Genomic DNA, 114940 nt, shown 5'->3' on the forward strand with positions numbered 1-114940 from the left:
GCCGGCCGTGACCCAATTGTTACCCACCACACCCCCGGCCGCCCCCTCTACCCCCACGACCCCGCCCGCCCCCCCTTCACGGTGCCCCCGGCCGCTTCGGCCGGGGGCACCTTCACGTCCGTGTCACGTACGCCCGATCAGGCGGCCGCGGCACCATCGCCCTTGCGACGGCGCATCACGACGAGCAGACCGGCGCCGCCGACCAGCGCGACACCGCCGACGATCGCGATGGTGGTCGCCGACGAGTCGTCACCACCGGTCTCCGCGAGCTCCGCACCCGGCTTGGTGGGCTTCGGCTTCGGCTTCGGCTTGGTGCCGTTGTCGGCGGGCTTGGGAGCGTCGTCCGTCTTCACGATGTGGAAGACGTAGAAGTCGCTCTGCGATTCGACGGAAGCGAACTCCTCGTCGTTGACCCAGGCGACGCTGCCGAGCACGCCCACACCGACGCCGAGCGGAGCGGAAGCGGTGAGCGACACGCGGACCTTGACGTCGAGTGTGGCGTTCTTGCCGACGGTGTACGGCGACTCGTACATGTAGTAGCCATCGTCGTCGACGTTCCAGCCGCCGCCGATGACGCCGAAGACGGCGTTGCCCTCGCTGTCGACGTTCGCCAGCTTGGCGGTCTGCCACTTGCCGTCGCGCAGGTACTCGAGCTTGACGTGCTCGGCGCGCAGCGTGCCGCCGACGGTCTGGAGGTAGATCTCCGGCGAGACGTCGATCGCTTTGCCGGTGTTGTTCTTGACGATCGCGCTGAACTCCTTGGCCGCAGCGCCCGGGACGAGCTTGGCCGGGAAGTTCCCGAAGGTGACGGAGGTGCGCTGGTCGCCCTTCTGATCGTTCGGGATCACCGTTCCAGCGGGCGGGAGTTCCGGAGCGGCGGCCTGCGTGGGCGTCGCACTCGGGGTCTTGGCCGCCGGGGTCTCGGCGCCCGGCGCGGCGGCACTCGGGCTGCCGGTCGCGGTGGCGGTCGCGGTCGCGGTCGGCGTGGTCGTCGCCGTCGCGTCCTTGGTCGCGGTGGCCGTCGCGGTGGGCGTCGGCGTGGTGGTCTCGTCGGCGAAGGCGGCCGGGGCGGCGAACAGGGCCGCCGAGGACGCGAGGGCCGTGACCGCGGTCACGGCAAGGCTGCGGCGCAGCTGCATGGAAAACCTCGGGGATTTCGGGGACAACGAAAAATCCGGGCGAAGGCGGGGCGAAATGCCCCAGGCCCGGTGCGCAGGATCGAGAATTCCGCCGAACGCGCGTGAATGGTTCAGACGCGCGATAAACGACGCGGTGCCGTCACAACAGGAGCACCGGAGCACGTCCGCACCGCGTCCGGTCGCCCGTCGCCGACAGGGCGAGGCGGGCCGTAGGAGCCGGTTGCGGGCATGCTGGAATCCCCCGTGCAAATACCGGCTCCAACGCCCTGTCTGGCGGTGGGCCGGACCATGACCTTATCGAATGGCCGTGAATTGGCAACGGGGTTGAAAAGAAACTCTCGTGAATCAGCCCAGTTCGAGATCGCTGAGTGAGTAGGCCGTCACATAGGGAAGTCCCGCGGCCTCGATTGCGGGGGCGGCGCCGCGTTCCACGATGACCGCGACGGCGACGACCTCGGCGCCCGCCTCGCGGAGCGCCTCGACGGCGGTGAGCACCGAGCCGCCGGTGGTGGAGGTGTCCTCGACGGCGAGCACGCGGCGGCCCGCGACGTCGGGTCCTTCGATGCGGCGCTGCAGGCCGTGCGCCTTGCCGGTCTTGCGGACCACGAAGGCGTCGAGTTTGCGGCCGCGCGCGGCGGCGGCGTGCAGCATCGCGGCGGCGACCGGGTCGGCGCCGAGTGTCAGCCCGCCGACCGCCTCGTAGTCGAGGTCCGCGGTCGCGTCCAGCATGACCCGGCCGACCAGCGGCGCGGCCTCCGCGTCCAGCGTCACCCGGCGCAGGTCGACGTAGTAGTCGGCCTCCTTGCCGGAGGACAGGGTGACGCGGCCGTGCACCACGGCCTTGTCCTTGATCTGGGCGAGAAGGGCATCACGGTCGGCGCTCATGCCGGAAGCCTAGTGCTGTGACCGGAAAGGTTCACCGGTTCCCGGCGCCCGGCACCCCACCTCGCCGCGTTGCAGACCCTCGCGAGTACGACCGAGTACGAGCTTCGGGCCTGCGCCTTGCGATGCACGGCACCGAACACCAGGAACCGGCAAACCTTCCCGGCCACAGCACTAGTGGGCGGTCGGTGCGCCCCCGGTCAGCCGGTCAGTCCTCGTCGCGTCCGGCCGCCTTGCGGCGCCGGCGGGCCCGGACGGCGCGGCGGGCCAGGAACGCGCCGACGAGCAGCGCGGCCGGCGGGACGAGCCTGCGTACCAGCGGCTTGCCGCGTGAGCCTTCGGGGTCGGGAGCCGGTACGACGACCGTGCGCGGGCGGGACTCGACGACGGTCGGCGCGGCGCCGACGACCGCGACAGCGCGCGCCGGGGCGACGTCCGGCAGCTCCTGGTCGCGCGCCGGAGCCAGTTCCTCGGTCAGCGCGGCGGCGAAGCGGTCGGCCAACCGGCGCCAAGCGGCGGTCAGTTGCTCGGGCGGCAGCTCCGCGGTGCGGCCCTGTGCGCTGAGTGTCCCGTCGAACACCAGCCGCGTGGACGGCCCTTCGTCGTCGAGCCGGATCATGAGCACGGCCTTGACCGGCGCCTCGCCGCGGGCCTCCACGCCTTCGGCCGTGGCGACGAGGGCGAGCGGCTGCTCGGCCTCGGCCACCGCGACCACCCCGCGGTACGTCACCGTCGTGCCGCCCGCGCGCAGCCGCAGCCTGCCGGACAGGTAGCAGCCTTCGCCTTCGTGACGCGGCGGGTCGTCGTTCGACAGACCGGGCACGCACTCCGCGAGCCGTGCCGCGTCGTGGAAGACGCCCCAGACGAGCCGGACCGGGATCGGCACCACGACCTCGTACGCCATGGGTTCGTCGTCCTCCTCCGCCTGCGGGTGTCGCGGAGACAGCGGGTGCTGCCGCCACGTGCACAACTGTGCGACACCCCGACACCGAGAGGAAGCCTACGCACCGGTACTACATGTGTACGAGCACTTCGGTCCGTCGCCTTCGCGCGTCGTCGTCGGCGGATCCGGTCCGAACCCCGCGGCGCAGCCGATCGCAGCCAGCGCGGAGAAGACCAGGACGCACATCCGGGTCCGGGCGCGCCGGTCGAGGTCGGCGCGGAACAGCCACAGCACCACGAAGGTCCCGACGAGCGCGTTGACGGCCCCGACCAGGGCGACCGTGCCCACCTGGCCCAGGGCGGGCAGCAGGAGGAAGGGGAACAGCAGGCCGCCGCCGAGGGCGCCGACGTAGTCGGCGGCGAAGAGGTCGGCGACCGCGTGCCCGGCTTCCTGCCGCCGGATGCGCTGCACGAGCGTCATGAGCAGCGGGATCTCGGCGCCGACGAGGATGCCGGTGGCGACGCAGACGGTCAGCATCGTCACGCGGTAGAGCCCGAACACGTGCGCGCCGGTGTAGACGACGGTCACGGACGTGCCGCCGACCGCCGCGAGCGCGCTCTCGACGACCGCGAACGCCTCGGCCGGGCGGTGACCGAAGGGCTTGGCGGCGAGCGCGCCGAGGCCCATCGAGAAGACCATCACCGACAGGACGACGGACGTCTCGGCCACCGGGTCCGGACCGAGTTGGCCGCCGAGCGCGACGAGGGCCAGTTCGTACACCAGCCCGCAGGCCGAGCAGACGAGTACGGCCGCGAGCACCAGCCGGCGGGCCGCCCCCGGGGGCAGCGGCAGGGATTCCCCGGCCCCGCCCGGCTCCGGCCGCCCCTCGCCCTTGCGGTAGCGGCCCCGGGGGCGTCCGGCGACCTGGTACGGACCGGCTCCGTCGCTCTGAAACGGCGTCAGGTCCGACGAACTCACGTCGCCCGGCTGCGCGTGCTGACGATCCGCCGCTCCTGCGGGTACGTGTGCCAGGTCGACCAGCCGAGTGCCGACCCGACGCGCTCGGCGACTATCGCGGTCACCGCATAGGGCGCCCCCGGGTACGCGCCGATGATGCCTGCCGGGTGCGCCTCGACCTCGGCGAGCAGCGTGCGCACGCGAGCCTCGAAGTCGTCGTCGGCGAGCGTCTCGGCGAGCGAGGTGAACTCGTAGTCCCAGCCGTCGACCCGCTGCGCGGCCCGGGCCGGGAGCGGGGTGCGCTGCCCGCCGAGGCAGGCGACGGTCTCGGAGCAGACGCCGTGCGGGGAGTGTACGAGCACCTGATGGGACGCGCCCAGAAGGCGCAGTTCCAGGCGCACCCCGCCGAGGTCGAGCGAGCGCAGCGCGAGCGGCGGCAACGGCCCGAGGCCCAGGTACCAGCCCAGGGCGTCGGCGCGGGTGTCGGAGTAGGTCGTCCTCAGTTCGGCATGCATCGCTTAGTAGACGTCAGGGCGGGGGCCCATTGGGGCGGACGGGGCGGGGTTCGCTTCACGGTAGGGGCTGGCCGCCTCGCCGTCGTCACCCGTGACGGTGAAAGATGGTCACTCATGTGGGTGAAAGCTGGACGGTTGGCATCGAGCTGGTCGAGGATCGCCGGAGATCCCGGCAGGGCCGGAACCGGCCCAGTCAACGCCGACCAGACCCGATCAGAAGAGGAAGTGGTGCCACCGTGGGCCGACCGCTGCTGAACCGCCGTCTGGACGGCCTCGGCACGACGATCTTCGCCGAGATGTCGGCGCTCGCCGCGACGACCGGGGCGATCAACCTCGGGCAGGGCTTCCCGGACACCGACGGCCCGGAGGAGATCCGCGAGGCCGTCGTCGCGGCGCTGCGCGACGGGCACAACCAGTACCCGCCCGGCCCGGGCATCCCCGACCTGCGGCACGCGATCGCGGAGCACCGGCAGCGGTTCTACGGGCACCTGGACGGCCGGGCGTACGACCCGGACACCGAGGTCCTGGTCACCACCGGCGCCACCGAGGCCATCGCGGCGGCGCTGCTCGCGCTGGTCGAGCCCGGTGACGAGGTGGTGGCGCTGGAGCCCTACTACGACTCCTACGCCGCGTGCATCGCGATGGCGGGGGGCGTGCGCGTGGGCGTACCGCTGCGTCCGCCGACGTTCGACCTCGACATCGACGCGCTGCGCGCCGCGATCACGCCGCGCACGCGCCTGCTGATGCTCAACACGCCGCACAACCCGACCGGCAAGGTCCTCACCCGTGAGGAGCTGACCGCGGTCGCGCAACTCGCGGTCGAGCACGACCTGTTGGTGATCACCGACGAGGTGTACGAGCACCTGGTGTTCGACGGCGAGCACATCCCGCTGGCCACCCTGCCGGGGATGCGCGAGCGCACCGTCACGATCAGTTCGGCGGGCAAGACCTTCTCGTTCACCGGCTGGAAGATCGGCTGGGTCTGCGCGACACCCGAACTGGTCGCGGCGGTGCGGACCACGAAGCAGTTCCTGACGTACGTCTCGGGCGGGCCGTTCCAACCCGCGGTCGCCCGGGCGCTGCGCCTCCCGGACTCCTACTACGAGGGGTTCGCCGCCGACATGCGGGCCAAGCGCGACGTGCTGGTCTCCGGCCTGGAGGCCGCGGGCCTGACCGTGTACCGGCCGCAGGGCACGTACTTCGTCACGACCGACATCACGCCGCTGGGCTTCGACGACGGCCTCGACTTCTGCCGCAAACTGCCCGAGCTGTGCGGCGTGGTCGCGGTCCCGGAGAAGGTGTTCTTCGACGACACACCCGAGTCGCAGAAGATCGGGCGCCCGCTGGTGCGGTTCGCCTTCTGCAAGCGCGAGGTGGTCCTGCGCGAAGCCGCCGAGCGGCTGGCGACGCTGCACTGAGCGGCCGGTCTCCCCCGACGGCGTACGGAGCGGTTCGGCCGAGGAACAGCGTGCGGGACGGCGAAGGACTACGCGGGAGAGCGGTGGAAACAGCGGAGAGGGCGGACCCGACCAAGTCGGGTGCCGCCCTCTCGCACACGCCGCGCGGCCGCCGGACCGGCCGGCCGCCGCCGGGACGCGCTCAGCTCTCCGGCGTCTCGGCCGGCGGAAGCTGCTCCGCGAGCCAGTTCGAGAACGAGATGCAGGTGCTGACCCAGGCGCGCGTCGTGAAGACGAACAGCTCGCGGTTGATACCCGGTTCGAGGTCGAGCTGGGTCTCCGCGATGATGCGCAGCCGGCCGTCGTCGTGGACGTGCGTGTACGCCTTCGGCCAGAAGTACTGGCGGTGCCAGTCGTCGAGGACCTCGAGGATGCGCGGCTTGTCCGTGACATCGAACTCGCGGTCGAGGAACATCCGGACCGTGTAGATCTCGGAGCTCTCGCCCTTGAGCATGAAGTAGATGCGGAAGCCCTCCCAGGGAGCGCCGATGTCCCCTTCGTCGTCGACGAAGTGGTTGATCTCGAGCTCGGTGAGGACCTGCTTGATCAGCTCCTGCGTCGGCCGGATGACCGGGGTCGCGGGAACGAAGTTCGGCCTCGGGATCGAGGACGGGTCAATGCTCATTACATTCCTCTCCAGACGTCTCCCCGCCATCCTCTCCCATCTCGGCGCCGCCCGGTGACTCCGGTCACAGGACGTCACCGGGCGTTTCCCGGAGTGAGGCGCGCGTGCCGTCACTCGTACTCGGTTCCGCCCTTCCGGGTCAGGTAGCCCTCGGACACGAGCTTGCCGATCGCGCGGGTGCCGGTGACGTCGCTGCGCCGCTCGCGCGCGGGGCGTACGACCAGGCCCTCGCGCAGGTGCGCGGCCGTCCCGGAGACCGTCTCGCGGCCCTCGGCGAGGGCGACGAGGGCCGCCTCGTCGTACGGCCCGGCGTACAGGCGCGGTACGACGGGCAGCCGCACCGACAGCCCGCCCAGCACGTCGGGCAGGTCCTCCGCGTCGACCCAGCGCAGCGCGCCGGAGGCGTCGGAGAACGACACGTCGAAGACCGCGTATCCGGGCAGTTCGGCGCCGCCCTTGGCGGCGTACGGGAGGTCCTGCACGCCTTGCCCGTACACCTCGCCGAAGATCCCGACGCGCTCCGCGCCGAAGATCGCGGCGAGCTTGGCGGCGGCCTCGGGCACCCGGTGCCCGAGCACGGCCCGCCAGTAGAGGTTCCGCTCGGAGCGGACCAGCGACAGGCTCTTGGCGCCGAACCCCTTGGAGGACACGAAGTCCCCGTCGGGCGTGCGGGTGTAGAGGCAGGCGGTGCCGTGGATCTTCTCGGTCGCGACCACCTGCTCGCCGGGGGCGAACAGGGCGGGGTAGCGCTTGATGTTCTCGATGTCGAGCCACGGCAGGAGGTCGGGCGCGGCCACCACGTCGCCGCTCATGTGCACGGGGATCGGCGGCACCCACTTCACGATCCCGAGGTCGCCGGCGAAGTCGCGGCCCTCGGCGTGTGCCGCGGCGAGGTCCGTCGCGGCCAGCGCCCGGGGGCGGCACACGATGCCCTGGGACAGCTCGCCGCGCAGCCGGATGGCCTTCACGCGGTCCTTGTCGGCTCCCGCGAGCCGTCCGGTCAGGCCGAGTTCCTCGATCAGCCCGGCGGGCAGCACAGCCTGCTCGGGTATGTAGACGGCCCAATCGCCGTCCTGGTAGACGCCCTTGGCCACGACGGCGCGGTACAGCCCGACCTGCGCGAGTTCGAGCGCATCCGCATTGGGGTGGGTGTGTATGGTCAACCGCTCGGCGGTTACCCGCAGTGTGGACATATCCGCAGCGTGACACCCGTCCGGACCCCCCAGCCAACGGTTTTCCGGTCGGCGGGTGATGATGGCCGCATGCCCAACTTCATCGAGAAGCCGACCGTCGTCGAGGCGGCCGGCAACATTCCCAAGATCATCCGCGAGTACGTGGGCCGGGTCAACACCGGCGAGAGCGCGCTGAGCATCGCCCACATGAGCTCGCCGGGCGGCTGGGAGGAGTCCGGCCAGACCCCGGAGTTCGACGAGTACACCGTGGTGCTCCGCGGCGTCCTGACCGTGGAGTACCAGGGCGGTTCGCAGGAGGTCGCGGCGGGCCAGGGCATCCACACCAAGGCGGGCGAGTGGGTCCGCTACAGCACGCGCGGCGCGGACGGCGCCGACTACGTCGCGGTGTGCCTGCCCGGCTTCGCGCCGGAGACCGTGCACCGCGACGGCGAGTAGGCGGAGGGCGGCCCGAGGCCGCGGCGCGACGCGCGTTTCACGTAGGAGCGGTCGGCCCCGGCGGGGGCCGACCGCTCCTACGTGACGCACAGTCGCGCCACCTGCCGCTGAACGACTACACCAGGTCCAGCCAGCGGGCGTCGGTCACGACCGCCTCCAACTGCGGGAGGCTCAGCGCGGGCGCGCTGCGCGTGGGAGACGCCGCCTCGGACACCGAGTCGATCGCGGACACGACGACCCGTCGGCCGTCCGGACGCAGCAGGTCCGCGGTCCACACCTGCGCGGAACCGCCCTTCTCGGACGGACGCTTGATCAGCAGCAGCTCGCTGCCGTCGCCGAGGGTCCGCTGGGTGCAGGAGATGGAGCCCTCGCCGAGGCCGCCGCAGCTGAACAACCCGGCCAGGGCTTGCGTCATGTTCCTCTGCACGTTGATGCCGACGGCCGACTTCCCCTTGCCGTCGTCCACGAGCATGCTCGCGTGGCCGGTCTGGCCGAACTCGTTCGTGACCGCCGCGCCCTGCGGCGCGAAGGTCCTGAGCAGCGCCAGAATGTCGTCCCCGGAGGCGCCCGCGGGGGGCGCCTGCGGAACCGGGGTCTGGCTCGCCACCGAGGCGACCGCCGCGGCCCACGTGCCGCTCTTCGCGGCGGCCTTGATCTGGTCGATGCTGAGGATCGGTGCGACCGGGCTCGTGGTCGCCTTCTCGCCGCCGCCCCCGTAGACCCCGACCGACACCGAGACGCCGTTGGGGTACGTCATGACGGCATACCAGTACTTCTGGCCGGTGTTCTTGCTCGGGTACGTGAAGCTCTTGGAGCCGACCAGCGTCGAACCGTCGGGCAGCGTCTCACTGGCGCACTCGGAGTGCGGTGCCACCTGGATCGGCGGGCACACACCCCCGCCGCCGCCCCGGGCGACGCTCACGCCGACGCCACTGGTGCCGTCGGCGTTCCGGTAGATCAGCCCGGCGCTTCCGCCGCCGTACGGAGCCCCCGGCTCTCGAGCGGTGCCGCGGCTGTTCTCCTCGGAGAACGAACCACCGGGCGGCAGCAGGCTCTTGAGGTTCGCGAGCATCGTCGCCCCGTCCACCGGCGGCACCTCGGCGGAGGCCGGGTCGGAGGCGAGAGCGGGAGCGGACGGCACCGGCGCCGCCAGGGACGTGGGCTCGCCGCCGTCGCCGACGGTCCCGACGACCGCGTACGTCCCACCGAGCACCGCCGCCGTCAGCACGGTCGCGGCGACGCCGATCCGGAGGTTGCGGGTACGCCGCAGGCCCCTCCCGCGGCGGTGGCCACGGCCGACCAGATCGGCGCTCGGTGCGGGAAAGTCGTCGGACGCCGCACGCAGCGCGCCGGGGAGGCCGCGCTCGAACGTGCTGTCCCCCTCGTCGGACCTGGGGTGTTCTGGCATGGTCGGTCACCGTTCTCCGGGTTCGCCGGTCAGCTGAGGTTCCGATGGGGTGGGGTGGAGGGGGTGGCGGGCGCGCGGCGGCAGCCCGGTCAGCACTCGGCGAGTTGCGGCAACTGGTCGCCGAGCAGGCGGCGGAGGCGACGCAGCGCACGCAGCGAGCGCACGCGTACGGTCCCCGGTGACATGCGGAGGACCTCCGCCGCCTCGTCGACCGACCGGTCCTCCCAATAGCGCAGGATCAGCACCGCCCGGTCGCGCTCCGGCAGTCGGGCGAGCCCGTCGAGCAGCGTGAGCCGCAGGCCGGGATCGTCCGCGGCATAACCGCGGTCCGGCAGCGCGCCGGTCGGTGTCTCGCTCGAACTGCGTTTGCGGCGATACGACAGAAACGTCCGAACGAGGATGGCGTCGGCATAGGCGGACGGCGAGTCGGCCGCGCTGACGCGGCGCCACGACACGTACACCTTGCCGAGCGTCTCCTGCACCAGGTCCTCGGCCAGGTGCCAGTCGCCGGTCAGCAGGCATGCGATGCGGAACAAGGCGCTGCTGCGTGCGGCGGCGAACTCGAGATAGTCCGCCTCCGCCGCCGCTTTCCCCGTGCTCGCCACAGACCCTCCCCTTTGGTCGTACGCATGGGAGAGTCCGCGGGCACCCGATCGCGTTACACCTCGTCAAAAACTTTTTCCGAACGGCTTCCGGACGCAGTCCGGAGCGACTTTCTACCGGACATTTCGCCTGACGCCCAGAGGCGGCGGCCGGACGGCGTCAGGTGGGCGGGTCCGGCAAGGCCGGGCAAGGTCAGGTCAGGCAAGGTCAGGTCAAGTCAGAGCCGGGACGCGCTGCGGGGCGGGCGCCCCGACGTACCGCGCGGCCGGACGGATGATCTTGGAGTCGGCCGCCTGCTCGAGCGCGTGCGTGGTCCAGCCCACCACGCGGCTCGCCGCGAACGTCGGGGTGAACATGTCGCGCGGCAGCCCGCACAGCTCCATCACGACCCCCGCCCAGAACTCGACGTTGGTGTGCAGTTCGCGGCCCGGCTTGAGGTCCGCGAGCACGGCGACCACCTCGCGCTCGACCTGCGCAGCGAAGTCCACCAGCGGGCCCCCGAGTTCGTACGCGATGCCGCGCAGCATGCGGGCCCGCGGGTCCTCGGTCCGGTACACCGGGTGGCCGAAGCCCATGATGCGCTCGCCGGCCAAAACCCGGTCGGTGATCCACGCCCGTGCCCGGTCGGGCGTGCCGATGGCGTCCAGCGTGTCGAGCGCGCGGCTGGGGGCGCCGCCGTGCAGCGGCCCGGTCAGCGCGCCGAGCGCTCCCGCGACACACGACGCCAGGTCGGCGCCGGTGGACGCGATGACGCGGCCGGTGAAGGTCGAGGCGTTGAAGCCGTGGTCGATCGTCGACACCAGGTACGCCTCGACCGCCTTGGCCCGGGCCGCGTCCGGCTCGGTGCCGGTCACCAGGTAGAGGTAGTTGGCGGCATAGCCGAGGTCGTCGCGCGGTTCGAGCGGCCGCTCGCCCTGCTGGAGCCGGTGCAGCGCGGCGATCAGCGTCGGCACGAGGGCGGCCAGCGCGAGTGCCTCGTCCTGGCGGCGGCGCGGTGTCGCGTCGTACAGCGGGCGCATGCCGTAGGCGGCGCCGACCAGCGGCAGCAGCGCCTTCACCCCGGCGAGGGGACCCTCGTCGCGCGTCGCGTCGGCGACCGGCGCCAGCAGCGGCAGCACGCCGTCCGGCACGCGGCGCAGCGGCGCGGCCTCCCGGGCGAACCGGGCCCGCTCGACGGCGTCCGGCAGCGTGCCGCGCAGCATCAGATGCCACACGTCCTCGAACGCGCGGTGCTCGGCCAGGTCGACGGCGGAGTACTCGCGGTAGTGGTAGAAGCCCTCGCGGCCGCGTACGTCGCCGATCGAGGTGTCGGTGACGACGACCCCGGCGAGTCCGCGCGGCACCTCGACGATCGTGTCGCGGCGCGGTCCGGAGGGCGATGCGGCGGCCGGTCCTGCGGTGGCAGTCATGGCGACCCCCTTGGGTTCCGGTGGCGGATCCCGCCCTGCGGGCCGGGTCGGCGCGGCGGGCGGGTCCTGGGCGAATCCCGCTGATTCCGCGGGTACTTGCGACTCTCCCGGTCAACCTTGAGAACGTCAACATTGATCGAGTCAATATGAGACCCTGAAGTCATGGTTTCCACCGAAGGACAGCCCGGAGGACGGTCCGGAGCACCTCGCGAAGGACAGCCGGGCGCACTGCCGGGAGCACCGTCGGGAGCACTGCCGGGAGGGCAGCCTGAAGGACCGTCGGCGCACCGGCTCACCGCGGACGCGGTCGCGCGGCGCCTGGGGGTCAAGGTCGAGACGGTCTACGCGTACGTCAGCCGCGGACTGCTGACCAGCGTGCGCGCGGAGGACGGCCGGACCAGCCTGTTCGCGCCCGACGAGGTGGACGCCGTGGCCCGGCGCGCGGGCCGCGGCCGCGGCGGCTCCCCGGCGCTGGAGGAGGTCCGCACCGCCCTCACGCTCATCCGTGACGACGACCTGTTCTACCGGGGCGCACCGGTCTCGCGGCTGGTGCGCACCCACGGTTTCGAGTCGGTCGCGGCCTGGCTGTGGAGCGAAGCCCTGGACGCCGACGAGGTGTTCGAAGCGGACCCCGCCTCCCTGGCGGTCGCCCGAGCGGCCGTCGGCACGCTGCCCGCTGCCGCGCGCACCATCGACCGCATGCGGGTCGCGGTCGCCTCGGCCGCAGCTGTGGACCCGCTGCGGTACGCCACCGACGCGGACTCCGTGACCGCCACCGCCGGTTCACTCCTCGCCACGATGGTCGAGGCCCTCCCCCTCGTGGGGACCGCACCACCCGCGGCCCAGCCCCCGACATCCGTTCTCGCGACGTCTGATCCCCCGACCTCCGCTCCCCCGCCCTCGCTGGCCGAACGGCTGTGGCCCCGGCTGACCGTGCGGCCGTCGTCGCCCGCGACACTCGCCGCCCTGGACGCGGCCCTGGTGCTCACCGCCGACCACGGGCTCGCGGCGTCCACCACCGCCGCCCGGATCGCGGCGTCGGTACGCGCCGACCCGTACTCGGTCGTGCAGGCCGGCCTGGGCGCGGTCGACGGACCGCATCACGGCCTCGCCAGCGCACTGGCCTATCGGCTGCTCGCCGAGGCGCACGCCTCGGGCGACCCGGCGGCCGTCGTCTCGGAGCGCCTGCGTTCACGCATCCCGGTCCCCGGCTTCGGCCACGAGGCCAGCGTCTACCGCCAGGGGGACGTCCGGGCCCGCGAACTGCTGGGGTTCCTCCGGGAGATCCCGGAGGCGGCGGCGGTCGTGCGCACCCTCGACGACCTCGCCGAGGTCATGTCCCGGCGCCCCGCGCTGCGGCCCAACATCGACCTGGCGCTCGCCGCCCTCGCCCTGGCCTGCGCGATGCCGGCCGACGCGGGCGAGGGCGTCTTCGTGGTCGGGCGTACCGCGGGCTGGATCGCGCACGCCCTGGAGGAGTACCAGGCCAAGCCGCACCGCTTCCGCCCGACCGGCACGTACACCGGACCGCGGCCGGAGTGAGGAGCCGCCGCGCCCCACCCGGCCCCGGGTGTCAGCGGACGACGTCGAAGACGTTCTTCTGCAGGCCGTTGGCGTACGCCTCGTGCTCGACCAGCTTCAGCTTCTGCCGGTCCTTGTCGGTGCCGCTGAACAGGCGCTTGCCCGCGCCCAGGAGCACCGGGAAGACCAGCAGGTGGTAGCGGTCGATCAGGCCCGCGTCGGACAGCGCCCGGTTCAGCGTGGCGCTGCCGTGCATGATGATCGGCCCGCCCTCGGTCTCCTTCAGCGCCGCCACCTCGTCGAGCGAGCGCAGGATCGTGGTCTTCCCCCAGTCCGACACCAGGTCGGCGTCGCCGAGCGTGGTCGAGACCACGTACTTGGGCATGTCCTTGTACTCCGCGAAGTCCTCCATGCCGGGCCACACGGGGCTGAACGCCTCGTAGCTGACGCGGCCCAGCAGCATTGCGGTGGCCTCCTGCTGCTCCCGGCCCTTGATCTCGAAGGCCTCCGGCAGGAACTCGACGTCCTTGAAGGTCCATCCCGCGTTCCGGTACCCGGCCTCACCGCCCGGCGCCTCCACGACGCCGTCCAGAGAGACGAAAGCGGTGCTGATGAGGGTGCGCATTGCGGGTCTCCAATGTCTCTGTCATATCGGGTGCTGCGGTCGGCAACCGGTTCGACCGGTCGGCCGACGGAAACTCATCGGTCCCCGTCGGAGAAAATCTCACGACCGGGCCGCAGGAGACGGCAGCGACCCAGAGCGAAACTCAGAGAGTCTTCGCGGTCGCCGCCGCCTTCTCCGCGACGACGGACAACTTGTCGCGGGCCTCGTCCAGGTCCACGACCACGGTGTCGCCGTCCGCGACCTCCCCGGCGAGCAGCTCGCGGGCGAGTTGGTCGCCGATCGAGGTCTGCACGAGGCGGCGGAGCGGGCGGGCGCCGTACGCCGGGTCGTACCCGGTCAGGGCCAGCCACTCGCGGGCCGCCGCGGTGACGGTGAGGGTGATGCGCCGGTCGGCCAGCCGCTGCCCCAGCCGGGCCACCGACAGGTCCACGATGTGCGCGAGTTCGTCGGTGCCGAGGGCGTCGAAGACCACCACGTCGTCGAGCCGGTTCAGGAACTCCGGCTTGAACGAAGCCCGTACGACCTCCAGGACGCGGGCCCGCTGGTCCGCGGGATCCAGGGTCTGGTCGACGAGGAACTGCGAGCCGAGGTTCGAGGTCAGGATCAGCACCGTGTTGCGGAAGTCCACCGTGCGGCCCTGACCGTCCGTCAGACGCCCGTCGTCGAGCACCTGGAGCAGGATGTCGAAGACCTCGGGGTGCGCCTTCTCCACCTCGTCGAGCAGCACGATCGTGTACGGCCTGCGCCGCACCGCCTCGGTGAGCTGCCCGCCCTCCTCGTAGCCGACGTACCCGGGCGGCGCGCCGACGAGGCGGGCCACCGAGTGCTTCTCGGCGTACTCGCTCATGTCGACGCGCACCATCGCGCGCTCGTCGTCGAACAGGAAGTCCGCCAGCGACTTGGCCAGTTCGGTCTTGCCGACGCCGGTCGGGCCGAGGAACAGGAACGAGCCGGTGGGGCGGTCGGGGTCGGCGATGCCGGACCGCGCCCGGCGTACCGCGTCGGAGACGGCCGCGACCGCGGTGGTCTGGCCGATGAGGCGCTTGCCGATCTCCTCCTCCATGCGCAGCAGCTTGCCGCGCTCACCCTCCAGAAGGCGGCCCGCCGGAATGCCGGTCCAGGACGACACGACGTCGGCGACGTCGTCCGGGCCGACCTCCTCCTTGACCATCGACGCGGTGGCGGCGGCGGTCTCGGCGGTGTGCGAGGCCTCGGCGAGTTCGCGCTCAAGGGTGGGGATCTGGGCGTACATGAGCTTGGACGCGGTCTCGAAGTCGCCGTCGCGCTGCGCGCGTTCGGCCTCGCCGCGCAGGTCGTCGAGCTGCTTCTTCAGCTCACCGACCTTGTTGAGCCCGGCCTTCTCCTGCTGCCAGCGAGCGGTCAGGGCGCTCAACTGCTCCTGCCGGTCGGCGAGGTCGCGGCGGATCTTCTCCAGGCGCTCCTTGCCGGCCGGGTCGGACTCCTTGGCGAGCGCCAGCTCCTCCATGTGCAGCCGGTCCACCGAGCGCTGGAGCTCGTCGATCTCGACGGGGGACGAGTCGATCTCCATGCGCAGGCGCGAAGCGGCCTCGTCGACGAGGTCGATCGCCTTGTCGGGCAGGAAGCGCGCGGTGATGTAGCGGTCGGAGAGCGTCGCGGCGGCCACCAGCGCGGAGTCGGCGATCTGCACCTGGTGGTGCGCCTCGTACCGGCTCTTGAGGCCGCGCAGGATCGCGATGGTGTCCTCGACACTCGGCTCGCCCACCAGCACCTGCTGGAAACGGCGTTCGAGGGCGGGGTCCTTCTCGATGTGCTTGCGGTACTCGTCGAGGGTGGTGGCGCCGACCAGGCGCAGTTCGCCGCGCGCGAGCATCGGCTTGAGCATGTTGCCGGCGTCCATCGCGGAGTCGCCGGTGGCACCCGCACCCACCACGGTGTGCAGTTCGTCGATGAACGTGACGACCTCGCCGTCGCTGTCCTTGATCTCGGTCAGGACGGCCTTGAGCCGCTCCTCGAACTCGCCGCGGTACTTCGCGCCCGCGACCATCGCACCGAGGTCGAGGGCGATCAGCCGCTTGCCACGCAGCGATTCGGGGACGTCGCCCGCCACGATGCGCCGGGCCAGACCCTCGACGACGGCGGTCTTGCCGACGCCGGGCTCGCCGATCAGGACCGGGTTGTTCTTGGTCCGCCGGGACAGCACCTGCACGACGCGGCGGATCTCCGCGTCGCGCCCGATGACCGGGTCGAGCTTGCCGTCGCGCGCCTCCTCGGTCAGGTCGCGGCCGTACTTCTCCAGCGCCTGGTACGTGCTCTCCGGGTCCTGGGACGTCACGCGCGCGCTGCCGCGCACCTTGGTGAACGCGTCGAGCAGCGCCTGCGGCGTGGCCCCCTGCGCCCGCAGCGCCTCGCCCACCGCACCGCCCGTCTCGGCGATGCCGACGAGGAGGTGCTCGGTGGAGACGTACGCGTCGCCGAGCGCCTGCGCGCGCTCGCCCGCGTCGTTCAGGGCGGCCAGCGTCTCGCGCGCGAGCTGCGGCGCGGCCACCGTCGAGCCCTGCGCCCGGGGCATCCGGTCGAGCACCTGCTCGGCGGCGACCTTCACGCGCGACGGCTCGACGCCGAGTGCGGCGAGCAGCGGAAGCGCGGTGCCCTCGGGCTGTTCGAGCAGGGCCAGCAGCAGATGCGCGGGCTCCACCTGGGGGTGCCCGGACGCCGCCGCCTTGCGTACGGCAGTGGAAAGACCCTCCGCGGCCTTCGTGGTGAGCTTGTTGGCATCCATGTGCGCGCTGCGACTCCTTCGCTACGACGGTTCTCTGCGACTTCTCTGCGACTTCTCTGTGCGACTGCGACGTTCCTACGGCATTTCCCGGGGCGTTCCGGCGCGGCGGCATGGTGCGCTCGCTTCCCGGGCGACCCACCGGAGTCAACGGTGACAAAGTTGAGTCTATTCCACTCAACTTTCCGCAGGGGCGATTCGACCCCGCAGATCAGGCCCGGTTTCACGGCGGCTACGGTCGGGACATGACCGCTGCCGGCCCCACATCGACACCGCTCACCAGCCCGCGCCCTGTCACCCCGCGCCCCGTCACCCCGCATCCGGTCGCGCCCGCGGCCCCCGTGACGGCGCCCGTGCGGATACCGGCGGCGGGTCCGACGCTGCTGCCGACGCCGCTGCCGGACATGCCGCCGAGCGCGTTCGCCGCGACGCTCGACGAGGCGTACCTCGCTTTCTGGCGCGAATACCACCTGTGCACGCTCACCACACTCCGTCCCAACGGCACCCCGCACGTGGTCCCGGTCGGCGCGACCTTCGACCCGGAGACCGGCATCGCCCGGGTCATCACCGGCCGCGACAGCCGCAAGGCGCGGAACATACGGGCGGCAGGCCCGTCCGGCATGCGCGTCGCGCTGTGCCAGATCGACGGGCGCCGCTGGGCGACCCTGGAGGGTACCGCCGTGCTGCGCGACGACCCCGCGTCGATAGCCGACGCCGAGCGCCGGTACGCCGCCCGCTACCGCCCGCCGTCCGCCAATCCACTGCGCGTCGTGATCGAAATCCGCATCGACCGCACGATGGGACGCGGCTGACCGGCACGAGCCCCGGCGCCTCGGCCTGAGCCTGGAACTGAGCGTTGGCGTGGGCAAGCGCGGCGGCCCGGACCTGGGCATGCGCCTCGGCCTCGGCCTGAGGGAAAATCCCCGCGACCGCGCGCGGCCCGCTGCGGATACTTGGCCGATGGCACCCACCCAAGCGCAGTCCTCGGCCGACCATGTCAGGCAACTCCTCGAGGCACTCGACGCCCTGCCATACGCCGGGCGGCGCGGCCTCGCCCGCGACACCGCGCGGCAGCTCGCCCGGACCGGCGAACTCACCGACGTCCTGGCCGAATTGTGGGCCATGGACCGCTTCGGGCGCGAGACCGCCCTGCACATGGCCATCTCGGTCGCGGACACCGCGTTCGTGACCACCGCCCTACACGCCCCCGAACCGGACCTCGCGCGCTGGGCCGTCCGCTCCGCCGCCAAGATGCCGGTTCCGGACGACGCCCTGGCAGAACTCCTCGACGACGCACCCCAGATACTCAGGTCCGAGGTGTACCGCGCGATCCGACGCGGCCGGCGTACGGCTCTCGCCGACCGCATCGTGGGCGACATCGCGGCGGCCTATGGCCCCGACGAGGCCGCGGTGCTGCTGCCTGCCTGCTCGCCCGACGCCGTGGCGGCCGTCCTGCCTGTGCTCCCGTTCACCCCCACGCTCTCGCGCGCGCTCGCACGGCGTACGCCCGACCTCGTCCTCGACGCCGCCGACCGCGAACTCTCCGACCTGCCCGCCTCGTTGCGCGCGGCGTGGTGGCAGCGGCACGGCCAGGCGGTGGGAATCGCCGCGGAGAGCCGACCGCTTCGCGTACTGGATCTGCTGGAACGCCATACCCGACAGGGCATGATGCCTTGGGGCGTCGCCCCCCGACTTCACCTGCTCGTCGCCGCCGACCCGCGCCGCACGGTCGACGCGCTCATCCGCGCCGGCCACCACGGTCCCGCCCTGTCCCGCGGCGTGGCCCACCGCCTCGCCGCCGCCGCGACGGAGAACCTGGCCGACCTCGGGCGCGCCGTGCGCGACAACGAGGCCCTGTTCACATCCCTGCTGCGCGCCTTCCCGCCGAGCGCCCGCGAGGCGTTCTTCGACGCGGTCCACGCGGACGTCGACCTGTCCCAATGGGAGATCGACGAGGACGTCCTCGAACTCCTGCCCACCGCACGGCGCATCGCCGAGGCACGCCGCATGCTCGCGGTGGCCGAGGCAGAGGACGACACCGACGCACGGCAGCACATGCTCGCCCGACTGCCGTACGACGAAGTGCGCGGGGAACTGCTCGCCGAGTGCCGCCGCCCCGACGCGTACGACCGCGCGAACGGGTACCGCGCACTGATCGGGTGCGCCGCCCGCACCCGCGACCCCCGGCGCTTCGCCGCGGCCCTCACCGAGGACCTCGACCGGGTGCGCAAGGACCAGGACCCGGTGCGGTCCGCGGTGTTCGACGCGCTCGACGACGTCCCGCGCTGGTTGTTCACCGACGAGGCCGCCGATGCCCTGGACGTCCTCGGCCACCACGCGTTCGAGGCCGTCGACCTGTCCTGGGCGACCCGCACCAGGCTCCAGTCACTGGCCGCCGAGGTCCTGGCAGACGTGACCAGGCGTGCCGGGGCCGCCGACTCCCAGGGGGCGGCCGACGGCGACCGGCAATCGCCCGGAGCCGACCGTCGGTCGGCCGAGGGCGACTCGCAGTTGGCCGAATGGGCCCGGCGGACCCTGGGGCAGCCCTCGGTCGCCAAGGACTTCTGGGTCCCGAACGAATGCCTCCGCGGCATCGAGACACAGGTCTTCGACGCCCTGCTGCCGGCCGTACGGGCCGCCGCCGACCGGCGCGACTACGCGCCCACCCTCGCGCTCGCCGGCCAACTCGGCCGGAAGGGCTGGGAGATCGACGCGCTCCAGGACCTGCTGGAGGAGGCCGTACGGCTCGGCGACACAAGCGCCGCCTCCTCCGCGGTCCCGCACCGGCTCGCCGACCCGCGGCACCGCGACGCGCGCACCGCGGAGGTCCTGGCCGCCGATCCGTCCACGTTCACACTGCCTTCGGTACGCGACGCGGTGCTGCGCCGCCGCACCGACCTGCTCGACCCCTACCTCACCGGCGAACGGCCGCGGGGCCGCTTCGCCCCCGCGTCCGACGTCTGGGTGCCCCGCATCGGTCGCGACACCGCACGCCTGCTGCCCCGGCAGCGCGAGGCGTACGCCCGGCTCGCCGCGGCGCAGGTCACCGACGAGACCCTGCCCGCCACCGAACGCGCCGCCTGGCTCGCCGACCTGGCCCACGTGCCGGGCACCGGACGGGCGCTGGTGCTGCCCCACCTCGACTCCCCCGACGCCCTCGTGCGCGACGCGGCACTCGCCGGCGCGGCCCGGGTGGAGGGGCACGCCGAGATCCTTCCGGTGCTGCTCGCCCGGGTCTCCGGCGACGACACGCACGCGGCGATGTACACCGCCAGTCGCGTCAGCCGGTACGTCGCCCCCTCGCAACTCGGGCCGCTCCTCGACGCGTTGCTGACCGCACCGGCCGGCAAGGTCACCGTGCGCAAGGAAGCGGTGCGGCTCCTGGTCGAGCGCGGGGTGCCGGACGGCGTCGAGCGCGTCGCGGACACGGCCACGCGCGACGACGTGCACCGCGACGTCCTGCGCGCGGCCCTGGTCGCCCTGCTGTCGCGCCTGGATCGGCCGAGCTCCTGGACAGTCGTCGAACGCGCCGTCGCCGGGCCGCGGGACGTCGCCACCGTGCCCGTCGCCGTGCACCCGCTCGACCTTGCCGCCGGTGACCGTGCGCGGTTCGCGGCCCTGGTGGTCACCACGTGCGGGCACGAGCACGCCGCCGTGCGGCGGGCCGCGTACCAGGCGTTCACCCGGTGGTCGCCGTGGGCGCCGGGCGAGGTCGAGCGCGTGCACGCCGCGGTCCGCGACCTGACCGTGCGCAAGGGTTGGAAGGACGCCGCCGAGGCGATCCAAGGGCTCGTCAGGGACGGCTTCGCGGGGGACGAATTCCTCGCCACCGTCGACGTGTTGGCCGACGCGGCACACGCCGAGGCGGGCGGGCCGCTGGACGCCGCGGCGGGTCGGGACCGGCCCGCCGCGCGGCGGCTCCGCCACCTCGTGAAGCTCACGCGCGCGTGGGCACGGCAGCAGCCGCCGTCCGTCACCGCGGCGGAGGTGCGGCGCCTGGCCGAACACCTGGCCGACAACCGCGGATTCCCGTACGAGGGTGTGCAATTGCTCGCCGAGGCCGTGCCGTTGCACGGCGACGAGGACGTGATCACCGCAGGACTGCGCGCGGTCGCGGTCCGGTGCGCCGACAGCCCGCTGCTGGCCTTCCGGGCGGGCCGCCGCCTACGCGCCCGGGTCACGAGCTACGTCGCGCCGGTGACACCGGACGAACTCCTCGCCCCGGTCGCCGCGTTGGCCGCGGACCGAACCGTGGCGACCGGGCTGCTCGCCCTCGCGCTGGCCGGCGAGACCGGCCCGCTGACCGGGTGGTCGTCCGAATGGCGCGCCCTGGTACGCGAATTGCGCGCGCACCCCGTACCGGACGTGAGCCACGCCGCCCGAGCGCTGGCGACGGCGCGTGAGTAGCCGCGAAGGACACCGAAACATGTGTGGGCCCCGTACCGGTCCGGTACGGGGCCCACACACGTGCGTGCCTGTTCGGGTCGTTTCCGCGTCAGTCCTGGCGGCCGCGCTTGGGCCGCCACACCACCAGGGCGGTGCCCTGCGGCTGGACCCTCACCAGGTCCCGGCGGTACGACGCGTGCACCGCGGCCTCGCGCTGCGCCTGGACGGCGCCCGCCTCGGCCGCGGCGGCCTCCAGTTCGGCGACGCGCATGCGCAACGCCTCGACGTGGTTCTCCAGTTCGAGGATGCGCTTGATGCCGGCGAGGTTGATGCCCTCCTCCTGGGAGAGCCGCTGCACCTCGCGCAGTTGCATAATGTCGCGCGCCGAGTAGCGGCGCCCGCGCCCGGCCGTGCGGTCCGGCGAGACCAGGCCGAGGCGGTCGTACTGGCGCAGTGTCTGCGGGTGCAGGCCGGAGAGCTGGGCCGCCACCGAGATGACGTACACGGGTGTGATCTCGCTCAGTTCGTAGCGGCGCCCGGGTGACCGGCCTCCGGAGGGGCCGCCGGGGAACCCGCCTGGCAGGCCTCCGGGGAGACCTCCGTCCGCTCGCATGTCACGCTCCCTTCGCCGCTTCCATCAGTTTGGCGCGCGGGTCCACTGATGCGGTCGCGGCCCGGTACGCCTCCAGCGCCTCGAGCGCCTTCGGGTCCAGGTCCTTCGGGACGGTGACCTCCACGGTGACCAGCAGGTCGCCGCGCGAACCGTCCTTCCGTGCCGCGCCGCGGCCCCGCACGCGCAGGGTCGCGCCGTTCTTCGTACCGGCCGGGAGTTTGAGCGTCACCGGGGTACCGCCCAGAGTGGGCACGGTGACCTCGGCCCCGAGCACCGCCTCGGGGAATGTCACCGGGGCGGTGACGGTCAGGTTGTCGCCCTTGCGGCCGAACACCGGGTGCGGACGCACGTGCACGACGACGTACAAGTCCCCGGCAGGACCCCCGCGTTCGCCGGGGGCACCCTTGCCCTTCAGGCGTATGCGCTGGCCGTCCTGCACGCCCGCGGGCACTCGCACCTGCATGGTGCGCGCGCTGCGGGCCCGCCCGGAGCCGTGGCACACGATGCACGGGTCGTCGACGAGCAGCCCGCGCCCCTTGCAGTCGCGGCACGGCTCGGAGAAGGCGAACCCGCCCTGGTTGCGGCTGGTCTGCCCGGTGCCGCTGCACGTCGGACACGCGCGCGGCATGGTGCCGGCCGCCGCGCCCGTGCCGTTGCAGTGGTGGCACGGCTCCGAACTCGTGAGCCTGATCGGCACGGTGGCGCCGTCCACCGCGTCGGAGAAGTTGAGGGTGACCTCGGACTCGACGTCCTGGCCGCGGCGCGGCGGAGCCTGCCGCGCACCGGCGCGGCCGAAGAGGCCGCCGAACAGGTCGCCGATGCCCCCGGCACCGCCGGGCGGCTGGCCCGGCCCTCCGGGCTGCCCGAACAGGTCGCCCAGGTCGAAGGGAAAGCCGCCGGCACCGGCCCCGCCCGGCGGGCGGAAGCCGCCGTTGCCGAACAGGGTCCGGGCCTCGTCGTACTCCTTGCGCCGCTTCTCGTCGGCGAGTACGTCGTAGGCCTCGGAGATCTCCTTGAACCGCTCCTCCGCCTTCGCGTCACCCTTGTTGGCATCGGGGTGGTACTCGCGGGCGAGCTTGCGGTACGCCTTCTTGATCTCCGCGGTCCCGGCGTCCTTCGGGACGCCGAGGACCTTGTAGAAGTCCTTCTCGAGGTAGTCCTTGGTACTCACGGCGTCCCGCCTCCCTCCGGTCTGGTCAGTCTGTCGCGTGCGGCCGTGCGCGGGCTCAGCTGCTGTCCGCTTCCGAGGCCGGGGCCTCGGTCGCCTCCGCCGGCTCGGCCACCGCGACGCGTGCGGGACGGATGACCCGCTCGCGGAACTGGTAGCCGGGCTGGAGGATTTCCACACAGGTCGGCTCGGTCACGTCCGGGGCGTAGCTGTGCAGCAGCGCCTCGTGGACGACGGGGTCGAAGGGCTCGCCCTTCTTGCCGAAGCTCTGCAGGCCCATCTTGGCGACGATGGACTCCAGCGACTCGGCCACCGACTTGAAGCCGCCCGCCAGTTCGCCGTGGTCGCGCGCGCGGCCGATGTCGTCCAGCACCGGCAGGAGCTCGGTGAGCACCTTGACCAAGGCCACCTCGCCCACCGCCTGGCGGTCGCGGTCGACGCGCTTGCGGTAGTTGGCGTACTCCGCCTGGAGCCGCTGCAGGTCGAGCGTGCGCTCGGCAAGCGCGTTGCGGACCTCGTCCAGCTCGGCCGAGGAGCCGCCGCCGGCCGCCGCGGTCTCGGCGGGGGCGGGACCGCCCTCGCGGGCGGCCCCTTCCTGCGCCGCGGTGGATCGGACCTCACCGGTCTGGGGATCGATCCGTCGCTTGTCGCGGATCACCGGCTCCTCGGGGAAGCCGTGCGTCCCCTCCGTCACGCAGCACCACCCTCACGCTTGTCCTCGTCGACGATCTCCGCGTCGACGACATCATCGTCGGGAGTCCCCGCAGTGTTACCCGCGGAAGCGCCCGCCGCACCCGCGGCCCCGGCCGCGTCGCCCGCCTGCGCGCCGGCGTACATCGCCGAGCCCAGCTTCTGGCTCGTGGTGGCGACCTTCTCGGCGGCGTCGCGGATCTTGGCGATGTCCTCGCCCTTGAGCGCGTCCTTCAGCTCGACGAGGGTGGCCTCGACCTCGGTCTTGACGTCGCCCGGGACCTTGTCGCCGTTGTCGCCGAGGAACTTCTCGGTGGTGTAGACGAGCTGCTCCGCCTGGTTGCGGGTCTCCGCGTCCTCGCGGCGCTTCTTGTCGTCCTCGGCGTGCTCCTCGGCCTCGCGCATCATGCGGGAGATGTCGTCCTTGGGCAGGCCCGAGCCGCCGGTGATGGTCATCGACTGCTCCTTGCCCGTCCCGAGGTCCTTGGCGGACACGTGGACGATGCCGTTGGCGTCGATGTCGAAGGTGACCTCGATCTGCGGCACGCCGCGCGGCGCGGGCGGCAGGCCGGTCAGCTCGAACATGCCGAGCTTCTTGTTGTACTGGGCGATCTCGCGCTCGCCCTGGAAGACCTGGATCTGCACGGACGGCTGGTTGTCGTCCGCCGTCGTGAAGATCTCCGAACGCTTGGTCGGGATCGTCGTGTTGCGCTCGATCAGCCTCGTCATGATGCCGCCCTTGGTCTCGATGCCGAGGGACAGCGGGGTGACGTCGAGCAGCAGGACGTCCTTGACCTCGCCCTTGAGGACACCGGCCTGGAGCGCGGCGCCGATCGCGACGACCTCGTCCGGGTTGACGCCCTTGTTGGGCTCCCGGCCGCCGGTCAGCTCGCGCACGACCTCGGCGACGGCCGGCATCCGGGTCGAGCCGCCGACCAGGACGACGTGGTGGATCTCGGAGAGCTGGATCCCGGCGTCCTTGATGACGTTGTGGAACGGCACCTTGACGCGGTCGAGCAGGTCCTGCGTCAGCTGCTGGAACTGCGCGCGGGTCAGCTTCTCGTCCAGGTGCAGCGGGCCCTCGGCCGAAGCGGTGATGTAGGGGAGGTTGATGGTGGTCTCGGTCGAGCTGGAGAGCTCGATCTTGGCCTTCTCCGCCGCCTCGCGCAGGCGCTGCAGCGCCATCTTGTCCTTGGCCAGGTCCACGCCGTGGGCGTTCTGGAACTGCTTCACCAGGTGGTCGACGACGCGCTGGTCCCAGTCGTCGCCGCCGAGGTGGTTGTCGCCGTTGGTCGCCTTGACCTCGACGACGCCGTCACCGATCTCCAGGAGCGACACGTCGAAGGTGCCGCCGCCGAGGTCGAAGACGAGGATGGTCTGCTCATCGCCCTTGTCGAGGCCGTACGCCAGCGCGGCGGCGGTGGGCTCGTTGACGATGCGCAGGACGTTGAGCCCCGCGATCTCGCCGGCCTCCTTGGTGGCCTGGCGCTCGGCGTCGTTGAAGTACGCCGGGACGGTGATCACCGCGTCGGTGACCTTCTCGCCCAGGTACGCCTCGGCGTCGCGCTTCAGCTTCTGCAGGATGCGGGCGCTGATCTCCTGCGGGGTGTACTTCTTGTCGTCGATGGCGACGGACCAGTCCGTGCCCATGTGACGCTTGACCGAACGGATGGTCCGGTCGACGTTCGTGACCGCCTGGCGCTTGGCGACCTCGCCGACGAGCACCTCACCGTTCTTCGCGAAGGCCACCACGGACGGTGTGGTCCGGGACCCCTCCGCGTTGGTGATGACGGTCGACTCGCCGCCTTCGAGAACGCTGACGACAGAGTTCGTCGTACCGAGGTCGATTCCGACCGCACGTGCCATGTTGGAGCCTCCAGGGGACTGCTCGGGGAAGTGTTGAGTGATACGCGCTCAAGGATGAACGCCCGATACAACGGCGTCAAACCGCTTGAGTATTCCTGACTCAACTTTACTGCCTGTAGCAGCGTCATACACGGAGGCGAACCAGGTCAAGCACCATCAACCCGACGCTCCGAGCCGCCCCGGACCGACCGGAGGATCGGGTCGGATCCTCAGGGTCGGCTCCAGGGGCGGCCCTTGGAGTCGGCGCTCGGAGTCGGCACTCGGAGTCGGTACTTGTGATCAGTTCTTGTGATCAGCTCGCGCCGTACATCTCCACGGGACGGGTCGCGTCGCTCGTGGAGAACTGCAGCACGCGGTTGTCCGGAAGGACGACGGCCAGGCCCTCGGGGTCCACGACGACGCCTTCCTTCGGGTCCGTCGCGCGCGTGGGGCCGGTTCCCGTGGCTCCGCTTCCCGATCCCGCGCCCGATCCCGCGCCGGGTCCCGCGCGCAGCACGTGCACCGTCGTCGGCTTCCCGTCCGCGGCGGCGAAGCGGATCACCTTGCCCTCACCGCCGTCGTACTTGCTGCCGCCGACGAGCAGGGTGAAGCCCTTTTCGTCCGCCTCGAGCATGCGCACGTAGCCTTCCATCCCCACGGACGCCGACCAGATCAGCTTCCCGGTGGTCAGGTCGAATGCCCCGACCTTCCCCTCGTCCTCGTCGGTGCCCATCTGCGTGTACAGGACGTTCCCGTGCACGAGGACGCCGCCGAGGTTCTCGTTGGGGTCGATGAAGTCGAAGCCGCGCTCGTCCAGTACCAGGCCGTCCTTGCCGACCGGGATCTCCGCGGTGGGCTTCGCGGTGCCGTCCAGGACAAGGGCCTTGGCGAGGTTGCTGGCACCCTCGTCGGCGTTGGGGTCGTCGTACTCGTCGAGCACGACGAGCGGCGCGGCCGAGAGCAGGGTCGGCCAACTGTCGTTGCCGTTGGCCAGCTGCGTGGATCCGCGGGTGGTGCCCTTGGCCGGGTCGAGCACCGCGACGCCGCCGATGTACTTGACGGCTCCCGACGCCGACGACTGCAGGGTCAGGGCCACCTGGTCGGCGCTGACGGCGAGGTCGGAGATGTCCCAGCCGGAGCCGCCCTTGGGGGGCGTGGCGGAGCTTGCCCGCCACCGCCAGCGTTCGCCGCCGGTGCGGAGGTCGACGGCGACGGCGGTGTCGTCCGCCCCGAGGACGGCGAGGTCACCGTAGGCGCCGATCGCCACCTCGAAGGAAAGGCCCTCCGAGAGGTCCTTCGCCGTCCACAGCACCGTGTTCTTGGCGAGGTCCACGGCGGTGACGTTGGCGCAGCCGCCGTCGGGCGATTCCCAGGCGAAGAGCCCGACCCCCTCGACGGGGGTGTCCTTGACGCTGCATATCTCCTCGAAGCCGGCCGGCATGGCCACCTTCGCGGACTCGGCACCGGTCGCCAGGTCGTGGACGGTGATGTCCTTTTCGCGCAGGACGTACACCTTGTCGCCGCCGGCCCAGCCGCCGCGCAGCGACGTGTCCGACGTCGCCGCGGGCAGGGCCCACAGGCGGGTGAGGTCGACCTTGGCCTCCGACTCCTTGGGCGGCGTTCCACCGGAACCGGTGGTCTGCTGCCCTCCCGGGCCGGCGGTCGAACCGCCGCCGGTGGCCGACGCCTTGTCCTCGTCGTCCCCGGCCAGCGCGAACCACGCGCCGAGACCGGCGACCAGGGCGAGCGCAACGCCCGCCGCGACCATGGCGATCACCTTGCGCCGGCCGCCGCCTCCGCCCTGGGGTGGGGGCGGGCCGTAGCCGGGGGCGCACTGGTTCGGGTACGTGCCCGGATACGCGTTCGGGCCGGGAGGCGGGCTCGGATACGGGTTCGCCTGCGGGTCCGGGGCGTACCCCGGATGGCCCTGGGGCGCGGTCTGCCCCGGGTATGGCGCAGGCGGTTGCGGGTACCCGGGCTGGGACTGCGGCGGCGGGCCGGGCGGGCGCTCGGGCTGCGGCGGAGGGAACGGCGGCGGTGGAGGAGTGGATCGGTCGGACATGTGCGGATGGTAGGTGGGCTCGGATATCCGCGATCGAGCAGCACCTGCCGGGATCCCGCGCAAGGACGTCCGACGCGGCATGGCAGCATGAAGTCAGGAAAACTGACGGGTCGTCATATGACAGTGATGGAGATCATCCGTTCAGCCGATAAGTTACTAGTCGGTAAGATCTACGCACGGCCGTACGCTGACGGCCGATACACGCCCCGGAAGGGACGTCCCACCGGAGGAGCAGAACCGCGATGCAGCTCGCCGCCATCGTCATAGCGCTGGTCATCAGCGTTGTCGGCTTCGCCCTGCTCGGGCGAGCCGCCGCGTACATCTATCAGTACGTCAAGCTCGGCCAACCGGTTCTCGGACGCTCGGGACCCGTCGGCAAGCGCCTCACCACCATGCTCACGGAGATCCTGGGTCACACCCGGATGCTCAAGTGGGGCATCGTCGGAGCCGCGCACTGGTTCGTCATGGTCGGCTTCGGCGCGCTGATCCTGACGCTCGTGAACGCGTACGGACAACTCTTCGACGCCGAGTTCCACCTGCCGATCATCGGCCACTGGGTGGTCTGGAACTTCTTCGAGGAGTTCATGGGCCTCATGACGATCCTGGGCATCCTCGTCCTGATCGTCATCCGCCAGCTCAACCACCCGCGCCTGGCCGGCCGCAAGTCGCGGTTCTCCGGCTCGACCTTCTGGCAGGCGTACTTCGTCGAAGGCGTCGTGCTCGGGGTCGGCCTGTGCATCATGACGCTGCGCGGCCTGGAGGGCGCGCTCAACGACGAGTCGTCGTGGAACGCGCACTACCCGTTCTCGTACCCGCTGGTGAAAGCGTTCGAGGGACTGTCGGTCGACAGCCTGGAGAACCTGATCTACATCGTCGCGATGATCAAGATCGTCATCTCGATGGCGTGGGCCGTCACCATCGGCGTCAACCCGAACATGGGTGTCGCGTGGCACCGCTTCACGGCGTTCTTCAACATCTACTTCAAGCGCGACCCCGACGGCGGCGTGGCGCTCGGCGCGCTCATGCCGATGACCTCGGGCGGGCAGCAGATCGACTTCGAGGACCCGAAGGACGACGACATCTTCGGCGTCGGCCAGGTCGAGCACTTCTCGTGGAAGGGCCTGCTGGACTTCGCGACCTGCACCGAGTGCGGCCGCTGCCAGTCGCAGTGCCCCGCGTGGAACACCGGCAAGCCGCTGTCCCCGAAGCTGCTCATCATGTCGCTGCGCGAGCACGCGTTCGCGAAGGCGCCGTACCTGCTCGCGGGTGGCGGCAAGGACATGGGCGGCGACGAGAAGGGCACCTCGGAGCAGCTGGCCAAGGTCCCGGCGGCGGCACTCGCCGAGGCCGAGCGTCCGCTGATCGGCACCGCCGAGGACGGCGGCATCATCGACCCGGACGTGCTGTGGTCCTGCACCACGTGCGGCGCGTGCGTCGAGCAGTGCCCCGTCGACATCGAGCACGTCGACCACATCGTCGACATGCGCCGCTACCAGGTGCTGATCGAGTCGGCGTTCCCGTCCGAGGCCGCCACGATGCTCAAGGGCCTGGAGAACAAGGGCAACCCGTGGGGCCTGGCCCCCAAGGCACGCCTCGACTGGGTCAAGGAGCTCAAGAAGGCGACCGGCATCGAGGTGCCGATCATGGGCGAGGACATCGAGCCCGCCGATGTCGACTACCTCTACTGGGTCGGCTGCGCGGGTGCGCTGGAGGACCGGGCGAAGAAGACCACCAAGGCGTTCGCCGAACTGCTGCACATCGCGGGCGTCAAGTACGCGATCCTCGGCAAGGAGGAGTCCTGCACCGGTGACTCCGCCCGCCGCCTGGGCAACGAGTTCCTGTTCCAGATGCTCGGCGCGCAGAACGTCGCGACGCTGAACATGGCGTTCGGCGAGGACGACGAGGACGAGTCGACCAAGCTCCCGGCGTCGAAGAAGCGGATCGTCACCACCTGTCCGCACTGCTTCAACACGATCGCGAACGAGTACCCGCAGCTGGGGGGCAAGTTCGAGGTCATCCACCACACGCAGCTGCTGCAGCACCTGGTGGACGAAGGACGTCTGGTGCCGGTCGGCCCGGTCGAGGGCCTGATCACGTACCACGACCCCTGCTACCTCGGCCGGCACAACAAGATCTACTCGCCGCCGCGCGAGATCATCGCCAGGGTGCCGGGTCTGCGGAACGAGGAGATGCACCGCCACAAGGAGCGCGGCTTCTGCTGTGGCGCGGGCGGTGCCCGCATGTGGATGGAAGAGCGCATCGGCAAGCGCATCAACAACGAGCGCGTCGACGAGGCGCTGTCCCTCAACCCGGACATCGTCTCGACCGCGTGCCCGTTCTGCCTCGTCATGCTGTCCGACTCGGTCACCGGCAAGAAGCAGAGCGGCCAGGCGAAGGAGTCGACGCAGGTCGTCGACGTCTCGCAGCTGCTGCTGCAGTCGGTGAAGGTGCCCGAGCTGGTCGGGGCACCGGCGGAGGCGCCCGCGGGCGGGGCGGCCGGCGGGGCCGCGAACGAGGAGGCGGCGAGCGAGCAGCCGTCGTAGTCGACGCGCGGACGTCGCTGTTGTCTTGGGCGTCGCGGATGTCGTTTTCGCCGCGGTTGTTTTGGTTGTCGGGTGATCCGGAGCGCCGGCGGACCTTCTCGGTCCCCGGCGCTTCGGCGTCCGGGCCGGGCGCGTCGGCGACGTCTCCAGATCTACCAATCCATCCCGCGAAATTACGTCAGTCCTACGACAACACCACCCGGCGCACACCCGGTACCGTCAGGGGTGTGACCGGCAACGACCGCTACCCCTACGGACCGCAGTACGGCCAAGGACCGCAGTACGGCCAACCCGACCAGTACGACGAGTACGGTCGGCCGCTACCGCGCCCGCAGGACCCCTCGCCGTACGCGCAGCAGCAGCCCGCACCGCATGCGCGGCAGGCGCCGCCTCAGCAGCAGCCGCAGTCGCAGTCCCAGCACGGGCACTATGCGCAGCCGCAGCAGCCGCAGCCGCGCCCCCGGCAGGCACAGCCGGGCGGGCAGCAGCAGTCGGCGTACCCCGGTGGTCCGCTCTCGCTGCCCGACGAGACGAGCATCTACGTCTACGGCGAGACCCCCGACGGGTACACGCAGGTAGCCCCGGCCGTGCCGCCGCCCGCGCCGCGCCGGAGCGCGCAGAGCACGGTGTACCGCAACGGGCAGCCGTACGACCCCAACGCCCAGGCGGCGTACGCCCCCTACGCACCCCCGCCGTCCCGCCCGCTGACCTGGCAGGAACTGTCCGGCGGCCTGCTCAGCCGCCCGTTGTCGACGCTCGAACGGGCGCGGGACCAGGCGTTCTGGTGGCCCGCGTTGATCGTCTCGGCGATCTGCGGCGTGCTCGCCATGGTCGCCAACGACAAGGCCCGCGACGAGGTCGTCACCAGCACCCTGTCCACCAGCGTTCCGGCGATGCTCATCACCGCCGTCGTGGTCCCGGGCTTCATGGTCGTGCTCGGCTGGGTGTCCAACATGCTGGCGCAGATGCTCGGCGGCAACGGCGACGCCGGGCCGTTCATCACGCTGGCCGCGCTGGTGGCGTGGTTCACCGACGCACCGCGTCTGGTGGTGTCGTTGTTCGCCAGTGACGACAACAACGCGGTCATGGTTGTCGGAGTGGCGTCCTTCGCGCTGACGGCCTGGCTGCTCACGGCAGTTGCGATGCGGGTGCACGAACTGGCCTGGGCGCGCGCGCTGGGCGCGGTGTCCGTACAGTTGATCGCCCTGCTCCTGGTGCTCAAACTGCCGCTGACGTCCGCGTAGTCGGCGCCCCTCGGGACCCGCGCGGAAGTCCCGCGCGAGGCCGCGCGAGGCGGCGCGAGGGCCGTACCAGTGCCGCACACGGGCCGGAACGAGCAAAGCGGACCACAAGCGGACCACCCGGACCACAAGCGGCACCATGTAGGCCCCGGATGGATCTTCCCGTCGCGTGCGCGACGCGGTTTCCTCGTCTCACGGGAACGCAACGAGACAGGAACTGCACATCCAGCGCACGCGACCACGCGGCGATCCCCGGTATCCCCCCACCGAGTCCGGGACGCACCACCGCCGCGGTTAAGGACCGGACATGCTCGTGCGGAGACGCACCAAAGCGGCGTTGCAGGCCGCCGCCCTCTTCTACGCGACGGATCGAGGATGGCCCGTACTGCCCGGTGCCTACGTCGACCAGGACCGCTGCTCCTGCCGATCGCTCCGATGCCCGGAGCCCGGCGCGCACCCCGCCGACGCGGTGGACCTGGCGGCCGCGAGCCGGTCGTCCGAGGTCATCAGGACGTGGTGGAACCGGCGGCCGTACTCGGTACTGCTCGCCACCGGCCTGGAGTTCGACGTACTCGACGCCCCCGCACACGTCGGCTACGCCGCGATCCACGAGCTGAACCACCTCGGCTTCACCCCGGGACCGGTCGTGCACCTGCCGTCCGACCGCCTGCTGTTCCTGGTGCGCCCCGGCGCGCGCGACGTGTACTGGTACACGATCGACCACAACGACGCCGCCCACCTCGACGTACGCCACCACGGCATCGGCCACGTCGTCCTCGCTCCCTCCGGCCCGTGCGGAGCGGACGGCCCCGAGCCGCGCTGGGCCGTGCCCCCGGACCCGGCCGACCGGCGACTGCCCGAGGCGGTCGAACTCCTGGGGACCCTGGTCCGCTCCTGCCAGCAGGACCCGGCCAGGCCCCCGCACGCGCGCGAGGAGGTGAGTGGTTGAGCGCTTCCCCTGCCCGCACCGCATCCGCACCGCACGGTCGTCGCCCGCCCGGCCACGCCGTCCGGGGACGCGGAAGCGGGCCGGACCCGGCCGACCCCCGCACTCACGGTCCCCGGGTCCCAGCAGTGCCGCACAGTGCCGCGCGAAGGCCCCGTCGCCACCCACCCGGCCACGGGGCCTTCGTCACGTCTGCTTCCAGTTGTCCGTCCGGCGGCTCACCCAACTGCCCGCCGCCGCCGCGGTCCGGGGACTCCGGCTCCCCTACGCGTCGAGGATCTGGCCTTCCCGGGTGACCACCGGCGGCAGCACCGACCACGGGAAATTGATCCAGTCCTCGGTGTACTTCCACACGTACTCGCACTTCACCGACGACTGCGGCTTCTCGTAGATCACCGCGCAGCGCACATCGGCCACCGCGCCCTCGCAGAAGTCGCGCACCAGCTTCAGCGTCTTGCCGGTGTCGGCGACGTCGTCCGCCACCAACACCTTCTTGTCCGTGAAGTCGATGACGTTCGGCACCGGCGCCAACATGATCGGCATCTCCAGCGTGGTCCCCACGCCGGTGTAGAACTCCACGTTCACCAGGTGCAGATTCTTGACATCCAGCGCGTACGCCAGCGCCCCCGCCGCGAACACGCCGCCGCGCGCGATCGACAGGATGATGTCCGGCTCGTACCCGTCCTCCGCGACCCGCTCCGCAAGCTCCCGCGTCGCGGTGCCGAGGAGCTCCCAGGTGAGGTTCTCGCGCACGTCGGTCATTGTCGGGGCCCTACCTACGTGTTCGGGCGGCGCCGCGCGCCGCTGTCCTGACTTCTGCACCTGCCGACCCCAGGCCGGCACCGTCAGATCTTCGTACGGTGGAAACTCTGGAACGAGCGCGAGGCCGTCGGCCCCCGCTGCCCCTGGTACCGCGAGCCGTACACCGACGACCCGTACGGAAACTCGGCGGGCGACGACAACCGGAACAGGCACAGCTGCCCGATCTTCATCCCCGGCCACAACTTGATCGGCAGCGTCGCCACGTTCGACAACTCCAGGGTCACGTGCCCCGAGAACCCCGGATCGATGAACCCGGCGGTCGAGTGCGTCAGCAACCCCAACCGCCCGAGCGAACTTTTGCCCTCGAGCCGACTAGCCACGTCATCCGGCAGCGTGATGACCTCGTACGTCGACGCCAACACGAACTCGCCCGGATGCAGAATGAACGGCTCGTCCCCCTCCGGCTCGATGAGCCGGGTCAGATCAGGCTGCTCCACCGCAGGATCGATGTGCGGGTATCGATGGTTCTCAAAGACCCGAAAAAACCGATCAAGTCGGACATCCACACTGGACGGCTGCACCATCTCCGACTGAAACGGGTCGATGCCAACCCGACCGGCGTCGATCTCCGCGCGAATGTCCTTGTCCGAAAGCAGCACAGACAGAGGGTAGTCGCTGCCCCCGGGATACACCCAAACGGCACCACCCCGGCCCGCCCCCCACCCCAAAACACGCCTGCACCCCGCCAACCGAATCAGGTACAGTGTGACCCGCGACCCCCACCAGGGCCGCAACGCGGGCGTAGTTTAATGGTAGAACATGAGCTTCCCAAGCTCAGAGCGCGAGTTCGATTCTCGTCGCCCGCTCCAAAGCAAAGGCCCAGGTCACGGACCCGGGCCTTCGTTGTTGTCTAGACCTTTCAGTCGTCACGTGCCAGATCCGTGCCAGAAGCCCCGCCCTTCGGACGGTTGGCGGCTCCCCTGCGCCTCCCCCGCCGTGCCGCCCCCTTGCCCCCGCCGGCCGCACGCTCCCGGTCCGTCCGCACCTTTCGGTCGAGCTGTTCGGCGACCCGCTGTTGCTGCTCATCCGTCGAGTGCTGATAGATCAGCGCGGCCTTCTCGGTCGACTGCCCCGACCGCACCATGACGTCCTTCAACGTCGCCCGGCCTGAGTCGCCGGCGTGTTGCCCGTGTGCCGCACATCGTAGAAGTGAAAGTGCCCAGGCAGCCCGACCGCCGTCCGAGCCCTCCGCCACTTCCGCCCGAACGTCGACCGCCGAAACGCGCCACCGCGCTCCCCCACGAACAGCAAGCTGTCTTGCGACTCCTCTACATAGAACTCCAGATGCCGCTGTACGTCGGCATCCAGGAACTCCGGATAGAACACCGTCCTTCTTGCCCACCGCCGACTTCGAATCGCCAGTCACCCGCCGCCCGGTAGTCAGTTCCGGCGACGCCTGCGTGATCGACAGCGACCGCGCCTCGACGTCGACGTCCTCACGCCGCAACTCCGCCTGCTCTTCGGGACGCAGCGAGCAGTACGCCGCGAAGAACACCAGCAGCCGCCACCGCGGACCCATCGCATCCGCCATCGCGTCGACCTGGGCCACCGTCGCAATCGGCCGCTCCGGAGCCGACTCCTTTCCCGCACCCTTGATCCGGCACGGATTGCGTGGAATCAACTCGTCTTCCTCGAACGCCGTTTGCATGATCGCCTTCAGCAGCCGGTACGACTTGGCCACCGTGGTGGCCCCCGTCGCCGCCGTCGACCCGAATGCACCAGGCCATCCCGAGCGCTCGCCAGCCTCCGACGGGAGCGCTGTGGGCGTGGTGCTCCCCCGCGGCGACGCGCCCACGGACACCGCGGACTGGTCGGTCATCGCCGGTGGGGCAGACACACCCGATCGCGCGACGCCACTACCCGTATGGCCGCCATATCCCGGGGGTGGCGGGACAGGAGTGACGGAGGTGGGGCGAGTCCGTTCCCGCCCGGCTGCCGGCGGATCGACCTAGTTGTGGTTGGACCCGCGCAGCGACGCGTCGCGGATCGCCCGTGCCGCAAGTCTGGGAAAAACACGGAGTATCTCTTGAAGATTTTGAAGCGGGCATCCGTCGTCGCGGTCACCGGGGCCGCGCTGGTGGTGGGTGGTGCCGGCGCCGCGTTCGCCGGTTCCGGCGCCGACGGTGCGGCCGTCGGTTCGCCGGGTGTCCTGTCCGGCAACCTGATCCAGATCCCGGTGCACGTGCCGATCAACGTGTGCGGTAACTCGATCGGCGTCATCAGCGTCCTCAACCCGGCGTTCGGCAACTTCTGCGCGAACGTCGACGGCGGCTCCCAGCACAAGCCCGCCGGATACCCGGGCATGAACCCGGCGCACCACCAGAACGACAAGCCGGGCCACAAGCCGGCCGAGCCGTGCGGTTGCCCAAGCGACAAACCGGCCCACCACCCGGGCGACAAGCCGGGTCACACACCGGGACACAAGCCGAGTGACAAGCCGGGTCACACACCGGGACACAAGCCGAGTGACAAGCCGGGTCACGCGCCGAGTGACAAGCCGGGTCACAAGCCGGGTCACGCGCCGAGTGACAAGCCGGGTCACAAGCCGGGTCACGCGCCGAGTGACAAGCCGGGTCACAAGCCGGCTGAGGAGCCGTGCGCGGACCCGGGTGGCAAGCCGGCCCAGAACCCGGGCCACAAGCCGGGTGCGAAGCCGGGACACAAGCCGGGCGGCAAGCCGGAGGCGAACCCCGGCCACGGCGGCGGGAGCCAGGGCGGCAACCACGGCAGCGGTTGGTAGGGGCGCTCCGCCGCGGTCCTGGGGCAAGCTGCGAACCGGCGGGCTCGTTCGGCTCGCGGCCGCGGGGCCGGCAAGTGCCGGCGCTGTCCTGCCGGGTGGGCACCGGGGAACCCCACGAATGGCCGTACCGGTTCGGGGTCTTCGCTTCCGCTCCCCTGGGCTACACCTGCGGGACGCCGTCGGCACGATCGTGCGGGGACGTTCGAAAGCCGGGGCCGGCGCCTTCGATGGCGCCGGCCCCGGCCGTTCGCTGTGCGTCGCAGCCCGGGTCAGTTGTCCCGGTCAGTTGTCCGCGTCAAGCCGCAGCGATCACTGTTTTCCGCATGGTCTCTCCAAAGAGTCAAGGGCCCGGTCGCACCGGACCACGAATCGACCGTAAGCGGACAAAAAAGAATTCCCCGGGGGGACGATGCGGCCGAACGGCAGCGCGACGCGCCACCACCGCGTCGCCTGCGGGCCACCAGGTTGTGGCCCCTGGAGGAGACGCTGCTGCTCATCGCGGACCCCGTAACGGCCGCCGCGACCTCCCGGCATCTGCGAACAGGCGGCCCCACGCCACCTCTTCGAGCGACCTCCACCCAGCACCGGCCCGCGCTCCCGGCCGCGGCCGCTGACAGCCGATGGGCAACACGCCTGTCACCCGCGCTCGTCCACCGTCCGGCGGCCCCGACTCCCCGCACCCCCACATCGAGCGTTCCCGCGGCTCCGGTGGCGCTTCGTCAGATGCCGGGCCATCCCGCCCCGATCGGGCGGGTGGCGCGTGAGGTACGTGCCTTCGCCACTCGCACGGGTGAATGCCGATCGTTTGGGATACGCGCCAATCCGCCCCGGAAGCGGGAGCGAAGCCCAAGTACCGGCCCGCATCCGGCGGGCGGAACGAAAGGGAGCCGTGGTGGCTGAGCCCATCGACACCCGGCTGTTGGCGGAACCCACCGAGCAGTCCGAGGACCTCCACAGCGACGCGACCCGCATCACCCGCGCCTCACTCGACGAACACGCCGACGCAACGGCCGAAGAACAGTCCAGGACGCACCGTTGGTGGCGTCCGGCATTCCTCGGCGGCGCCTCCGCGGGCGCGGTGCTGCTGCGGACCAACCGCGCGGCGGCGGCGAGTGTCGCGGACGACGTGATGGCGTTGCAGACCGCCGCGTCGCTGGAGAACCTCGCGGTGAACGTCTACACCACCGCGGCGGGCCTGCCGTTCATCCAGTCGAGCCAACCCGCGCTGCGGACGGCCCCTGCCCACCCAGGCCGTGCCCGCGCAGCTGCACTGCTCGGCCGCCTGCCGCCAGGCACGCCACCGCGACCGCCGCCGCCCCGCCCTCGACGACGAGCAGTACCTCGCCCTCGCACAACGCTTCCGCCAGACAGCCGAACTCCTGGCCGCCGCCCAGGCAGCCGCGCGGCCGGCCCCGAAGCACTCACCGCACACATCCCCGCCCTCGCCGCGCTCCTGGACTCCCTCACCGCCACCGCGGTCACCCACGACCGTGAACGCGGCGACACCTGGCCCGTCATCGCCACCCGGTTGCACCTGGAACCCGAGACCGCCCGCCGCCGCCACGTCAACCGGCGCCGGCTCGTTCCCGACCTCCACGCCCAGACCACTCGCACCCCCGCGCGCGTGATCCAGCCGACGCCAGCCCCCGCCCACTGGCCACCGCCCGGCGACCATTGCCAGATTTGTCTGATTCGTTGATTAAGTTAATGATTGTCGGGTTATTCGGTGTGCATGACTGCACTGGATTTCGCGGACCGGGCCGACTTCGACGATGCCGAGCGGGGGTTCGTCGCGGCGTTGTCGCCCGCGGTGATCCGGTCCGAGGACGGGCGGGTGATCTGGGACGGGGAGGCGTACGCGTTCCTGGACACGGATTGCCCGGACACCGCGCACCCGTCACTGTGGCGGCAGAGCCAACTGTGCAACAAGCAGGGCCTGTACGCGGTTACCGACGGGATCTACCAGGTGCGGAACCTGGACCTGTCGAACATGACGCTGGTCGAGGGCGACACCGGCGTGATCGTCATCGACCCGCTGATCTCGGCGGAGTGCGCGGCGGCGGCGCTCGCGCTGTACCGGGAGCACCGCGGGGACCGGCCGGTGACCGGGCTGATCTACACCCATTCGCACGGCGACCACTTCGGCGGCGCGCGCGGGGTGGTGCCGCACGGGCACGCGCCGGTGCCGGTGATCGCCCCGGCAGGGTTCCTGGAACACGCGGTGGCGGAAAACGTGTACGCGGGCGGTGCGATGACGCGCCGGGCGGTGTACATGTACGGCGCCGAGCTGACCAAGGGGCCCGCCGGGCAGATCGGCGCGGGGCTGGGCATGACCACCTCGACCGGCACGATCACGCTGATCCCGCCCACGGTCGACATCACCCACACCGGTCAGGAGGAGACCGTCGACGGGGTGCGGATCGTCTTCCAGATGACGCCGGACACCGAGGCGCCCTCGGAGATGAACTTCTACTTCCCCGACCGACGGGCGCTGTGCATGGCAGAGAACGCCACCCACAACATGCACAACATCCTGACCCTGCGCGGCGCGGTCGTGCGTGACACCCGGATCTGGGCGCACTACCTGAACGAGACGATCGCCCTGTTCGGCGACCAGGCCGACGTCGCCTTCGCCTCCCACCACTGGCCGACCTGGGGCAAGGCCCGGATCGTGGAGCACCTGGCCGGACAGCGGGACATGTGGGCGTACCTGCACGACCAGACCCTGCGGCTGACGAACAAGGGCCTGACGGGCATCGAGATCGCCGAGCAGCTCGAACTGCCGCCCGCGGTCGCGAACCGCTGGGCCAACCGCGGCTACTACGGCTCGCTGTCGCACAACGTGAAGGCGATCTACCAGCGCTACATGGGCTGGTACGACGGCAACCCCGCGCACCTGTGGGAGCACCCGCCAGTCGAGCAGGCCAAGCGGTTCGCCGCCGACTACGGCGGCGTCCACGCGCTGACCGCCAAGGGCAAGGAGTACGCCGACGCCGGCGACCTGCGGTTCGCCGCCACCCTGCTGGGCCACGCGGTGTTCGCCGACCCGACCAACACCGCGACCAAGGAAGCCCTCGCGTCCGTGTTCGAGAAGCTGGGGCACGGCGCGGAGAACGGCACCTGGCGCAACTTCTACCTGATGGGCGCCCAAGAGCTACGCGGCCACATCGCGCACACCTCGATCAAGACCACCAACCCCGAGATGGCGATGGCGCTGACCGTCGACATGCTCATCGACTCCCTCGCCATCCGCGTCGACGGCCCGCGCGCGTGGGACGAGAAACTCACCATGGACTGGCATCTGACGGACGAGGGCCGCACCTGGCACATCGCCCTGTCCAACGGCGCCCTGACCTACCGCGACAGCACCAAGAACGGCTCCGGCAACGGCGGGAAGGCCGACCTCGCCCTGACGCTCACCAAGCCGCAACTCCTCGGCGTCCTGGCCGGCAAGGGCCTCGACGGCGTGCAGGTCGACGGCGACCCGCAGGTACTCGCCCGACTCAACGCATTGCTCGACACCCCCAACCCGGACTTCCCCATCGTCACCCCTTGACCCCGCCCTCCCCACCCGGCGGCGCCGCCCCCCGACCGAAGGCGGCGCCGCCGGAGTCGACGGCGACGCCCCGTGGTGGATCATCACGGCGCCGACCACCGCCGGGCTGCTGCCAATACACCGGTCGTGAATTCGGTGCGCTCGCAGCCGAGTTCGGGGTCCGATTCTCGGTTGGCCGCACCGGTCGGTGCTGGGACAACGCACTCGCCGAGTCGTTCGTCGCCACCCTCGAGAACGACCTCGACACCGGCCGCCCTGGCCCAACAGGGCCACAGCCCGCACCGACCTCGCCGAGTACATCGAGACAGCAGCCTCGGCTACCGCACACCCGTCGAATACGGAGTCGCAATCGCGGCCTGACTGCCACAACGACGGCGTCTGTCAAAGCGGAACAAGCTCAAGGCTCAGAGCGTGAGTTTGGTGTGCGGCGTTCGCTGTAGGTGTGTGGGGGATGGGGTTGGTTGGGTTGTGGCCAATGGGTTTGCTGGGTGGGGTAGTTGGTGTGTTGTGCGGTCGTGGACGGCGAAGTGACGCCCCGTGGGACGAGGGGGCCGGCTTGGGCTTGTCTTGTGGGGGTGGGCGGGGAGGGCGCCGAGTGGGTGATGCTGTCGGGGTGGCACGTGCGGGGGTGACTGGTCCGCATTAGCGTGGGTTTCGGTGTGGCCAGGCGGCCTGCCGACCGTTTCGATCGACCGTGAGGCGTTCCCACATGAGCCTGAGCATCCGCAATCAGATCGCCGGCACCGTCACCGCGGTCACTCCGGGCGAGGTCATGGCGGCCGTGAAGGTACGCCTGGTCGGGGGCCAGGAGGTTACGGCCGTGATCACGCTCGAGGCGGTCAGAGACCTCGGTCTCGCGGACGGGTCCGCGGTCACCGTTCTCGTGAAGTCCACCGAGGTCTCGCTGGCCACCGGGCCGGTCGGGGGGCTGTCGATCCGCAACCAGATCCTCGGCACCGTCACCGACGTCGTCACCGGCGGCGCCATGGCCGCGGTCAGGGTGGCCGTCGAAGGCGGCGAGTTGACCGCGTCGATCACCAAGGACGCCGTGACGGACCTCGGCCTGGCCGCGGGCTCGACGGTGACCGCGCTGATCAAGTCGACCGAGGTCGCACTTTCGGCTGCCTGATTGTCCCTTGCCGAGCACGGAAGGCGGCGCGGGCGCCAGGGGGTGTCAGGGGGCGGCGAATGCCTGGGTGCCGTAACCGATCGGGGTGATCCTGGTGACGAGCATGCGGCCGTCGGCGATGGTGATGATCGAGTCGGTGGAAACCGGGAACTGCATGTTCAAGGGCGACGCCTCGCTGAGCACTGTGACCTGGCCGTCGGCGGCGGCGTAGGACTCCACTCGGACGCGGTCGTAGGAGGCGTTGACCGCCACGAGGCCGTCCTTGTCCGCCTCGACCAGGACCAGTTTGTCCATGTCGGCGCTCGGGACCTCCCAGCGCAGTTCGCCGCTGGACAGATCGAAGGCCACGACGCCCGGCCGGCCTTCGCTGCTGAAGGGGTCACGCCTGGTCATGCCGTACAGGGTGTCACCGGAGACGCGGTACGGGAGCAGCACTTGGCCGTGGAGGGTACGCGAACCCTGGTAGTCGACAGGGCCTTGCTGCGCCGCGAGCGGGAACGAGGCAACCTGGGTGCCGTCCCGGTCGAAGCGGAGCAGTTGCGGAGGAAGCTCGTCGCCGAGGTCCGGCGCGAACATGACGGTGATCGGTGCCGCGGAGACGATCTCGGCGTTGGTGTCGGGCACGGGACCCTCGAACGGGGTCGGCTGCGCGCCGATCTGACGGCCGGCGGCGTCCAGGGTGACGAGTTCGAGGTCGTACCCGCCGCCGGACTGGCTTGCGTCGCTGATCACCGCGACGACATCGGGCCCTGTCTTCATGGCGGTGTTGACGACCGGGGCGATCTGCACGGTGTTCGGGAAGACCGAGGGGTCCTTGGAACGGTTCTCCCAGGTCCACGCGGTGCTGCCGTCGTCCACGCGGAACGCGACCACCGAGGTCGGCGTCAGCGCGGCGACGATGTCCTCGCCGACGAACCCGATCCTCGACTCGTAGTAGAACCAGGGGCTGCCGTCCTTGCGCTTCTTCCCGGCGAACTCGGTGGTCCGCAGGACCTTTCCGCCGTTCCGCGCGTCGACGAAGGAGAGCTTCTTGCAGGCGCCGTCGCTGGACCCGTCGTCGTAGACGGTCCAGGCGATGGCGCCGATACCGTCTTTGTTGACCGCTTCGGTCATCGCGCAGGGCTTCATGCCGCGGCCGGGCGGCGCGACGCTGCCGAGTTCCTTCCCGGTCTGCATGTCGAACATCTTCATCGCCGTTCCGCGGCCGACGAACAGCGTGGAACCGACCTGCCATGTGCCCAACGCGTCGTCGCGGGGGACGTCTTGGCCCTTGTTGCCGTTGGCGCCGGCGTTCCCGGTCCGGGACTCGTTTTCCGGCGGGGAGTTCCAGGCGGGGACCACGTGCGGTGGCAGCAGCGCCGCCTTCGGCTTGGGGGACGGGGACGCCTCGGACGAGGGTGCCGACCCGCGGTTCGGAGCCTCGGAGTTCTTCGCGCCGGCGGAACCGCCGCTGTCACAGGCGGCGACTGCCGTGCTCGCGATGACGACCGCGACCACGGCGCGGAGAACACCGCGGCGCCGGTGGGCGGACGCCGTACGTGCGCCAGGTGACGGGGGAACAGCGGGTATGGCGGTCATGAACGTGCCCTTTGAGACGGCTGTCGGGACGGACGTGCGGCTTCGGACCAGCCGAGGACGGCATCGTGTGGAGCACCGATGCGCCGACGCTCCTGAAGCGCGCAGCGGTGTTCGACGGGGCGTCTCCTGCCTCGACGCCCCGTCGGGTTCCGGACCGAATACTCAGCATGCTAGGCAGCGGGAAAGACGGGAAACTACGGCTTTCGCGCACCATTTGCCGCCCACCGAAGGGCTCCGGTGCACAACACGAACTGTGGTACGTAAGCGGTGCCGCCTTTGCGGCCCACACGATTTCGGTGGGCACGCAAGCGGGGAGTCGGGCGCGGTGTACGTCGGGACCAGCGGCAGAGCGCGTACCGCATTACCGTCGTTGTCCATGATCGTGTGGCTGAACGGCACCCATGGCGCAGGCAAGACGACGACGAGCGGGCTCGTGCAACCGCTGATCCCGGATTCCCGCGTGTTCGACGCCGAGAAGGTCGGCGAGACACTCATGGACATCACGCCAGGGTTGCCCGAGACGGACAACTTCCAGCACTGGCCGCCGTGGCGCACGCTCGTGGTCGAGACCGCCCACCGCGTACTCGACTACACCGGCGGCATTCTGGTGATCCCCATGACCGTCCTTGTCGAGCAGTATTGGCGCGAGATCAGCGCGGGCCTGGCCCGACATGACATCCCGGTACGGCACTTCGTACTCCACGCCGACCAGGACACGCTGCGCGGGCGCATTCAGGGCGACACCGTCATGGGCCCGTCCGAGTTCCGCTTCAAGTACCTCGAACCGTACGCCGAGGCGGCCCGCACGTGGCTGCACGCCGAGGCCGAGGTCGTCGACACGACTCACCTCACCCCCGCACAAGCTGCCGCACAGATTGCGGATGCCGTCAAGAGCTGACGTACGCGCGTCACGCGAAGTCGCCTGCTGCACACGCCCGTTCAGCAGCAACACGCTCCCTCACCGACCGCCACCACCGGAGTCTCCGCGTGGTCTCCGCACATGCCGATCCGGTACGCCCTCCCCGCCGACGCGGACGTCATGGCCGAGATCACCTGTGCCGCGTTCAGCGCGTTCGACGACTTCGACGTCACCCGCAAACAATCGGCTGCCAACTGGCTCCCCAACCTCCTTGCCGAGGCGTCCGAACGGCCGCGGCCGCACCAGAGTCGCCCAACTGCCGGACGAGACGGTCGTCGGTCTGATCATGGGCGGCCCCGCGGACCCGAAGCTCGGCCATGACGCCGAGATCTACGCCTTTGCGGTCCGTCCCGATCGGCAAGGCCGTGGCCACGGCCGCGCCTTGCTGCGAACCGTGGCCGCCGACCTGTCCGCCGACGGGCTCGGCTCGCTGGCGGTCCGGGTACTGGGGTCCAACGAAGCCGCCCGCCGCTTCTACGCCTCCCAAGGCGGAGCCCTCGCGGGCGAGGCGCCGCCCGACGAGGTCGTCTACTCCTGGCCGCGAATCGCCGTCCTCCTCTGATCCGCCGAGCACGGCCGACCGCGGTAGGGCGAGCGTCCTCCACTCTCCGGGAGTTGTGATCCGGTTCCAGACCGCGGTGACGACCTCGCCTTGGAAGCCGACGAGGACGTCGACGCCGACCTGCCGATCCTCGGCTGCCTCGCGCTCGCCGTCATCGGGCCCACCGCGGGCCGCTTCCTCATCGACGTCGCCTGCGGCGTACCGCCCAAGCAGTTCGTCCGCAGCGAGTGGTTCGTCGGCATCGCGGTGCTGACCGGCGCCGTGTGGATCGCCCTCGACCAGGCCGGGCTGCCGCGCACCGCGAGCGCGCCGCTGGCCTTCGCGGTCGGGTTCGCCACGCGCGTCACGGCGCTCTACCGCGGGTGGGAGGAGCCGCTCGCGAGCGAACCGCGCGGTGCGTACCTGCACGAGGACGGCCGGCCCCTGCTGGGCCGCAAGCTCGCCGGCCTGTCACGGCGCGAGCTGCTGGAGCGGTTCGTCCTGGACATGCGGCGGCATCCGGCCGGGCCGGGGACCATGCTGCGGTGCTCGGAGGTCGACGCACCCGGCGAATGGGCCCGCTACCAATGGCTTTACCGCATGCCCGGGGACGGCACACAACTCACGGGCACCGACGTCGTGCACCTGCGCCGCGACCGGATCGACCAGATGATCGTCTTCGCCGGAGCGTAGCCGCCGACACGTGTCGGCGGTCGCCGGCTCATGTCGGTCACCTCCGGCCCGCCCCGGTCGTCAGCAGCCTGTCACTCCGCTCCTCGCGCTAGTGGACCACCTGGACGGCGCGCGAGTGTGTGTGCGCCGATGCCGAGCAGTGCGGCGGCGAGCAGCAGGCCGAGGCGACGGGTGTCGGCCGCCGGGTCCCATCCGAGATGGCCCACCTCGGGTACGACGAAGCCGCTGTACAGCAGCCAGCACACCACCGCGACGCCGACGGCGGCAACAGCACGTGCCGGAGCGCGGTACGTCACCACGGAGGCGAACACGCACAATGCCAGGAACGCCCAAGCCGTGTGCCGCGCCGCACCCGAGACGTCCATGACCGCCACCACCAGAACACCGCCGAAGAACGCCACGGCGATCACCGCGCCGGTGGACGCCGGCGTACGCACCACACGGGTTGCCCGCACGACCCCGACCGCCCTTCGGCCGTCGCGGCGACGGTCCCGCCGACGGCACAACGCCCGGTACGCCGGGCGCTCCACCACGACTGTCAGCACCCACCCGACCACGATGCCGGTGGCGATGAACCCGAGGACCTGCACCACCGGCCCGGCCCCGGCCTCGTACAGATAGCGCATCGCGAGGATGCCGAGTGAGAAGTGCGCCAGGTACGCGCCGTAGCTGATGCCCGCCAGCCAACGTACGGCCCGCTGCCCGGACTTCGGCAGCACCCTGTCCCAGTCGGGGCCCCAGGCCGCCACATGGACGCCCATGACGGCGAGCAGGATGAGCACCGTCATGACAACACCGCGCAGTTGCAGCCACTGCTCGAACAGGCCCGCCGCGGTGAGGGCGGCGCCGTGCACGCGGCCGATGCGCCCCGTCGCGACCAGGAACACCGCGACGCCGACGACGAACAAGTGGGCGCGGTGCCACCCGAGTCCGTCGTGCACCATGCGGAACGGCTCCCACGCGGTGTACGTGCGGATCGGCCACAACGCGAGCTCCGCCGCGAGCACGGACCACAACCACACCGCGGCACGCGGCCCACGGCGCCACGACCGCACCCGGACCACCACCAACACGGCGGTGAACGCCGCCAGTTGCACGGGCAGCGTCCAATAGGACAGGTCCACGAACGGATAGGTCTGCGGCTTCCACTGCCACAACATCAGCAGGTTCGCACCGATGTCCGACCACGTCGGGGCCCACCACCCGTCCCGGGCAAGGGTCCGCTGAAGGTAGCCGGTCACCAGCACCGCAGCCCAGAACGCGGGCAGGAGCCGGAACAGCCGTCCCAGCCACCACCGCCACGCGTCCTGCCGCGCCACCGCGACCGCGGCGAAGTAGCCGGACACCACCAGCAGCGTGCTCGCCCCGACCGGCCACCCCCACGTGAACGGCCGCTGACCCAACTCGGGGTGCCATGCCACCGCCAGCGACGTCCCGTGGAAGAGCATCACCAACAACACCGCGGCCACCCGGACGACGTCCCAGCTCAGCCGACGGCCGGACGACCGCGCCGCGGTCCTGCGCGGACCGTGCGTACGCCCGGCGGAGGTGTCGCCGTCAGGCACGTGGTCGGCGGACACGTGGTGGGCAGGCAGATGGTCAGCGGGCATGGCGTACGCAGTCTCCGATCGGTTTCGGCGAACCCTTCGCCGGCTCCGCGCTCGACGCGGGCATGCCGGGACTCGGCACCCTGCCCTCGGGGTTCACACGGCAGGTGTCGGGCGTGGCCCCGCCCGGGCCGCGCCGACCGCGGCAGGGACGGGTCACGGTTCGATGAGGCCTGCGCGAATCGCGTAGCGGGTGAGTTCGAGGCGGTCCTTGAGGCCGAGTTTCTGGAGCATGTTGGCGCGGTGCCTTTCGACGGTCTTGGCACTGATGACGAGCAGGTCGGCGATCTCCTTGGACGTGTGGCCCTCGGCGACGAGCTTGAGGACCTCCTCCTCGCGGTCGGTGATGGCTCGCGGAGGCAACGGGTCGCCGAGCCGCACGCGTTCGAGGTAGTCGCGGACGAGGGTGGTGACCGCACCGGGATAGATGAAGGGCTCGTCGCGTATCGCGGCGTGGCAGGCGTCGACGAGATCGCGGTCGGCGACCGACTTGAGGACGTAGCCGCTCGCGCCGACTCTGAGGGCCTCGAAGAAGTACTGCTCGTTGTCATACATCGTCAGGAAGAGGATCCGCAGGTCGGGCCGGAGCCGGGAGAGTTCGCGGGCGGCCTGCAGCCCGGTGGTGCGGGGCATGGCGATGTCGAGGACGGCCAGGTCGATGTCGCCGGCGCGGGCGCGGGCGACCGCCTCGGCGCCGTTGTCGGCCTCGGCGACGACGTGCAGGTCGGGTTCGCTGTCGAGGATGAGCCGGACGCCGCGGCGTACCAGCGCATGGTCGTCCGCGAGCAGGATGCGGGTGGGATCCGGGCGAGCGGGATCCGGGCCTGCGGAGGTCATGCCGGTGCGGGTCATGTGGTGCTCCTGGTGTGGACGGGTACCCGCAGGTGCACTTCTGTGCCGCCCGCGGCCCCGGGGCCCACCGCGAGTTCGGCCCCGATCAGCAGCGCGCGTTCGCGCATGCCGCTGATGCCGGTGCCCGCGGCGGCGGAGCCGATGCCCCGGCCGTTGTCGACGACCACGAGTTCGACGGCACCGGCGCCGACGGGCCGCAGGCTGATGACCGCGCGGTCCGCGTCGGCGTGCCGGGCGACGTTGGTGAGGGCTTCCTGCGCGACGCGGTAGACGACGAGCTCGGTCTGCGGATCCAGCGGCGGCAGGTGCGGGGCCAGTTCGCGCCGGACGGTCAGGCCGGGCGTACCGATCTCGGTGGCCAGCGCACGCAGGGCGCTGGCCAGGCCGAGTTCCTCCAAGACGCCGGGGCGCAGGCGGCGGGCGATGCGGCGGATCTCGTCGAGGCCGGTCCGGGTGGTCTCCTGGGCGAGCCGCAGGTCGTCGCGCAGCGGCGGCTCGGCCCGGTCCGCGGTGTGCTTGAGCTGCAGCAGTACGGCGGTGAGGGTCTGCCCGACCTCGTCGTGCAGTTCCTGGGCGACCCGGCGGCGCTCGCCTTCCTGGGCGGAGAGGGCGTTCGCCCTGCTGGCCGCGCGCTCGGTTTCGAGCCGGTCGACCATGGTGTTGAAGGTGCCGATCAGGTGCGCGACTTCACCCGGTCCCGCTACCTGCATGCGGGCTCCGGGGTGCATCGGGTCGACGCCGGTCATCGCGGCGGCCAGCCGCTCCAGCGGGGCCAGGGACATCCGCAGGACGACCGCGTTGGCGCCCAGCATCACCGCGGCGCCGGCGCCGATCACGACGGCCTCGCCGAGGTTCACGGGCGTCGACACCGTCACCGGGCCGAGCAGCAGGAGCGCGGCGAGGGCCAGGACCGCGGCGTTGGGAAGGAAGATCCGCCAGAACAACGACACGACGTTCCCTCGCGCTCCCTGGTGCGGCCGCCGTACGCCGACCGCACTCCGGCCGACTGAGCCGTCCGGGCGGCTCAGTCGGTTCCCACCCGCCACAGTCTTGCGAGGTGCCGCATCGTGCGTCCATCCGGAGTGACACCCATCTGTGTACGTTTCCGCGCACGGCCCGCGCGTGCGCCCCGGGGAGGCGACGAACCCGGGTGGGCTGGTCTCACGGTTTGCCCGCGAGGAACATCAGGAGGCCGGGCGGCGGCCCGCCCCGGTGCACCGGCTCGTTCGGGTGGGGCCGCGCGGGGGCCGGGGTCAGGGCTGGACCGCGAAGACGTGGACCGCCCTGTCGACGATCGTGTAGGCGTGCCGGGTGCCGACCGGGGTGGGCACCGACTCCTCGGCGGTGAGGGCCAGCTCCGGTTCCTTGGCGACCACGTTGCCGGTGCGCGCGTCGAGGGCGACGGGGTTGCCGGAATTAGCCCACAGGATGCCGCCGACGATGCTCACCGGTACGAGGGGGTCGTCGCCTCGGGTCTGCTGCCACAACGTCTGCCCCGAGGCCGTCTCCCAGGCCGTGGACCGGGACTTGTCGCGGTCGGTGGCGAGGACGGCGATCTTGCCTTCCGGGTCCGCGACCGCGAAGAGGGCGCCGGCGGGGCTGGTCGGGCCGGTGCCGGCGGGCTTGCCGGTGACGGGGTCGTACAGCCCGACGACGCGGCCGTCTTCGGAGCCGGCCGCGGCCCAGGAGATGACGATCTTCCCGGCCAGGCTGCCGAGCACCTCCGGGCCGTCCGCGGACGTGTTGCCCGTCGGCTCGGCCCCCGCGGGACGCACGAGCGTGTCACTGGCCCAGCGGCGTGCGCCGGTGGCGGGGTCGAGGGCGACGAGTGTGCGGCCGTTCGTCTGCGAAGTGTCGCCTGCGCGCTCGTACTTGAACATCGTTCCGGCGGCCATGGCCTTCGATTCGGCACCACCGCCGCCCACGACATAGACCTCGCCCCGTGCGATGGCATAGGAACAGGCGTCGGTGACCGAGCAGTTCATGCGCTGTCCCGCGCCGGTGTCGCCGACGCGCCGGACGCTCAGCGCCTCCTTGCTCCCGCCCTCGGGGGCCAGGATCCAGCCGTCCTGGAGGATCGAGTCGTGCATGCTCAGGCGCTCTTCGCCGCCGCCCAGGCGTTCGCCCCGCTCGTCGTACGCCTCGATCAGCCACGGCTTCTCGGCGGTCGGATCGTCGGCCTTGGTACGGGGCTGCTGCCCGCGCACGATGACGGCGGGCTTGCCGAGCCACGTCTCGCCGCTGACCTCGCCGTACACGTTCAGCGTCTTGCGCACCGTGCCGGTGGCCACGTCGCGCAGCTCCACCGTCTGCTGCCGGAGGCTGTCCGAGGAAGTGCCGTACGCAGGTGTGGCGGACGGCTCGGGGCCGACGGCGTTCGCGATGGCGACCGTTCCCTCCCCGAGGGCGAACACCGTCGTGCTGGTGTCCGTCGTGCTCTTGCGCTCGACGGACCACAGGGGCTTGGCCGCCAGCCCGGGCAGATCCGGCCCCTCGTACGCGGGCCCGTCCGCCGCCGCACCGTCCGCCGCACCGGTCCGACCGCTCGCCCCCGGCTCGGGGGTGCCGGGGCCGACTGACGAATCGCCCGAGGAACTGCACGCCGACAGCGTCAGGAGGGCAGTGACCGCGGCTATTTGGACAAGGTGGCGGCGCACGTGTTCTCCAGGCGTCGGTGATCTTGAGGGCGACTGACAATAGAGGGCACCTCGCCAATACCGCCATCCACTCCGCGCGGACCGCCAAACGCTCTCAGAACGTTGCGCGAGACCTCACCCCGTGGTGCCGCCTGCTCTCCCCGCGGTCCGTGCCCAGGTCGGCTTCCAGGCTTCTCCCTCGACGAGTTGGGGCCGGGTGACGGTCAGGTGGGCGCGCAGCGCGGCCAGCCCGGGATGGCGGTTGGCGGTGTGCCACAGGAGGAAGTGCGGGTACACGGGGCTCGGGTCGCGGAGCGGGATGCGGCGGAGGTCGTATCCGGCCGGCCAGACGAGCGGGGTGCGATCGCTGAGGAGGGTGGCCACGACCGGGGAGTCCGCGACGGTGTCCAGCAGGCTCTCGACGCCGAAGTCCGGGCCGACGGCGTCGATGGACAGCTCGAAGGTGTCGGCGAGTTCGTCGTAATAGGCGGCCCATTCGGTGCCCGGCACCGCGCCGGGGATCCAGATGCGGTGGCCGACGAGCTGCGCGGGTGCGACGACGCGGGCGCCGGCGAACTCGTGCGCCGGGCCGGTGACGAGTTGCAGGGGCTCGTCGAGGACCGGCGTGGCCTCGACGTCGTCGGGAAGACGGCGTCCCGGGGCGGCGACGGCGCGGAAGGTCGCGTCGATGGCACCGGAGCGCAGGGCGTCGACGGCCTCGTCGACATGGAAGAGCGTCACGACGTCGAGTTCGACGGCGGGGTGGGTGCGGTGGAAGTCGCGCAGCAGGCCCGCGGCCGCCGTCCGGCGGCCGATCACGTCGACACGCAGCGGGCGGCTGCCCGGGCGTACCGATGCGGCGGCGCGTTCCTCGGCCAGCAGCAGGGCGCGGGCGTGCGGGAGGAAGGCCTGTCCGTCGACGGTGAGCCGGGCACCGCGCGGTGTGCGGGTGAACAGGCGTACCCCGAGGCCGTCTTCGAGCGCGGCGATGCGCTTGGAGACGGCCTGCTGGGTGATCGCGAGAGCGACGGCGGCTTCCTGGAACTGCCCCGCGTCTGCGGCGACGACAAAGGTGCGCACTGCTGAGAGATCCACGCCGCTCATCTTAGAGGCACAACCATTGGTTGTTCCACAGCGGACTTTTAGTTGTTTGATTCCGGAATTCAGGCTGGTTTTGATGGTCCGGGTCAACGCTTGGTTGAGCTGTCGCCTCCCGGAGATGACGCCGTGCCCGATTCGTTCGTCCACCTGCACAACCACACCGAGTACTCGATGCTGGACGGTGCCCAGCGCCTGGCGCCGATGTTCGCCGAAGTGGCCCGGCAGGGCATGCCCGCGATCGCGATGAGCGACCACGGCAACATGTTCGGCGCATACGAGTTCGCCCGCGTCGCGCGGGACTTCCCGGACGTCAAGCCGGTCATCGGGATCGAGGCGTACGTCGCCCCGTCGTCGCGCTTCTCCCGCACCAGGGAGTTCTGGGGCCCGGGTGGCCGGCGCGCGACGGGCGACGACGGCGAGGGGTCGAAGGACGTCTCGGGCGGCGGACGCTTCACCCACATGACCATGTGGGCGTACGACGCGCGCGGCCTGCGCAACCTGTTCCGGCTCGCCACGCGCGCCAGCTACGAAGGCCAGTTCCCGGCCGGCAAGCCGCGCATGGACCGCGAGCTGATCGCCGAGCGGCCGGACGGCGTCATCGCCACGACCGGCTGCCCGTCCGGCGAGGTCCAGACCCGGCTGCGGCTGGGCCAGTACGCCGAGGCGAGGGCGGCCGCGGCGGCGTACCAGGACATCTTCGGCCGGGAGAACTACTTCCTCGAACTCATGGACCACGGCCTGGACATCGAGCGCGACGTCCGCGACGGCCTGCTGCGCCTGGCCCGTGACCTGGGCATCCCGCTCCTGGCCACCAACGACGCGCACTACGTCACCGAGGACCAGGCCGACGCCCACGACAACCTGCTGTGCATCGGGGTGGGCAAGAACAAGGACGATCCGAAGCGCTTCCGCTTCGCCGGGTCGGGCTACTACCTCAAGACCGCCGCCCAGATGCGCGAGCTGTTCGCCGACCTGCCGCAGGCGTGCGACAACACGCTGCTGGTCGCCGAGCGCGTCGGGGCGTACGACGAAGTCTTCGACCACGTCGACGAGATGCCGCTGTTCCCGGACGTGCCCGAGGGCGTGACGCAGGAGTCGTGGCTCCGCTCCGAGACCGTCAAGGGCCTGGTGATGCGGTACGGCGACCCGCTCCCCCGGCACGTCCTGGACCGCTTCGAGACCGAGATGGCGGTCATCGGCCCGATGGGCTTCAGCGCGTACTTCCTCGTCGTCGCGGACATCTGCCGGTACGCCCGCGAGAACGGCATCCCCCTCGGACCCGGCCGCGGCTCGGCCACCGGCTCCATCGTCGCCTATGCCACGCGCATCACCGAACTGTGCCCGCTGGAACACGGCCTGCTGTTCGAGCGCTTCCTCAATCCCGAGCGCATCAACCCGCCGGACGTCGACCTCGACTTCGACGACCGCAAGCGCGACCGGATGGTCCGCTACGTCACCGAGAAGTACGGCGACGAGTACACCGCCCTCGTGAACACCTTCGGCAGGATCAAGGCGAAGAACGCGATCAAGGACTCGGCGCGCGTGCTGGGCTACCCGTACGCGCACGGCGAGCGGATCACCAAGGCACTCCCGCCCGACCAGAACGGCAAGTCCGCTCCGCTGGCCGCCATCTTCGACGCCGGCCATCCGCGCCACGCCGAGGCCGGCGAGATCCGGCGGCTGTACGAGGCCGACCCGGACGTGCGCAGGGTTGTGGACACGGCCCGCGGCGTGGAGGGCCTCACCCGCGGCACCGGCGTGCACGCGGCTGCGGTCATCCTGTCCAAGACCCGGCTCACCGACCGCATCCCGCTGCACATGCGGGCCTCGGACGGTGCGCGCATCACCGGCTTCGACTACCCCTCGTGCGAGGCGATGGGGCTGGTCAAGATGGACTTCCTGGGGCTGCGCAACCTCGGCGTCATCGACCAGGCCATCGGGAACATCCGGGAGAACCGGGGCGTGCGCCTGGCGACGGTGGCACCGCCGGTGCCGGACCCGGCCACCCTGGTGATCCCGTTGGACGACGCCCGGACGTACCGGCTGCTGGCGGACGGCAACACGCTCGGCGTCTTCCAGCTCGACAGCGGCGGCATGCGCGCCCTGCTCAAGCTGATGGAACCCACCCGGTTCGAGGACATCGCCGCGGCGAACGCCCTGTACCGCCCCGGCCCGATGGCCGCGAACGCGCACACCAACTACGCGCTGCGCCAGAACGGCAAGCAGGAACCGGCGCCCATCCACCCGGAGTTGAAGGATGCGCTCGAACCGATCCTCGGCTCCACCCACCACTTGCTCGTGTACCAGGAGCAGATCATGGCGATCGCACGGCAGTTGGCCGGCTACACGCTGGGCGGTGCCGACATGCTGCGTCGCGCGATGGGCAAGAAGAAGCCGGAGGTGCTGGCCGCGGAGTGGGAGAAGTTCAGCGGCGGCATGCGCGCCAACGGCTACTCCGACGCGGCGGTGCGGGCCGTGTGGGACGTCATGCTGCCGTTCTCCGGGTACGCGTTCAACAAGTCCCACACGGCCGGCTACGGCCTGGTCTCGTACTGGACGGCGTACCTCAAGGCCAACTACCCGGCCGAGTACATGGCCGCGCTGCTCACCTCGGTCGGTGACGACAAGGACAAGATGGCCGTCTACCTGGCCGACGCGCGGCGCCTGGGCGTCAAGGTCCTGTCGCCGGACGTCAACGCGTCCGACGTCGAGTTCACCGCGGTCGGCGACGACGTGCGGTTCGGTCTCACGGCGATCCGCAACGTCGGTGTGCCGGTGGCCGAAGCGGTCATCCGGGGCCGGCGGAAGCGTGGGGCGTACGCCTCCTTCGCCGACTTCCTCGGCAAGGTCGAAGCCGTCGTGTGCAACAAGCGCGCCGTCGACTCACTCGTCAAAGCCGGGGCGTTCGACTCACTCGGGCACACCCGCAAGGCGCTCCACGCCGTGCACGAGGCCGCCGTCGACGCCGTCATCGGCGTCAAACGCCAGGAGGAACACGGGCAGTTCGACCTGTTCGGCGACGGCGGATCCGCGGATCCCGGGGGAAGCGGCGGCGAGCCCCGGGCCGCCGACCGCCCCGCCGCCGTCGGACTCGGTTTCACGCTCGGCGACGACGAATGGCCGCGCAGGCAACTCCTCGCCACCGAACGGGAGATGCTCGGCTTGTACGTCTCCGGCCATCCGCTCGACGGGGCCGAGCACATCCTCGCCCGCAACCGCGACACGACCGTCGCGGACCTGCTCGGCTCCGGCCGGTCCGAGGGCTTCGTGCAGCTCGCCGGCCTGGTCACGGCGGTCGACCGCCGCGTCAACAAGGCCGGTAACCCCTGGGCGATCCTCACGCTGGCCGACCACGACGCGTCCGTGGAAGTGCTCTTCTTCCCGAAGAACTACGCGCTCCACGCACCGGAGTTCGTCGAGGACAACGCGGTCGCCGTCCGTGGCCGGGTCAACGAACGGGACGGCACCGTCTCGGTCTTCGGCGAGAGTCTCACACCGCTGGACATCTCCGCCGCGGCACACGGCGGCCGCCCGCCGGTCGTGCTCGCGCTGCACGAACGCCGCATCACGCCCGACCTGGTGGCCCGCCTCAAGTCCGTCCTGCTCGGCCACCCCGGCGACACCGAGGTACGCCTGCGCATGACCAACCGCGACGGCGGCACCACGCTGATGCGCCTGGGTCCGGCGGTCGCCGACACGACGGCGTTCGCTTCGGAGATCAAAGCGCTGCTGGGCGCGGACGCCTGGAGTGTCTGACATTCCGACCGCGCGGACCGCGTAGACCCTGCGAACCGCGCCAACCATGCCAACTGCGTGGACCACACGAACCGCGCATACCAGGCAGACCATGCGGATCGCGCCGCCCGTGACGCGCTTCATCCCGCGGTGTCCTCGGTCCCCGCGGCGGCCAGGCCACGCTGATGGGAGGCGAGCAGCACCTTCTGGAACTCGCGGGCCGCGCGGGAAGGGGCGACGTCGGCGCGGTGCGCCAGCGCGATGGTGCGCTGCAGGCGGCTTTGCGGGGCGAAGGGCGTGACCCTCAGGTCTCGTGCGCGCGAGGCCACCATGCTCGGGACGACGGCGACGCCCAGGCCCGCACGTACGAACCCGAGCACCGCGTCCATCTCGCCGCCCTCGACGGCGAAGGACGGCTCGAAGCCGTCCGCGCGGCATGCCGCGACCGTGAGTTCGCGCAGGTCGTAGCCGTGCCGGAACATCACCAGCGGTTCGTCGCGCAGATCGGCGACGGCGACCGTACGCCCGTCGCCGGGTGCCGGCCCGGCGGCCGACGAGACCACGACCAGGTCCTCGCGCAGCAGCTCCACCGTCGTCAGCACCGGCGAGGGACGCGGCAGCGGAAGGACCACCAAGGCCAAGTCCAGTGCGCCGCGGGCCAGTTCGCGGACGAGGCCGTGCGATCCGCTCTCCTCGATGAGCAGTCGGATGCCCGGGTGCATGTCGTGGAAGGTCCGCAGGATATCCGGCAGCAGACCGGTGCACAGGCTCGGCGTGGCGCCGAGCCGCACGCGCCCGCGGCGCAGCTGGGCCAGCTCCTGCACCTCCAGGCGGGCGGTGTCGGCGTCCGCGAGGATCCGCTGCGCGAGCGGCAGCAGCGCCTCGCCGGCCTCGGTGAGCGCGATGTTGCCGCGGGCCCGGCTGAACAATTCCGTGCCCAGCTCGGTCTCCAGCGCCCGGATCTGCTGCGAGAGCGAGGGCTGCGACACGTGCACCCGCTCCGCGGCCCGGGTGAAGTGCCGCGTCTCGGCCACCGCGACGAAGTACGCCAACTGCTGGAACTGCATGCGGACAGTCTAGCTCCACGATAGGAACTAGCTATCAAGACGAGCAGGATCATGTCTTGGACCTCTGGTGGATACCGGCCTACCGTCGGCTTCATGGCTCTCGCAACCAGGGACCGACGGCCCCCCACCGCCCGCACGCTGTGGGACTCCTCCGTCGGCAAGAAGACGGTCATGGCCGTGACCGGGCTGATCATGCTCGGGTACCTGGTCGCGCACATGGCGGGCAACCTCAAGATCTTCTTCGGCCCCGACGAGTTCAACGGCTACGGCCACTGGCTGCGGCACATGGGCGAGCCGGTCCTGCACAGCCACTGGGGCCTGTGGATCGTGCGGCTCGGGCTGCTCGCGTCGGTGATCCTGCACGCCGTGTGCGCGTACCAGCTCAGCCGCCGCGACCTCAGGGCGCGCCCGGTGCGGTACGCCCACCCGCGCCCCCGCGCAAGCTACGCCACCCGGACCATGCGCTGGGGCGGCGTCATCGTGGCGCTGTTCATCGTCTGGCACATCCTCGACCTGACGACGCTGACCGTGAACGAGAACGCGCAGGCGGGCCATCCGTACGAGAACGTCGTCGCGACCTTCTCCACCTGGTACGGCAACACCGTCTACATCGTCGCCATGCTCGCCGTCGGCCTGCACATCCGGCACGGATTCTGGAGCGCCGCCCAGACGCTCGGCGTCGGCAGCGCCAAGCGCGACCGCGTGCTGAAGGCGACCGCCAACCTCCTCGCGGCGACGCTGACCATCGGCTTCATCTCCGTACCCGTCGCCGTCATGACCGGACTGGTGGACTGACATGAGCACCCACGACTCCCGCGACCACCACGACCACCACGACCACCACGACGACGCCGGCTACGCCGACTACGCGATCGGGGCACCGATCGCGGACGACAAGGCCCCCGACGGCCCCGTCGCCGACCGCTGGAACCGCCGCCGCTTCGAGGCGAAGCTCGTCAACCCGGCCAACCGGCGCAAGCACACCGTCATCGTCGTCGGCACCGGCCTCGCCGGTGCGTCCGCCGGCGCCACGCTCGCCGAACAGGGATATCGCGTCCTGCAGTTCTGCTTCCAGGACTCGCCGCGGCGGGCGCACTCGATCGCCGCGCAGGGCGGCATCAACGCCGCGAAGAACTACCGCAACGACGGCGACTCCGTGCACCGGCTGTTCTACGACACCGTCAAGGGCGGCGACTTCCGCGCGCGCGAGTCGAACGTCCACCGCCTCGCCGAGATCTCCGTCGAGATCATCGACCAGTGCGTCGCCCAGGGCGTGCCGTTCGCACGCGAGTACGGCGGCCTCCTCGACACCCGCTCGTTCGGCGGCGTCCAGGTCTCCCGGACCTTCTACGCCCGCGGCCAGACCGGGCAGCAACTCCTGCTCGGCGCCTACCAGGCACTCTCCCGGCAGATCGCGGCCGGCACCGTCGAGATGCACCCGCGTACCGAGATGCTCGACCTGGTCGTCATCGACGGCCGGGCGCGCGGCATCGTCGCGCGGGACCTGGTGACCGGCGAGATCGCGACGTACCTGGCGGACGCCGTCGTGCTGGCGTCCGGCGGCTACGGCAACGTCTTCTACCTCTCGACCAACGCGGTGAACTCGAACGCGACGGCGGTGTGGCGGGCGCACCGGCGCGGCGCGTACTTCGCGAACCCCTGCTTCACGCAGATCCACCCCACCTGCATCCCGCGTACCGGCGAGCACCAGTCGAAGCTGACGCTGATGAGCGAATCGCTGCGCAACGACGGCCGCATCTGGGTGCCGGCGCAACCCGGCGACCGGCGGCCCCCCGCGGAGATCCCCGAGGCCGAACGCGACTACTACCTCGAGCGCATGTACCCGTCCTTCGGCAACCTCGTGCCCCGCGACATCGCCTCGCGTGCCGCGAAGAACGTCTGCGACGAAGGACGCGGGGTCGGGCCGGGCGGGCAGGGCGTGTACCTCGATTTCGCCGACGCGATCGCGCGCCTGGGCCGCGACAAGGTCGCGGAGCAGTACGGGAACCTCTTCGAGATGTACGAGCGGATCACCGCCGAGGACCCGTACGAAGTCCCCATGCGCATCTACCCCGCCGTGCACTACACGATGGGCGGCCTGTGGGTCGACTACGACCTCCAGACCACCGTGCCCGGCCTGTTCGCGATCGGCGAGGCCAACTTCTCCGACCACGGCGCCAACCGGCTCGGCGCCTCCGCGCTGATGCAGGGGCTCGCGGACGGCTACTTCGTCCTGCCCGCCTCCGTGAACGACTACCTCGCGCGCACCCCGCACACCGCCCGGCCCGCGGGTGCCGGGCAGGCCGACGCGAACCACCCGGCCGCCGTCGCCGCCCGGCGCGAGACCGAGGACCGGCTGGCCCGGCTCCTCGCCGTCGACGGCGACCGCACGCCCGACTCCTTCCACCGGGAGATCGGCGAACTGATGTGGGAGCACTGCGGCATGGCGCGTACCGAGGCCGGGCTGCGCAAGGCGCTCGACCGCATCCCGCAGATCCGCGAGGACTTCTGGCGGCGCGTCAAGGTCCCGGGCACCGGCGCGGAGTTCAACCAGTCGCTGGAGAAGGCGAACCGCGTCGTCGACTACCTCGAACTCGCCGAGCTGATGTGCCTGGACGCCCTGCACCGCAGCGAGTCCTGCGGCGGGCACTTCCGCGAGGAGTCGCAGACCCCCGACGGTGAGGCGGCGCGCAAGGACGACGAGTTCGCGTACGCCGCGGCCTGGGAGTTCACCGGCGCCGGCCGGGCGCCGACCCTGCACAAGGAAGACCTGGTCTTCGAGTACGTCCACCCCACCCAGCGGAGCTACGCATGAAGCTCACCCTGCGCGTCTGGCGGCAGAAGAACGCCGACGCCCCCGGCGCGATGAAGACATACGAGGTCGACGGCGTCTCCCCGGACATGTCGTTCCTCGAAATGCTCGACACCCTCAACGAGGACCTGATCCTGCGCGGCGACGAGCCGGTGGCCTTCGACCACGACTGCCGCGAAGGCATCTGCGGCGCGTGCAGCCTGGTCATCAACGGCGACGCGCACGGCCCCGAACGCACCACCTCTTGCCAGTTGCACATGCGGTCCTTCCGCGACGGCGACACCATCGACGTCGAACCCTGGCGGGCCGCGGCCTTCCCGGTGGTCCGGGACCTGGTGGTGGACCGCTCGGCGTTCGACCGGATCATCCAGGCCGGCGGCTTCGTCACCGCCCCCACCGGATCGGCGCCCGAGGCCCACGCGACCCCGGTCCCGAAGGCCGACGCCGACCACGCCTTCGAGCACGCGGAGTGCATCGGCTGCGGCGCGTGCGTGGCGGCCTGCCCGAACGGCTCGGCGTCGCTGTTCACTTCGGCGAAGGTCAACCACCTCAACGTCCTGCCGCAGGGCGCGCCCGAACGCGAGACCCGGGTGCTCGACATGGTCGCGCAGATGGACGCCGAGGGCTTCGGCGGCTGCACGCTCACCGGAGAGTGCGCGACCGCGTGCCCCAAGGGCATCCCGCTGCCGTCCATCACCGCGATGAACAAGGAGTGGCTGCGCGCGACCCGCAAGGTCAAGCGGTAGACCGCCGTCCCCGCGTCGTCGGTGGTGGCTCGTCCGCCGGCGCGTCGCTTGCGCCCGCGGGGTGCCGGGGTCAGCCGCGCCGCGTGTAGTACGCGGCCGCGGCCATGTAGGACACACCGCCCGCGGCGGCGAGCCAGGTGAACGGGCCGCCGACGTCGCCGCGGGCGAGTTCGACGAGGCAGCCGGCCAGGGTCGCAATGATCATCACGGCTCCCGAGGCCGAGGTCGCCTTGAGGTTGATCAGCCTGCGGCGCTCGTCTTCCTCGCGCCCGCCGAGTTGCGCGGCGATGTCGCTGCGCCGGCCGAGGAAAGTGACGGCCAGGGCGTAGCCGATCACGATGACCGGCATCGCGACGGCCAGGAACACCTTGCCGTTCACCGCCGCGATCACCGCCATGGCGGTGCCGATGAGGCAGGCCGTCGCCAGGACGGACCACCGGCTGTGGGCAGGACTACGTGTCGTCGTCGACATGGAAGATCTCCTCCACCGTTGTCCCGAAGTGCCGGGCGATACGGATCGCCAGCGGCAGCGACGGGTCGTAGCGGCCTTGCTCGATCGCGTTCACGGTCTGCCTGGAGACCCCCAACACGGCACCGAGCGCCTGTTGGGAGAGCTCCTGGGCGGTCCGCAGCCGCCGGACGTCATTCCGCACACATGGAAAGTACGCTTTACATCCTCAGCGTGTCAAGGACGCTTTACATCGGCACGACGGCCGCTCAGGGGAGCCGAATCGCCGGGATGGCGACGTCGTCCTCGGCGTGGTCGCAGCACGGCGATCGGGTCCTCGTTCCCGACGAGTGCGTAGCTGCGCAGCCCGGTGCGGAGCCGGCCCGGTGCGGAGCCGGCCCGGTGCTCGCGTTCGTACAGCCGGTTGCTCCCGGCGATCTGGCCCGAGGTGGCGGCGCTGTCGTTGCGCCCCCGTTGCCTCGCAACAGCCCTTTACTTCGTGCGCGGCAGGCCCCAGGATCCAGATGTTCCCAATGGGAACTTCCCGAGATCCGCCCGGCCCACCTCGGGTTCGAACGCTCCGGAGGCCTCCGTGACGACCGTTTATCCCCGCACCGGCGCCGCCGACCTGCCTCTGCCGGGGTACGACGCCGCCGCCGCGCGGGCCGCCCTCGCCGGGGCCGATCCGCGCGCGATGCTGATGTCGCTGGTGCACGTCACCCACGACGCCGGGGCGCTGGGCGAGTTCGCGGCCGTGTGCGACCCCCGCGCCGACACCGGGGACCTGGTCGAAGCGCTGACGGCACGGCTCGCGGACGTACTGACCGGGGGCTCCGCCACGGTGGACAAGCCGCTGCCCGACGAGCTGTTCCACGCGATGGTGTCGACGTTCGCGCGTGAGGACGTGGGCCCGGAGTACCTGCCGGTGCTGCGCGACCAGTGCGGCTTCGACGCGCTGGAGGCGCCGGTCGGCGCCGCGCCGCCGGCGCCGACCGGGCGGCACGTCGTGGTGATCGGCGCCGGGCTGACCGGGATCGCGGCGGCCGTACGGCTGGCCGAGGCCGGGCACACGTACCGCGTGTACGAGCGCAACGCCGACGTGGGTGGGGTCTGGCTGGTCAACCGCTATCCGGGCGTCGGCGTCGACACCCCCAGCCACTTCTACTCGTACTCGTTCGCCGTCAACCCCGGCTGGCCCGCCTTCTACTCGTCCGGGCCGATCGTGCTCGACTACCTGCGCAAATGCGCGGACGCGTACGGGGTGCGCGAGCACATCGAGTTCGACACCCAGGTGGTCTCCTGCGCCTGGGACGAGGACGCGCGCAAGTGGACCGTGACGACCCGCCACGCGGACGGCACCGCCGCCGTCGAGACGGCCGACGCGGTGATCGGCGCCATCGGGTTCTTCCAGGACCCGATGTACCCGGACATCCCTGGCCTCGGCGACTTCGCCGGAACCGTGGTGCACACGGCGGCCTGGGATCCCGAGCTGGACCTCACCGGCCGCCGCGTCGCGCTGGTCGGGACCGGCGCCAGCGCCATGCAGACCGCCCCGACGATCGTCGACGACGTGGCCGAACTGACCGTCTTCCAGCGGCAGCCGTCGTGGATCCAGCCGCGCCGCGCCGCCGACCTGGCCGTGCCCGAGGGGACGCTCTGGGCGATGCGCCATGTGCCGGCCTACGCGGAATGGTTCCGCGCAATGACGTACTGGATGGCTTCGGACGGCAACTTCGCCCACGTCGCCGTCGATCCGGCGTGGACCTCGCCCGAGGTGTCCGTGTCGGCGGCGAACGAGCGGCTGCGGCAGGTGATGATCGCCTACGCCCGCGAGGAACTGGGCGACCGTCCGGACCTGTTGGCGAAGGTCGTGCCGGCGTACCCGCCCTTCGGCAAGCGCATTCTGCGGGACGTCGACTGGTACCGCATGCTGCGGCGCGACCATGTGGAGCTGTGCACGGACCCGATCGAGCGGATCGTGCCGGAGGGCGTCAGGACCGCGGACGGCAACACCGTCGAGGCCGATATCCTGGTGCTGGCCACGGGGTTCCACCTGCTGCCGATGCTGCGCTCGGTCGCGGTCACCGGCCGCGACGGCGTCGCCCTCGCCGAGGTGTGGGGGGACGAGGACCCGCGTGCGCACCTCGGCGTCACCGTGCCCGGCTTCCCGAACTTCTTCGTGCTCTCCGGCCCCAACTCCAGCCCGGGCCACGGCGCCGGCAACAACTTCATCTCCGAGGTGCAGCTCCACCACGTGCTCGCCTGCCTCGACCTGGTGCGTGAGCGCGGCGCCCGGGCGATCGAACCGACGGCCGAGGCGCACGAGGCGTACAGCCGCGCCGTCGACGCCGCGATGGACAACCTGGTGTGGAGCCACCCGACGGTACGCGGCTACTACCGCAACAGCAGTGGCCGCGTCGTGGTCACGTGCCCGTGGCGGCTGGTCGACTACTGGCACATGCTGCGTACGCCCGACCCCGAGGCCCACCGGCTCCTGACCTGACCGCCGCGCGGGCGGTCAGGCGGCGACGACGACCGACGTACGCGGCAGGTCTGCGGCGGCGACCACGACCGCCTCGCGCAGCGCCGACCCGTGCGGTGCCGGCTCGGCCTGCTTGCGGCTCGCGAACACCAGGATGCGCAGCACGACGAACCGCCCGATGCCGGTGAGCCCGCAGGCGGACAGGTACACGGCCTGCTCGACCAGCACACCGGGGTCGGCGACCAGCGCGTGGAGGACCGCCGTCGCGGCGGTGGTGACCAGGAGGCCGACCGCGACGGTCCCGGCCGACTTCAGGTGCACACCCCAGCCGCGCTCGGCGCTGCGGAAGGTGACGCGGGCGTGGAGTTCGGTGGTGACGATCGTCGACACCACGGTCACGATCGCGTTGGCGGCGAAGAACGGCATGAGGCCGGTCAGCAGGACCAGAAGGCCACTTGCCGCGAGGGTGACGCCCCCGCCGCAGACGACGAAGCGAATGAAGGCGGCGACGGGGCCGCGGGTGGGGGCGGCGGCCTTGGCGGCGGCGGGTGCGTTCGTCATGGGAAGACGTTCTCGGACCGCGCTGACGGGCCGCGTACGGTGCGCTGACACCCCGCTGTCAGCACCCGGGCCACGCTGACAGCTTGCTGACAGGCGCTGTTCGTGGTGCTGCGGGTGGCTCTGTCGGCGAGGGTTGGTGAGGGTTGTCGGTGGGTCGGCGGGGTCGGCGGGCGTTCCCCCGGAACCTGCCGACAGGCCCGCGAAATCCGCTCGCGGCGGGGCGGCACGGCACGGGACACTTTGTCCTCAGAGTGAGAACAACACCGTCGAGCGACCGGAGTTCGCGATGGACCGCCCCACCACCACCCTGTGGCGCCCGACCGGCCCCGACGAACTCGCGCTCGTGGCCGCGTCCGACTGGCGTGCCTGGCCGCCCCGCCTGCCCGAGCAGCCGATCTTCTACCCGGTGCTCGACGAGGCGTACGCGATCCGCATCGCGCGCGACTGGAACGTGCCGGCGAGCGGCTCCGGCTACGTCACGCGGTTCGAGGTCGACTCGGAGTTCCTGGGCAGGTACCCGGTCCGGCAGGTCGGCGGCCGGACGATCCTCGAGCTGTGGGTGCCCGCCGAGGAGTTGGCGGAGTTCAACACGCACATCGTCGGCGTCATCGAGGTGGTGCACGAGTTCCACGGCGGGGACGCCGGCGACGGGGAACGCCAGGCCGCGGGCCCCGGGACGGGCGCCGTGGTCAGCGCAGACTGACGAGCGCCTGCACCGGCCAGTGGTCGGACGGGTGCAGGCCGTCCTCGGTGAAGGTGTTGACGCCGGCCCGTGCGATGTCCCAGTGCCGGTCCGCGAGGATCCAGTCGATGCGGCGGCCCGGCACGGGGTCGGTGTAGCCGTTCCACGTGCGCACGTCCTCGCTCAGCCGCTCCTTGGCCGTCGTCCACGCGTCGCGGAAGAGGCCGTCGTCGGTGAGCACCCGGTAGGGCCGTGCCTCGGGAGCGGCGGCGTTGAAGTCGCCGGTCACGAGCACGGGCCGCCGGGCGCGGTGCAGTTTGCGCGTGGTGAGCCTGCGTACGAAGTGCGCGCTGCGCAGCCGGGCGAGCGCAGAGAAGTGATCGAAGTGCGTGTTGACCACCGCGAACTCGCGGTCCGAGGTGCGGTCGCGGAAGGCCGCCCAGGTGAGCATGCGCGGATGCTGGACGTTGCCCCATGTCCGGGAACCGATCAGCTTCGGGACGGTGGAGAGCCAGAGGTGGTCGTACTCGATCACATCCAGGCGCGTGAAGTCGTAGAAGATCGCGGTGTACTCGGACTTGCTGCCGCCCGAACGGCCGAGACCGATCCAGTCGTACGTCGGCCGCAGCGTCTCCGCGAGATCCCTGATGTGGTGCCACTTGCCCTCTTGGGTGCCGAGCACCGTCGGCTGCTCGTCGCGCAGCAACTGCTCGACGACCGGCCGCCGGTCCGCCCACCGGTGCGGCGGCAGGTCCTCGGGGCCTCGCAGGTTGAGCGACATGATGTGCACGCTGCCCGGCATGGCGGGACCGATGAACGGCATGGCGGGAGTCCTCTCGGCGGTCGCCCACTGATCCTCACACCGATCGGCGCCGCACGCCTGCCGGACGCGCCGCGGTCGCATAGGGTCCGGGAATGCCGATCATCCGAGGAAAATACGAGCTCGACGACGCCCCGGCCCGGATCGACAGGGACGCCGTATGGGCGTTTCTGTCCACTGCCGCCTATTGGGGCAAGTGGCGTGAACGCCCACATTTCGAACGCCAGTTGGACGTGTCGTGGCGCGTCGTGGGCGCGTACCGGACCGAGGACGGAGCCATGGTCGGGTTCGCGCGCGCGGTCTCCGACGGCGTGTCGTTCGCGTACCTCGCGGACGTCTACGTGCTGCCGGAGGCGCGCGGGCACGGGCTCGGACAGGAACTGGTGCGCGTGATGGTCGAAGAGGGCGACGGCCGCGACTTCCGCTGGATGCTGCACACCGACGACGCGCACGGACTCTACGCGCGGTTCGGCTTCGCTCCGCCGGACCACATGTACCTGGAGCGGCCCGGAAGCCAGGCCGCCCGCGGCCGTTCCGTCAGCTGATCACCGGTGCGCGCACGTGCTCAGCGGAAGACGTCGGTGACGGCGTTGACCCCCGCGTTGACCACGGACTCCACAAGCTGCGACAGCGAGCCCGCCGCCGCGGTGCCGGACAGCATCACGCCGGCCACGAAGGCGAGGATGAGCCCGCCCATCTTGTAACCCTTGTGGGTGACCAGGTAGAAGAGGATGAAGATGATGATGATCGGTACGCCGATCGTCACCCCTTGACCCACCGGCGTGGTGTCCTCGGGTGCGGCGACGACGGCGGCGAGTGGCGTGAACATGGTTCCCCTCCGGTCCAGCGCTGTGGATCCCTGTGTGCGGTGACCTACCCCGGCAGATGGGGCGGCGTACTTGGTGGGACGGTGAAATCTGCGATCGCGATATCCCTTGGCTCACCCGGGAGTCCAGACCGCGCCGAGGACGCCCGCCAGGACCCAGGACCACCGCAGGACCCGGAACGTCGGCCACTTGGCGGTCGCCAGGGTGATCCAGAACCCGATCATCAGCCACAGGAAGAACGCCGCCCTGCCGCTCGCCTCGACGGCGCATTCCTGCACCAGTTGGCCACCGTAGTAGGCGACCGCGAAGCCCGGGATCAGCATGAAGTAATCGACAGCTGTATATCCGGCCGGATTCCAGCCGCCACCGCGCACGGCGGGGATGTCCGGCCTGGTGCCGCCGGCGTTCGGGCCGTCTTCCGCACCGTCGCCGCGGGCCGCGCCGCCCGGCAGGAACTGCCGGGGAAGCCGCCTGCGTTCGCCGGACTTCGCGCCCTGCTTGCCGTCGGTGCCGTCCTGGCGCGCGCCGTTCGACCCCTGGCCGGGCCGACGCGATGTGGTGCGCGCACCGCCGCCGCGCGACGGCGGGGTCCGGCGCTCCGGCGCCGGCCTGCCGCCTCCGGAACCGCCGGACCCTCCCGAACCACCGGTCTGCGGAGCGCCCTTGGGCTTCCAACCGGTACGCGGCGGGGTGGGGGCCGGCGGGGGTTTGGGACGGCCGCGGCCGAGTCGGCCCAGGCGCGTGGACCGGGGCTTCGGGGACCCGGACCCCGGGGAACTCATGACCCTCCGCCCTTCACACCGTGCGGGCAGGGCCGGCAGATCCGGCGGTGCCGTACGGCGGCGAGCACCCACGGCAGCGCGATGGCGATGCCGACCCACTCGCCCTTGGACGCGTTGCCGCGCAGGTGCAGGATCACGGCGGCCACACACGCGGCGCCGAGAATCAGGGCGGTGAGCAACTCCGAGTGGATGATGCTCTTCGCGGCCCAGTTGACCGTGCTCACACGGTTTTTGACGGTGCTCTCGCGGATCGTCTTCCGCCACGGCGAGTCGGCCATTCAGCCACCGCCTCCCGCCCGGTGTCGCGACGCGTCCCTCACCTGAGACATCTTCCGCCCCCGGGTGGTCGTCGCGGTAGGTAGTACGGCACTCGCTCCCATCCCCCCGTGGAATGGGACGCATATTGCACACAAACCGGTATGTTCCAGTTGACCTTGCTCAGTGTGGCCAGCCCGCCAGGCAGCGTCAAGGGGTGCACACACCGGCGCATTCCGTGACCTGCCTGTGCGCCGCAGCGCACCACCCGGACAGCCTAAGGCACCTGACGGATCGTCAGATGCATGAGTCGACCAAACGACATGCGACACACCTTCTTCCGGACACGCGAACGGGGCCACGGGCGAGTTGCCCGCGGCCCCGTTGCTTGCGGCTGCCGTGTCGGCGGCTCCCCCGGAGCCGGGCCCGACCAATCAGGTCAGACCCTCTCCGCCGGGATGTTTCCCATCCTGCCCGACCTGAAATCGTCGAACGCCTGGGCGAGTTCGGCGTGAGTGTTCATCACGAACGGGCCGTACCAGGCGATTTCCTCCCGGATCGGCAGGCCGCCGAGGATCACGACCTCCAGGTTGGGCGTGTTGCCGTCCTGCTTCGCGTCGGCGCGCAGCTCGATGCTGTCGCCGTCCCCGAACACGGCCGTCTGGCCGCGCCGCAGCGGCCGCTGCTCGGCACCGGCGGTGCCGTTGCCCGCGAGACTGTAGACGAGGGCGTTGTAGTCCGGCTGCCAGGGCAGTTCGAGCTTGGCGCCCGGGGTGACGGAGGCGTGGATGAGGGTGATGGGCGTGTGCGTGATGCCGGGGCCGTCGAAGCCCGCCACCGAACCCGCGATGAGGCGTACCAGCGCGCCGCCGTCCTCGGTCGTCAGCAGCTTCACCTGGCCGGCCCGGATGTCCTGATAACGCGGGTCGCTCATCTTCTTGCCGGACGGCAGGTTGACCCACAGCTGGATGCCGTGGAACAGGCCGCCACTCACCACCAGCTCCTCCGGCGGAGCCTCGATGTGCAGCAGGCCCGAGCCGGCGGTCATCCACTGGGTGTCGCCGTCGGTGATCAGACCGCCGCCACCCGCGGAGTCCTGGTGCTGGAACGTTCCGTCGATCAGATAGGTCACGGTCTCGAAGCCCCGGTGCGGGTGCCACGGGGTGCCCTTCGGCTCGCCCGGCGCGTACTCCACCTCGCCCATCTGGTCCATCATGATGAACGGGTCGAGGCGCGCGTGGTCGACGCCCGCGAAGGCGCGGCGGACCGGGAAACCCTCCCCTTCGAGGCCGCTCGGCGCGCTCGCCACCTGGACGACCTTGCGCGGACGGCTGTCGGCGGCGGGCTTGCGCAGGCGCGGCAGGGTCAGCGGGTTCTCCACCGTCACGGCGGGCATGGCGACCTCCTCGGTCTCGGTCTCCGTCCGGGCCGGAACCGGCATCGGACGGCGCTGCGGCCCGGCCTGTCCGGGTCTGCCACGCACAACGTTAGTTGAAGACTCAACATTCCGCTAGTTGATCCTTCAACTTTCCGCCTCCGCGTCGCGGCACGCCGCAGGGCGCAGGACGCAGGGGGCAGGGCGCACGACGGTCGCCGAAGTCCCGCCGTCGCCGTAATCGGGGAAGAGCGCGCCCGGCGACGCCGGCGGACGCCTGGGAACATGCGCATTTCCCGCCGCTGTCGCGGGGTAGGGCGCGCCTGGCCGTCGCCTCGGGGCGCGGCCCTTCGGCTCTCGCCAGAGGTCAGACGGCGACGGCGTCGTCGACGGCGCGCTGGGCGGCGTAGCGGGCCAGCGTGGCGTCCACGGACTCGGGGGCGAGGATCCGGTCGAGGGCCATGAAGCCGCAGCCCGCGAGGCCGGCCTGTTCACCGAGCCGGCTCGCGACGATCTTCAGCTCGCGGGTCGCGACCGCGGTGGAGCGGCGGTAGACGACCTCGCGTACGCCCGCCAGCAGCGGGTCGCCCGCGTCGGCGAGGTCGCCGCCCAGCACGACCACCGCGGGATTGAGCACGTTGACGACGCTGGCCAGGACCTCGCCGAGCAGGCGGCCCGACTCGCGGACCAGGCGTACCGCCTCGGGGTGGCCGGCACCCGCGAGGGCGACGACGTCGCGCACCCCGGACACCGAAGCGCCGTGTGCGGCCAGGGTCTCGACGAGGTGCCGCCCGCTCGCCAGCACTTCGAGGCAGTCGACGTTGCCGCACCAGCAGCGCACGCCGTTGCCGCCGGCGACGGGGATGTGGCCGATCTCGCCTGCCGCGCCGAGCGCACCGCGGTAGACCCGGCCGTCCGAGACGATGCCGGCGCCGATGCCGGTGGACACCTTGACGAAGACGAGGTCCCCCGCGTCGCCGCGGGTCCGGTACTCGCCGAGGGCCATGACGTTCACGTCGTTGTCCACGTACACGGGGACGGGCCAGCGGCGCTGCAGGGCCGGGGCGATGGCGACCCCGTCCCAGCCGGGCAGGCTCGGCGGACCGACCGCGCGGCCGGTGGCCAATTCGACGGTGCCGGGGACGGCGACGCCGATGGCCCGGACCGTGTCCGGGTCGTAGCCCTCTTCCTCCAGCAGGGCGTCGAACCACGCGGGCAGCCGCGACAGGACCGCCTCGGGGCCGCTGCCCGCGGCCATCGCGGTCTCGCGGACGGCCAGGACCGTGCCGGTCAGGTCGCACACCGCGAGCTGACCGCGGCTGCTGCCCAGCGAGGCGGCGAGCACGAGGCCGCCCGCGGCGTTGAGTTCGAGGCGCATCGGCGGCCGGCCGCCGGTGGACACGCGGTCCGCCCGCTCGGCGAGCAGTCCCGCGGCCACCAGGTCGTCGACGCGCGCGGCGACGGCGGAACGGGACAGACCGGTCAGCCGGGCGACATCGGCCCGCGTCTCGGCCTCACCGTCCCGCACAAGCTGCAGGACTTCCCCCGCACTGCTGTGCGGCAGGGGGTTCGCGCGTCGGGCCATACAGACAGTGAACCAGGACCCTTTTACCCCGGTCAAAGACCGAAGTTCACCTCTTCTACGCCCGGGCGTCATTCTTTTGCTTGCCAAGCGGCAAAAGTACCCCTAGTTTGATCCTCGAAAGTTTCCTGAGGGGCAGCGAGATCGTGAACGAGCAGACGACCCACCCGACGGTGGCCGCGGTGACGGAGCGCGTAGCCCGTCGCAGTGCCGCCGCGCGGTCGGCGTACCTGGAGAGGGTGGCCGCCGCCGCTTCCCGGCGCCCCGCCCGCACCCAGCTCGGCTGCGCCAACTTCGCGCACGGCTTCGCGGCGTGCTCCGCCGAGGAGAAGCTGACGCTGCGCGGCACCGGCCCGCAGGGTCCGGTACGCCCCAATGTGGCGATCGTCTCGGCGTACAACGACATGCTCTCCGCGCACCAGCCGCTGCGCGACTACCCCGAGCAGCTCAAGCTCGCGGTCGCCGCGGCCGGCGGCGTCGCGCAGTTCGCCGGCGGCGTGCCCGCGATGTGCGACGGCATCACGCAGGGCCGCGCGGGCATGGAGCTGTCCCTCTTCTCCCGCGACGTCGTGGCCATGGCGGCCGCGGTCGCGCTCGCCCACGACATGTTCGACGGCGCGCTGATGCTCGGCGTCTGCGACAAGATCGTGCCCGGCCTGCTGATCGGCGCCCTGTCCTTCGGGCACCTGCCGACCGTGTTCGTGCCGGCCGGTCCGATGTCGTCGGGCCTGCCCAACAAGGAGAAGGCGCGCGTACGCCAGCGCTTCGCCGAGGGCAAGGCCACCCGCGAGGAGCTGCTCGACGCCGAGGCCCAGGCGTACCACGGCATCGGAACCTGCACCTTCTACGGCACCGCGAACACCAACCAGCTCCTCATGGAGGTGCTGGGCCTGCACCTGCCGGGCGCCAGCTTCGTGCACCCAGACCAGCCGCTGCGGGCCGCGCTCACCGACGCCGCGGGCGCGCGCGTCACCGCGACCACCGCGCTCGGCGACCCCGAGACGCTGGTGCGCGACCACACCCCGATCGCCGAGATCGTCGACGAGAAGGCCCTCGTCAACGCCGTCGTCGCCCTTCTGGCGACCGGCGGTTCGACGAACCTGACGCTGCACCTGGTCGCGATCGCGGCGGCCGCGGGCATCCAGCTCACGTGGGACGACTTCGCGGAGCTGTCGACCGTGGTGCCGCTGCTGGTCCGCATGTACCCGAACGGTCCGGCGGACATCAACCACTTCCACGCCGCGGGCGGCACCGCGTTCCTGATCGGCACGCTGCTCGACGGCGGCCTGCTGCACGCGGACGTCAGGACCGTCGCGGGTCCGGGCCTCGACCGCTACCGGCAGGAGCCGTTCCTCGAGGACGGCCGCCTCGCCTGGCGCGACGGCCCGGAGAAGAGCCTCGACACCGAGGTGCTGCGGGCGTACGACGACCCGTTCGCCCCCGACGGCGGCCTCCGCATGCTCGACGGCAACCTCGGCCGTGCGGTGTTGAAGGTCTCGGCGGTCGCCCCCGAGCACCACACCGTCACCGCCCCCGCGCGCGTGTTCGACGGACAGGCCGAGTTCACCGCGGCGTTCGAGGCCGGCGAACTCGACCGCGACCTGGTCGCGGTGCTCCGCTACCAGGGCCCGCGCGCCAACGGCATGCCCGAACTGCACAAGCTCATCCCGGCCCTGGGCGTCCTCCAGGACCGCGGCCACGCCGTCGCGCTGGTCACCGACGGACGGCTGTCCGGCGCGTCCGGCAAGATCCCGGCGGCGATCCACTGCACGCCCGAGGCCGCCGCGGGCGGTCCGCTGTCCCGGGTCCGCGACGGCGACGTCGTGACCGTGGACGCGGTCACCGGCGAACTGGCGCTGGCCGTCCCGGCGGACGAGTTCGCGGCACGCGAGGCGACCGGTGGCGCGCCCTCCGACGCCGAATGGGTGGGCACCGGACGCGAGCTGTTCGCCGCGCTGCGCGCCGGCGTCGGCGCCGCCGAACTGGGCGCCGGCACCCTCGGCAGCCCGCTCGACCACGTCGCTGCCGCGCCGGCCGCGCCGAGCGACGGAGGTGTGCGATGACGTACGACGTACCCCGCCCCTCCGCCGAACGCCCCTGGCTCGTCGCCGACATCGGCGGCACCAACGCCCGCTTCGGCCTCATCACCCGCCCCGGCGGGCGCGCCGAGCGCATCCTCGTACTCCGCGCCGCCGAGCACCCCGACCTGGAGTCGGCCGTCGCGCAGTACCTCTCCGCCGTGGGCGTCACCGACCGCCCGAGCGCGATGTGCGCCGCCGTCGCGGGACCCGTGACCGGCGACCGCTTCCGCTTCACCAACGGCACCTGGTCGCTCTCCGTCGCCGAGACGCGCGCCCGCCTCGGCGTCGAGGAACTGCACCTCATCAACGACTTCGAGGCGCTCGCGCTGTCGCTGCCGCACCTGCGCGAGGACGACGTACTGGTGATCGGCGACCGCCGGCCCGACACCTCGCTGCCGATGGCGGTGCTCGGTCCCGGCACCGGTCTCGGCGTCGCGGGCCTGGTCCCGATCCCCGGCGGCGGCTGGGTGCCGCTGCCCGGCGAGGGCGGCCACATGCTGCTCCGCCCGGGACACGGCGAGGACGCCGAGGCGATCGACGTACTGCGCGGCGAGCGCGGCGGCCTGGGCATGGTGACCGCCGAACACGTGCTGTCCGGCCCCGGCCTCACCCGCCTGTACCGGTACGTCGCCCGCTCCCAGGGCGAGCACGCCGAGGCGCTCTCCCCCGCCGACATCTCCAGCCGCGCCATCGCGGGCACCGACCACCTGTGCACCTCGACCGTCGAGGCCTTCTGCCGCCTGCTCGGCACCTTCGCGGGCGGCGTCGCACTCACCCTCGGCGCGCGCGGCGGCGTCTTCCTCGCGGGCGGCGTCCTGCCGCGCATCGCCGAACTGCTCGTCAAGAGCGAGTTCCGCGAGGGCTTCGAGACCAACCCGACGATGGCCGCGTACCTGCACCGCATCTCCACGGTGCTGGTGACCGCGCCCTACCCGGCACTCCTCGGCGCCCGCGCCTGGCTCGAGGCCCACAGCGACATCCGAGAGGCGGTGACCGTATGACCTCCCCCGCCTCCTCGGCTGCCACTGTCGGCCCCGGCCCGCTCGACCTGGCGCCCGTCGTACCCGTCGTCATCATCGACGACATCGAATCGGCCGTGCCCCTGGCGCGCGCCCTCGTCGCCGGCGGCCTGCCCGCCGTCGAGGTCACCCTGCGCACCCCCGCCGCGCTCGGCGCCATCGAGCGCATCGCCGCCGAGGTCGAGGGCGCCCGGGTGGGCGCCGGCACCGTCCTCACCCCCGACCAGGCCAAGGCCGCCGCCGACGCGGGCGCGACCTTCCTCGTCACCCCCGGCTGCACCGAGACCCTGTACGCCGCACTGCGCGACACCGGCCTCGACTTCCTCCCGGGCACCTCGACGGTCTCCGAAGTCCTGCGCCTGCGCGAACTGGGCGTACGCGACATGAAGTTCTTCCCGGCGGAAGCCTCGGGCGGCGCCCCGTACCTGAAGTCACTGGCCTCGCCGGTGCCCGACGTACGGTTCTGCCCGACCGGCGGGATCACCCCGGCGAGCGCCCCGTCCTACCTCGCACTGCCCAACGTGGCGTGCGTGGGCGGCTCGTGGATGCTCCCGTCCGACGCCGTCGCCGCCCGCGACTGGCACACAGTGGAAGCGCTGGCCCGGGAAGCCTCCCGCCTGCGCGACAAGACGGCGGGGAGCACCCCCGCCTGACAAAAATCGTCCCCTGGCGCGCTCTGCCCTGAGGTGCGCCAGGGGTACGGACCGCGGAACGAGTCGTATGAGGGTTCGACTCCCCCTGGTAGGCCGTATGAGGGTTCGGCCTACCGACACCGCGATCGGCCCGCTCTTCGGCGAGGAGAGCGGGCCTCTCCGTTTTTTGGGGTCTGTGGTTTGGGGTCCTGGGGGTTCAGGGGGTGGTGGCTCGGGTTTCGGTGGGGGTGCGGCCGTAGGCGGCTCGGTAGGCGCGGCTTAGGTCGCCGGGCTGGCGGAAGCCCCAGCGGGCGGCGATCTCGCCGATGGTGCGGTGCTTCCAGGTGGCGTCGGTGAGGTCCGCGTGGGCGCGCTCCAGGCGGCGGCGCTTGATGGATGCGGCCACGGTCTCCGGCTCGGTGCGGAAGAGGTCGTGGAGGGTGCGCACGGAGATGTGGTGCCGGGCGGCGATGGTGGCGGGGGTCAGGCCCGCGTCGCCGAGGTGCAGGTCGATGAAGGCGTGGATGCGGGCCCGCAGGGCGGTGGTGCGGGTCTCGGGTGACAGCGTGTCCGGCGCGTCGAGGTGCACGGCGAGGGCGGTGACGGCCAGGTCGGCGGCGATCGCGGCGAGCTTGGCCGACTCGGGGGCACTCGCGGTACGCGCCGCCTGGGGCAGCTGGGCCAGGTACCCGGCGAGCAGCGCGGAGGCGCCGGACCGGGTGCTCAGGGTCTTGCCCAGGAGGCGGTCGGCGCGGCCGTTGCGCAGCGGGAGTTCGGCGCGCGGCAGGCGTACCAGGGTCAGTTCGGTGGGGTGTCCGAGGTCGACGAACTCGCAGGTCAGCGGATGCGAGGTGGAGAAGAGGGCCATGCTGCCGGCGCCCACGTCCGCGGTTCCGCGCTCCTGCTCGATGCGGATCGGGTCGTCGGCCGACAGCACCAGGTAGTAGTTCTCCGGGTCGTCGCGGCGGATCTGGAGCGGGGTGCGCACCGCCGTGAGCGGCGAGTTGGTGACGGCCACCACCTGGACCTCGGGCGATCCGACGGCTTCCAGCGAGCCGTGGAAGTGGGAGGCGTGCGGGCTCCGGATGTTCGTCGCCATCAGCTCGCGTTGGCAGACCTCCGCCCACCAGCTCCACCGCTCCGCCGCGGGGACGGAATCGGTGCTGACCATCCTGACCGGTCCGTCGGGAGGCGGCTCCGGGTCGGGGGTGGCGTCGAGGTTGGGCACCGCACGATGATGGTCGGTTTTCGGACGCGCGGAAAGTAGCCATCCGGCCAATTTCGGAGCGTCCGCCGGTGCCGCGAGGGCGCAACCGGCGTGAACGGCGCGGGTGCGCAAGGCGGGTACGCAAGCTCGGCGCGTGTGCGGCGGAGACCTTCGGCGGTGCCCTCCGCCGCACACCTATACCGCAGGCGGGCGCTCGAAGCACCGCCGCGGTCATCGAGGCTGCCGGGCAGCCCACTCCGTGGTCACCATCCTCGCGAAGCGGGATCGAACCAGTACGCCAAGGTGGCCATGAGAATTGCCGTCCTCGACCAGGCCCCGACACCGCGGTCCTTGGCGTGATGCTCACTCTGCCGGGACGCACGCGCCGGGTCATGCGCACAGAGCGCGGGGATCATGTGCAACAAGCGCGGAGCGGGCGTACGCCCGGCGCGCCGGTTCCGGAGCCGCGGGCGCTCAGGAGCCTTCCGGCGGGGCGAGGGGGACGAGGGCGCCGGTGAGGATCGCCGTGAGGTGGGCCTCGTACTCGGCGCGGGTGAGCTCGCCGGTACGGACGATGGCGTCGGGGCGCGGCGAGACGTCACCGCGGGCGGCGCGCTGGGCGCACAGCAGGCCGACCATCTGGACGGCCAGGAAGGCGCGTTCGCGGTAGGCGTCGGGCGCCGGCGGGTGCAGCGCGGCGATGGCGGCGTCGACGACGGCGAGGACGTCGTCGCCGCCGAGGTAGGGGGCCACCGCGGAGGTGGGGTCGGCGATGAGGCGTACCGAGATCTGCAGGTAGGCGCGATCCGCCGGGGACCCGTACAGCAGTTCGGTGATGGGCAGCACCAGGGCCCGGGCGTAGCCGACCGGGTCGCCGGGAGTGCGGCCGGCCTCGGCGAGCAGGTCGGCGCGGCGGGCGGCGATGACCGGGACGTGCCGGTCGAGGATGGCGCGCAGCAGGCCGTCGCGTCCGCCGAAGTGGTAGTGCACGGCACCGGTGTTGCGCTGCCCCGCGGCCTTGGTGATCTCGCCGAGCGGTACGTCGAGCCCCTTCTCAACGAAGAGGAGCTCGGCGGCGTCGACGAGCGATCGGCGCGTCGGCCCGGAATCGCGTGGCATGTCCGGAGGATAGCGACGCCGTGCCGAGTGGTCGGCACGGTGATACGCCCCCGCCCGGTGGACGCGCCTCGACCTTGTGGATGTGCGCCTCGACCTCGATGCGCCTCGACGTAGACGTGCCTTGACCGCGGATGTGTCGACCTCGGATGTGCCCTGACCTCGGATGTGCCTTGACCTCGGATGTGCCTTGACCTCGGATGTGCCTTGACCTCGGATGTGCCTTGACCTCGTCGGCGGAGCGTATTAAACACAATCTTTAAAACGAGGAGGTCCCTGGCATGCCCACCTACGAGATCGTGATCAAGAACGGCATCGTCGTCGACGGCTCCGGCACCCCGCGCTTCCGCGGCGACGTCGCGGTCAGCGGCGGCCGGATCGCCCGCATCGGCCGCATCCCCGCCGAGGAAGGCGCACGCGTCATCGACGCGACCGGCCTGATCGTCGCGCCCGGCTTCATCGACTTGCACACGCACTACGACGCGCAGGTCTTCTGGGACCCTTACGTGACCACCTCCGGCTGGCACGGCGTCACCTCCGTCGTCACCGGCAACTGCGGCTTCGGCTTCGCCCCCGTGCGCCCCGAGGAGCGCGAGCGCGCGATGTTGTCGATGACCGCCGTCGAGGACATCCCCACCGAGACCCTGCGCCTCGGACTGCCGTGGGACTGGGTCTCGTTCCCGGAGTACCTGGACAGCCTGGAGCGCACCCCCAAGGCCGTGAACGTCCTGCCGTACGTCCCGCTCAACCCCCTCCTCGTCTGGGTCCTCGGTCTGGAGCGCGCCAAGGCCGGCGACAAGCCGACCCCCGAGGAGAACGCCGAGATCGCGCGCATCCTCACCGAGGCCATGGAGGCCGGCGCGGGCGGCTGGTCCGCGCAGTGCCTGGGCCGTCCCGGGCACCCCGAGGACCGCCTCCTCCAAGGCGACTTCGACGGGACGCCGATGCCGACCGACGTGATGTGGCCGGAGACGCGCGTGGCGGTCGCCGAGGCACTGGCCCGCCTGGGCCGCGGCTTCATGCAGCTCTCCGGCACCTCGATCACCGAGGAGGAGTTCGAGAGCCTGGTCGAGATCAGCGGACGCCCGCTCATCTGGAACGCGGTCATCGCCAACACCCGCAGCGGCGGACTGTACCGGCGCAAGATCGAGTGGCTCAAGAAGTGCCAGGAGAGGGGCCTGCCGATCTACGGCCAGGCGATGACGACCGACGTACCGGTCCCGTTCAGCTGGCTGTACGGCGGCCTCAGCGTCCGCCCGCCGGTCTCCACCGTGTTCGAGGCCGAGACGGTCGAGGAGAAGATCGCCCTCCTGAACGACCCGCGGATCCGGGCCGAGCTCAGGGAGTTCGACCCGTTCGTGTACCACGCGTACCCGGACATGCGGCTCCACAAGACGTTCACCGAGGAGTACAAGCAGTACGAAGGCCTGCGCTTCAAGGAGATCGGCGAGCGCGCCGGCCGCGACCCCATCGACATCCTGTGCGACGTCACCGTCGCCGACGGCCTGCGCACCGAGGTGCACACCGGGCAGTTCAACGCGTCGCTCGAAGGGCTGAAGGAACTCGTCGACTACGAGTACCTCATCCCCGGCCTGTCCGACGGCGGCGCGCACCTGAAGACGCTGAGTGCGGGCATGTACGGCACCGAGTACATCGTCGAGTACGTCCGCAAGCACGGCTGGACCAGCCTGGAGCGCGCCCACTGGCGGCTCTCCGCGCTGCCCGCGCACTGCGCGGGCTTCACCGACCGCGGCATCCTGCGCGAAGGCGCCGCGGCGGACATCATCGTGTACGACTACGACCGCCTCGCGTACGGCGACCCGGAGTTCCGCCACGACCTGCCCGCCGAGCAGTTGCGTACGGTCATCTCCGCGACCGGCTACCGCTACATCCTGGTCAACGGCCAGGTGACGGTCGAGGACGACAAAGAGCTCGGCGTGCACTCCGGCGAGTTGCTCCGGCACGGCACCAGCGGGGACACCAGCGCCTGACTGACACCGCGTCAGCACCGCTGACCGGCCTCCCCGCCACACCGGGCCCGCGCCACGACGCCACGTCGTCGGCGCGGGCCCGTCGCGCGCATCACCCACTCATCTACGCCGCAGCCACGGTCGGTTGCCCACCGGCCACAACGCGTCGGCCTTCGGCCGATTCCCCGCAAGGTCCCCCAGGTCGGGAACAGATTCGCGCCCGCGCGTGCTGTGTCGTTCAGGGAGCCGGTACGCCGGACGGGAGGTCTCCGTGGTCCACGACGTGATGAGCGTGATGCCCGCGCCGCTGGTCCTCGTGCTGGTCGGCCTCGCGGTCACCGCCGAGTCGGCCCTCCTGTTCGGACTCGTCCTCCCGGGTTCGACCCTCCTCCTGACTCTCGGCCTGGTGACCCGCCTCGGCGAGGTCCCGCTCTCGGCCGCGATACCGGTCGCGATCGCCGCCGCGGTGCTCGGCGGCCAGCTCGCCTACCTGCGCGGACGCCACCACACCGGCAAGCCCCGGTTCGCAGGCCCCCTGCAGGCGACGATCGAGCGGGCGGAGAGCATGGTGGCGCGCCACGGCGTGTGGTCGATAGCGATCGCCCAGTGGATAGCGGGGCTGCGTACGTTCACTCCGCGCCTCGCCGGCCGCGCCCGCGTCCCGTACCGCGTCTTCGGCCTCACCCAGGTCGTCGTGGCGGCCACGTGGGCCGCCTCGTTCGTGTCGCTCGGACACTTCGCCGGGCTCGCGATGCAGCAACGCATCGGCACGGCCGCGACCATCGCGGGAATCGTGGTCGTCGTCGGCGGACTGGTCGTGTACGCCGTACGCCGCCGCACCACCCGCGCCGCGCCGTCCCCGGCCGCTGCCGCTGCCGCCACGCAGCCATCCGGACCGGCCCCCGTCAGCGCGCCCGCCACCGCCCGCGTCTCGGCCCCGGCCCCAACTCCATCCCCGGTCCCGGCCCCGGTCGGGGTCCCCGCCTCGGCTGCCGCAGCGACCTCCGTCTCCGGTGCCCTCTCGGAGCCCGTCTCGGCCTCCGCGTTGGTCTCCGCCCCCAGCTACGCCCCGCCCCCGCGCGCGCCCGTCCCCTCCCGCGCCCCTGGACGCCTCGAACCCCTGCCCGGAACCTGGCCGGTCGGCCCCTGGATGTGCTTCCCCTGGTGAAATCCGCGCAGTTCGCCCGCCGATTGGGCAACTCCGCGACGAGTAGCGCCCCTTGGCACGGGGTAAAGCTCCTGGACCGTCGAGGGGAGGCACCTTGTCGAAGAAGACGAGGAAACGGAAGACCCGCCGGAAAAACCGGGCGAACCACGGCAAGCGGCCGGCCTGACACAGGCGCCGACATGGGCACCGCACACGGGCACCACACACAGCACTGAACAGAGGCGCTGACACAGGCACTCAACACGGGCGCTGAGCACGGCGCCGAGCTAGGGCCCGCACCCAGGCATGCGGCGCCGGAGACCGGGCGCCGAAGCCGAGCGCACGCGAACACCAGGTACCCACACGAGAGTCCCGCACCGCGGACCGCGCGGTGCGGGACGTTTTTCTCGTGGCCGCCGTCCCCCGTCCGTCCCCGCTCAGCAGGGATCGGCGATCTTGTCGACGGTCACGTGCGTGTTGACGGCGGTGTCCGGGACGAACCCGGTCAGGCCGTCAATGGTGACGCGGTCCCAGATGCGGCTGGTGCCGCCCCAACCGACGGACTCGGGCCCGTCGGTGTGGCAGAGGACCTCGACCGTACGCCCGACCGGCAGATCCGCCAGCTTGGGCGAACCGGCGTTCGGCTCGGCGAAGAGCGCAATGCCTTCCGGCTGCGCTATGGACACCTCGCGCGGGGTCGCCGGACGGTCGTCCGGGTTGCCGCGAATCGCTCCGAGGACGACCAGGATCACCACGGCCACGACAATGCCGGGGCCGGTCCAGCCGGGCTGCGGTGTGTGGACGGTGACGGTCGAACCGTTGGGTACTCGTACGTTGCTGGTCTCGAACATGACGGGATCACATCCCCCGATACCGAAGTACAGCCCGCCACGCGCCGCGTGGACGACGGCGGTGGGCCGCTGGCCCTTACCACCGCCAACACCCTTCGATAGCCTGGGAATCTGGCGCGAGTCCCGAGGGCTGCGAAGGCTGCTGTCGGCGATTCGACGGGGAGAGGCGGTGCGCCGACCGTGAATCGGCCTACCGTCTCTCCCCACATACGCGAGCGCCACAGGGGGGAGGTGTCGTTCTGGCACTGACGCGCCCCCGGCGCCCCACCCCTTCCTGCCGGACAAGGTGACCTCGCCCGGCGCGGAGGGGCAATCCCCTGTCGACTTTGTGTCGTTCGTCGACGATTCTGGGGATCCTCCTTATTGCGGCGGCAGTTGCCGCCAACCGTTGCGGACCCTCGTGCCAACGACGCCACGACTCCCGCTGCGGCTGACTTCTCGTGTCCAGTGTTGAGGGAGAAGAAGGCGTGGCAGAGATCATCAGCACCAAATCGGCGTGGCGCCGCAGCAGTTACAGCGGCAACAGCGGGAACTGCATCGAGGCTCGGTCGGACACGTCGGTCTGGGTACGCGACTCCCGACGTCCCCTCGTTGCCCCGCTCGGCTTCCCGGCCGGCGCGTGGTCGGCCTTCGTGGCGCGGATACACACAGACTGACCGACCGGACCACGCGGACTGACGCGACCCGAGCGACCCGAGCGACCCAGACGACCCTGATGACCCAAATGACCCAGGCGACCGAACGAGCCGAACCGCGGGCATGCGCACCCCCGTTGCACCGAAACGCTGCGTGCCGCACATGCCCACACCCCCTCTGTATGCCACTGTGACCGCTACCGCTCTACCACTTAGCGATCCGCCCTAGAGACGAATGCCATATGGCACTTTGACCACGGTTCTATTGCACAACAGCAGCAGCGTTGTGACAAGGGGGAGTTGCCTCAAGTAAGGCGTTCCAGCGCGTCATCGATCAATTTGATGGGATCCACGGCCCCCGCGGCCTCCTCCAACTGCCAGAAGGACTCCAGGTACTCCTGCGGTTTGCGCTCGGTCGGCTCGGAGATGATCATGCTGCCCTCGGCGCCCTCGATGTACAGCACGAGCGAGGCGTCGTCCGGGAATTCGAACACCACATAGCCTCGGCGGTGGCGCGGGTAGAGCCCTTCGCTGAACGGCATGATCTGCAGCGTCAGGTCGGGCCGCTGCGCCATGGTCCGCAGGTGGAGCAACTGGGCGCGCATCACGGCCCGTCCGCCCACCACACGGCGGATGACCGACTCGTCGATGATGAAGTGTGTCTCCGGCGGCGTCTCGCGCTCGAACAACTTCTGTCGTTCCATGCGCAGTTCGATGGCCTTGGGGTTCACCGGGCTGCGCCCGCTCGTGTTGAGCATCGCCTGTTCGGCGTACTCGGGTGTCTGCAGAAGACCCGGAACAATGGTGATCTCGAAGTTGCGGATCACCGAGGCAACGGTCTCGTAGCCGATGTACGCCGCGTAGTCCCGGTTGATCACATCAGCGAAGCGGTCCCACCAGGCGGTGCGGCGCACGTCCTTGGACAGGGCCAACAGCTGTTCCTGGAGCGCGGGTTCGACCCCGTAGTGGTTGAGCAGCACCCGCAGGTCATTGGTGGAGATCCGGTTTCTGCCGCCCTCGATGCGGATCAGCTTGCTGAGCGACCAGTCCATCTCGTCGGCCACCTGCTGTTGCGTGAACCTGCGTTGCTCCCGAAGCCGCCGCAGTTCGGCCCTCAGTCGGCCAAGCGAAACCAGCGGGTCCGGACTCTGGGGCATAGCTGATCCCTGCCTCGGTAGGCACTCAAAGGTGCTGAAGATATGTCAAACACACTTACGGCAATCTGCCTAGTGGCAGTTGGCCAGTCAGCAACGAGCCTAGTACCGCTCGGGCGTTGAATCAGCCGAACACGCCAGCGGGTTCGCCATCCGCCCGGACTTCACACGCACGTCATTCCCGCATTGACGTCGCCCGCATCGATCCGCCGGAGGTGCCTCGGAGACACCCCGGAGGCACCTCGGAGGCACACGCCGGGCGCCCGGCAGGCCCGCGGCGGACGCGGAGCGGGCGTACGGCGGAGGCCGGGCACTGCACACAGAAGACACGGGCAGCAATCTGCTTGGTGGCAGTTGGCCAGTCGGCCGGTCGGCGACAAGCCCGGCGCCGACCACCGGACCACCGGACCTGAGACATATTTCCGGTCAGGAAAACTTGCGCGCTTTGCCCTATATGTCGATCGAGCGGCGGTCAGCCGTACATCCGGCGCATGGCGAAGTTGATCATCTGTTCGATCGCCTTGGCGTCGAACATCACACGGTGCTCGCCGTCCAGGTCGAGGACGAAGCCGTACCCGTTGGGCAGCAGGTCCAGCACCTCGGCACCGGTGACGGTGAAGTGGCGGGACTCCTCGCCCGCGTACCGCTTGAGCTCCTCCAGCGAGGAGAACATCGGGATCACCGGTTCGGGGGTGTTGTGCAACGCCAGGAAGCCCGGTCGTTCGCCGCGGGGGCAGAAGACCTTGGAGGCTATGAAGACGGACTGGAAGTCCTCGCCGCTCATCAGGCCGGTGGCGAATCCGCGCACGGCGTCGGTCAGGCTCGGGCCCTCTGCCCGTACCTGCGGTTCCTCGGTCGCGTAGCCGTACACGACAACCGAGGTTAGCGCCTCTCCGGCGCTCATTCGGCCGGGTCGGGGATTGCCAAAGTTACCGGCGGGTAGAATCATTGGGTTACCAGTCAGTACAGCCAGCCGGAAACGAACAGGCGGAGCCACACCATGGGTCACTACAAGTCGAATCTCCGCGACCTCGAGTTCAACCTCTTCGAGGTGTTCGGCCGCGAGCAGGTCTACGGCAGTGGCCCGTTCGCCGAGATGGACGCCGACACCGCGCGCTCGATCCTCACCGAGGTCGAGCGCCTGGCCGTGGGCGAGCTCGCCGACTCCTTCGCGGACGCCGACCGCAACCCCCCGGTCTTCGACCCCACGACGCACACCGCCACACTGCCCGAGTCGTTCAAGAAGAGCTACAAGGCCTATATGGACTCCGAGTGGTGGCGCCTCGCGCTGCCCGAGGAGATGGGCGGCACCACGTGCCCGCTCTCGCTGCGCTGGGCCGTCGCCGAACTGGTGCTGGGCGCCAACCCGGCCCTGTGGATGTACGCCGCGGGCCCCGACTTCGCGCACGTCCTGCACGTCCTCGGCACCGACGACCAGAAGAAGGTCGCCGCCCGCATGGTCGAGGGCCAGTGGGGCTCCACCATGGTGCTCACCGAGCCCGACGCGGGCTCCGACGTCGGCGCCGGGCGTACCAAGGCCGTCAAGCAGGACGACGGCACGTGGCACATCGAGGGCGTCAAGCGCTTCATCACATCGGGTGAACACGACCTCTCCGAGAACATCATCCACCTGGTGCTGGCCCGCCCCGAGGGCGCCGGCCCCGGCACCAAGGGCCTCTCGCTGTTCGTCGTGCCCAAGTTCCACTTCGACTGGGACACCGGCGCGCTGGGCGAGCGCAACGGCGCCTTCGTCACCAACGTCGAGCACAAGATGGGCCTCAAGGTCTCCACGACCTGCGAGGTCACCTTCGGCGGCAACGCGAACACCCCGGCCGTCGGCTGGCTGGTCGGCGAGGTGCACAACGGCATCGCGCAGATGTTCAAGATCATCGAGTACGCGCGCATGATGGTCGGCACGAAGGCCATCGCGACCCTCTCCACCGGCTACCTCAACGCGCTCGAGTACGCCAAGGAGCGCGTCCAGGGCTCCGACCTGGCGAAGATGACCGACAAGGCCGCGCCGCGCGTGACCATCACGCACCACCCGGACGTGCGCCGCTCGCTCATGACCCAGAAGGCGTACGCCGAAGGCATGCGCGCCCTGGTCCTCTACACCGCCACGTGGCAGGACCGCATCGCGCGGGCCGAGGCCGAGGGCGGCCGCGACGAGCAGGCCGAGCGGGTCAACGACCTGCTGCTGCCGATCGTCAAGGGCTACGGCTCGGAGAAGTCGTACGAGCAGCTGGCCCAGTCGCTGCAGATCTTCGGCGGCTCGGGCTTCCTCCAGGAGTACCCGATCGAGCAGTACATCCGGGACTCCAAGATCGACACCCTCTACGAGGGCACCACCGCGATCCAGGGCCAGGACTACTTCTTCCGGAAGATCGTCCGCGACCAGGGCCAGGCGCTGACCCAGGTGGCCGGCGAGATCCAGGAGTTCATCGCCTCCGAGGCGGGCGGCGACACGCTGGCCGGCGAGCGGGCGCTGCTCGCCCGCGCGGCCGAGGACGTGCAGGGCATCGTCGGCACGCTGATCACCCAGCTGATGGCGTCCGAGCAGGAGGTCACCTCGATCTACAAGGTGGGGCAGAACACCACCCGCCTGCTCATGGCGTCCGGCGACCTGGTCGTCGCGTGGCTGCTGCTGCGCCAGGCGTCGGTGGCGCTCGCCAAGCTCGACGGTGCGAACGCCCGCGACAAGGCCTTCTACCAGGGCAAGGTCGCGGCGGCGAAGCACTTCGCGCGCAACGTGCTGCCGCTGCTCACGCCGCAGCGCGTGATGGCCGAGGAGACCGACAACTCGCTGATGGAACTGCCGGAGGAGGCGTTCTGATCCGCGTTTTCGCGGTTCGCGTCTGACGGTTTGTCAGCAGGCGGTTCCCCGTACGCTTTCCGTCCCGGGTACGGGGGACCGCCTTTTCGCCTCCCGGCCGTACGGGGGTCACCGGGGCAGGCCACAATCGCCCCTATGACGACCAGCTCGGCGGGTGCTGCGGGTGGGGCAGGGGTGGCTGACCGGACGGGCGGCCCCGGGGCGGCGGCGCTGCTGCGCGGGTTCCTGTCGGGTGGGCTGGTCGGCGCGGCCCTCGCGTGCTTCGTCGTGGGGCCGGTGACCGACCGGATGAACCTGCTGGGTTTCGGCGCGGGGCTCATCGCGGCGAACGTCCTGCTCCTGGCGATACCCAAGGCGGTACGTCGGCGCTCGGCACCGGCGCGGCCCGGACCGCGGCGCGCGCTGGCCCGGATCGAGAGCCGCCGCGCCCTGTCGTCCGAGTCCGGGGACATCCCGGTCGAGTTCGTGCTGACCGTGGCGCCGGACGATGCGTCCGCGTACCGCGCCAAGTTCACCCAGTCCATCAACCTCGTCGACATCCCGGACTACAAGCCGGCCGGGATCGTGGTGGTCGAGTACCGGCCGGACCAGCTGTGGAAGGTCCAGATCGTCACCGAGCCGGACGCCGCGTGGGCGCGCCGGGCCCGGGAGGAGGCGGTGGACTCGGCCCCCGCGTCCACACTCGCCACCATGCCGACCGAGGGGTGCGGGTTCTGCCTGCTCATGCTGGTCGGGCTGCTGCTGGGGGCGGCCGCGGTGGTGTTCGCGTTCCGCGGCGACCTGTTCGACGACGACGGTACGTCAGGCTCCCCCAACGTGACGTCGACCACCACGTCCACCACGTCGAGCACGGTCCGGATCACCGGCGACGTCATGCTGATGCCGGGGCAGATGCGCGGCGCGGCCGAGCAGTTGATCGCCCTGATGGGCACGGACAAGGCGACCGAGCTCAGCATCGACGAGGACTTCATGAGCGTGGCCGCGCCCAAGCCCGCGGACCCGGGCCTCGTCGACTCGTTCCGGTTCCGCGACGGCAAGGTGGAGGCGACGGGTCCGCACGGGACGCGGCGGCCCGACGAGCCGCTGATCGACCTGCGGGCCCTGCCGTACGACCGGATGCTGTTCCTGGTCGTCGAGGCCAAGGCCGCCCTCGGCCTCACGCCCGAGACGTGGCACATGTCGTTCCACCGCGCGCCCGATACGGGCGAGCTGGAGATCATCGTGACGGTCGGCGACTCGTACGGCGGCGCCTCCCTGCGGGCCGACGCCGAGGGCAACGTGGTCGAGCGCTCGCCGCGCCGCTGACGCCGCTCAGGGCACGGCGAGCGCCCGGTACCGGGTCGCCTCGCAGGCGGGTCAGAGGTCGGAGCCGCCGGTGGCGTCCAGCAGGTGGCCGGTGACCCAGCGGGCCGCGTCGGAGGCGAGGAACGCGACGGTGTCGGCGATGTCGTCCGGCCGGCCGACGCGGCCGAGTGCGGCCCGGCCCGACCAGTACGCCTGGGCCTCGGCGTTGTCGCGCAGCCATTCCGCGTTGATGTCGGTGTCGACGACCCCGGGCGCCACGCCGTTGACCGTGATGCCGCGCGCTCCGAGTTGCTTGGCGAGGGCGAGCGTGAAGACGTCGAGCGCGCCCTTGGTCGCGGCATAGGCGATGGCCTCCGGAAACGCGATGCGCGTCACTCCCGACGACACGTTGACGATCCGGCCGCCGTCGCGCAGCAGCGGGAGGGCGCGCTGCACGATGAAGAACGGCGCCTTGGCGTTGACCGCGAACACCTGGTCGAACTCCGCCGGTTCGACGTGCTCGATGGTCTTGGACAGACCGATGCCGGCGTTGTTGACGACGATGTCGAGGCCCGACTCCCCGTGCTCGCGCAGCCCTTCGGCTAGCCCCTCGAACAAGCGGTCGACGTCGCCCGGTTCGCCGAGGCGCGCGGCGACCGGGAAGGCGCGACCGCCGGCCTCGGTGACGGCGCTCACGGTCTCCTTCGCGGCGCGTTCGTCGCTGCCGTAGTGCACGGCGACCAGGGCGCCGTCCCGGCCCAGGCGCTGGGAGATCGCGCGGCCGATGCCGCGGCTGCCGCCGGTCACGAGGGCGGTCTTGCCGCGCAGCGCGGGTGCGGCGGCGGCGGTGGCGGTGGTGGCGGTGGTGCTCATGGCGGTCTCCCCAAGATTTATGTAGTGCTCGGAACAGAAAGAAACGTAGCACATATGTAGTGGTCGCTAAGCAATTCTTTCGGCGGCGCCGCCGGACGCGTGCGGGCGCGGCCCGGCGTACCCTCGGCTGCGAGCCACAGACGACCTCCGGACGCCCCGCAGGACGGCCCCAGGACGACAACCGCGGCCTCGCGCCGCGCAACAGGAGCACCATGACTTCCCCGCACGGACAGCCTCTCGGCCACCGGTTCGACCGGGCGCACACCGACGACCTGATCGGGTACATCGCGGCGAGCCCGTCGCCGTACCACGCGGTCGCCAACGCGGCCGAGCGGCTCGAGGCGCTCGGATTCCGCCGCCTCGCCGAGACCGACCGCTGGGAGGGCGGCCCCGGCGGCCGCTACGTCCTGCGCGGCGGCGCGCTCATCGCGTGGTTCGTCCCCGAGGGCGTCTCCGGCCCGACCGGCTTCCGCGTCGTCGGCGGCCACACCGACTCCCCCAACCTGCGGGTCAAGCCGCGCCCCGACACCGGCCGCGCCGGCTGGCGGCAGGTGGCGGTCGAGCTGTACGGCGGCACCCTGCAGAACACCTGGCTCGACCGCGACCTCGGCCTCTCCGGCCGCCTCGCGCTCAAGGACGGCAGCGAGCACCTGGTGTTCGTGGACCGCCCGCTGCTGCGCGTACCGCAGCTCGCGATCCACCTCGACCGCTCGGTCAACGAGGGTATGAGCCTCGACAAGCAGGTCCACATGACGCCCGTGTGGGGCCTCGGGCCGGTCGTCGAGGGCGAACTGATCGAGTACGTCGCCAAGGAGGCCGGCGTCGCGGCGGGCGACGTGGCCGGGTGGGACCTGATGGTCCACGACGTGCAGCCGCCCGCGTACCTGGGCCGGGACCGCGAACTCCTCGCCGCGCCACGCCTCGACAACCTGGTCTCGGTGCACGCGGGCCTCGCGGCGCTGCTCGCCGCGGCGGGGTCCGGCGATCTCGCGCACATCCCGGTGCTCGCGGCGTTCGACCACGAGGAGGTCGGCAGCGCCTCGACCACCGGGGCGGGCGGCCCCCTCCTGGAGAACACGCTGCGGCGCATCATCGGGTCGGAGGGCTGGGACGACCAGGCCCGCGCGTTCGCCGACACGCTGTGCCTGTCGAGCGACGTCGGCCACGCCGTGCACCCGAACTACGCCGAGCGGCACGACCCCGACCACCACCCCGTCCCCAACGGCGGCCCGATCCTCAAGGTCAACGCGAACCAGCGGTACGCCACCGACGCCACCGGCCGCGCGGTCTGGGCGGCGGCCTGCGACCGCGCGGGAGTTCCATGGCAGGCGTTCGTGAGCCGCAACTCGATCCCGTGCGGCTCGACGATCGGCCCGATCACCGCCACGCGCCTCGGCGTCGAGACCGTGGACGTCGGCATCGCGATGCTCTCCATGCACTCGGCACGCGAGCTGTGCGGCGCCTCGGACCCGTACCTCCTCGCGTCCGCGATGAACGCGTTCCTGGAGAGCTGAGCCGGTCCAAGCAAGCTCACGCGCGGGAAATCCGGCGGTGCGGCACGGTCCACGCGACCCTGGCGCGCCGCCGGCAGCCGCCGTTCGCCAGGCATAGGTACAGGCAGGACCCGAGGCATCTCCCGCCCTCTGACGCCTCCCAAGCCACCGCCGTCCACCGGGCCGTCCGCGCACGGCGCCGACCACCGGTGCTGGTCTGGCACGCCGAGAAAGCGGAACCGGGCTCTCACGTCTGCCGCATTCCGCGCAGGCCGATTCGACAGCCCTCCACGAGGCCGCGGATTCGTTGTTCAGACGCGGGGGCGGCGCGCGCATGGGTGCCCATACCGGGGAGGGACGGCGGCGCGGCCTCACATCGCCGAGGTCGCGATGGATTTCAAGGACGCCACCACCCAAAACATTGTCCTGTCGCTCGAAGCCGGGTGGTGCGCGGAGCATCAGTGGTTGGCCGCAACCGGGACCGGGCGCGTGAGGACTTGGCCGTGATCCTGCGAGACCCGAAGGCCCAAGGCGGCACTGCGGGATGGGGCGACACACCTCGGGAGCGACCGGGCGCGTGGGTGAAGAGGAATTGGACACGGTGCCGCTCCCCCACAACCTCCCCGATCCCCGGATCTGGATCGCCGGTGTGCCGTGGCGCCAATCCGGCACCGAGGCCACGGAGCACGGAGATCCGCGGGTGGAGGCGGCTACGACGTCGCGGGGTGGGCCGGCCGGTTCGGCGGCATTCGAACCGCACCACGAGCCGGCAAGGCCCGACGCTTCGCAGCAGACCGCGGATTCCGGCGTGCACCGCGAGCCGCGGATCGGGACCATTGGGCAGTAGGGCTGGGGGACTTGCGGTGCGCCGGACGCGAGGGCGGGCGGGTCAGTCGGTGGAGGGTTCGGTGTCGGGCGGGGTGATGGTGGCCAGGGAGAGCTGGAGTTCGGGGGCGCCGTCCGGGGTCTGGCGTACCGGGATGCCCCAGTCCTGCTGGTGGATGTGGCATGCGGGGTACTCGACGGGCTTGCCGTCGGGGCCGAGCGCGTCGCAGGACGCGGCCATCGCGGAGACGTGCAGGACGCCTTCGGTGACGGAGTCGTCGAGCAGCAGCGTGCGGGCCAGCTCCGTACCCGGTCCCTCGCCCGCGAGCAGGAGGCCCGGCGGGCTGGCGTCCACCAGGAGCCGCGTCGCGGGGCCCTGGCGGTCGTCCAGCTTCTGACCGGGCGGCACGTCGAACACGACGGCGAGGCGCAGGCTGCCCGGGGCGATCTCGACCGGCGGACGCGCCGTGTGGTGCGCCTGTTCGGGCACCGAAAGGGCCTCGTCCGGCACGCGGATGCGGGTCACCCGGTGGCCCGCCGACTCGACGACCATGAGGTAGACGCCGTCGTCGTCGGCGACCACGACGGCGTCGGACGGTTCGCGCAGGCCGGTGGCGAGGGTGGTGACCTCGCGGGCGGCCGGGTCGTACCGGCGCAGCGCGTTGTTGTACGTGTCGGAGACCGCGACCGACCCGTCCGGCAGCACCGTGACACCCAGCGGGTGCTGCAACAGCGCCCGGTCGGCCGGTCCGTCGCGCAGCCCGAAGTCGAACAGCCCCTCGCCGACGGCGGTGGCGATCCGGCCGTCGGTCAGCTCGCGGAGCGCGGACGTCTCGGAATCGGCGATCCAGAGCGTGTGCCCGTCCGGCGAGATCGCCAGGCCGGAGGGCTGGGCGAACCACGCGCTCTCGACGGCGCCGTCCTCCAGGCCCTCGTTGGTGGTCCCGGCCAGCACGTCGACCGACTCGCCGACCGGGTCGAACTCCCACAGCTGGTGCACGCCCGCCATCGCGACGACGACGCGGCCGCCGAACCACGCGACGTCCCACGGGCTCGACAGGTCCACTTCGCGTGCCGCCCCCGAGGTCCGGCCGCCCTGCCACCACTGCCGCCCGGTGCCGGCGACGGTACGCACGGTCCCGGTCGCCAGCGAGACCCCCCGCAGCGCGTGGTTCGCGGTGTCCGCCACCACCACGTCGTACCCGACGTGTGCGGCGACCTCGGCGGGCAGCAGCGCGAGCCCCTGCGGCTCGGCGAGCGACGCGTGCCGCGGTCCGCCGTCCGTCAGCCCGCGATGGCCGTTGCCGATGCGGCGCAGCACGGTGACCCCGTCGTCGGCGAGCTCCACGAGAGAGTGGTGGCCCGAGTCGGACACCAGGAGGGTGCCGGACGGCAGCCGCAGCACCTTGCCGGGGAACCGCAGGTCGGTGCGCGGCGGTTCGGCGGGGACGTACGGTCCGTCCCCGCGGTGCAGCGTGCGCTTGTCCTCGTGCTCGCCCACCAGTTCGGCGACGAGGGCGTCGATCGCGTGGCCGTGGCCTTCACCGGCGAGCTGGGCGACGACATACCCCTCGGGGTCGATCACCACGAGCGTGGGCCACGCCCGCACGGCGTACTGCCGCCACGTCGCCATTTCAGGGTCGTCCAGGACCGCGTGGCGCACCTCGTGGCGCTCGACGGCGGCGAGCACCGCGCCGTGGTCCGCCTCGTGGGCGAACTTCGGCGAGTGCACGCCGATGACCACCAGCACGTCGCGGTACTTCTCCTCCAACTCGCGGAGCTCGTCGAGGACGTGCAGGCAGTTGATGCAGCAGAAGGTCCAGAAATCGAGCAGAACGATCTTGCCGCGCAGTCCGGCGAGGGTGGGGGCCGATCCCCCGGTGTTGATCCACCCGCCGGCTCCCGCGAGCTCGGGGGCGCGGACACGTACGCGGCGCGGCGTGCTGCTCATGATCTCCAGTCAAACACCTGCGCACCGGTTATCGGCGCAGGACGGACCTAGATTCCGGGTGCCGCGCGCGTCTGATCCTGACGAGGGGGGTGGACGGGCCGAGAGCAGAAGACGAGGCGAACTTCCGGGCGTTGTGGCATCCCGGCGCAAGGCCCTGGTGGGCACCGCCTACTTCCTCATCGGGGACGCCGGAAAAGCCGAGGATCTGGCGCAGCGGTTCCTCACGCAGCCCGCCCGACCTCCTTCCGCGGACCCGCCGACGCGCCGGCGGTACGCGGCGCGCGGCGCCGTACGAAGGATCAGCCGACCCGGCGGTCCTTGAGCACCGGGAAGTCCGCGCGGGTCTTGGCGACCAGGGCGGTGTCGATCTCGGCGGTCAGCACGCGGCCCTCCGGCCCGGCCTCGGCCACGATCTCGCCCCACGGGTCGACGACCACGCTGTGCCCGCCCTGCGCCAGGCCGGCCTGGGAGCCCGCGGTGTTGCAGGCGAGCACGAAGACCTGGTTCTCGACCGCCCGCGCGCGCGCCAGCAGGCGCCAGTGCTCGACGCGGCGGGCGGGCCACGCGGCCGGGACCACCAGGACCTCGGCGCCGCGGTCGAGGAGCAGCCGGAACATCTCGGGGAAGCGCAGGTCGTAGCAGGTGGCCAGGCCGAGGGTGCCGAACGGCGTGACAAGCGTCACGATGTCGGCGCCCGGTCCCATGAGCGCGGCCTCGCCGCTGTCGAAGCCGAACCGGTGGATCTTGCGGTACGTCGCGCGCAACGCGCCGTCCGGGCCGAACACCAGCGACGTGTTGTAGTGCGCGCCGTCGTCGCCGCGCTCGACGATGCTGCCCCCGTGCAGCCACACACCCGCGTCGCGCGCGGCCTCGGCGAGCGCTTGCGCGGTCGGGCCGTCCAGGGTCTCGGCGTCCTCGTCCCAGCGGGCGTAGTCCCAGCCGCCGGGCAGCCACAGCTCGGGCAGCACGACGAGGTGGTCGTCCGCACGTTCGCGCACCAGGCGCAGCGTCTCGGCGAGGCGGTCGGCCTTCGGCACGGACAGATCGACATCGAGCTGAATCAGGGACACGCGCACGCAGACCACCACATCCCGCTGACCGTTGAACCGGTCCCGTCGCCGGAACCCCTGCCGAACATCCCCGCAAGCGCGGGCCGCTTCGCGCGAACCGGCTGCCCCGGGCTTCCGCGCAGCGTAACGTGCCTGCATGAACGCCCGGTCGCAGACGGGCCGCGACGGGGCGTCCCGACACCCAGAGGTTCGCCGTGAGCAATGAACTCCAGTATCTCGTCGACGCGTGGGAACAGTCCGTACGGTCGCTCTCCGACGTCTGCGCCGGACTGACAGAAGGGCAGTGGAACCGCGCGACGGAGTGCCCGGGCTGGTCGATCCGCGACGTCGTCTCGCACGTCATCGGCGTCGAACTGGAACTGCTGGGCGATCCGCGCCCGATCCACAACCTGCCGAGCGATCTCGCGCACGTGCGCCCGGACGACGAATTCAGCCGCTACTGCGAGATACCCGTGGACGTGCGGCGCTGCCACACCGCCGCGGAGATGACCGGCGAGCTGACGTGGGTGATCGGCCGCCGCCTGCGGATGCTGCGGGACAGCGACTGCGCGCCCGAGACCGAGGTGCGCGGCATGATGGGCCGCAGTACGCCGTACAAGCACCTGCTGCGCTCGCGGACGTTCGACGTGTGGGCGCACGAGCAGGACGTACGCCGCGCGACCGGCCGTCCCGGCAACCTCGACTCGCCCGCCGCGCAGGTGTCGCGCGACTTCCTGCTCGCCCAGCTCCCGCGCGTGGTCGCCGAGGACGCGCGCATAGCCCCCGGACACACGGTGGCATTCGACGTGCACGGGCAGCTGGAGTTCATGCGCACGGTCACCGTCGGGCCGAACGGGCAGGCGGGGATCGGCGAACAGGTCGCGCTGGCCCCCCTGGTGACGCTGTCCACCGACTGGGAGACGTTCGCGCGCCTGATGTGCGGACGGATCCGACCGGCCACCGCCGACCTGAAGATCGAGGGCGACCGCGTCGCGGCCGAACGGGTGCTGGCGGAGATCGCGGTCACGCTGTAGGGCCCGGCCACCCCGCGGTCACGCCAAGGCCGAGGCCGTGGCACCGGCGCTGACAGGCCGGAAGGGGCGGGCCGCTCAAGTGCGGCCCGCCCCTTCCATGTTGCGTTCCCGACCCGTGCCGGATCAGCTCCAGGCGATCAGCCGCTCGGGCCGCTCCAGCGCCGCGGCTGTGTCCGCGAGCACCTTGGATCCCAGCTCGCCGTCCACCAGGCGGTGGTCGAACGACAGGGCCAGGGTGGTGACCTGACGCGGCTTCACCTTGCCCTTGTGCACCCAGGGCATCGGGCGGATCGCGCCCACCGCGAGGATCGCGGCCTCCCCGGGGTTGAGGATCGGCGTACCGCCGTCGATGCCGAACACCCCGATGTTGGTGATCGTGACCGTGCCGCCCGACAGATCCGCGGGCTGCGTCTTGCCCGCCCGTGCGGTCGCGATCAGCTCGCCCAGCGCCCGGGCCAGGCCGACGAGCGAAAGCCCGCCCGCGTCCTTGACGTTCGGCACCAGCAGACCGCGCGGAGTGGCCGCCGCGATGCCCAGGTTGACGTGGTCCTTGAGGACGATCTCCTGGTTCTCCTCGTCCCACGACGCGTTCACATCGGGGTTGCGCCGCACCGCGCCGAGCAGCGCCTTGGCCACCAGCAGCAGCGGGGACACCTTGACGTCGGCGAACTCGGGCAGCTCGCGTAGCTTTCCGACCAGCTTGACGGTGCGTGTGACGTCGACCTGCACCCACTCGGTGACGTGCGGGGCGGTGAACGCGCTGGCCACCATCGCCTGCGCGGTCGCCTTGCGCACGCCCTTGACCGGTACGCGCCGCTCGCCGCCGGCCGCGGCCGGTGCCGGCGCGCCGGTCCCCTCCGCCGCCGCGTGCACGTCCTCGCGCGTCACGACGCCGCCGGGGCCGCTCGGCACCAGCGAGCCGAGGTCGACGCCGAGGTCCCGGGCCAGCTTGCGGACCGGGGGCTTGGCGAGCACGAGCACGCTGCCCGGTGCGGACCCCTGCGCGTGGAACGGCGCGGACCCGGATGCGGCGGGTGCCGGTGCCGCGGGCGCCGCTGCCGGTGCGGCGGCGGGCCGGGTCGGCGGTGCGGCCGGGCGGGCCGGCGCCGGGGCCGGGCCCGAGGGCTTGTTGCGGGGGCGGCGGTGCGCGCTCGCGGTGCGTACGCCGTAGCCGACGAGCACCGCCTCGCGCCCCGCGCCCGGGTTCGCGGCGTCGCCGCCGTTCGCGTCGGTCCCGGACGCGTCACTCCCGGCGGTGTCACTCCCGTCGGTGTCACCCGCGGCCTCGCCGCTTCCCGGCCCGTCCGCCGGTCCCGCGCCGTCCGCGGCACCCGCCAGCTCGACCGTGATGATCGGCGTACCGACCGGAACCGTGTCCCCCTCGGAGGCCAGCAGTTCGGTCACCACGCCGTCGAAGGGGCACGGGAGTTCCACCACCGCCTTGGCGGTCTCCACCTCGACGATCACCTGCCCGTCCGTGACGGTGTCGCCCACCGCCACCTGCCACGCGACGATGTCCGCCTCGAGAAGGCCCTCGCCGACGTCGGGCATCACGAACTGCCTGCGCTGCGCCATACCGTTGCTCCTCACCACTGCGTCACCAGGCCAGCGAACGGTCGACCGCGTCGAGCACGCGGTCGAGGTCCGGCAGGTACTCCTCCTCGATCCGCGACGGCGGATACGGCGAGTGGTACCCGCCGACCCGCAGGACGGGGGCCTGGAGGTGGTAGAAGCAGCGCTCGGTCACGCGCGCGGCGATCTCCGAGCCCATCCCGAGGAACGTCGGCGCCTCGTGCACGACGACCAGGCGCCCGGTGCGCCGCACCGAGTCCTCGACCGCCGCGAAGTCGACCGGCGAGAGCGAGCGCAGGTCGATCACCTCGAGGTCGCGGCCGTCGTCCGCGGCGGCCGCCGCCGCGGCGTCCAGGCACGTCTGCACCATCGGGCCGTAGGCGACCAGCGTGCAGTCCCGCCCGGACCGCACGACACGTGCGGAGTGCAGGGGATCAGGCGTCGCGGCCGTGTCGACCTCGGCCTTGGCCCAGTAGCGGCGCTTGGGTTCGAAGAACACGACCGGGTCGTCGGAGCGGATGGACTGCTGGATCATCCAGTACGCGTCGACCGGGTTGGACGGCGAGACCACGCGCAGACCGGCGGTGTGCGCGAAGTACGCCTCGGGGGACTCGCTGTGGTGCTCGACGGCACCGATGCCGCCGCCGTACGGGATGCGCACCACGACCGGCACCTTGACGTGCCCGAGCGCCCGCGCGTGCATCTTGGCGAGCTGCGACACGATCTGGTCGTACGCCGGGTACACGAAGCCGTCGAACTGGATCTCCGCGACCGGCCGGTAGCCGGCCAGCGCGAGTCCGATCGCGGTGCCGAGGATGCCCGACTCGGCCAGCGGCGTGTCGACGACGCGGTCCTCGCCGAAGTCCTTCTGGAGGCCGTCGGTGACCCGGAAGACGCCGCCGAGCTTTCCGACGTCCTCGCCCATGACCAGGGTCTTGGGGTCGTCCTCCAGGGCCCGCCGCAGGCCCGCGTTGATGGCCTGCGCCATCGTCATCTGGGCGGGCTTGCCGCCCGACTGCCCGGCCATCAGTGCCCGCCCTCCTGGTTCCGGTCGTCGCCCTGCTCGGCGAACGACGCGTGGTACGCGGTGAACTCGGCCCGCTCCTCGTCGACCAGCGGGTGGGGTTCGGCGTACGCGTGCTCGAACATCAGCGTCGGCTGCGGGTCCGGCATCGTGCGCACGCCCTGCCGCACGCGCTTGGCCAGTTCGTCGCTCTCCCGCTCCAGGTCGGCGAAGAAGTCCGCGTCGGCGAGGCCGTTCTTGTGCAGGAACGCCTTGAGTCGCTCGATCGGGTCCTTGAGCTTCCACGCCTCCAGCTCGGCGGCGAGGCGGTAGCGGGTGGGATCGTCCGACGTGGTGTGCGCGCCCATCCGGTAGGTGAACGCCTCGATCAGCATCGGTCCTTCGCCGCGCCGGGCCCGCTCCAGCGCGCCGCGCGTGACGGCGAGGCAGGCCAGCACGTCGTTTCCGTCGACGCGTACGCCGGGGAATCCGAATCCGGCGGCGCGCTGATACAGCGGCACGCGCATCTGGCGCTCGGTCGGCTCGGAAATGGCCCATTGGTTGTTCTGGCAGAAGAACACGACCGGGGCATTGAAGACCGCGGCGAAGGTGAACGCCTCGTTCACGTCTCCCTGGCTGGAGGCGCCGTCGCCGAAATACGCGATGACCGCCGCGTCGCCGCCGGAGCGCTGCATGCCCATGGCATATCCGACCGCGTGCAATGCCTGCGACCCGATCACGATCGTGTACAGGTGGAAGTTATTGCTGTTGGGATCCCACCCGCCGTGGTTCACCCCGCGGAACATGCCCAGCAGGTTGAGCGGGTCCACGCCGCGGCACCAGGCCACGCCGTGCTCGCGGTACGTCGGGAACGCATAGTCCCGCTCCCCCAGCGCCCGCCCGGAGCCCACCTGGGCCGCCTCCTGGCCGAGCAGCGAGGCCCACAGGCCCAGCTCGCCCTGCCGCTGCAGCGCGGTGGCCTCGGCGTCGAAGCGGCGGACGAGGACGAGGTCGCGGTAGAGCCCGCGGTATTCGTCGTCGGTGAGGTCGATCGACCAGTCGGGGTGCTCCACCCGCTCACCCTCGGGGGTGAGCAGCTGCACCAGCCCCGGCGTCTGACCCGTGTCCATACCCGGCCCTGCCGGATCGGGGAGGACTGCGCCCGTCCCGGGCCCTCCCACATGGTCCACTGCCACGTTCTCTCCTCGGTCTGTCCGGCCCGCGGGATCGCCGTGGACCGAATCCGGCTTGCCGGGTCCGGTTACCGCGCGGGGTGTGCGCGACATACCGGGCCACGACACGGTGGCTTTACATTCCTAGGATGTCCTAGGAATTCCCGGGTAAATCCGGGTTGGCACCTGCGCACAGGCATGCGGCCCCGGAACTGCCGAGGACCGCACACCGGGAACGTTACCCGGCGGTCAGCGCGGCAGATAGCGGCAACCACCCGGAGAACTCCGATCCGCTTTGTCGGACGCCCACAACAACCCCCTCCCGAGCCCCGCCCGAACCCCGCCCGAACCCCGCGCGCGAGGCCGATCACCCTGTTCAGAGCCCTGTTCCGGGGCTTTCCGGAGGGCCGGTACCAGCCGAACGCACCAGCCCATGCGAATCTGTACAAATGACTGATGTTGTAACCATTCGGGTGTTTCTCCTCGACGACCATGAAGTCGTACGCCGCGGCGTGTTCGAGCTGCTGTCACTGGAAGCGGACATCGAGGTCGTGGGCGAGGCCGGCACCGCCGCCGAGGCACTCGTCCGCATCCCGGCGACGCGCCCGCAGGTCGCGGTGCTGGACGTACGCCTGCCGGACGGCAGCGGCGTCGAGGTGTGCCGCGAGATCCGCGCCTCGATGCCGGACGTGCGCTGCCTGATGCTCACCTCGTTCTCCGACGACGAGGCGCTGTTCGACGCGATCATGGCCGGCGCCTCCGGGTACGTCCTCAAGGACATCCGCGGCTCGGACCTGGTCGGCGCGGTCCGCGACGTCGCGTCGGGCAAGTCCCTGCTCGACCCGGTGGCCACCGCGCGCGTGCTGGAACGCCTGCGCGGCGGCGGACGGCAGGACGACCGCCTCGCCTCGCTCAGCGAGCAGGAGCGCAAGATCCTCGACCTGATCGGCGAGGGCATGACGAACCGGCAGATCGGCGGGGAACTGCACCTGGCTGAGAAGACGGTGAAGAACTACGTGTCCAGCCTGCTGGCGAAGCTCGGCATGGAGCGGCGCACCCAGGCGGCGGCGTACGTGGCACGCAGCAAGGCCGAGAACCACCACCCGTAGCCGCCCGGGCCGAGGCGTCAGACGGGCGCGCGCCAGGTGACGGTGGTGCCCGTACCGTCCGGCCCCGGGCCGAACTCCGCGGAGCCGCCCAGCGACTCGGCCCGTGCGCGCAGGTTCGCGAGCCCGCTGCGGCGGCCCGTCTCGGGGATGCCGACGCCGTCGTCCGTGACGGCCAGCACCGCTTCGTCCTCGACGACGAGCGACACCTCGACGCGCGACGCCTTGGCGTGCCGCGAGGCGTTGGACAGCGATTCGCGCAGCGCGGCGAGGAGGTTCTCGGCGACGTCGTCGGGGATGCGCGAGTCGACCGGGCCCACGAAGGTCACCGCGGGCTCGAAGCCGAGCGCGCCGCTCGCGGACGAGGCCTCGCGCAGCACGCGGGCGCGGACGCCCGGACCGGCGTCCTCCGGGCCCTGCTGCAGCGCGAAGATGGTGCTGCGCACCTCGCGGATGGTCGCGTCCAACTCGTCGACGGCCTGGTCGACGCGGCGGATCACCTCCGGCACCTTCGCAAGGCGGGCGGCGCCCTGGAGCATCATGCCGGTCGCGAACAGCCGCTGGACGACGAGGTCGTGCAGGTCGCGCGCGATGCGGTCGCGGTCCTGGTAGACCGCCAGCCGCGAGCGGTCGCGCTGCGCGCCGGCGAGCATGAGGGCGACGGCCGCCTGCCCCGCGAACGCCTGGAACATCGCCTGCTCGGTACTGGTGAACGGCACCGCGCCGATGCTGCGGTCGAGTTCGAGCGCACCGAGCACGCGGTCGCCGGCGGCGAGCGGTACGAACAGACCGGGGCCGAACGCGCGCGACTGCTCCAACATGACACGCGGATCCGTGCTCATGTCCGCGATGAACACGCTCTCCCCCGCGTCGATCACCCGGGCGAGCGGCGATCCCCCGGGCACGACGGTGCCGGCCAGCGCGGAGACGTCGTCCCCGTCGGTGATCTCCACGAGGTACGAACCGTCGGGCTGCGGCAGGTATATCGCCGAGAAGTCCGCGGACGCGAGGGCCCGCGCGCGGCGCGCGACGACCTGCAGCGCCTCGTCGGGGTCCTCGGTGCCCAGCAGCGTGGTGGTGATGTCGACGGACCCCTGGATCCACTCCTCGCGCTCGCGGGCCTGCTGGTAGAGGCGGGCGTTCTCGATCGCGACGCCGGCGGCCGCGGCGAGGGCGCGTACGACCTGCTTGTCCTCGGCGCTGAAGCCGGACCGGCCGCGTTTCTCGGTGAGGTAGAGATTGCCGAACACCTCGTCGCGCAGGCGGATCGGCACGCCCAGGAACGAGTGCATCGGGGGGTGCCGGGGCGGGAAGCCGTACGACGCCGGGTGCCGGGTCAGGTCGTCGAGGCGGAGCGGCTCGGGATGGTCGATGAGCAGCCCGAGGATGCCGCGCCCGTGTGGGAGGTCCCCGATCTCGGCGGCGGTGGCGACGTCGAGCCCGACGTGGATGAAGTCGATGAGCCCGCGGGCGGCTCCCTCGGGTCCGAGTACGCCGATGGCGCCGTACTTGGCGTCGACGAGTTCCACGGCCTCCGCGACGATGCGGTGCAGCGTCGCGTGCAGGTCGAGGTCGGCGCCGACGGACACGACCGCTTCCAGGAGCCCTTGCAGGCGGTCGCCGGTGGCGGCGGCGCTCTGCAGGCGCTCGACCACCTCGGCCACCAGGTCGTCGAGCCCGAGCGCGGCCAGTTCCGGGAGCCGCGAGCCCTCGGGGGGCGCGGCACCGAACCCGGGGTCGGGAGTGTCCACCATGATCAGAGATTAGGTGTCTTTGATGGATATTCAGAGCATATGAGCGGGGTGGCGGAGCGGGACCGCTCAGGACACGACCGCGCGGCTGCGTGCCGGGTCAGGCGGGACGCAGGACGGACTCCGTCGCGGCCTCGCGCTCGCGCAGGACACGGAACGGGCCCTGGGCTTCGGTGAGCTCGGCCCACGTCCCGCGTTGCACGACCCGGCCCGCGTCGAGCACCACGATCTCGTCGACGTGCTCCAGACCGGCGAGCCGGTGCGTGATGAGCACGGTCGTGCGGTCCTCGGTCGCGGCCAGCAGGTCGGCGGTGAGCGCGTCGGCGGTCGCGAGATCCAGGTGTTCGGCCGGTTCGTCGAGGACGACGATGTCGAAGTCGGCCAGCAGCACGCGTGCGAGCGCGAGCCGCCGGCGCTGGCCGCCCGACATGCGCGCGCCGTGCTCCCCGACCATCGTGTCCAGGCCGCGCGGCAGGCTGTCCACCCAGTCGAGCAGCCGGGCGCGGGCGAGGGCGTCGCGGATCGCGGCGTCGTCGCAACCGGGCCTGGCGAGGCGCAGGTTCTCGCGTACGGAGCTGTCGAAGATGTGGGCGTCCTGCGCGCACAGGCCGACCGCCCGGCGTACGGCGTCGCCTTCCAGGTCGGTCAGGGCGGCGGACTCGGGACGCGGGCCGGTCGACGCGGTCAGGCGTACGTCGCCGCCCTCGGGGTCGAGGAAGCGCAGCAGCACGTTGGCGAGGGTCGTCTTGCCGGACCCGCTCGGGCCCACGACCGCGACGCGGCGGCCGGGAGCGAGGTCGAGGTCGACGGCGTCGAGCGCGGCCGGCCCTTCCGGCGTCCAGCGCGCGGTCAGCCCGCGTACGTGCAGGCTGTGCGGGGCGGGCGGGAGCGGCACGGGGTGCGCGGGTTCGTGCACCGGTTCGGGGGCGTCGACGACCTCGAAGACCCGGGCTGCGGCGCGGCGGGAGGATTCGAGGTGGCGTCCGGCCGACGGCAGCACGGCGGTCGCCTCGAAAGCGGCGAGCGGTGTGAGGACGACGAGCGCGAGCAGCACGCCGTCCAGGCGCCCCGCGGCGACGGCCGCGACGCCGACGACCGTGCAGCCCCACACCGTCGCGCCGGTGGCGAGCGCGGCGAGGCCGGCGCCGAGGCCGGCGCCCTGGGCCTGGCGGGCCTCGGTACGGCGCAGCCGATCGTCGGTGCCGTCGAGTGCGGCGAGTCGGGCCGGGGCGGCGCCGGCCGCGATCAGTTCGGGGGCACCGCGCAGGAGTTCGGTGACGCCGGTGGACAGGTCGCCGCGCACGGCGGCGATGCGGCGCTCGGCGCGGCGGGCCACGCGGGCGGCGGTCCACGGGACGACGACGCCCGCGGTCAGGAGTCCGGCGGCGAGCACGGCGCCGGCCTCGGGGAGGAAGGCGCCGGTCACCCCGACGGCGGCGACCCCGACGACGACGGCCACCGCGGCGGGGAGCAGCGCGCGGAGGAAGAAGTCCTGGACGGCGTCGACGTCGGCGACGAGGCGGGAGAGCAGGTCGCCGCGGCGGAAGGCGGGCAGGCCGGCGGGGGCGAGGCGTTCGAGCCGCTCGTACACGGTCACGCGGAGCCGGGCCAGGATGCGGAAGGCGGCGTCGTGGGAGACGAGGCGCTCGGCGTAGCGGAAGACCGCGCGGGAGATGCCGAACGCGCGGACGGACGTGACCGCGACCATCAGCGTGAGGACGGGCGGGTGCTGCGACGCGCGGGAGATCAGCCACGCGGAGGTCGCCATCAGGCCGACCGAGCTGCCTAGGGCGACCGCGCCGAGCAGGACGGCCAGCGCGAGGCGGGAGCGGACGGGACGGGCGAGGGCGAGAAGGCGGCGGAACGTCGACGTGCGGGCACTCCCCGGGCGGCCCACGTGGGCGAGGCCGCCGTCGTCGAGCCCTTCGTCGTTGAGGCTTGCGTCGTCGAGCCCTTCGTCGTCGAGGGGGCTTGCGTCGTTGAGGCCGTCGTCCTTGCGGCCTGTGGACGACGGCGCGTCGGTCCGATCATCGGCAGACACCTGGGAATCCGCGGCGGCGCTTTCGGCGCGAACTCCGGTAGACCCCCGGAGTGGGGGCGCGTTGCCCTTGTCGGATGATCCGACCACAGCCTCGATCTGTGGACGACGGCCGTGCGTTTCGGCGGCCACTCCATTAGACCCCCGGAGTGGGGGCGCGTTTCGGTTGTCGGATGATCCGACCGCGGCACTCTCCAGGCGCACCACGTGGTCCGCCACCGCCAGCAGGGCCGGACGATGCGCCACCAGCAGCACGGTCCGCCCGTACGCGAGCCGCCGTACCGCGTCGACGACCGCCGCCTCGCTCTCCCCGTCCAGGTTCGCGGTCGGCTCGTCCAGCAGCAGCACCGGCCGGTCGGCGAGGAACGCCCGGGCCAGTGCCAGCCGCTGCCGCTGACCGGCGGACAGCCCCGCCCCGTCCTCGCCCAGCTCGGTGTCCAGGCCGCCCGCCACCGCGACGAACTCCTCGGCGTGCGCCGCTCGCAGGGCCTCGCGCAGCGCCGCGTCGTCCGCATCCGGCGCCGCCATCCGCAGGTTCTCCGCGATGGTCCCCGCGAACAGGTACGGCCGTTGCGGCACCCACGCGATCCGGGACCGCCACGCGTCCGCGTCCAGGTCCGCCAGGTCGATCCCGTCGACGGTGATCCGTCCCGAGTCAGGCGCCACAAAACCCAGCAGCGCGGCCAGAACCGTGGACTTGCCGACCCCGCTCGGCCCGACCAGCGCGGTCGTCTCGCCGGGCCGCAGCACGAACGAGGCGCCCGCGACCGACGGTTCGGTCCGGTCGGGTCTGCGTACGGTCAGGTCCTCGACCCGCACCACCGCGTCCCGCCCGGGCGTCCGGAGCCCGGCCGAGGCGGCCGCGTCGGCCCCGGCCGAGGCACCGTCGGTCGCCGCCGCCCCGTCCGCCCCGGCTCCCGGCACCGGCGTCTCGACGATCGCGAACACCCGTTCCGCCGCCGTCAGTCCCTCCACACTCGCGTGGTACTCGGCACCCACCTGGCGCAGCGGCAGGTACGCCTCCGGCGCCAGGATCAGCACGACCAGCGCCGTGTGCAGGTCCATCTCCCCGTCGACCAGCCGCAGCCCGACCCCCACCGCGACCAGCGCGACCGAGATCGTCGCGAGCAGTTCCAGCGCGAACGACGACAGGAACGCCACCCGCAGCGTCTTGAGCGTCGCCTTGCGGTAGTCGTCGGTGATCTTGCGGATCGATGTGGCCTGCGCCTTCGCGCGCCCGAAGACCTTGAGCGTCGGCAGCCCCGCCACGACGTCGAGGAAGTGCCCGGCCAGGCGCGCGAGTACGTCCCACTGCCGGTCCATGTACTTCTGCGTCGCCATCCCGATCAGCGCCATGAACAGCGGGATCAGCGGCAGCGTGACCACGATCGTGGCGGCCGAGATCCAGTCGCCGGTCACGATCCGCGCGACGACCGCGACCGGGACGACGACGGCGAGCACGAGCTGCGGCAGGTAGCGGGCGAAGTAGCCGTCGAGCGCGTCGATGCCGCGCGTCGCCAGCGTGGTCAGTTCGCCGGTCCGGGCGCCGGTGAGCCAGGCCGGGCCCAGCCGCATCACGTGCGCGAGCAGCTTGCCGCGCAACTGCGACTTGACCGCGGCCGACGTGCGGTGTGCGGCGACCTCGGTGAGCCAGGCCGCCAGTGCCCGCCCGGCCGCGACCAGCGCGAGTGCGATCAGCGGCGTACGCAGCTCCGCGACGCCCTTGCCGTCCTCGAACGCGCCCACGATGAGCGTCGCGAGCAGCCCCGCCTGCACGATGACGAGACCCGCGCCCACCACCCCGAGGACGACCGTGAGGGCGAGGAACCCCCGGGTGGCTCGGGCGTGGCGCAGCAGGCGCGGGTCTACGGGCTTCATCGTCTCTTCCGTCGTCCGGACCGCTCCGTCGCGGCGGTCCGATTGCTCGTGGTGCGTTCGGGCAGGCCCTCAGCCCGCGCCGTGCGGCACCGTCGTCGGGATGTTCTTGGTGCCGATGCGCTTGCGGAACACCCAGTACGTCCAACCCTGGTAGCACAGCACCACCGGGGTCATGATCGCCGCCACCCAGGTCATGATCTTGAGCGTGTACGGCGTCGACGCGGCGTTCGTCGTCGTCAGGTTGTAGGCGGAGTCGATGCTCGACGGCATGACGTCCGGGAACAGTGCCAGGAACAGCATCGCCACCGCCGCGATGACCGTCACGCCCGACATGGCGAACGTCCAGCCCTCGCGCCCGATCCGGTTCAGCGCCAGCGCCGCGAGCAGCGCCGCGACCGCGATCACCATGGCCACGAGGCTCTTGCCGTTGCCGCTGTCGGCCTGGGTCCAGATCAGGAAGGCCAGGGCGAGCACCGCGGTCGCGAGCCCGAGCTTGAAGGCCAGGGCGTTGGCGCGCTCGCGGATGTCGCCGACCGTCTTGAGCCCGACGAAGACCGCGCCGTGGAAGGTGAACAGCACGAGCGTGACCAGGCCGCCCAGCAGCGCGTACGGGTTGAGCAGGTCGAGCAGGTTGCCCACGTACTCCTTGTCGGCGTCGATCTTGACGCCGCGCACGATGTTGGCGAACGCGACGCCCCACAAGAACGCCGGGACCAGCGAGCCCCAGAAGATCGCGTTCTCCCAGTTCCGCTTCCACTTGGCGTCGTCGCGCTTGGCCCGGTACTCGAAGGCGACGCCGCGCAGGATCAGCGCGACCAGGATGATCAGCAGCGGCAGGTAGAAGCCGCTGAAGAGGGTCGCGTACCACTCCGGGAACGCCGCGAACGTGGCGCCGCCGGCGGTGATCAGCCACACCTCGTTGCCGTCCCAGACCGGCCCGATGGTGTTGATGAGCACGCGGCGCTCGGTCTCGTTCCGGGCCAGGCCCTTGGTGAGTATTCCGACGCCGAAGTCGAATCCCTCCAGGAAGAAGTAGCCGACCCACAGGACGGCGATCAGGATGAACCAGACGGTGGTGAGTTCCATTGCAAGCCTCGTTCGAGTTGCTGGGGTCCGGGCCCGCGCTCAGTACGCGAAGGCGAGCGGGCGGTCGGCGTCGTCCTCGGCGTCGTCGCCGGACGCCGAGTCCGGCCCTCCGTCGGGACCGCCGGGTCCGCGCGGCTTCGCCGGTTCGACCTCCGGTGGTCCGGCGACGACGTAGCGCCGCAACAGGCCCACCTCGACCACCGCGAGCACGCCGTACAGCAGCGTGAAGACGATGAGCGAGGTCAGCACCTCGCCCGTGGAGACGCTGGGGGACACCGCGGACTCGGTCTTCAGCACCCCGAAGACGACCCACGGTTGGCGGCCCATCTCGGTGAAGATCCAGCCGAAGGAGTTGCCGGCGAGCGGGAAGGCGAGCGTCCACAGGCCGGCGCGCCAGATCCACTTGTTGGTCGGCAGCGCACGCTTCTTGCGGGTGAGCCACAGGCCGATCGCGCCGACCGCGAACGACGTCATGCCGAACCCGATCATGAGGCGGAAGCCCCAGTACGTGACGGGGATGTTGGGCCGGTAGTCGCCGGGCCCGTACTTCGCCTCCATCTCGCGCTGGAGGTCGTTGATGCCGGGCAGCTCGGCGTCGAAGTCGCTCTTCGCGAGGAACGACAGCGCGCCGGGCACCTCGATGGCGACCTTGTTGTGGCCCTGGCTCACGTCGCCGTACGCGAAGATCGAGAACGGCGCGGGCTGCTCGGTGTCCCACAGCGCCTCGGCCGAGGCCATCTTCATGGGCTGCTGCTCGTACATGATCTTGCCCTGGAAGTCGCCGGTGACGGCGACGCCGAGGCCCGCGACGACGGCGACCCACAGGCCGAGCCGCAGCGACGGCCGGAAGACCTCGACCTCGTTGCGCTTGCGCAGGTGCCAGCAGCTGATGCCGACGATGAACGCCGCCGCGGTCAGGAAGGCCGCCGTGATGACGTGCGCGAAGGCGCTGACCGCGGTGTTCTGGGTGAGCACCGCGACGATGTCGGTCAGTTCGGCGCGTCCGCTCTCCGGGTTTATCCGGTAGCCGGTCGGGTGCTGCATCCACGAGTTGGCGGCGAGGATGAAGTACGCCGACAGGATCGTGCCGATCGCGGCCGCCCAGATGGTGGCGAGGTGGATCTTCTTCGGCAGGCGGTCCCAGCCGAAGATCCACAGGCCGAGGAAGGTCGATTCGAGGAAGAACGCGACCAGCGCCTCGATCGCGAGCGGCGCGCCGAAGACGTCACCGACGAAGCGGGAGTAGTCCGACCAGTTCATGCCGAACTGGAACTCCTGCACGATGCCGGTGACCAGGCCCATCGCGAAGTTGATCAGGAAGAGCTTGCCCCAGAACTTGGTGGCCCGGAGGTAGTGCTCCTTGCCGGTGCGGTACCAGGCGGTCTGGAGGCAGGCGACGAGTGTCGACAGCCCGATCGTCAGGGGGACGAACAGGAAGTGGTAGACGGTCGTGATGCCGAACTGCCACCTGGCTACGTCCAGCGGATCGAGGGCGAGGTCCACGGACGACCTCCTCCGAAAAGTCGTTCTGGTCGGTATGCATGGGGATGATGCTGATTGGCGGACTGAGTAGGTCTGACTGGGCTTTGCTGCTTTTGATGGGCCTTGATCGATCTTGATGTGACTTGCGCAGATACTTCGGTTTCTCACGGTGCACGGCACATGACCCGGCCTCGGGCCGCCCCCTGCCACACCCTCAGTCGTGCGCTGTATCGGGACGAACCCGGAGCTAGCGGCACATCGAGCGACGTGACGAGCAGCACGACTTTGTGCATGCATTCACAAAGTCGGGCTTGTGCATCCGTTCACAAACTCTAGCGAGGGGGTTCCGGGGGCAAACACGGGGGGTCGGTACGCGGCCTTTGCGGCTCGTGTACCGACCCCCCGTGGCGATCTCCGGGCGGCGTGCGCCCGGCTCAGACCAGGCGCGAGGCGACGTCCAGGAACAGGTCGTTCGCCTCCTTCTCCCCGATCGTGACGCGGCAGCCCTCGCCGTCGAACGGGCGCACCGTGACACCCGCCGCACCGCACGCCGCCGCGAACTCCAGCGTCCGGGCGCCGAGCCGCAGCCAGACGAAGTTGGCCTGCGTCTCCGGCACGGTCCAGCCCTGCGCGCGCAGGGCGTCCACGACCCGGGTGCGCTCGACGACCAGCGCGTCGACGCGCTCCAGCAGCGCGTCCTCGGACCGCAGCGACGCGACGGCGGCGTCCTGCGCGAGCTGGCTCACCCCGAACGGCACCGCGGTCTTGCGCAGCGCCTCGGCGACCTGCTCGTGCGCGACGGCGAAGCCCACCCGCAGGCCGGCCAGCCCGTACGCCTTCGAGAACGTGCGCAGCACGGCGACGTTGGGCCGGTCCCGGTACAGCTCGATGCCGTCCGGGATCTCCGGGTCGCGCACGAACTCCTTGTACGCCTCGTCGAGCACCACCAGCACGTCGGACGGCACGCGGTCCAGGAAGCGCACGAGCGCGTCGCTGCGGACCGCGGTCCCGGTCGGGTTGTTGGGGTTGCAGACGAACACCAGCCGGGTCCGCTCGGTGATCGCGGCGGCCATCGCGTCGAGGTCGTGCCCCTCGTCCGGCAGCAGCGGCACCTGCACCGAAGTGGCGCCGGAGATCTGCGTGATGATCGGGTACGCCTCGAACGACCGCCACGCGTAGACCACCTCGTCGCCCGGCCCCGAGGTCGCCTGCAGCAGCGACTGCGCGACGCCGACCGACCCGGTGCCGGTCGCCACGTGCTCGGGCGGCACCCCGAAGCGCTCCGCGAGTTCGGCGGTCAGCTCACCGCAGGACATGTCCGGGTAGCGGTTGAACGACGCCGCGGCCGAGGCCACCTTCTCCAGCACGCCGGGCAGCGGCGGGTAGGGGTTCTCGTTGGACGAGAGCTTGTAGGACGGCGCCCCGGAACCGGCCGCGGCGGGGCGTCCCGGCTTGTACGCGGGCAGGGTGTCGAGCACGCCGCGCAGGCGCGGCCCGCTGCCGGCGGGGTTGTCGTGGGTCACCGTCGTCCTCCACTGGATGGCCGTCGAAGGGTGGTCGAAGGGGCGTCGAAGAGATGCCGGAGGGTTCCGCCCGGCCCGCGGAACGCGCCGGGAACCCTGCCTCACCTTACGTTTCCGCCTCCGGCGGGCTCGCCGCCGGGCATACCGGACCGATGCCGCCCATCCCGGCCCCGTTCGGGCGCCCGCGCAATCGACACCTTCAGGACCAGGTATGCGGAAAATGGTTTCTTCGCAAAAGGAACCCCATGCCCGGCGTCAGAAGACCCGAACGGCCCTACTGTCAATGGCGATGACTGTTGACCAGGGGGCTCCCGGACGGCGGCCCACACGCGTCGGCATCCGGGACGTGGCTGCCGCGGCCGGGGTGTCGATCACGACCGTCTCCGACGCGCTCAACGGCAAGGGCCGACTGCCCGACTCCACCCGCGTGCACGTCCGCGAGGTCGCCGACCGCCTCGGCTACCGGCCCTCCGCGGCGGCGCGCACGCTGCGCACCGGCCGGTCCGGGCTGATCGGCCTCACCACGACGAACCACGCCGCGGAACCGTTCGCGCTGACCGAGTACGGCTGGTTCACCGAACTGGTCCGGGCGGCCACCGGCGCCGCCCTCGACCGGGGCTACGCCCTGGTGGTGCTGCCCACCTCCTCGCGGCACGACGTGTGGAGCAACGTGGCGCTCGACGGGACGATCGTCGTCGACCCGGCCGAGGACGACCCGATGGTCCGCGAACTGCTGCGGCGCGGCGTGCCGGTCGTGACCGGCGGGCACCCCGGCGACAGCACCGTGCACGGCTGGGTCGACATCGACCACGCCCTCGCGATGGAAACGGTCCTCGACCACCTCGCCGAGGCGGGCGCGCGGCGGATCGCGCTGCTCACGTCGCAGGAGGGGACGTACGCGCGGCGGTGCGTCGACGCGTACCGCGCGTGGTGTGCCGAGCGCGGGCGCGAGCCGCTGGTCGAGGCCTACCCGCCGAACACGTCGGGAGCCGCGGGAGCCGCCGCGGGCCGACTGCTCGACCTGCCGGCCGCCGCGCGGCCCGACGCGGTCTACGGCCTGCACGAGGGCTGCGGCGGCGAGTTGCTGGCCGCCGCGCGGGCGCGCGGACTGCGCGTCCCGGAGGACCTCTTGGTGGCGGCGTGCGGCGAGGAGTCGGCGCACGCCGCCGAACCGGGTCTGACCACGCTCAGCCTCCAGCCCAGGGTGGCCGGAAGCAGCGCGGTCGAGCTGCTGGTCGGGGTGATCGAGGAGGACGCGGCACGGGTCGGCCCCCGGGTACCGGCGCAGCGTACGGTGCCCATCCGCCTGTCGGTACGGGCCTCGACACGGCGCGGCGCCACGGGTTCTGACGGTTTGTCCGCTTCCTGATCTCGCCCGTACGGCGCAGCGGCTGTCCGCGACACGCACCCGAATACGCGGGACGCGCGATGTCTGGGGGCAGTACCGTTCCCCGATTCGCCCGCGCAAGATACGGTCACGGCACGGCGTCCTCATCAGACGGTGAATCGAACGGTGGAAACAACAGCGAATCGGACGGTGATCGGATGGTGTTCGCACCCCGGGCACCGCAGCCGTACAGCTCCGCAGTGCGTCATGCTTCATGACAGGCGTCACCCCCACTGCGGCCGCTGGGCAGGCGTGGGGGCGCGGAAGAAAGGAATCGTCTCGTGAGCATCGCCTCGGGAGCGCCCGGCACAGGCGGCGCGGTCGACGTCGAGGACGCGCCGCTCTACGTGGTGGGCGACGTGCACGGCCATCTCGACGAGCTCGAGGCGGCCCTGCGCGAGCAGGGCCTCATCGACGAGGAGGCGCGCTGGAGTGGCGGTGCGGCGCGCCTGTGGTTCCTGGGCGACTTCACCGACCGGGGCCCGGACGGCATCGGCGTGGTCGAGCTCGCGATGCGCCTCGCCGAGGAGGCCTCGGCGGACGGCGGCAGCTCGCGCATGCTGCTCGGCAACCACGAGATCCTGCTGCTGGGCGTGTACTTCTTCGGCGACCACCCGGTGCCGGTCGCGGGCGGTGCCACCACCTTCCGGGAGATCTGGCTGCGCAACGGCGGCCTCCAGTGGGACCTGGACCGCTTCACCGACGCGCAGGCGCAGTGGCTCGCGTCGCAGCCCGTCGCCGCGGTGGTGGACGGGTACCTGCTGATCCACTCGGACAGCAACGCGTACCTCGAATACGGCAGCACCATCGAGGACATCGACGGCGAGATCGCCGAGATGCTGCGCGACCCCGAGCCTCTGCCGTGCTGGGACCTGTTCCGCAATCTGACGCGGCGCGGTGCGTTCATGGGCGAGGCGGGGGCGAACGCGGCGGCCGATCTGCTGGGCGAGTTGGGCGGGCGGCACATCGTGCACGGCCACACGCCGATCCCGTACCAGACCGGCGAGGACCCGTCGACCATCAACGGCCCGCGTGTGTACGCCGACGGCCAGGTCATCAACCTCGACGGCGGCATCTACCTCGGCGGGCCGTGCCTGGTCGCCCGGCTGCCGCTGACCGAGCGGCCGCCGGCACCGGCGCCGCCGACCGCCGACGAGGAGACGATCGGCATGGTCTACGACATAGACGAGGACCCCGAGTACGACTGACGCGCCCGACCGCGCGGCCGAGGCTCTTTGCCGACCTTCGCGTCGGCCTTCGTGCCGACTTTCGTGCCGGCCTTCGGATCGACCTTCGGCCGCTGGTTGCCCGGCCGTGTGCGATTCGCGTGCAATCCGTCCGCCAGGTGTCGGTCGGAGTGGTGTCAATCCGCGTAGAAGCCGATTCCGACCAAAAGTGCAATCCTGGTCGACAAGAGGGAATTCCCTGGGGCAAAACCACCGTTCCGGGCTCTACCATCGGGATATCCGCTCCGCGACCGCCGGGTAGCGAGGCGGGCGAACGATCGACCCGAGCCGGTCGTCGTACCGGACTCCGACGCGTCGCCTCCCGTGCGTTCGGCGGAACGGGGGGCAGACGCGGGCCCATTCGCGCGGTCGATCTCGGGGGATCCGATGCACAACGACCAGCACCCTCACCCGTTCCATTACGAGGAACACCGGCGGCAGTTCGAGCGGATCGTCGACGACGCGCTGCACCAGGACGACATCGCCAGGGCATTGGCGGAATCGCCGGAGTTGAACGCCGAGCAGTTGCGTACCGCGACGCTCGCCCACGCCGACACGATCGCGGCGAAGACCCCGGTCGAGTACCGGCGCCTCGTCGACAGCGAGGAGCGCTCGAACCCCTCGCAAGGCGAGCAGGCCGCAACTCCGTTTGCCGAGACGGCCGAAGGCGTCGGGTTCTTCGCGCTGGCCACGTCGATCACCATCATCGTGGCGGCGATTTCGGCGGCGGTGTTCCTGGTGGCCTACTACGTGATCAAGGCGACCACCGACCACGACAAGGGCGTCGCACCGGTACGCCTGGTCGGGGTGGCCTCCCTGGTGATCGCGCTCGGCGCGGCGGTGCTGGCCGGTCTCGCGATGCTGCTGCACGCGGGCCGCAACCGGCGAACTCCCGCCGTGGACACGGAAGTCCGACTGGCCCGCGAGGAGTGGCAGGCAGCCGTACTCCATCGGGGGGTGCTCCCCTTCATGTCCACCATGCTCGCCGCGGCGGCGGCCGGCACGGACGCACGTGTCATACCGCTCCAGGCACCGCGCAACGGCAGCTCCCGCCGCGGGCGCAAACGCGAGCACGAGCCAGAAGGCGACCAGCCCACCGACGCGGTCCGCTGATCCGCCCAGCCATCCAGCCGCCCAGCCGCCCGGTCCCCCAATCCCCGGGCGGCACACGGGCGGTGCCGTGGGAGCGGACCGCGTCAGACCGCGGTGTCGCCGAGTGAGTCGACGTACGTTCGGGCTTGGCGGGCCATCTTCCGCCACAGGGCGAGCGTGGCCGCCTCGTCCGCCTGCGCGGGGAAGGCCACCCACTCGCGCATGGACCGCGTGCCCATCGTCACGCGTACGGCGGCGCCCTCGTCGACGAGCAGCCGGGCACGGTCCTCGGGGAGCTTCACGATGAGCCCGCCGTCGTGCCCGAGGAATGCGAAGACCTTGCCGTCGACGCGAAGTCCCGGGCTGCGGAACATGGTTCCCGTGTCGATGCCGTACTCGTCCTCGAATCCCGCGGCGATCCTGGCGAACAGGTCCTGGTTCGGCTTCTGGCGACGGGGGCTCATCGGCTGCTCCTCGGGCAGGGCGTTGCTGTTCAGAGGATGCCGGCGGCGCGGGCCGCCTTGATCCAGGACGGGAATTCCGACAGCAGTCGGTCGTACAACTCGGCGTCGGAGATCTTGGCTATGTCGTCGACCGCGAAGAAGCCCGCGTTGTCGACGCGGCGGCCGGGCATGGTGTCGAACCGTTCGAGCACCCCGTAGTTCGCCCGCCCGAGACCCACAAACTGCCAGAAGATCGGCTCCTCGACGGCCGCCCGCAGCTCGCTCTCGATCTCGTTGTTGCGGTAGACGCCGCCGTCGGAGAAGAACAGCACGAGGGTGGGGTCCTGGGCCGGGGTCTGGCGGACGTACGTGCGTACGTCGGCGATGACCTTCTGCTCCTCGTTCTGGATGCCGACGATGCGCATGTCGACCTGGGCCGGGTGCAGTCCCTTCTTGCGCTTGGACGGTCGGCCGAACAGGCTGATCTCCCCGACGCGTACGTGGAGCCGCAGCCACTCGGGGAGTTCGCCCAGCACCAGGTCGGGCAGTCGCGCCGAGTGCGAGGCGAAGGTCCATGCCTGCATCTCGCCGTCGTCGTCCAGCAGCGCGGCGACGGCCGCCATCCGCTCCACGACGTCCGTGACGATGCCCTTGTCGTACAGCGGACTCATCGAGCCGGAGGCGTCCAGGACCAGGATGACCCGGGCCCGGACCCCTTCCGCGCCGTGCTTGCGGAGGCTGACGGCGACCTGCTCCTTGCGCAGCGAGAGCCGCTTCCGCATGTCGACGGGCAGGCGTTCCTCGCCCCTGGTGAAGCGGACCTGCGAGCCGGCCGCCGCGGGGGCCGGCTGGGTGGGCAGCGGGGGCGGCAGGATCGCCTGGCCGGGTGCCGGGCGGGCGGGCGCGGGTGCAGGCGGCGCAACGGGGCGCGTGGCCGCGGGCGGCGGATCGTCGACGCTGATCCCGAAGTCGGTCGCCAGTCCCGCGAGTCCGGACGCGTACCCCTGCCCGACCGCGCGGAACTTCCACTGCCCGCCCCGCCGGTACAACTCGCCGCTGACGAACGCGGTCTCCGTCGTCGCCGCCATCTCGAACCGGGCGAGTTCGGCCTGCGTCCCGGCCTCGAAGAGGCGCAGCACCAGCCCGGCCATCTGGCCGAAGGTCCCGCCGTCCGCCGACGCGCACAACACGATCCGCTCGATGCCCGGTTCGACCTTCGCGAGGTTCACCTCGACCGCGTCCCACGCCGCGTCGCCCGCCGTCTGCTTGCCGAGGTGCCGTACCGCGCCCGAGGCGTGCCGCGGTTGGTTGTAGAAGACGAAGTCGTCGTCGTCACGCACCCGTTCGGCCGCGGTCAACAGCAGCGCCGACGCGTCGGCATCCGGCGAGCCCGGCCGCGCGGTCCACGCCAGCACGGCGTGCACCGCCGACGCGGCGACCGGAATGTTCGTGCCCTTGCCCATGGAAGTCGCAGTCACACAGCCAGTGTGCCGACGAATCCGGCGTGCGGCAGGAGTCGGTGACCCGGGCACGGACCGGACAGCCCAAGATATTCCTTGACACGAATATTCGTGTTGAAGAATACTTGAGCCATGGACGCACTCCTCGCCGCACTGGCCGACCCGGCTCGCTGGCGGCTCGTGACCCTGCTGGCCGAGCGCCCCCGCCCGGTCGGCGTTCTCGCGCAGCTCGCCGACGCGCGGCAGCCGCAGACGACCAAGCACCTCCAGACCCTTGAGCGGGCCGGCGTCGTCACGTCCCAGCGCACCGGGCAGCGGCGCATCTACGCGCTGCAACCGGGCCCCCTGCGAGAGCTGGCGGAAGCACTCGGGCGGTTGGCCGACACGGCGGACCAGGCGGAGGGCTCGCGGGCGACGTACGAGCGCTACGGGCTCGGCCTCGACGCGGAGCGTCGCGCGGCGGACCGGGCGGGGTGGGCCGACGACCGCTCGTTCCGGTTCCGGCGGTCACTGCCGGGCACCCCGGAGGCGGTCTGGCGGCACCTGACGGAGGCCGCGCTGCTGGCCCGTTGGTGGACACCGGACGACCTGCGCGTCTCGGAGATCGTCTTCGAGGCACGGCCGGGCGGGCGGATCGTCCAGGAGTACCGCGACGCCGAGGACGACGGGACCGACCTGGTCGCCGGGCGGGCGGAGGGCACCGTCGACGAGGTACGCCCCGCCGAGCACCTCGCGTACCGGCTCTCCCCGCTGCTCCCCGACGGGAGCACCGCCTTCACCGCCCACCTCGACCTGCACCTGCGGCCGACCGGCACCGGCACCGGCACCGGCACGGACCTCGACGTGCACTTCGGGATCAGCGACAGCGCGGTCGAATCCGCGGACTTCGTCGCGGGCATCGAGATCGGCTACGGCCAGAGCCTCGACAACCTCGCGGCGGTCCTTGCCGCAGAGACGGCCGAAACACACCACGGCAACACCGACAAAGGGAGTTCGAAATGACCCAGCAGACCACCCGCCGCCGCGTCGTCACCAACATGTCGCTCTCCATCGACGGCCGCTACGCCAAGACCGACCCTTTGGACATGGGCTGGGTGATGCCGTACGCCGTCACCGACGTCGCCCGCGACCACCTGGCCAGCCTGTGGGAGCCGGCCACGACCGCACTGCTCGGGCGGGTCAACGCCGAAGGCTTCCTCGGCTTCTGGCCCACCGTGATCGGGGCGGAGGGCGCGGACCCGCGTGACGAGGCCTTCGCGAAGTGGCTCGTCGACACGGACAAGGTCGTCATGTCGTCGACGCTCGACGAGGCACCGTGGGAGCGCACCACGATCGTCGACCGCCCCACCGCCGATGCGGTGGCGGACCTCAAGGCGACCGAGGGCGGCGACATCCTCGTGCTCTCCAGCGCAAGCGTCATCAAGGACCTGCTGGCCGCGGACCTGGTCGACCGCCTGGCGCTCACCGTCTTCCCGATCGTCCTGGGCACCGGCCCCCGACTGTTCGAGGACGGGCTGCCCGCGGGCGATTGGAAACTGACCCGCGAAGCCGCCGGTGCGCACGGCACGTTGGCCCTCGCCTACGACCGGGTGCGGTGACCGCTCGGGCGGGACCGCGCAACTGCTAACGTCCGAGCGCGTGAACGACAGCGTGTATGTGGGCAACGCGGGCAAGGATGCGGCACTGGACCGGGGTTGGCTCCTCGGGCACTTCAAGGACGTCGACGACCCCCGTCACAGCAAGGACGTCGAGATCAAGTGGGGCGTCCACCCACCTGGCGACGAGCGGGCGCAGTGGGTCGAGGGCGAGGCGCGTACCGCCCTACTCGTGCTGATCAGCGGCCGCTTCCACGTACAACTCCCGGGCCGCACCGTGGTCCTGGAGCAGCAGGGCGACTACGTCGTATGGGGCCACGGTGTCGACCACTCGTGGTTCGCCGAGGAAGAGTCGGTGGTACTGACGGTGCGATGGCCCTCCCTCCCCGGCTACGCGGTCCCCCGACCCGAGACACCATCCCGTATCTGACCACACCGGGTTGCCCTCCTCTGTAGCCGAGTCCGCTGGGCGCCGTGCGGTGAACACGACGCGTTCGGGCGCCGTGGCCGGGGGCTGGTTCGCCTCTTCGGACACGGCGCCCTGTCGGCGCGTCTGCGCCGGTCAGTCGGCGGCGAGGGGGAGGTAGACCCTGCCTCCTTGGGCGGCGAACTCGGCGGACTTGGCCTGCATTCCGGCCAAGGCCTCCGCGTCGTAGGCGCTGTCGACGGCGGACGAACCGTCGCCGTGTTCGTCGCGGATCTGCCAGGAGATCTTCATCGAACAGAACTTCGGACCGCACATGGAGCAGAAGTGCGCGGTCTTGGCGGGCGCCGCCGGGAGCGTCTCGTCGTGGAACGCCCTTGCCGTGTCCGGGTCGAGGGCCAGGTCGAACTGGTCCTGCCAGCGGAACTCGAAGCGGGCGTCGGAGAGCGCGTCGTCCCATTCGTGCGCGGTCGGGTGGCCCTTGGCCAGGTCCGCGGCGTGCGCGGCGATCTTGTACGCGATCACGCCCGCCTTCACGTCGTCCCGGTCCGGCAGCCCCAGGTGTTCCTTCGGCGTGACGTAGCAGAGCATCGCGGTGCCCCACATGCCGATCATGGCGGCGCCGATCGCGGACGTGATGTGGTCGTACCCGGGCGCGATGTCCGTGGTGAGCGGGCCGAGCGTGTAGAACGGCGCCTCGTCGCAGATCTCCTGCTGGAGGTCGATGTTCTCCTTGATCTTGTGCATGGGCACGTGGCCCGGCCCCTCGATCATCACCTGCACGTCCATCTCGCGGGCGATGCGGCCGAGTTCGCCGAGCGTGGTCAGCTCGGCGAACTGCGCCTCGTCGTTCGCGTCGTACGTGCTGCCGGGGCGCAGGCCGTCGCCGAGCGAGTAGGTGATGTCGTACTGCCGCAGGATCTCGGTCAGTTCACGGAAGTTGGTGTAGAGGAAGTTCTCCTCGTGGTGCGCGAGGCACCACGCCGCCATGATCGAGCCGCCGCGCGACACGATGCCGGTCTTGCGGCGCGCGGTGAGCGGCACGTACCGCAGCAGTACGCCCGCGTGCACGGTCATGTAGTCGACGCCCTGCTCGGCCTGTTCGATCACGGTGTCGCGGTAGAGCTCCCAGGTCAGCGCCTCGGGCTTGCCGTTGACCTTTTCGAGCGCCTGGTAGAGCGGCACGGTGCCGATCGGGACGGGCGAGTTGCGGACGATCCACTCGCGCGTGGTGTGGATGTCGTCGCCGGTCGAGAGGTCCATGACCGTGTCGGCGCCCCAGCGGATCGCCCACAC

Annotated in this window: 93 protein-coding genes, 1 tRNA gene and 2 pseudogenes (1 of these 96 cut by a window edge); 41 read left to right on the top strand and 55 right to left on the bottom strand. The window is 71.3% G+C overall.

Features of this window, described 5'->3' with window-relative positions; translation table 11 throughout:
• Nucleotides 1-137: 137 nt before the first annotated feature.
• The 5 genes from ACWD12_RS14130 to ACWD12_RS14150 all read right to left on the bottom strand — a co-directional run bounded on the left by ACWD12_RS14130 (nucleotide 138) and on the right by ACWD12_RS14150 (nucleotide 4376).
• The gene (locus ACWD12_RS14130) at nucleotides 138-1139 is read right to left on the bottom strand and encodes an LPXTG cell wall anchor domain-containing protein (RefSeq protein WP_450099771.1); all 1002 of its coding nucleotides are present in this window, start codon (nucleotides 1137-1139) and stop codon (nucleotides 138-140) included.
• Between the two features lie 345 nt (nucleotides 1140-1484).
• Nucleotides 1485-2024: an orotate phosphoribosyltransferase gene (pyrE, locus tag ACWD12_RS14135; RefSeq protein WP_358351903.1), complete on the bottom strand. Its 540-nt coding sequence runs from the start codon at nucleotides 2022-2024 to the stop codon at nucleotides 1485-1487.
• 205 nt (nucleotides 2025-2229) lie between these two features.
• Nucleotides 2230-2925, bottom strand: coding sequence for a CoxG family protein (locus ACWD12_RS14140; RefSeq protein ID WP_450099772.1), 696 nt, complete (start codon nucleotides 2923-2925; stop codon nucleotides 2230-2232).
• Between the two features lie 96 nt (nucleotides 2926-3021).
• On the bottom strand, nucleotides 3022-3882 hold the full coding sequence (locus tag ACWD12_RS14145; RefSeq protein WP_450099773.1) for a hypothetical protein: 861 nt from the start codon (nucleotides 3880-3882) through the stop codon (nucleotides 3022-3024).
• On the bottom strand, nucleotides 3879-4376 hold the full coding sequence (locus ACWD12_RS14150; RefSeq protein WP_450099774.1) for a DUF2617 family protein: 498 nt from the start codon (nucleotides 4374-4376) through the stop codon (nucleotides 3879-3881). Before ACWD12_RS14150 ends, ACWD12_RS14145 begins: the two co-directional genes overlap by 4 nt.
• A 236-nt stretch (nucleotides 4377-4612) precedes the next feature.
• Between ACWD12_RS14150 and ACWD12_RS14155 the strand changes: the two genes are divergently transcribed.
• Nucleotides 4613-5794 carry a pyridoxal phosphate-dependent aminotransferase gene (locus ACWD12_RS14155; RefSeq protein ID WP_358351894.1) on the top strand — a complete coding sequence of 394 codons (1182 nt, stop codon included), beginning with the start codon at nucleotides 4613-4615 and terminating at the stop codon, nucleotides 5792-5794.
• Nucleotides 5795-5975: 181 nt separating this feature from the next.
• On the opposite strand, the gene ACWD12_RS14160 is transcribed toward ACWD12_RS14155, so the two are convergent.
• Nucleotides 5976-6458, bottom strand: coding sequence for a type III secretion system chaperone family protein (locus tag ACWD12_RS14160; protein ID WP_358351892.1), 483 nt, complete (start codon nucleotides 6456-6458; stop codon nucleotides 5976-5978).
• 110 nt (nucleotides 6459-6568) lie between these two features.
• A complete protein-coding gene (locus tag ACWD12_RS14165; protein WP_450099775.1) occupies nucleotides 6569-7651 on the bottom strand; it encodes an RNA ligase (ATP) in 1083 nt (360 codons plus the stop codon).
• Between the two features lie 69 nt (nucleotides 7652-7720).
• Here ACWD12_RS14165 and ACWD12_RS14170 point away from each other — a divergent pair, with 69 nt between their 5' ends.
• Nucleotides 7721-8086, top strand: a complete 366-nt coding sequence (locus tag ACWD12_RS14170) for a cupin domain-containing protein (protein WP_450099776.1) — start codon at nucleotides 7721-7723, stop codon at nucleotides 8084-8086.
• 115 nt (nucleotides 8087-8201) lie between these two features.
• On the opposite strand, the gene ACWD12_RS14175 is transcribed toward ACWD12_RS14170, so the two are convergent.
• From ACWD12_RS14175 to ACWD12_RS14185, 3 genes are all read right to left on the bottom strand, one after another.
• On the bottom strand, nucleotides 8202-9494 hold the full coding sequence (locus tag ACWD12_RS14175) for a hypothetical protein (protein WP_450099777.1): 1293 nt from the start codon (nucleotides 9492-9494) through the stop codon (nucleotides 8202-8204).
• An 89-nt stretch (nucleotides 9495-9583) separates the two neighbouring features.
• Nucleotides 9584-10099 (bottom strand): SigE family RNA polymerase sigma factor, encoded by a 516-nt coding sequence (locus ACWD12_RS14180; RefSeq protein ID WP_450099778.1) that lies wholly within the window; start codon nucleotides 10097-10099, stop codon nucleotides 9584-9586.
• 210 nt (nucleotides 10100-10309) lie between these two features.
• Nucleotides 10310-11506: a citrate synthase gene (locus ACWD12_RS14185; RefSeq protein WP_450099779.1), complete on the bottom strand. Its 1197-nt coding sequence runs from the start codon at nucleotides 11504-11506 to the stop codon at nucleotides 10310-10312.
• 162 nt (nucleotides 11507-11668) lie between these two features.
• On the opposite strand from ACWD12_RS14185, the gene ACWD12_RS14190 reads away from it, so the two are divergent.
• Nucleotides 11669-13048: a citrate synthase gene (locus ACWD12_RS14190; RefSeq protein WP_450099780.1), complete on the top strand. Its 1380-nt coding sequence runs from the start codon at nucleotides 11669-11671 to the stop codon at nucleotides 13046-13048.
• 31 nt (nucleotides 13049-13079) lie between these two features.
• Here the strand turns inward: ACWD12_RS14190 and ACWD12_RS14195 are convergent, their stop codons facing one another.
• Both ACWD12_RS14195 and clpB read right to left on the bottom strand, forming a co-directional pair.
• Nucleotides 13080-13652, bottom strand: coding sequence for a dihydrofolate reductase family protein (locus ACWD12_RS14195; RefSeq protein WP_450099781.1), 573 nt, complete (start codon nucleotides 13650-13652; stop codon nucleotides 13080-13082).
• A 142-nt stretch (nucleotides 13653-13794) separates the two neighbouring features.
• Nucleotides 13795-16413: an ATP-dependent chaperone ClpB gene (gene clpB, locus ACWD12_RS14200; protein ID WP_358351872.1), complete on the bottom strand. Its 2619-nt coding sequence runs from the start codon at nucleotides 16411-16413 to the stop codon at nucleotides 13795-13797.
• A gap of 401 nt (nucleotides 16414-16814) precedes the next feature.
• Between clpB and ACWD12_RS14205 the strand changes: the two genes are divergently transcribed.
• Both ACWD12_RS14205 and ACWD12_RS14210 read left to right on the top strand, forming a co-directional pair.
• Complete coding sequence (locus ACWD12_RS14205) at nucleotides 16815-17222, top strand: pyridoxamine 5'-phosphate oxidase family protein (RefSeq protein ID WP_450099894.1); 408 nt, start codon at nucleotides 16815-16817, stop codon at nucleotides 17220-17222.
• A gap of 148 nt (nucleotides 17223-17370) precedes the next feature.
• Complete coding sequence (locus ACWD12_RS14210) at nucleotides 17371-20817, top strand: hypothetical protein (RefSeq protein ID WP_450099782.1); 3447 nt, start codon at nucleotides 17371-17373, stop codon at nucleotides 20815-20817.
• An 88-nt stretch (nucleotides 20818-20905) separates the two neighbouring features.
• Here the strand turns inward: ACWD12_RS14210 and ACWD12_RS14215 are convergent, their stop codons facing one another.
• The 5 genes from ACWD12_RS14215 to ACWD12_RS14235 form a co-directional block, all read right to left on the bottom strand.
• Nucleotides 20906-21409 (bottom strand): heat shock protein transcriptional repressor HspR, encoded by a 504-nt coding sequence (locus tag ACWD12_RS14215; RefSeq protein ID WP_450099783.1) that lies wholly within the window; start codon nucleotides 21407-21409, stop codon nucleotides 20906-20908.
• Nucleotide 21410: 1 nt separating this feature from the next.
• Nucleotides 21411-22580, bottom strand: coding sequence for a molecular chaperone DnaJ (dnaJ, locus tag ACWD12_RS14220; RefSeq protein WP_358351862.1), 1170 nt, complete (start codon nucleotides 22578-22580; stop codon nucleotides 21411-21413).
• Between the two features lie 55 nt (nucleotides 22581-22635).
• Complete coding sequence (gene grpE, locus ACWD12_RS14225; RefSeq protein WP_358351859.1) at nucleotides 22636-23271, bottom strand: nucleotide exchange factor GrpE; 636 nt, start codon at nucleotides 23269-23271, stop codon at nucleotides 22636-22638.
• Nucleotides 23268-25133: a molecular chaperone DnaK gene (gene dnaK, locus ACWD12_RS14230; RefSeq protein WP_358351856.1), complete on the bottom strand. Its 1866-nt coding sequence runs from the start codon at nucleotides 25131-25133 to the stop codon at nucleotides 23268-23270. Before dnaK ends, grpE begins: the two co-directional genes overlap by 4 nt.
• 292 nt (nucleotides 25134-25425) lie before the next feature.
• Nucleotides 25426-27174 (bottom strand): hypothetical protein, encoded by a 1749-nt coding sequence (locus tag ACWD12_RS14235; protein WP_450099784.1) that lies wholly within the window; start codon nucleotides 27172-27174, stop codon nucleotides 25426-25428.
• Between the two features lie 242 nt (nucleotides 27175-27416).
• Between ACWD12_RS14235 and ACWD12_RS14240 the strand changes: the two genes are divergently transcribed.
• The 3 genes from ACWD12_RS14240 to ACWD12_RS14250 all read left to right on the top strand — a co-directional run bounded on the left by ACWD12_RS14240 (nucleotide 27417) and on the right by ACWD12_RS14250 (nucleotide 31907).
• Complete coding sequence (locus ACWD12_RS14240) at nucleotides 27417-29717, top strand: (Fe-S)-binding protein (RefSeq protein ID WP_450099785.1); 2301 nt, start codon at nucleotides 27417-27419, stop codon at nucleotides 29715-29717.
• Between the two features lie 227 nt (nucleotides 29718-29944).
• Nucleotides 29945-30961, top strand: a complete 1017-nt coding sequence (locus ACWD12_RS14245; protein WP_450099786.1) for a Yip1 family protein — start codon at nucleotides 29945-29947, stop codon at nucleotides 30959-30961.
• Between the two features lie 304 nt (nucleotides 30962-31265).
• Complete coding sequence (locus tag ACWD12_RS14250; RefSeq protein ID WP_450099787.1) at nucleotides 31266-31907, top strand: bifunctional DNA primase/polymerase; 642 nt, start codon at nucleotides 31266-31268, stop codon at nucleotides 31905-31907.
• A 261-nt stretch (nucleotides 31908-32168) separates the two neighbouring features.
• Here the strand turns inward: ACWD12_RS14250 and ACWD12_RS14255 are convergent, their stop codons facing one another.
• Complete coding sequence (locus tag ACWD12_RS14255; RefSeq protein WP_358351843.1) at nucleotides 32169-32666, bottom strand: phosphoribosyltransferase; 498 nt, start codon at nucleotides 32664-32666, stop codon at nucleotides 32169-32171.
• Nucleotides 32667-32749: 83 nt separating this feature from the next.
• Nucleotides 32750-33325, bottom strand: coding sequence for a dCTP deaminase (gene dcd, locus ACWD12_RS14260; protein ID WP_450099788.1), 576 nt, complete (start codon nucleotides 33323-33325; stop codon nucleotides 32750-32752).
• Between the two features lie 136 nt (nucleotides 33326-33461).
• Between dcd and ACWD12_RS14265 the strand changes: the two genes are divergently transcribed.
• Nucleotides 33462-33535, top strand: a tRNA-Gly gene (locus tag ACWD12_RS14265).
• A 50-nt stretch (nucleotides 33536-33585) separates the two neighbouring features.
• Here the strand turns inward: ACWD12_RS14265 and ACWD12_RS14270 are convergent.
• A pseudogene (locus tag ACWD12_RS14270) lies at nucleotides 33586-34425 on the bottom strand (tyrosine-type recombinase/integrase); the annotation flags it as partial.
• A 327-nt stretch (nucleotides 34426-34752) separates the two neighbouring features.
• Between ACWD12_RS14270 and ACWD12_RS14275 the strand changes: the two are divergent.
• The 4 genes from ACWD12_RS14275 (at nucleotide 34753) to ACWD12_RS14290 (ending at nucleotide 40151) form a co-directional block, all read left to right on the top strand.
• On the top strand, nucleotides 34753-35466 hold the full coding sequence (locus tag ACWD12_RS14275; RefSeq protein WP_450099789.1) for a chaplin family protein: 714 nt from the start codon (nucleotides 34753-34755) through the stop codon (nucleotides 35464-35466).
• An 892-nt stretch (nucleotides 35467-36358) separates the two neighbouring features.
• Nucleotides 36359-37165, top strand: coding sequence for a hypothetical protein (locus tag ACWD12_RS14280; RefSeq protein ID WP_450099790.1), 807 nt, complete (start codon nucleotides 36359-36361; stop codon nucleotides 37163-37165).
• 33 nt (nucleotides 37166-37198) lie between these two features.
• On the top strand, nucleotides 37199-39022 hold the full coding sequence (locus ACWD12_RS14285; protein ID WP_450099791.1) for an alkyl/aryl-sulfatase: 1824 nt from the start codon (nucleotides 37199-37201) through the stop codon (nucleotides 39020-39022).
• Between the two features lie 709 nt (nucleotides 39023-39731).
• Nucleotides 39732-40151 carry a TOBE domain-containing protein gene (locus ACWD12_RS14290; protein WP_450099792.1) on the top strand — a complete coding sequence of 140 codons (420 nt, stop codon included), beginning with the start codon at nucleotides 39732-39734 and terminating at the stop codon, nucleotides 40149-40151.
• Between the two features lie 45 nt (nucleotides 40152-40196).
• On the opposite strand, the gene ACWD12_RS14295 is transcribed toward ACWD12_RS14290, so the two are convergent.
• A complete protein-coding gene (locus ACWD12_RS14295; RefSeq protein ID WP_450099793.1) occupies nucleotides 40197-41729 on the bottom strand; it encodes a hypothetical protein in 1533 nt (510 codons plus the stop codon).
• Between the two features lie 376 nt (nucleotides 41730-42105).
• On the opposite strand from ACWD12_RS14295, the gene ACWD12_RS14300 reads away from it, so the two are divergent.
• The 3 genes and pseudogenes from ACWD12_RS14300 to ACWD12_RS14310 all read left to right on the top strand — a co-directional run.
• Nucleotides 42106-42627 carry an ATP-binding protein gene (locus ACWD12_RS14300; protein WP_450099794.1) on the top strand — a complete coding sequence of 174 codons (522 nt, stop codon included), beginning with the start codon at nucleotides 42106-42108 and terminating at the stop codon, nucleotides 42625-42627.
• A gap of 232 nt (nucleotides 42628-42859) precedes the next feature.
• The gene (locus ACWD12_RS14305) at nucleotides 42860-43210 is read left to right on the top strand and encodes a GNAT family N-acetyltransferase (protein WP_450099795.1); all 351 of its coding nucleotides are present in this window, start codon (nucleotides 42860-42862) and stop codon (nucleotides 43208-43210) included.
• A 465-nt stretch (nucleotides 43211-43675) separates the two neighbouring features.
• Nucleotides 43676-43882, top strand: a pseudogene (locus tag ACWD12_RS14310) (nuclear transport factor 2 family protein); the annotation flags it as partial.
• Nucleotides 43883-43953: 71 nt separating this feature from the next.
• Here the strand turns inward: ACWD12_RS14310 and ACWD12_RS14315 are convergent.
• The 5 genes from ACWD12_RS14315 to ACWD12_RS14335 form a co-directional block, all read right to left on the bottom strand.
• Nucleotides 43954-45492 (bottom strand): acyltransferase family protein, encoded by a 1539-nt coding sequence (locus ACWD12_RS14315; protein ID WP_450099796.1) that lies wholly within the window; start codon nucleotides 45490-45492, stop codon nucleotides 43954-43956.
• A gap of 153 nt (nucleotides 45493-45645) precedes the next feature.
• Entirely contained in the window at nucleotides 45646-46341 is a 696-nt protein-coding gene (locus ACWD12_RS14320; RefSeq protein ID WP_450099797.1) for a response regulator, read from the bottom strand.
• On the bottom strand, nucleotides 46338-47291 hold the full coding sequence (locus ACWD12_RS14325; RefSeq protein ID WP_450099798.1) for a HAMP domain-containing sensor histidine kinase: 954 nt from the start codon (nucleotides 47289-47291) through the stop codon (nucleotides 46338-46340). Before ACWD12_RS14325 ends, ACWD12_RS14320 begins: the two co-directional genes overlap by 4 nt.
• A gap of 303 nt (nucleotides 47292-47594) precedes the next feature.
• Complete coding sequence (locus tag ACWD12_RS14330) at nucleotides 47595-48998, bottom strand: hypothetical protein (protein ID WP_450099799.1); 1404 nt, start codon at nucleotides 48996-48998, stop codon at nucleotides 47595-47597.
• A 114-nt stretch (nucleotides 48999-49112) separates the two neighbouring features.
• Nucleotides 49113-50072: a LysR family transcriptional regulator gene (locus tag ACWD12_RS14335; RefSeq protein WP_450099800.1), complete on the bottom strand. Its 960-nt coding sequence runs from the start codon at nucleotides 50070-50072 to the stop codon at nucleotides 49113-49115.
• Between the two features lie 132 nt (nucleotides 50073-50204).
• On the opposite strand from ACWD12_RS14335, the gene dnaE reads away from it, so the two are divergent.
• On the top strand, nucleotides 50205-53834 hold the full coding sequence (gene dnaE, locus ACWD12_RS14340) for a DNA polymerase III subunit alpha (RefSeq protein ID WP_450099801.1): 3630 nt from the start codon (nucleotides 50205-50207) through the stop codon (nucleotides 53832-53834).
• Nucleotides 53835-53953: 119 nt separating this feature from the next.
• Here the strand turns inward: dnaE and ACWD12_RS14345 are convergent, their stop codons facing one another.
• Nucleotides 53954-54880, bottom strand: coding sequence for a LysR family transcriptional regulator (locus ACWD12_RS14345; RefSeq protein WP_450099802.1), 927 nt, complete (start codon nucleotides 54878-54880; stop codon nucleotides 53954-53956).
• A 93-nt stretch (nucleotides 54881-54973) separates the two neighbouring features.
• Here ACWD12_RS14345 and ACWD12_RS14350 point away from each other — a divergent pair, with 93 nt between their 5' ends.
• Genes ACWD12_RS14350 through ACWD12_RS14360 form a run of 3 tightly spaced genes read left to right on the top strand, consistent with a single transcriptional unit; the run spans nucleotide 54974 to nucleotide 58438 of the window.
• Complete coding sequence (locus ACWD12_RS14350) at nucleotides 54974-55675, top strand: succinate dehydrogenase cytochrome b subunit (protein WP_450099803.1); 702 nt, start codon at nucleotides 54974-54976, stop codon at nucleotides 55673-55675.
• A 1-nt stretch (nucleotide 55676) separates the two neighbouring features.
• Nucleotides 55677-57695, top strand: coding sequence for a fumarate reductase/succinate dehydrogenase flavoprotein subunit (locus tag ACWD12_RS14355; RefSeq protein WP_450099804.1), 2019 nt, complete (start codon nucleotides 55677-55679; stop codon nucleotides 57693-57695).
• On the top strand, nucleotides 57692-58438 hold the full coding sequence (locus ACWD12_RS14360; RefSeq protein WP_450099805.1) for a succinate dehydrogenase/fumarate reductase iron-sulfur subunit: 747 nt from the start codon (nucleotides 57692-57694) through the stop codon (nucleotides 58436-58438). Before ACWD12_RS14355 ends, ACWD12_RS14360 begins: the two co-directional genes overlap by 4 nt.
• Nucleotides 58439-58508: 70 nt before the next feature.
• Here ACWD12_RS14360 and ACWD12_RS14365 read toward each other — a convergent pair whose 3' ends face one another.
• Complete coding sequence (locus ACWD12_RS14365) at nucleotides 58509-58910, bottom strand: hypothetical protein (RefSeq protein ID WP_450099806.1); 402 nt, start codon at nucleotides 58908-58910, stop codon at nucleotides 58509-58511.
• Nucleotides 58891-59091, bottom strand: a complete 201-nt coding sequence (locus ACWD12_RS14370; protein ID WP_450099807.1) for a helix-turn-helix transcriptional regulator — start codon at nucleotides 59089-59091, stop codon at nucleotides 58891-58893. Before ACWD12_RS14370 ends, ACWD12_RS14365 begins: the two co-directional genes overlap by 20 nt.
• A gap of 387 nt (nucleotides 59092-59478) precedes the next feature.
• On the opposite strand from ACWD12_RS14370, the gene ACWD12_RS14375 reads away from it, so the two are divergent.
• Nucleotides 59479-61389 carry a flavin-containing monooxygenase gene (locus ACWD12_RS14375; protein ID WP_450099808.1) on the top strand — a complete coding sequence of 637 codons (1911 nt, stop codon included), beginning with the start codon at nucleotides 59479-59481 and terminating at the stop codon, nucleotides 61387-61389.
• Nucleotides 61390-61404: 15 nt separating this feature from the next.
• Here ACWD12_RS14375 and ACWD12_RS14380 read toward each other — a convergent pair whose 3' ends face one another.
• A complete protein-coding gene (locus ACWD12_RS14380; protein WP_450099809.1) occupies nucleotides 61405-61929 on the bottom strand; it encodes a GtrA family protein in 525 nt (174 codons plus the stop codon).
• A 286-nt stretch (nucleotides 61930-62215) separates the two neighbouring features.
• Between ACWD12_RS14380 and ACWD12_RS14385 the strand changes: the two genes are divergently transcribed.
• Nucleotides 62216-62632 (top strand): ADP-ribosylation/crystallin J1, encoded by a 417-nt coding sequence (locus ACWD12_RS14385; RefSeq protein WP_450099810.1) that lies wholly within the window; start codon nucleotides 62216-62218, stop codon nucleotides 62630-62632.
• On the opposite strand, the gene ACWD12_RS14390 is transcribed toward ACWD12_RS14385, so the two are convergent.
• Nucleotides 62619-63434: an endonuclease/exonuclease/phosphatase family protein gene (locus ACWD12_RS14390; protein WP_450099811.1), complete on the bottom strand. Its 816-nt coding sequence runs from the start codon at nucleotides 63432-63434 to the stop codon at nucleotides 62619-62621. The two genes, ACWD12_RS14385 and ACWD12_RS14390, sit on opposite strands and share 14 nt — an antisense overlap.
• 92 nt (nucleotides 63435-63526) lie before the next feature.
• Here ACWD12_RS14390 and ACWD12_RS14395 point away from each other — a divergent pair, with 92 nt between their 5' ends.
• Entirely contained in the window at nucleotides 63527-63976 is a 450-nt protein-coding gene (locus ACWD12_RS14395; protein ID WP_450099812.1) for a GNAT family N-acetyltransferase, read from the top strand.
• Nucleotides 63977-63996: 20 nt separating this feature from the next.
• Here the strand turns inward: ACWD12_RS14395 and ACWD12_RS14400 are convergent, their stop codons facing one another.
• From ACWD12_RS14400 to ACWD12_RS14420, 5 genes are all read right to left on the bottom strand, one after another.
• Complete coding sequence (locus tag ACWD12_RS14400) at nucleotides 63997-64260, bottom strand: hypothetical protein (protein ID WP_358347006.1); 264 nt, start codon at nucleotides 64258-64260, stop codon at nucleotides 63997-63999.
• Between the two features lie 111 nt (nucleotides 64261-64371).
• Nucleotides 64372-65040 (bottom strand): hypothetical protein, encoded by a 669-nt coding sequence (locus ACWD12_RS14405; protein ID WP_358347009.1) that lies wholly within the window; start codon nucleotides 65038-65040, stop codon nucleotides 64372-64374.
• The gene (locus ACWD12_RS14410; RefSeq protein ID WP_358347012.1) at nucleotides 65037-65318 is read right to left on the bottom strand and encodes a hypothetical protein; all 282 of its coding nucleotides are present in this window, start codon (nucleotides 65316-65318) and stop codon (nucleotides 65037-65039) included. Before ACWD12_RS14410 ends, ACWD12_RS14405 begins: the two co-directional genes overlap by 4 nt.
• A 416-nt stretch (nucleotides 65319-65734) precedes the next feature.
• Nucleotides 65735-66691 (bottom strand): pirin family protein, encoded by a 957-nt coding sequence (locus ACWD12_RS14415; RefSeq protein WP_358347014.1) that lies wholly within the window; start codon nucleotides 66689-66691, stop codon nucleotides 65735-65737.
• A 346-nt stretch (nucleotides 66692-67037) separates the two neighbouring features.
• Complete coding sequence (locus ACWD12_RS14420; RefSeq protein ID WP_358347016.1) at nucleotides 67038-68255, bottom strand: ROK family transcriptional regulator; 1218 nt, start codon at nucleotides 68253-68255, stop codon at nucleotides 67038-67040.
• Between the two features lie 143 nt (nucleotides 68256-68398).
• Between ACWD12_RS14420 and edd the strand changes: the two genes are divergently transcribed.
• Genes edd through eda form a run of 3 tightly spaced genes read left to right on the top strand, consistent with a single transcriptional unit; the run spans nucleotide 68399 to nucleotide 72005 of the window.
• On the top strand, nucleotides 68399-70315 hold the full coding sequence (edd, locus tag ACWD12_RS14425) for a phosphogluconate dehydratase (protein WP_450099813.1): 1917 nt from the start codon (nucleotides 68399-68401) through the stop codon (nucleotides 70313-70315).
• Nucleotides 70312-71334 carry a glucokinase gene (glk, locus tag ACWD12_RS14430; RefSeq protein ID WP_450099814.1) on the top strand — a complete coding sequence of 341 codons (1023 nt, stop codon included), beginning with the start codon at nucleotides 70312-70314 and terminating at the stop codon, nucleotides 71332-71334. The genes edd and glk overlap by 4 nt, the downstream gene beginning before the upstream one ends.
• Nucleotides 71331-72005 carry a bifunctional 4-hydroxy-2-oxoglutarate aldolase/2-dehydro-3-deoxy-phosphogluconate aldolase gene (gene eda / locus ACWD12_RS14435; protein ID WP_450099815.1) on the top strand — a complete coding sequence of 225 codons (675 nt, stop codon included), beginning with the start codon at nucleotides 71331-71333 and terminating at the stop codon, nucleotides 72003-72005. Before glk ends, eda begins: the two co-directional genes overlap by 4 nt.
• A gap of 196 nt (nucleotides 72006-72201) precedes the next feature.
• On the opposite strand, the gene ACWD12_RS14440 is transcribed toward eda, so the two are convergent.
• Complete coding sequence (locus tag ACWD12_RS14440; RefSeq protein WP_450099816.1) at nucleotides 72202-73212, bottom strand: helix-turn-helix domain-containing protein; 1011 nt, start codon at nucleotides 73210-73212, stop codon at nucleotides 72202-72204.
• Nucleotides 73213-73665: 453 nt separating this feature from the next.
• On the bottom strand, nucleotides 73666-74310 hold the full coding sequence (locus ACWD12_RS14445; RefSeq protein WP_450099817.1) for a TetR/AcrR family transcriptional regulator: 645 nt from the start codon (nucleotides 74308-74310) through the stop codon (nucleotides 73666-73668).
• 278 nt (nucleotides 74311-74588) lie between these two features.
• Between ACWD12_RS14445 and ACWD12_RS14450 the strand changes: the two genes are divergently transcribed.
• From ACWD12_RS14450 to ACWD12_RS14460, 3 genes are all read left to right on the top strand, one after another.
• Nucleotides 74589-76298: an N-acyl-D-amino-acid deacylase family protein gene (locus tag ACWD12_RS14450; protein WP_450099818.1), complete on the top strand. Its 1710-nt coding sequence runs from the start codon at nucleotides 74589-74591 to the stop codon at nucleotides 76296-76298.
• A 250-nt stretch (nucleotides 76299-76548) separates the two neighbouring features.
• Nucleotides 76549-77445 carry a VTT domain-containing protein gene (locus ACWD12_RS14455; protein WP_450099819.1) on the top strand — a complete coding sequence of 299 codons (897 nt, stop codon included), beginning with the start codon at nucleotides 76549-76551 and terminating at the stop codon, nucleotides 77443-77445.
• A gap of 94 nt (nucleotides 77446-77539) precedes the next feature.
• On the top strand, nucleotides 77540-77611 hold the full coding sequence (locus tag ACWD12_RS14460; RefSeq protein ID WP_372498534.1) for a 50S ribosomal protein bL37: 72 nt from the start codon (nucleotides 77540-77542) through the stop codon (nucleotides 77609-77611).
• Between the two features lie 250 nt (nucleotides 77612-77861).
• Here the strand turns inward: ACWD12_RS14460 and ACWD12_RS14465 are convergent, their stop codons facing one another.
• Nucleotides 77862-78275 carry a hypothetical protein gene (locus tag ACWD12_RS14465; RefSeq protein WP_358347036.1) on the bottom strand — a complete coding sequence of 138 codons (414 nt, stop codon included), beginning with the start codon at nucleotides 78273-78275 and terminating at the stop codon, nucleotides 77862-77864.
• Nucleotides 78276-78742: 467 nt separating this feature from the next.
• Here ACWD12_RS14465 and ACWD12_RS14470 point away from each other — a divergent pair, with 467 nt between their 5' ends.
• A complete protein-coding gene (locus ACWD12_RS14470) occupies nucleotides 78743-78931 on the top strand; it encodes a DUF397 domain-containing protein (RefSeq protein WP_450099820.1) in 189 nt (62 codons plus the stop codon).
• Between the two features lie 284 nt (nucleotides 78932-79215).
• On the opposite strand, the gene ACWD12_RS14475 is transcribed toward ACWD12_RS14470, so the two are convergent.
• Both ACWD12_RS14475 and ACWD12_RS14480 read right to left on the bottom strand, forming a co-directional pair.
• Nucleotides 79216-80067 carry a helix-turn-helix domain-containing protein gene (locus ACWD12_RS14475; protein WP_358347040.1) on the bottom strand — a complete coding sequence of 284 codons (852 nt, stop codon included), beginning with the start codon at nucleotides 80065-80067 and terminating at the stop codon, nucleotides 79216-79218.
• Nucleotides 80068-80536: 469 nt separating this feature from the next.
• Nucleotides 80537-81013 carry an SseB family protein gene (locus ACWD12_RS14480; protein ID WP_450099821.1) on the bottom strand — a complete coding sequence of 159 codons (477 nt, stop codon included), beginning with the start codon at nucleotides 81011-81013 and terminating at the stop codon, nucleotides 80537-80539.
• Nucleotides 81014-81064: 51 nt separating this feature from the next.
• Here ACWD12_RS14480 and ACWD12_RS14485 point away from each other — a divergent pair, with 51 nt between their 5' ends.
• Nucleotides 81065-82897 carry an acyl-CoA dehydrogenase gene (locus ACWD12_RS14485; protein ID WP_358347044.1) on the top strand — a complete coding sequence of 611 codons (1833 nt, stop codon included), beginning with the start codon at nucleotides 81065-81067 and terminating at the stop codon, nucleotides 82895-82897.
• 174 nt (nucleotides 82898-83071) lie between these two features.
• Nucleotides 83072-84202: a hypothetical protein gene (locus ACWD12_RS14490; RefSeq protein WP_450099822.1), complete on the top strand. Its 1131-nt coding sequence runs from the start codon at nucleotides 83072-83074 to the stop codon at nucleotides 84200-84202.
• 51 nt (nucleotides 84203-84253) lie between these two features.
• Here the strand turns inward: ACWD12_RS14490 and ACWD12_RS14495 are convergent, their stop codons facing one another.
• On the bottom strand, nucleotides 84254-85054 hold the full coding sequence (locus ACWD12_RS14495; RefSeq protein WP_450099823.1) for an SDR family oxidoreductase: 801 nt from the start codon (nucleotides 85052-85054) through the stop codon (nucleotides 84254-84256).
• Between the two features lie 212 nt (nucleotides 85055-85266).
• Here ACWD12_RS14495 and ACWD12_RS14500 point away from each other — a divergent pair, with 212 nt between their 5' ends.
• The gene (locus ACWD12_RS14500; protein ID WP_358347052.1) at nucleotides 85267-86568 is read left to right on the top strand and encodes a M18 family aminopeptidase; all 1302 of its coding nucleotides are present in this window, start codon (nucleotides 85267-85269) and stop codon (nucleotides 86566-86568) included.
• Between the two features lie 868 nt (nucleotides 86569-87436).
• On the opposite strand, the gene ACWD12_RS14505 is transcribed toward ACWD12_RS14500, so the two are convergent.
• Entirely contained in the window at nucleotides 87437-89323 is a 1887-nt protein-coding gene (locus ACWD12_RS14505) for an NHL domain-containing thioredoxin family protein (protein WP_358347054.1), read from the bottom strand.
• Nucleotides 89324-89622: 299 nt separating this feature from the next.
• Nucleotides 89623-90399, bottom strand: a complete 777-nt coding sequence (locus ACWD12_RS14510; protein ID WP_450099824.1) for a carbon-nitrogen family hydrolase — start codon at nucleotides 90397-90399, stop codon at nucleotides 89623-89625.
• A gap of 188 nt (nucleotides 90400-90587) precedes the next feature.
• Between ACWD12_RS14510 and ACWD12_RS14515 the strand changes: the two genes are divergently transcribed.
• Complete coding sequence (locus ACWD12_RS14515; protein ID WP_358347057.1) at nucleotides 90588-91406, top strand: maleylpyruvate isomerase family mycothiol-dependent enzyme; 819 nt, start codon at nucleotides 90588-90590, stop codon at nucleotides 91404-91406.
• Nucleotides 91407-91529: 123 nt separating this feature from the next.
• On the opposite strand, the gene ACWD12_RS14520 is transcribed toward ACWD12_RS14515, so the two are convergent.
• From ACWD12_RS14520 to pdhA, 3 genes are read right to left on the bottom strand one after another with little or no spacing between them, the layout of a single operon-like run.
• Nucleotides 91530-92981: a dihydrolipoamide acetyltransferase family protein gene (locus ACWD12_RS14520; RefSeq protein ID WP_450099825.1), complete on the bottom strand. Its 1452-nt coding sequence runs from the start codon at nucleotides 92979-92981 to the stop codon at nucleotides 91530-91532.
• Nucleotides 92982-93003: 22 nt separating this feature from the next.
• Nucleotides 93004-93972, bottom strand: coding sequence for a transketolase C-terminal domain-containing protein (locus ACWD12_RS14525; protein ID WP_435838954.1), 969 nt, complete (start codon nucleotides 93970-93972; stop codon nucleotides 93004-93006).
• A 32-nt stretch (nucleotides 93973-94004) separates the two neighbouring features.
• The gene (gene pdhA / locus ACWD12_RS14530) at nucleotides 94005-95267 is read right to left on the bottom strand and encodes a pyruvate dehydrogenase (acetyl-transferring) E1 component subunit alpha (RefSeq protein ID WP_358347062.1); all 1263 of its coding nucleotides are present in this window, start codon (nucleotides 95265-95267) and stop codon (nucleotides 94005-94007) included.
• A 335-nt stretch (nucleotides 95268-95602) separates the two neighbouring features.
• On the opposite strand from pdhA, the gene ACWD12_RS14535 reads away from it, so the two are divergent.
• Complete coding sequence (locus ACWD12_RS14535; protein ID WP_450099826.1) at nucleotides 95603-96262, top strand: response regulator; 660 nt, start codon at nucleotides 95603-95605, stop codon at nucleotides 96260-96262.
• A 17-nt stretch (nucleotides 96263-96279) separates the two neighbouring features.
• On the opposite strand, the gene ACWD12_RS14540 is transcribed toward ACWD12_RS14535, so the two are convergent.
• The 5 genes from ACWD12_RS14540 to hisC all read right to left on the bottom strand — a co-directional run bounded on the left by ACWD12_RS14540 (nucleotide 96280) and on the right by hisC (nucleotide 106017).
• Nucleotides 96280-98013, bottom strand: a complete 1734-nt coding sequence (locus tag ACWD12_RS14540) for a GAF domain-containing protein (RefSeq protein WP_450099827.1) — start codon at nucleotides 98011-98013, stop codon at nucleotides 96280-96282.
• A gap of 97 nt (nucleotides 98014-98110) precedes the next feature.
• Entirely contained in the window at nucleotides 98111-101926 is a 3816-nt protein-coding gene (gene cydD, locus ACWD12_RS14545; RefSeq protein ID WP_450099828.1) for a thiol reductant ABC exporter subunit CydD, read from the bottom strand.
• 69 nt (nucleotides 101927-101995) lie between these two features.
• Nucleotides 101996-103012, bottom strand: coding sequence for a cytochrome d ubiquinol oxidase subunit II (cydB, locus tag ACWD12_RS14550; RefSeq protein ID WP_450099829.1), 1017 nt, complete (start codon nucleotides 103010-103012; stop codon nucleotides 101996-101998).
• A 39-nt stretch (nucleotides 103013-103051) separates the two neighbouring features.
• Nucleotides 103052-104515, bottom strand: a complete 1464-nt coding sequence (locus ACWD12_RS14555; protein WP_358347074.1) for a cytochrome ubiquinol oxidase subunit I — start codon at nucleotides 104513-104515, stop codon at nucleotides 103052-103054.
• A gap of 413 nt (nucleotides 104516-104928) precedes the next feature.
• On the bottom strand, nucleotides 104929-106017 hold the full coding sequence (gene hisC / locus ACWD12_RS14560; RefSeq protein WP_450099830.1) for a histidinol-phosphate transaminase: 1089 nt from the start codon (nucleotides 106015-106017) through the stop codon (nucleotides 104929-104931).
• A gap of 289 nt (nucleotides 106018-106306) precedes the next feature.
• Between hisC and ACWD12_RS14565 the strand changes: the two genes are divergently transcribed.
• The 3 genes from ACWD12_RS14565 (at nucleotide 106307) to ACWD12_RS14575 (ending at nucleotide 109743) form a co-directional block, all read left to right on the top strand.
• Entirely contained in the window at nucleotides 106307-107386 is a 1080-nt protein-coding gene (locus ACWD12_RS14565; protein WP_450099831.1) for a LacI family DNA-binding transcriptional regulator, read from the top strand.
• A 299-nt stretch (nucleotides 107387-107685) separates the two neighbouring features.
• Nucleotides 107686-108612, top strand: a complete 927-nt coding sequence (locus ACWD12_RS14570) for a metallophosphoesterase family protein (RefSeq protein WP_358347081.1) — start codon at nucleotides 107686-107688, stop codon at nucleotides 108610-108612.
• Between the two features lie 405 nt (nucleotides 108613-109017).
• Entirely contained in the window at nucleotides 109018-109743 is a 726-nt protein-coding gene (locus ACWD12_RS14575; RefSeq protein ID WP_450099832.1) for a hypothetical protein, read from the top strand.
• Between the two features lie 83 nt (nucleotides 109744-109826).
• On the opposite strand, the gene ACWD12_RS14580 is transcribed toward ACWD12_RS14575, so the two are convergent.
• Together ACWD12_RS14580 and ACWD12_RS14585 are read right to left on the bottom strand one after the other, a co-directional pair.
• A complete protein-coding gene (locus ACWD12_RS14580) occupies nucleotides 109827-110186 on the bottom strand; it encodes a hypothetical protein (protein ID WP_358347086.1) in 360 nt (119 codons plus the stop codon).
• Nucleotides 110187-110215: 29 nt separating this feature from the next.
• Nucleotides 110216-111628 (bottom strand): VWA domain-containing protein, encoded by a 1413-nt coding sequence (locus ACWD12_RS14585; RefSeq protein WP_450099895.1) that lies wholly within the window; start codon nucleotides 111626-111628, stop codon nucleotides 110216-110218.
• A gap of 129 nt (nucleotides 111629-111757) precedes the next feature.
• Between ACWD12_RS14585 and ACWD12_RS14590 the strand changes: the two genes are divergently transcribed.
• Genes ACWD12_RS14590 through ACWD12_RS14600 form a run of 3 tightly spaced genes read left to right on the top strand, consistent with a single transcriptional unit; the run spans nucleotide 111758 to nucleotide 113650 of the window.
• Complete coding sequence (locus tag ACWD12_RS14590; protein ID WP_450099833.1) at nucleotides 111758-112627, top strand: metalloregulator ArsR/SmtB family transcription factor; 870 nt, start codon at nucleotides 111758-111760, stop codon at nucleotides 112625-112627.
• A complete protein-coding gene (locus tag ACWD12_RS14595) occupies nucleotides 112624-113223 on the top strand; it encodes a dihydrofolate reductase family protein (protein WP_450099834.1) in 600 nt (199 codons plus the stop codon). Before ACWD12_RS14590 ends, ACWD12_RS14595 begins: the two co-directional genes overlap by 4 nt.
• 40 nt (nucleotides 113224-113263) lie before the next feature.
• A complete protein-coding gene (locus tag ACWD12_RS14600) occupies nucleotides 113264-113650 on the top strand; it encodes a signal peptidase I (RefSeq protein ID WP_450099835.1) in 387 nt (128 codons plus the stop codon).
• 132 nt (nucleotides 113651-113782) lie between these two features.
• Here ACWD12_RS14600 and thiC read toward each other — a convergent pair whose 3' ends face one another.
• Nucleotides 113783-114940, bottom strand: partial view of a phosphomethylpyrimidine synthase ThiC gene (thiC, locus tag ACWD12_RS14605; protein WP_450099836.1) — the 3' portion only. It continues 609 nt past the right edge of the window; 1158 of the gene's 1767 nt are visible here — the last part of the coding sequence; its start codon lies beyond the right edge, outside the window — the gene reads right to left on this strand; its stop codon occupies nucleotides 113783-113785.

It is taken from the genome of Streptodolium elevatio (assembly GCF_053592165.1).

Bases quoted from the DNA above. Each gene is read 5' to 3' on its own strand.
- ACWD12_RS14450 (WP_450099818.1), top strand. From the start codon at position 74,589: ATGCCCACCTACGAGATCGTGATCAAGAACGGCATCGTCGTCGACGGC.
- ACWD12_RS14525 (WP_435838954.1), bottom strand. From the start codon at position 93,972: ATGACGATGGCGCAGGCCATCAACGCGGGCCTGCGGCGGGCCCTGGAG.
- ACWD12_RS14390 (WP_450099811.1), bottom strand. From the start codon at position 63,434: ATGCCGTTCATCGGTCCCGCCATGCCGGGCAGCGTGCACATCATGTCG.
- ACWD12_RS14520 (WP_450099825.1), bottom strand. From the start codon at position 92,981: ATGGCGCAGCGCAGGCAGTTCGTGATGCCCGACGTCGGCGAGGGCCTT.
- clpB (WP_358351872.1), bottom strand. From the start codon at position 16,413: ATGGATGCCAACAAGCTCACCACGAAGGCCGCGGAGGGTCTTTCCACT.
- ACWD12_RS14345 (WP_450099802.1), bottom strand. From the start codon at position 54,880: ATGCAGTTCCAGCAGTTGGCGTACTTCGTCGCGGTGGCCGAGACGCGG.
- ACWD12_RS14185 (WP_450099779.1), bottom strand. From the start codon at position 11,506: ATGACTGCCACCGCAGGACCGGCCGCCGCATCGCCCTCCGGACCGCGC.
- pyrE (WP_358351903.1), bottom strand. From the start codon at position 2,024: ATGAGCGCCGACCGTGATGCCCTTCTCGCCCAGATCAAGGACAAGGCC.
- ACWD12_RS14315 (WP_450099796.1), bottom strand. From the start codon at position 45,492: ATGCCCGCTGACCATCTGCCTGCCCACCACGTGTCCGCCGACCACGTG.
- ACWD12_RS14240 (WP_450099785.1), top strand. From the start codon at position 27,417: ATGCAGCTCGCCGCCATCGTCATAGCGCTGGTCATCAGCGTTGTCGGC.
- ACWD12_RS14250 (WP_450099787.1), top strand. From the start codon at position 31,266: ATGCTCGTGCGGAGACGCACCAAAGCGGCGTTGCAGGCCGCCGCCCTC.
- ACWD12_RS14205 (WP_450099894.1), top strand. From the start codon at position 16,815: ATGCCGCCGAGCGCGTTCGCCGCGACGCTCGACGAGGCGTACCTCGCT.
- ACWD12_RS14505 (WP_358347054.1), bottom strand. From the start codon at position 89,323: ATGAGCAGCACGCCGCGCCGCGTACGTGTCCGCGCCCCCGAGCTCGCG.
- ACWD12_RS14575 (WP_450099832.1), top strand. From the start codon at position 109,018: ATGCACAACGACCAGCACCCTCACCCGTTCCATTACGAGGAACACCGG.
- ACWD12_RS14410 (WP_358347012.1), bottom strand. From the start codon at position 65,318: ATGGCCGACTCGCCGTGGCGGAAGACGATCCGCGAGAGCACCGTCAAA.
- ACWD12_RS14215 (WP_450099783.1), bottom strand. From the start codon at position 21,409: ATGCGAGCGGACGGAGGTCTCCCCGGAGGCCTGCCAGGCGGGTTCCCC.
- ACWD12_RS14585 (WP_450099895.1), bottom strand. From the start codon at position 111,628: ATGGGCAAGGGCACGAACATTCCGGTCGCCGCGTCGGCGGTGCACGCC.
- ACWD12_RS14420 (WP_358347016.1), bottom strand. From the start codon at position 68,255: ATGGCCCGACGCGCGAACCCCCTGCCGCACAGCAGTGCGGGGGAAGTC.
- ACWD12_RS14475 (WP_358347040.1), bottom strand. From the start codon at position 80,067: ATGCCCCAGAGTCCGGACCCGCTGGTTTCGCTTGGCCGACTGAGGGCC.
- ACWD12_RS14535 (WP_450099826.1), top strand. From the start codon at position 95,603: ATGACTGATGTTGTAACCATTCGGGTGTTTCTCCTCGACGACCATGAA.
- ACWD12_RS14480 (WP_450099821.1), bottom strand. From the start codon at position 81,013: ATGATTCTACCCGCCGGTAACTTTGGCAATCCCCGACCCGGCCGAATG.
- ACWD12_RS14360 (WP_450099805.1), top strand. From the start codon at position 57,692: ATGAAGCTCACCCTGCGCGTCTGGCGGCAGAAGAACGCCGACGCCCCC.
- ACWD12_RS14165 (WP_450099775.1), bottom strand. From the start codon at position 7,651: ATGTCCACACTGCGGGTAACCGCCGAGCGGTTGACCATACACACCCAC.
- ACWD12_RS14175 (WP_450099777.1), bottom strand. From the start codon at position 9,494: ATGCCAGAACACCCCAGGTCCGACGAGGGGGACAGCACGTTCGAGCGC.
- ACWD12_RS14150 (WP_450099774.1), bottom strand. From the start codon at position 4,376: ATGCATGCCGAACTGAGGACGACCTACTCCGACACCCGCGCCGACGCC.
- ACWD12_RS14190 (WP_450099780.1), top strand. From the start codon at position 11,669: ATGGTTTCCACCGAAGGACAGCCCGGAGGACGGTCCGGAGCACCTCGC.
- ACWD12_RS14580 (WP_358347086.1), bottom strand. From the start codon at position 110,186: ATGAGCCCCCGTCGCCAGAAGCCGAACCAGGACCTGTTCGCCAGGATC.
- eda (WP_450099815.1), top strand. From the start codon at position 71,331: ATGACCTCCCCCGCCTCCTCGGCTGCCACTGTCGGCCCCGGCCCGCTC.
- ACWD12_RS14465 (WP_358347036.1), bottom strand. From the start codon at position 78,275: ATGTTCGAGACCAGCAACGTACGAGTACCCAACGGTTCGACCGTCACC.
- ACWD12_RS14160 (WP_358351892.1), bottom strand. From the start codon at position 6,458: ATGAGCATTGACCCGTCCTCGATCCCGAGGCCGAACTTCGTTCCCGCG.
- ACWD12_RS14290 (WP_450099792.1), top strand. From the start codon at position 39,732: ATGAGCCTGAGCATCCGCAATCAGATCGCCGGCACCGTCACCGCGGTC.
- ACWD12_RS14255 (WP_358351843.1), bottom strand. From the start codon at position 32,666: ATGACCGACGTGCGCGAGAACCTCACCTGGGAGCTCCTCGGCACCGCG.
- ACWD12_RS14595 (WP_450099834.1), top strand. From the start codon at position 112,624: ATGACCCAGCAGACCACCCGCCGCCGCGTCGTCACCAACATGTCGCTC.
- ACWD12_RS14130 (WP_450099771.1), bottom strand. From the start codon at position 1,139: ATGCAGCTGCGCCGCAGCCTTGCCGTGACCGCGGTCACGGCCCTCGCG.
- ACWD12_RS14170 (WP_450099776.1), top strand. From the start codon at position 7,721: ATGCCCAACTTCATCGAGAAGCCGACCGTCGTCGAGGCGGCCGGCAAC.
- ACWD12_RS14380 (WP_450099809.1), bottom strand. From the start codon at position 61,929: ATGACGAACGCACCCGCCGCCGCCAAGGCCGCCGCCCCCACCCGCGGC.
- glk (WP_450099814.1), top strand. From the start codon at position 70,312: ATGACGTACGACGTACCCCGCCCCTCCGCCGAACGCCCCTGGCTCGTC.
- ACWD12_RS14590 (WP_450099833.1), top strand. From the start codon at position 111,758: ATGGACGCACTCCTCGCCGCACTGGCCGACCCGGCTCGCTGGCGGCTC.
- ACWD12_RS14405 (WP_358347009.1), bottom strand. From the start codon at position 65,040: ATGAGTTCCCCGGGGTCCGGGTCCCCGAAGCCCCGGTCCACGCGCCTG.
- ACWD12_RS14445 (WP_450099817.1), bottom strand. From the start codon at position 74,310: ATGCCACGCGATTCCGGGCCGACGCGCCGATCGCTCGTCGACGCCGCC.
- ACWD12_RS14485 (WP_358347044.1), top strand. From the start codon at position 81,065: ATGGGTCACTACAAGTCGAATCTCCGCGACCTCGAGTTCAACCTCTTC.
- ACWD12_RS14365 (WP_450099806.1), bottom strand. From the start codon at position 58,910: ATGTCGACGACGACACGTAGTCCTGCCCACAGCCGGTGGTCCGTCCTG.
- ACWD12_RS14385 (WP_450099810.1), top strand. From the start codon at position 62,216: ATGGACCGCCCCACCACCACCCTGTGGCGCCCGACCGGCCCCGACGAA.
- ACWD12_RS14235 (WP_450099784.1), bottom strand. From the start codon at position 27,174: ATGTCCGACCGATCCACTCCTCCACCGCCGCCGTTCCCTCCGCCGCAG.
- ACWD12_RS14415 (WP_358347014.1), bottom strand. From the start codon at position 66,691: ATGCCCGCCGTGACGGTGGAGAACCCGCTGACCCTGCCGCGCCTGCGC.
- ACWD12_RS14500 (WP_358347052.1), top strand. From the start codon at position 85,267: ATGACTTCCCCGCACGGACAGCCTCTCGGCCACCGGTTCGACCGGGCG.
- ACWD12_RS14400 (WP_358347006.1), bottom strand. From the start codon at position 64,260: ATGTTCACGCCACTCGCCGCCGTCGTCGCCGCACCCGAGGACACCACG.
- ACWD12_RS14295 (WP_450099793.1), bottom strand. From the start codon at position 41,729: ATGACCGCCATACCCGCTGTTCCCCCGTCACCTGGCGCACGTACGGCG.
- dnaK (WP_358351856.1), bottom strand. From the start codon at position 25,133: ATGGCACGTGCGGTCGGAATCGACCTCGGTACGACGAACTCTGTCGTC.
- ACWD12_RS14285 (WP_450099791.1), top strand. From the start codon at position 37,199: ATGACTGCACTGGATTTCGCGGACCGGGCCGACTTCGACGATGCCGAG.
- ACWD12_RS14495 (WP_450099823.1), bottom strand. From the start codon at position 85,054: ATGAGCACCACCGCCACCACCGCCACCGCCGCCGCCGCACCCGCGCTG.
- ACWD12_RS14320 (WP_450099797.1), bottom strand. From the start codon at position 46,341: ATGACCCGCACCGGCATGACCTCCGCAGGCCCGGATCCCGCTCGCCCG.
- cydD (WP_450099828.1), bottom strand. From the start codon at position 101,926: ATGAAGCCCGTAGACCCGCGCCTGCTGCGCCACGCCCGAGCCACCCGG.
- ACWD12_RS14395 (WP_450099812.1), top strand. From the start codon at position 63,527: ATGCCGATCATCCGAGGAAAATACGAGCTCGACGACGCCCCGGCCCGG.
- ACWD12_RS14300 (WP_450099794.1), top strand. From the start codon at position 42,106: ATGATCGTGTGGCTGAACGGCACCCATGGCGCAGGCAAGACGACGACG.
- ACWD12_RS14195 (WP_450099781.1), bottom strand. From the start codon at position 13,652: ATGCGCACCCTCATCAGCACCGCTTTCGTCTCTCTGGACGGCGTCGTG.
- ACWD12_RS14540 (WP_450099827.1), bottom strand. From the start codon at position 98,013: ATGGTGGACACTCCCGACCCCGGGTTCGGTGCCGCGCCCCCCGAGGGC.
- pdhA (WP_358347062.1), bottom strand. From the start codon at position 95,267: ATGTCGCGCACACCCCGCGCGGTAACCGGACCCGGCAAGCCGGATTCG.
- ACWD12_RS14565 (WP_450099831.1), top strand. From the start codon at position 106,307: ATGACTGTTGACCAGGGGGCTCCCGGACGGCGGCCCACACGCGTCGGC.
- cydB (WP_450099829.1), bottom strand. From the start codon at position 103,012: ATGGAACTCACCACCGTCTGGTTCATCCTGATCGCCGTCCTGTGGGTC.
- ACWD12_RS14210 (WP_450099782.1), top strand. From the start codon at position 17,371: ATGGCACCCACCCAAGCGCAGTCCTCGGCCGACCATGTCAGGCAACTC.
- ACWD12_RS14140 (WP_450099772.1), bottom strand. From the start codon at position 2,925: ATGGCGTACGAGGTCGTGGTGCCGATCCCGGTCCGGCTCGTCTGGGGC.
- ACWD12_RS14350 (WP_450099803.1), top strand. From the start codon at position 54,974: ATGGCTCTCGCAACCAGGGACCGACGGCCCCCCACCGCCCGCACGCTG.
- ACWD12_RS14355 (WP_450099804.1), top strand. From the start codon at position 55,677: ATGAGCACCCACGACTCCCGCGACCACCACGACCACCACGACCACCAC.